Origin of the sequence: Kluyvera genomosp. 2 (assembly GCF_036759865.1) — a bacterium.
In the GTDB taxonomy this organism is placed as follows: Bacteria; Pseudomonadota; Gammaproteobacteria; order Enterobacterales; family Enterobacteriaceae; genus Kluyvera; species Kluyvera ascorbata_B.
Window position 1 is genome coordinate 44,646 of record NZ_JAPKIA010000017.1, and the last position, 95,639, is coordinate 140,284.

Annotated in this window: 77 protein-coding genes, 3 tRNA genes, 3 pseudogenes and 1 other annotated feature (1 of these 84 only partly in view); of the genes and pseudogenes, 55 read left to right on the forward strand and 28 right to left on the reverse strand. The window is 52.8% G+C overall.

Going from position 1 to position 95,639, the window contains the following annotated elements; all coding sequences use genetic code 11:
- From V6942_RS18025 to rsmC, 4 genes are all read right to left on the reverse strand, one after another.
- Window positions 1-52: transfer RNA gene (locus V6942_RS18025), tRNA-Leu, on the reverse strand (it extends 135 nt beyond the left edge of the window).
- 35 nt (window positions 53-87) lie between these two features.
- Window positions 88-174, reverse strand: a tRNA-Leu gene (locus tag V6942_RS18030).
- 27 nt (window positions 175-201) lie between these two features.
- Window positions 202-288 (reverse strand) — tRNA-Leu (locus V6942_RS18035).
- Between the two features lie 223 nt (window positions 289-511).
- On the reverse strand, window positions 512-1,543 hold the full coding sequence (gene rsmC, locus V6942_RS18040) for a 16S rRNA (guanine(1207)-N(2))-methyltransferase RsmC (RefSeq protein WP_106925213.1): 1,032 nt from the start codon (window positions 1,541-1,543) through the stop codon (window positions 512-514).
- Window positions 1,544-1,645: 102 nt separating this feature from the next.
- Between rsmC and V6942_RS18045 the strand changes: the two genes are divergently transcribed.
- The 7 genes from V6942_RS18045 to V6942_RS18075 all read left to right on the forward strand — a co-directional run bounded on the left by V6942_RS18045 (window position 1,646) and on the right by V6942_RS18075 (window position 7,534).
- Window positions 1,646-2,059, forward strand: coding sequence for a DNA polymerase III subunit psi (locus V6942_RS18045; protein WP_106925214.1), 414 nt, complete (start codon window positions 1,646-1,648; stop codon window positions 2,057-2,059).
- A complete protein-coding gene (gene rimI, locus V6942_RS18050; protein ID WP_106925215.1) occupies window positions 2,028-2,474 on the forward strand; it encodes a ribosomal protein S18-alanine N-acetyltransferase in 447 nt (148 codons plus the stop codon). The genes V6942_RS18045 and rimI overlap by 32 nt, the downstream gene beginning before the upstream one ends.
- Before the next feature lie 17 nt (window positions 2,475-2,491).
- The gene (gene yjjG, locus V6942_RS18055; RefSeq protein ID WP_106925623.1) at window positions 2,492-3,169 is read left to right on the forward strand and encodes a pyrimidine 5'-nucleotidase; all 678 of its coding nucleotides are present in this window, start codon (window positions 2,492-2,494) and stop codon (window positions 3,167-3,169) included.
- A 93-nt stretch (window positions 3,170-3,262) separates the two neighbouring features.
- Window positions 3,263-4,852 carry a peptide chain release factor 3 gene (gene prfC, locus V6942_RS18060; RefSeq protein WP_106925216.1) on the forward strand — a complete coding sequence of 530 codons (1,590 nt, stop codon included), beginning with the start codon at window positions 3,263-3,265 and terminating at the stop codon, window positions 4,850-4,852.
- A 205-nt stretch (window positions 4,853-5,057) separates the two neighbouring features.
- Window positions 5,058-5,219 (forward strand): DUF1328 family protein, encoded by a 162-nt coding sequence (locus V6942_RS18065; RefSeq protein ID WP_106925217.1) that lies wholly within the window; start codon window positions 5,058-5,060, stop codon window positions 5,217-5,219.
- A gap of 110 nt (window positions 5,220-5,329) precedes the next feature.
- Window positions 5,330-6,109, forward strand: a complete 780-nt coding sequence (locus tag V6942_RS18070) for a TatD family hydrolase (RefSeq protein ID WP_333501634.1) — start codon at window positions 5,330-5,332, stop codon at window positions 6,107-6,109.
- A 147-nt stretch (window positions 6,110-6,256) separates the two neighbouring features.
- Entirely contained in the window at window positions 6,257-7,534 is a 1,278-nt protein-coding gene (locus V6942_RS18075) for a NupC/NupG family nucleoside CNT transporter (protein ID WP_106925218.1), read from the forward strand.
- Here V6942_RS18075 and V6942_RS18080 read toward each other — a convergent pair.
- Both V6942_RS18080 and V6942_RS18085 read right to left on the reverse strand, forming a co-directional pair.
- Window positions 7,529-8,392, reverse strand: coding sequence for a YjjW family glycine radical enzyme activase (locus V6942_RS18080; RefSeq protein ID WP_333501606.1), 864 nt, complete (start codon window positions 8,390-8,392; stop codon window positions 7,529-7,531). The genes V6942_RS18075 and V6942_RS18080 overlap by 6 nt on opposite strands.
- On the reverse strand, window positions 8,364-9,914 hold the full coding sequence (locus tag V6942_RS18085; RefSeq protein ID WP_182929512.1) for a YjjI family glycine radical enzyme: 1,551 nt from the start codon (window positions 9,912-9,914) through the stop codon (window positions 8,364-8,366). Before V6942_RS18085 ends, V6942_RS18080 begins: the two co-directional genes overlap by 29 nt.
- A gap of 258 nt (window positions 9,915-10,172) precedes the next feature.
- Here V6942_RS18085 and deoC point away from each other — a divergent pair, with 258 nt between their 5' ends.
- From deoC to V6942_RS18110, 5 genes and pseudogenes are all read left to right on the forward strand, one after another.
- Window positions 10,173-10,952, forward strand: a complete 780-nt coding sequence (gene deoC, locus V6942_RS18090) for a deoxyribose-phosphate aldolase (protein ID WP_035894562.1) — start codon at window positions 10,173-10,175, stop codon at window positions 10,950-10,952.
- Between the two features lie 146 nt (window positions 10,953-11,098).
- Complete coding sequence (gene deoA, locus V6942_RS18095; RefSeq protein ID WP_333501607.1) at window positions 11,099-12,421, forward strand: thymidine phosphorylase; 1,323 nt, start codon at window positions 11,099-11,101, stop codon at window positions 12,419-12,421.
- Between the two features lie 52 nt (window positions 12,422-12,473).
- On the forward strand, window positions 12,474-13,697 hold the full coding sequence (gene deoB, locus V6942_RS18100) for a phosphopentomutase (RefSeq protein ID WP_333501608.1): 1,224 nt from the start codon (window positions 12,474-12,476) through the stop codon (window positions 13,695-13,697).
- A 103-nt stretch (window positions 13,698-13,800) separates the two neighbouring features.
- Complete coding sequence (deoD, locus tag V6942_RS18105) at window positions 13,801-14,520, forward strand: purine-nucleoside phosphorylase (RefSeq protein ID WP_000224864.1); 720 nt, start codon at window positions 13,801-13,803, stop codon at window positions 14,518-14,520.
- Window positions 14,521-14,704: 184 nt separating this feature from the next.
- Window positions 14,705-15,196, forward strand: a pseudogene (locus V6942_RS18110) (REP-associated tyrosine transposase).
- An 88-nt stretch (window positions 15,197-15,284) separates the two neighbouring features.
- Here the strand turns inward: V6942_RS18110 and lplA are convergent.
- On the reverse strand, window positions 15,285-16,301 hold the full coding sequence (gene lplA, locus V6942_RS18115; protein ID WP_333501609.1) for a lipoate--protein ligase LplA: 1,017 nt from the start codon (window positions 16,299-16,301) through the stop codon (window positions 15,285-15,287).
- An 18-nt stretch (window positions 16,302-16,319) separates the two neighbouring features.
- Window positions 16,320-16,952: a YtjB family periplasmic protein gene (locus V6942_RS18120; protein ID WP_333501610.1), complete on the reverse strand. Its 633-nt coding sequence runs from the start codon at window positions 16,950-16,952 to the stop codon at window positions 16,320-16,322.
- Window positions 16,953-17,056: 104 nt separating this feature from the next.
- On the opposite strand from V6942_RS18120, the gene serB reads away from it, so the two are divergent.
- The 9 genes from serB (at window position 17,057) to V6942_RS18165 (ending at window position 32,936) form a co-directional block, all read left to right on the forward strand.
- Window positions 17,057-18,028 carry a phosphoserine phosphatase gene (gene serB, locus V6942_RS18125; RefSeq protein WP_106925224.1) on the forward strand — a complete coding sequence of 324 codons (972 nt, stop codon included), beginning with the start codon at window positions 17,057-17,059 and terminating at the stop codon, window positions 18,026-18,028.
- A 10-nt stretch (window positions 18,029-18,038) separates the two neighbouring features.
- Window positions 18,039-19,421, forward strand: a complete 1,383-nt coding sequence (gene radA / locus V6942_RS18130; protein WP_333501611.1) for a DNA repair protein RadA — start codon at window positions 18,039-18,041, stop codon at window positions 19,419-19,421.
- A gap of 119 nt (window positions 19,422-19,540) precedes the next feature.
- Window positions 19,541-20,767, forward strand: coding sequence for a multifunctional transcriptional regulator/nicotinamide-nucleotide adenylyltransferase/ribosylnicotinamide kinase NadR (nadR, locus tag V6942_RS18135; RefSeq protein ID WP_333501612.1), 1,227 nt, complete (start codon window positions 19,541-19,543; stop codon window positions 20,765-20,767).
- A 472-nt stretch (window positions 20,768-21,239) separates the two neighbouring features.
- Window positions 21,240-22,016, forward strand: a complete 777-nt coding sequence (locus V6942_RS18140) for an ABC transporter permease (protein WP_333501613.1) — start codon at window positions 21,240-21,242, stop codon at window positions 22,014-22,016.
- A complete protein-coding gene (locus V6942_RS18145) occupies window positions 22,013-22,678 on the forward strand; it encodes an ABC transporter ATP-binding protein (protein WP_333501614.1) in 666 nt (221 codons plus the stop codon). The genes V6942_RS18140 and V6942_RS18145 overlap by 4 nt, the downstream gene beginning before the upstream one ends.
- A 25-nt stretch (window positions 22,679-22,703) precedes the next feature.
- Window positions 22,704-23,822 carry a Stealth CR1 domain-containing protein gene (locus V6942_RS18150; protein ID WP_420107857.1) on the forward strand — a complete coding sequence of 373 codons (1,119 nt, stop codon included), beginning with the start codon at window positions 22,704-22,706 and terminating at the stop codon, window positions 23,820-23,822.
- A 1-nt stretch (window position 23,823) separates the two neighbouring features.
- Window positions 23,824-31,221, forward strand: coding sequence for a CDP-glycerol glycerophosphotransferase family protein (locus tag V6942_RS18155; protein WP_333501616.1), 7,398 nt, complete (start codon window positions 23,824-23,826; stop codon window positions 31,219-31,221).
- Window positions 31,222-31,301: 80 nt separating this feature from the next.
- Window positions 31,302-31,991 (forward strand): acyltransferase, encoded by a 690-nt coding sequence (locus V6942_RS18160; RefSeq protein ID WP_333501617.1) that lies wholly within the window; start codon window positions 31,302-31,304, stop codon window positions 31,989-31,991.
- A gap of 18 nt (window positions 31,992-32,009) precedes the next feature.
- Complete coding sequence (locus V6942_RS18165; RefSeq protein WP_333501618.1) at window positions 32,010-32,936, forward strand: hypothetical protein; 927 nt, start codon at window positions 32,010-32,012, stop codon at window positions 32,934-32,936.
- A gap of 127 nt (window positions 32,937-33,063) precedes the next feature.
- Here the strand turns inward: V6942_RS18165 and V6942_RS18170 are convergent, their stop codons facing one another.
- The 4 genes from V6942_RS18170 to V6942_RS18185 all read right to left on the reverse strand — a co-directional run bounded on the left by V6942_RS18170 (window position 33,064) and on the right by V6942_RS18185 (window position 39,285).
- The gene (locus tag V6942_RS18170) at window positions 33,064-34,311 is read right to left on the reverse strand and encodes a capsular biosynthesis protein (RefSeq protein ID WP_333501619.1); all 1,248 of its coding nucleotides are present in this window, start codon (window positions 34,309-34,311) and stop codon (window positions 33,064-33,066) included.
- Window positions 34,312-34,329: 18 nt separating this feature from the next.
- Window positions 34,330-36,351 (reverse strand): capsular polysaccharide biosynthesis protein, encoded by a 2,022-nt coding sequence (locus V6942_RS18175; protein ID WP_333501620.1) that lies wholly within the window; start codon window positions 36,349-36,351, stop codon window positions 34,330-34,332.
- Between the two features lie 62 nt (window positions 36,352-36,413).
- Complete coding sequence (locus tag V6942_RS18180) at window positions 36,414-38,084, reverse strand: polysaccharide biosynthesis/export family protein (protein WP_182929501.1); 1,671 nt, start codon at window positions 38,082-38,084, stop codon at window positions 36,414-36,416.
- Between the two features lie 31 nt (window positions 38,085-38,115).
- Window positions 38,116-39,285, reverse strand: coding sequence for a capsule biosynthesis protein (locus V6942_RS18185; RefSeq protein WP_333501621.1), 1,170 nt, complete (start codon window positions 39,283-39,285; stop codon window positions 38,116-38,118).
- Between the two features lie 408 nt (window positions 39,286-39,693).
- Between V6942_RS18185 and V6942_RS18190 the strand changes: the two genes are divergently transcribed.
- Window positions 39,694-41,235 carry a hypothetical protein gene (locus V6942_RS18190; protein ID WP_333501622.1) on the forward strand — a complete coding sequence of 514 codons (1,542 nt, stop codon included), beginning with the start codon at window positions 39,694-39,696 and terminating at the stop codon, window positions 41,233-41,235.
- A gap of 40 nt (window positions 41,236-41,275) precedes the next feature.
- Here the strand turns inward: V6942_RS18190 and ettA are convergent, their stop codons facing one another.
- Entirely contained in the window at window positions 41,276-42,943 is a 1,668-nt protein-coding gene (ettA, locus tag V6942_RS18195) for an energy-dependent translational throttle protein EttA (protein ID WP_182928394.1), read from the reverse strand.
- Between the two features lie 221 nt (window positions 42,944-43,164).
- Here ettA and sltY point away from each other — a divergent pair, with 221 nt between their 5' ends.
- Both sltY and trpR read left to right on the forward strand, forming a co-directional pair.
- Window positions 43,165-45,102, forward strand: a complete 1,938-nt coding sequence (sltY, locus tag V6942_RS18200; protein WP_106925248.1) for a murein transglycosylase — start codon at window positions 43,165-43,167, stop codon at window positions 45,100-45,102.
- 63 nt (window positions 45,103-45,165) lie between these two features.
- On the forward strand, window positions 45,166-45,489 hold the full coding sequence (gene trpR / locus V6942_RS18205) for a trp operon repressor (RefSeq protein WP_106925250.1): 324 nt from the start codon (window positions 45,166-45,168) through the stop codon (window positions 45,487-45,489).
- Window positions 45,490-45,618: 129 nt separating this feature from the next.
- On the opposite strand, the gene yjjX is transcribed toward trpR, so the two are convergent.
- Window positions 45,619-46,137, reverse strand: a complete 519-nt coding sequence (yjjX, locus tag V6942_RS18210; protein ID WP_106925252.1) for an inosine/xanthosine triphosphatase — start codon at window positions 46,135-46,137, stop codon at window positions 45,619-45,621.
- 53 nt (window positions 46,138-46,190) lie between these two features.
- Here yjjX and gpmB point away from each other — a divergent pair, with 53 nt between their 5' ends.
- Window positions 46,191-46,838 carry a 2,3-diphosphoglycerate-dependent phosphoglycerate mutase GpmB gene (gene gpmB, locus V6942_RS18215; RefSeq protein ID WP_182929499.1) on the forward strand — a complete coding sequence of 216 codons (648 nt, stop codon included), beginning with the start codon at window positions 46,191-46,193 and terminating at the stop codon, window positions 46,836-46,838.
- Here the strand turns inward: gpmB and robA are convergent.
- Complete coding sequence (gene robA / locus V6942_RS18220; protein WP_106925256.1) at window positions 46,835-47,704, reverse strand: MDR efflux pump AcrAB transcriptional activator RobA; 870 nt, start codon at window positions 47,702-47,704, stop codon at window positions 46,835-46,837. The two genes, gpmB and robA, sit on opposite strands and share 4 nt — an antisense overlap.
- A gap of 211 nt (window positions 47,705-47,915) precedes the next feature.
- Here robA and creA point away from each other — a divergent pair, with 211 nt between their 5' ends.
- Window positions 47,916-48,398, forward strand: a complete 483-nt coding sequence (gene creA, locus V6942_RS18225; protein WP_106925258.1) for a protein CreA — start codon at window positions 47,916-47,918, stop codon at window positions 48,396-48,398.
- Window positions 48,399-48,448: 50 nt separating this feature from the next.
- Here the strand turns inward: creA and arcA are convergent, their stop codons facing one another.
- Window positions 48,449-49,165 carry a two-component system response regulator ArcA gene (gene arcA / locus V6942_RS18230; RefSeq protein ID WP_015966004.1) on the reverse strand — a complete coding sequence of 239 codons (717 nt, stop codon included), beginning with the start codon at window positions 49,163-49,165 and terminating at the stop codon, window positions 48,449-48,451.
- Window positions 49,166-49,261: 96 nt separating this feature from the next.
- Between arcA and yjjY the strand changes: the two are divergent.
- The 7 genes and pseudogenes from yjjY to V6942_RS18260 all read left to right on the forward strand — a co-directional run bounded on the left by yjjY (window position 49,262) and on the right by V6942_RS18260 (window position 56,049).
- Window positions 49,262-49,403, forward strand: a pseudogene (gene yjjY, locus V6942_RS18235) (protein YjjY).
- Between the two features lie 400 nt (window positions 49,404-49,803).
- The gene (locus V6942_RS18240) at window positions 49,804-50,490 is read left to right on the forward strand and encodes a tRNA/rRNA methyltransferase (protein ID WP_106925260.1); all 687 of its coding nucleotides are present in this window, start codon (window positions 49,804-49,806) and stop codon (window positions 50,488-50,490) included.
- A gap of 208 nt (window positions 50,491-50,698) precedes the next feature.
- Window positions 50,699-50,767, forward strand: a complete 69-nt coding sequence (gene thrL, locus V6942_RS23480) for a thr operon leader peptide (RefSeq protein ID WP_072129079.1) — start codon at window positions 50,699-50,701, stop codon at window positions 50,765-50,767.
- Window positions 50,706-50,823: a sequence feature (Thr leader region), on the forward strand. It overlaps the preceding gene by 62 nt.
- 25 nt (window positions 50,824-50,848) lie before the next feature.
- Window positions 50,849-53,311 (forward strand): bifunctional aspartate kinase/homoserine dehydrogenase I, encoded by a 2,463-nt coding sequence (gene thrA, locus V6942_RS18245; RefSeq protein ID WP_333501623.1) that lies wholly within the window; start codon window positions 50,849-50,851, stop codon window positions 53,309-53,311.
- Window position 53,312: 1 nt separating this feature from the next.
- The gene (gene thrB, locus V6942_RS18250; protein WP_106925264.1) at window positions 53,313-54,242 is read left to right on the forward strand and encodes a homoserine kinase; all 930 of its coding nucleotides are present in this window, start codon (window positions 53,313-53,315) and stop codon (window positions 54,240-54,242) included.
- A 3-nt stretch (window positions 54,243-54,245) separates the two neighbouring features.
- On the forward strand, window positions 54,246-55,532 hold the full coding sequence (gene thrC / locus V6942_RS18255; RefSeq protein ID WP_106925266.1) for a threonine synthase: 1,287 nt from the start codon (window positions 54,246-54,248) through the stop codon (window positions 55,530-55,532).
- 196 nt (window positions 55,533-55,728) lie between these two features.
- Window positions 55,729-56,049 (forward strand): DUF2502 domain-containing protein, encoded by a 321-nt coding sequence (locus V6942_RS18260; RefSeq protein WP_106925268.1) that lies wholly within the window; start codon window positions 55,729-55,731, stop codon window positions 56,047-56,049.
- A gap of 87 nt (window positions 56,050-56,136) precedes the next feature.
- Here the strand turns inward: V6942_RS18260 and yaaA are convergent, their stop codons facing one another.
- Window positions 56,137-56,910, reverse strand: coding sequence for a peroxide stress protein YaaA (yaaA, locus tag V6942_RS18265; RefSeq protein WP_182966202.1), 774 nt, complete (start codon window positions 56,908-56,910; stop codon window positions 56,137-56,139).
- Window positions 56,911-56,976: 66 nt separating this feature from the next.
- A complete protein-coding gene (locus V6942_RS18270; RefSeq protein ID WP_106925272.1) occupies window positions 56,977-58,407 on the reverse strand; it encodes an alanine/glycine:cation symporter family protein in 1,431 nt (476 codons plus the stop codon).
- A gap of 252 nt (window positions 58,408-58,659) precedes the next feature.
- Between V6942_RS18270 and tal the strand changes: the two genes are divergently transcribed.
- On the forward strand, window positions 58,660-59,613 hold the full coding sequence (tal, locus tag V6942_RS18275; protein ID WP_333501624.1) for a transaldolase: 954 nt from the start codon (window positions 58,660-58,662) through the stop codon (window positions 59,611-59,613).
- Window positions 59,614-59,668: 55 nt separating this feature from the next.
- On the opposite strand, the gene V6942_RS18280 is transcribed toward tal, so the two are convergent.
- Window positions 59,669-60,601 carry an Rpn family recombination-promoting nuclease/putative transposase gene (locus V6942_RS18280; RefSeq protein ID WP_106925627.1) on the reverse strand — a complete coding sequence of 311 codons (933 nt, stop codon included), beginning with the start codon at window positions 60,599-60,601 and terminating at the stop codon, window positions 59,669-59,671.
- A 193-nt stretch (window positions 60,602-60,794) separates the two neighbouring features.
- Between V6942_RS18280 and mog the strand changes: the two genes are divergently transcribed.
- Together mog and V6942_RS18290 are read left to right on the forward strand one after the other, a co-directional pair.
- Window positions 60,795-61,382, forward strand: a complete 588-nt coding sequence (mog, locus tag V6942_RS18285; protein ID WP_106925276.1) for a molybdopterin adenylyltransferase — start codon at window positions 60,795-60,797, stop codon at window positions 61,380-61,382.
- 125 nt (window positions 61,383-61,507) lie between these two features.
- Window positions 61,508-62,803 (forward strand): MFS transporter, encoded by a 1,296-nt coding sequence (locus V6942_RS18290; protein WP_333501625.1) that lies wholly within the window; start codon window positions 61,508-61,510, stop codon window positions 62,801-62,803.
- A gap of 43 nt (window positions 62,804-62,846) precedes the next feature.
- Here the strand turns inward: V6942_RS18290 and V6942_RS18295 are convergent, their stop codons facing one another.
- Window positions 62,847-64,163, reverse strand: a complete 1,317-nt coding sequence (locus V6942_RS18295) for a hypothetical protein (protein WP_333501626.1) — start codon at window positions 64,161-64,163, stop codon at window positions 62,847-62,849.
- Window positions 64,164-64,413: 250 nt separating this feature from the next.
- The gene (satP, locus tag V6942_RS18300; RefSeq protein WP_106925282.1) at window positions 64,414-64,980 is read right to left on the reverse strand and encodes an acetate uptake transporter; all 567 of its coding nucleotides are present in this window, start codon (window positions 64,978-64,980) and stop codon (window positions 64,414-64,416) included.
- 608 nt (window positions 64,981-65,588) lie between these two features.
- Between satP and dnaK the strand changes: the two genes are divergently transcribed.
- The 4 genes from dnaK (at window position 65,589) to nhaR (ending at window position 71,011) form a co-directional block, all read left to right on the forward strand.
- Window positions 65,589-67,511 (forward strand): molecular chaperone DnaK, encoded by a 1,923-nt coding sequence (gene dnaK, locus V6942_RS18305; RefSeq protein ID WP_106925284.1) that lies wholly within the window; start codon window positions 65,589-65,591, stop codon window positions 67,509-67,511.
- An 87-nt stretch (window positions 67,512-67,598) separates the two neighbouring features.
- Complete coding sequence (dnaJ, locus tag V6942_RS18310) at window positions 67,599-68,735, forward strand: molecular chaperone DnaJ (RefSeq protein WP_106925286.1); 1,137 nt, start codon at window positions 67,599-67,601, stop codon at window positions 68,733-68,735.
- Between the two features lie 171 nt (window positions 68,736-68,906).
- Window positions 68,907-70,076, forward strand: coding sequence for a Na+/H+ antiporter NhaA (nhaA, locus tag V6942_RS18315; RefSeq protein ID WP_106925288.1), 1,170 nt, complete (start codon window positions 68,907-68,909; stop codon window positions 70,074-70,076).
- Window positions 70,077-70,114: 38 nt separating this feature from the next.
- Window positions 70,115-71,011 (forward strand): transcriptional activator NhaR, encoded by an 897-nt coding sequence (gene nhaR / locus V6942_RS18320; protein ID WP_106925290.1) that lies wholly within the window; start codon window positions 70,115-70,117, stop codon window positions 71,009-71,011.
- A gap of 143 nt (window positions 71,012-71,154) precedes the next feature.
- On the opposite strand, the gene rpsT is transcribed toward nhaR, so the two are convergent.
- Window positions 71,155-71,418, reverse strand: a complete 264-nt coding sequence (gene rpsT / locus V6942_RS18325; RefSeq protein WP_003018940.1) for a 30S ribosomal protein S20 — start codon at window positions 71,416-71,418, stop codon at window positions 71,155-71,157.
- A 328-nt stretch (window positions 71,419-71,746) separates the two neighbouring features.
- Between rpsT and ribF the strand changes: the two genes are divergently transcribed.
- From ribF to rihC, 6 genes are all read left to right on the forward strand, one after another.
- Window positions 71,747-72,685 carry a bifunctional riboflavin kinase/FAD synthetase gene (gene ribF, locus V6942_RS18330; RefSeq protein WP_106925294.1) on the forward strand — a complete coding sequence of 313 codons (939 nt, stop codon included), beginning with the start codon at window positions 71,747-71,749 and terminating at the stop codon, window positions 72,683-72,685.
- Between the two features lie 33 nt (window positions 72,686-72,718).
- Window positions 72,719-75,562, forward strand: a complete 2,844-nt coding sequence (gene ileS / locus V6942_RS18335) for an isoleucine--tRNA ligase (RefSeq protein ID WP_333501627.1) — start codon at window positions 72,719-72,721, stop codon at window positions 75,560-75,562.
- Entirely contained in the window at window positions 75,562-76,050 is a 489-nt protein-coding gene (gene lspA, locus V6942_RS18340; RefSeq protein WP_064547278.1) for a signal peptidase II, read from the forward strand. The genes ileS and lspA overlap by 1 nt, the downstream gene beginning before the upstream one ends.
- A 143-nt stretch (window positions 76,051-76,193) precedes the next feature.
- A complete protein-coding gene (gene fkpB / locus V6942_RS18345; protein ID WP_035894914.1) occupies window positions 76,194-76,643 on the forward strand; it encodes an FKBP-type peptidyl-prolyl cis-trans isomerase in 450 nt (149 codons plus the stop codon).
- 1 nt (window position 76,644) lies between these two features.
- Window positions 76,645-77,595, forward strand: coding sequence for a 4-hydroxy-3-methylbut-2-enyl diphosphate reductase (ispH, locus tag V6942_RS18350; protein WP_106925300.1), 951 nt, complete (start codon window positions 76,645-76,647; stop codon window positions 77,593-77,595).
- 66 nt (window positions 77,596-77,661) lie between these two features.
- The gene (gene rihC, locus V6942_RS18355; RefSeq protein ID WP_333501628.1) at window positions 77,662-78,576 is read left to right on the forward strand and encodes a ribonucleoside hydrolase RihC; all 915 of its coding nucleotides are present in this window, start codon (window positions 77,662-77,664) and stop codon (window positions 78,574-78,576) included.
- Here rihC and V6942_RS18360 read toward each other — a convergent pair whose 3' ends face one another.
- A complete protein-coding gene (locus tag V6942_RS18360; RefSeq protein ID WP_106925304.1) occupies window positions 78,577-79,485 on the reverse strand; it encodes a LysR family transcriptional regulator in 909 nt (302 codons plus the stop codon).
- A gap of 92 nt (window positions 79,486-79,577) precedes the next feature.
- Here V6942_RS18360 and V6942_RS18365 point away from each other — a divergent pair, with 92 nt between their 5' ends.
- The 4 genes from V6942_RS18365 (at window position 79,578) to carB (ending at window position 86,134) form a co-directional block, all read left to right on the forward strand.
- Window positions 79,578-80,210, forward strand: coding sequence for a hypothetical protein (locus V6942_RS18365; protein ID WP_106925306.1), 633 nt, complete (start codon window positions 79,578-79,580; stop codon window positions 80,208-80,210).
- Window positions 80,211-80,465: 255 nt separating this feature from the next.
- A complete protein-coding gene (gene dapB, locus V6942_RS18370) occupies window positions 80,466-81,287 on the forward strand; it encodes a 4-hydroxy-tetrahydrodipicolinate reductase (RefSeq protein WP_182929490.1) in 822 nt (273 codons plus the stop codon).
- Between the two features lie 455 nt (window positions 81,288-81,742).
- Window positions 81,743-82,891, forward strand: coding sequence for a glutamine-hydrolyzing carbamoyl-phosphate synthase small subunit (gene carA, locus V6942_RS18375; RefSeq protein WP_106925310.1), 1,149 nt, complete (start codon window positions 81,743-81,745; stop codon window positions 82,889-82,891).
- A gap of 18 nt (window positions 82,892-82,909) precedes the next feature.
- The gene (gene carB, locus V6942_RS18380; protein WP_106925312.1) at window positions 82,910-86,134 is read left to right on the forward strand and encodes a carbamoyl-phosphate synthase large subunit; all 3,225 of its coding nucleotides are present in this window, start codon (window positions 82,910-82,912) and stop codon (window positions 86,132-86,134) included.
- Window positions 86,135-86,194: 60 nt separating this feature from the next.
- Here the strand turns inward: carB and celB are convergent, their stop codons facing one another.
- From celB to V6942_RS18395, 3 genes are read right to left on the reverse strand one after another with little or no spacing between them, the layout of a single operon-like run.
- Complete coding sequence (gene celB, locus V6942_RS18385) at window positions 86,195-87,544, reverse strand: PTS cellobiose transporter subunit IIC (RefSeq protein ID WP_333501629.1); 1,350 nt, start codon at window positions 87,542-87,544, stop codon at window positions 86,195-86,197.
- Between the two features lie 49 nt (window positions 87,545-87,593).
- Window positions 87,594-88,898, reverse strand: a complete 1,305-nt coding sequence (locus V6942_RS18390; protein ID WP_333501630.1) for a 6-phospho-beta-glucosidase — start codon at window positions 88,896-88,898, stop codon at window positions 87,594-87,596.
- Between the two features lie 16 nt (window positions 88,899-88,914).
- The gene (locus tag V6942_RS18395; RefSeq protein ID WP_106925318.1) at window positions 88,915-89,220 is read right to left on the reverse strand and encodes a PTS sugar transporter subunit IIB; all 306 of its coding nucleotides are present in this window, start codon (window positions 89,218-89,220) and stop codon (window positions 88,915-88,917) included.
- Between the two features lie 271 nt (window positions 89,221-89,491).
- Between V6942_RS18395 and V6942_RS18400 the strand changes: the two genes are divergently transcribed.
- Window positions 89,492-90,571 carry a MurR/RpiR family transcriptional regulator gene (locus tag V6942_RS18400; RefSeq protein WP_182929484.1) on the forward strand — a complete coding sequence of 360 codons (1,080 nt, stop codon included), beginning with the start codon at window positions 89,492-89,494 and terminating at the stop codon, window positions 90,569-90,571.
- A gap of 58 nt (window positions 90,572-90,629) precedes the next feature.
- On the opposite strand, the gene V6942_RS18405 is transcribed toward V6942_RS18400, so the two are convergent.
- Window positions 90,630-91,850, reverse strand: a complete 1,221-nt coding sequence (locus tag V6942_RS18405) for an amino acid deaminase (protein WP_333501631.1) — start codon at window positions 91,848-91,850, stop codon at window positions 90,630-90,632.
- 202 nt (window positions 91,851-92,052) lie between these two features.
- On the opposite strand from V6942_RS18405, the gene V6942_RS18410 reads away from it, so the two are divergent.
- A complete protein-coding gene (locus tag V6942_RS18410) occupies window positions 92,053-93,510 on the forward strand; it encodes a D-aminoacylase (protein WP_333501632.1) in 1,458 nt (485 codons plus the stop codon).
- On the forward strand, window positions 93,510-93,905 hold the full coding sequence (locus V6942_RS18415) for a RidA family protein (protein WP_333501633.1): 396 nt from the start codon (window positions 93,510-93,512) through the stop codon (window positions 93,903-93,905). The genes V6942_RS18410 and V6942_RS18415 overlap by 1 nt, the downstream gene beginning before the upstream one ends.
- Window positions 93,906-94,032: 127 nt before the next feature.
- On the opposite strand, the gene V6942_RS18420 is transcribed toward V6942_RS18415, so the two are convergent.
- Window positions 94,033-94,896: a MurR/RpiR family transcriptional regulator gene (locus V6942_RS18420; RefSeq protein WP_182929482.1), complete on the reverse strand. Its 864-nt coding sequence runs from the start codon at window positions 94,894-94,896 to the stop codon at window positions 94,033-94,035.
- A gap of 199 nt (window positions 94,897-95,095) precedes the next feature.
- Between V6942_RS18420 and V6942_RS18425 the strand changes: the two genes are divergently transcribed.
- Both V6942_RS18425 and V6942_RS18430 read left to right on the forward strand, forming a co-directional pair.
- A complete protein-coding gene (locus V6942_RS18425; protein ID WP_106925629.1) occupies window positions 95,096-95,329 on the forward strand; it encodes a YgdI/YgdR family lipoprotein in 234 nt (77 codons plus the stop codon).
- Between the two features lie 195 nt (window positions 95,330-95,524).
- Window positions 95,525-95,602 (forward strand): annotated as a pseudogene (locus tag V6942_RS18430) (glutathione-regulated potassium-efflux system ancillary protein KefF); the annotation flags it as partial.
- Window positions 95,603-95,639: the final 37 nt, after the last annotated feature.

Genomic DNA, 95,639 nt, shown 5'->3' on the forward strand with positions numbered 1-95,639 from the left:
AAAGGACACTAACACCTGAAGCTAGCGCGTCTACCAATTCCGCCACCTTCGCACAGATTGTCTCGTTACTTTTTTATATCGCCTCGTTGGTGCGAGGGGGGGGACTCGAACCCCCACATCCGTAAGGACACTAACACCTGAAGCTAGCGCGTCTACCAATTCCGCCACCTTCGCACAGTGCGAGCGATATAACGTGGATTATGGTGCGAGGGGGGGGACTCGAACCCCCACATCCGAAAGGACACTAACACCTGAAGCTAGCGCGTCTACCAATTCCGCCACCTTCGCATACCATCGATTCTTTATGAAAGAATCGTTACCACGGGGCCGAATTCTAGAGATTTTACGCTGGGCGTCAACAGTTAATTATCGAACTTTGCACGATTGCTGAAAAAAAAGGCGGTTATGCGGATTTGGCCGCTTTTGTAGGCCGGATAAGGCGTTTACGCCGCCATCCGGCGTTATCCGTGGCTGTGCCGGATGGTGCTATCGCTTATCCGGCCTGCGGATATTAGGCTTTTTTCGCCTGACGCGTCATTACCGTGCGGTAGACCTTGAAGCGGCCGGTTTGGGCAATCACCTCATGGAAACCAAAGGTTTCGTCCAGCACCGCCGGGTACGGCAGGAAGGCGTTGGCCACGATGCGCAGCTCGCCGCCGCTGTTCAGATGGCGCACCGCGCCACGAATCAGCGTTTGTGCGGCGTCAAGGCTGGTTTGCATGCCGTCGTGGAATGGCGGGTTGGAGATGATCATATCAAAACGACCGTTCACCTCAGAGAAGACGTTGCTGGCCAGCACTTCGCCTTCAATGCCGTTGGCCGCCAGCGTCGCACGGCTGGCTTCAACCGCCGGGGCGCTCACGTCGCACAGCGTCAGGCGAACTTTCGGCGAGTGGCTGGCGAGCGTCGCGGCCAGCACGCCTGCGCCGCAGCCGACGTCCAGCACCTTGCCTTTGGTGTGCGGCGTCAGGGTGGAAAGCAGCAGTTGGCTGCCGACGTCCAGCCCGTCGCGGCTAAATACGCCTGGCAGGGTTTTAATGGTTAAATTATCGAGCTGATATTCGCCCCAGAATTTTTCCGCATCGAACGACGGCTGTTTTTCCAGACGACCATGATACAGGCCGCAGCGGCGGGCGCTGTCGACTTTGTTCAGCGGCGCGTACTCGGCCAGCATCTGTTCGGCGCTACGCACGCCGCTGCGGTTTTCGCCAATGACGAAAATATCGGTGCCCACCGGCAGCAGAGACAGAATGTTCATCAGCTGGAACTGGGCTTCCGGCTTGTTTTTCGGCCAGTAGTAGATAAAGGTGTCGCTGTCGGCCACGTCTTCCGCCTGTGCCACAAGGCCAAAGCGGACGCTGTCGCCCATCTGGCGGCTCAGCACCTGCCAGTGATGGAACTGCTGGGTGTGCGCGCGGCTTGCGGCGGTTTCAAGGCGTGCGGGCAGGTCATCCTGCAAATCGCCGGCAAAGAAAATACGGCTCTGTTCGAAATCGTCACTGTGGCGCAGCAAGACTTCACTTGCCGGGGTAAAAGCAGACATGAATGTTTCCTCATTAAACTCAGGTCGCGATTATAGTGTGTAATTGGCGCAGTTTCGATGAATTTGCTATATTTGCGCCCTTGATAGACAGGAGCGTTGTACATGACATCCCGGCGAGACTGGCAATTACAACAGTTGGGTATTACCCAGTGGTCACTGCGTCGCCCAGGGGCGCTGCAGGGGGAAATCGCGATTACGCTCCCGCAGCATGTTCGTTTAGTGATTGTGGGCGAAGAACTCCCCGCACTGACGGAGCCGCTGATGGCCGACATTCTGCGCGCATTGCGCATGACGCCGGACCAGGTTTTACCGCTGACGCCCGATCGCGTAGCCATGTTGCCACAAGAGGGCCGCTGCCACTGCTGGCGGCTGGGTAACGACGCGCCGGTGACGCTGGAAGGGGCGGTGATTTCGACGCCGCCGTTTAATGAACTTCAGGCCAGCGCGCCCGCTCGCGCCGCGCTCTGGCAACAAATATGCGCCCATGAACACGATTTCTACCCTCAGCACGACTGATTTACCCCGCGCCTTCGACATCGAAAGACGCGCCCATGCGTTTCCCTGGAGTGAAAAAACCTTCGTCAGTAATCAGGGCGATCGCTATCTGAACTTCCAGATGTCGGTCGATGGCAAGATGGCGGCCTTTGCCATCACGCAGGTGGTGCTGGATGAGGCGACGCTGTTTAACATTGCGGTTGATCCGGCGTATCAGCGCCGAGGCTTAGGGCGCGAACTGCTTGAACATCTTATCGAGACGTTAGAAACGCGCGGCGTGCTGACGCTCTGGCTGGAGGTGCGCGCGTCTAACCACGCGGCCATCGCGCTGTATGAGAGTTTAGGTTTTAACGAGGCGACGATTCGTCGCAACTATTATCCCACGGCGGAAGGCCGTGAGGATGCCATTGTGATGGCGCTGCCGATTGGTATGTAAGATAAGGTGAAATGATGATGAAGTGGGACTGGATTTTCTTCGATGCCGACGAGACGCTGTTTACGTTTGACGCGTTCAGCGGCCTACAGCGGATGTTTCTCGACTACAGCGTGACCTTTACCGCGGAAGATTTCCAGGACTACCAGGCGGTGAACAAGCCGCTATGGGTGGACTACCAGAATGGGGCGATCACTTCGCTCCAGCTTCAGCATCAACGTTTTACCAGTTGGGCAGAACGCCTGAACGTTCATCCTGGCGATTTGAACGATGCCTTTATGAATGCCATGGCCGAGATTTGTGCACCGCTACCGGGCGCCGTGTCGCTGCTGAACGCGCTGCAGGGCAAGGTCAAGATGGGCATCATTACTAACGGTTTTACCTCATTGCAACAGATTCGTCTGGAGCGTACTGGCCTTCGCGATCACTTTGAGCTGCTGGTGATTTCTGAAGAAGTCGGTGTGGCAAAACCGGACCGCCGAATCTTTGACTACGCGCGGGAACAGGCCGGCAGCCCAGACCGCTCGCGCATGCTGATGGTTGGCGATACCGCCGAGTCGGATATTCTCGGCGGCATGAACGCCGGCTGGGCAACCTGCTGGCTGAACGCGCACCAGCGCGCGCTGCCGGAAGGCATCACGCCTGACTGGACGGTAACCTCATTGCCTGAACTGGAGCGACTCCTGTGTAAACAGTGATTGCCAGCCCCCCTTTGATGGGTAAAATAGCCGCAATTTTTTCGTATTCAACATGCGCGGCGTGATGCCGTGCTTACTCAAGAAGATTGAATTATGACGTTGTCTCCTTATTTGCAAGAGGTGGCCAAACGCCGCACTTTTGCCATTATTTCTCACCCGGATGCCGGTAAAACGACGATCACGGAAAAGGTCCTGTTATTCGGACAGGCTATTCAGACCGCCGGTACGGTAAAAGGTCGTGGCTCCAGCCAGCATGCGAAATCTGACTGGATGGAAATGGAAAAGCAGCGCGGTATCTCCATTACCACCTCCGTGATGCAGTTCCCGTATCATGACTGCCTGGTGAACCTGCTGGACACCCCGGGGCACGAAGACTTCTCCGAAGATACCTACCGTACGCTGACGGCGGTCGACTGTTGCCTGATGGTCATCGATGCCGCGAAAGGCGTCGAGGACAGGACGCGTAAGCTGATGGAAGTGACCCGTTTGCGCGATACGCCGATCCTGACCTTTATGAACAAACTCGACCGTGACATCCGCGATCCGATGGAAGTGCTGGATGAAGTTGAGCGCGAGCTGAAGATTGGCTGTGCGCCGATCACCTGGCCGATTGGCTGCGGCAAGCTGTTCAAAGGCGTTTACCATCTCTATAAAGATGAAACCTATCTGTATCAGACCGGTAAAGGGCACACCATTCAGGAAGTGCGTATCGTCAAAGGGTTGAACAACCCGGATCTGGACGCGGCGGTCGGTGAAGAGCTGGCGCAGCAGCTGCGTGACGAGCTGGAGCTGGTGCAGGGCGCATCCAACGAGTTTGATAAAGAGCTGTTCCTGGCCGGTGAAATTACCCCGGTCTTCTTCGGTACCGCGCTGGGTAACTTTGGCGTAGACCACATGCTGGACGGTTTAGTGGAGTGGGCGCCTGCGCCGATGCCGCGTCAGACCGACACTCGCCTGGTGGAAGCTCAGGATGAGAAGTTCTCCGGCTTTGTGTTTAAAATTCAGGCCAACATGGACCCGAAACACCGCGACCGCGTGGCGTTTATGCGCGTGGTGTCCGGTAAATATGAAAAAGGCATGAAGCTGCGCCAGGTTCGCATCGGCAAAGATGTGGTGATCTCCGATGCGCTGACCTTTATGGCAGGTGACCGTTCGCACGTTGAAGAAGCCTATCCGGGCGATATCATCGGTCTGCACAACCACGGCACCATTCAGATTGGTGATACCTTCACCCAGGGTGAAATGATGAAGTTCACCGGTATCCCGAACTTCGCGCCGGAGCTGTTCCGTCGTATTCGCCTGAAGGATCCGTTGAAGCAGAAACAGCTGCTGAAAGGGCTGGTTCAGCTGTCGGAAGAAGGTGCCGTTCAGGTGTTCCGCCCGATCGCCAACAACGATCTGATCGTTGGGGCCGTCGGCGTGCTGCAGTTTGACGTGGTCGTTGCGCGCCTGAAAAGTGAATATAACGTAGAAGCTATCTACGAATCGGTGAACGTCGCGACCGCCCGTTGGGTGGAAGGGAAAGACGTGAAGAAATTCGAAGAGTTCAAGCGTAAAAACGAAGTACAGCTGGCGCTGGACGGCGGCGATAACCTGACTTACATCGCCCCAACCATGGTCAACCTGAACCTGACGCAGGAACGCTATCCTGACGTCGAGTTCCGCAAAACGCGCGAACACTAATCGCCCTTCAGAGCACGGCGTCCGCCGTGCTCTGCCCGTTTTTCCCCCTCGCTCCCAACGACAGAATGTTCCTAATTGCGGTAGGTTTTAACGCAGCGGCGTCCTTTTTGACCTAGTCTCATTATCAGCACGATGAAAAATATCTTGTTGATTTTAGTTACTGGATCGATCAACTGGTCGGCACGTACGGATAAAGGAGAATCATATGTTTCGTTGGGGCATTATCTTTCTGGTTATCGCGTTGATTGCCGCCGCATTGGGCTTTGGTGGCTTGGCGGGGGCAGCAGCGGGCGCAGCAAAAATTGTGTTCGTTGTCGGTATCATTCTGTTCCTGGTCAGCCTCTTCATGGGACGTAAGCGTCCTTAGCTTTTCTTAACATCACAGCAACCACGGTATAAGCCAGCGCCTACGTGCTGGCTTTTTTTATGGCGGCTGTTTTACGATACCCTCAGACCAGCTTTACCGACGAGGCGCGAGTGACCTACCGTTTTATCGACACCCACTGTCATTTTGATTTTCCCCCTTTTACCGATGATGAAGCGGCGAGCCTGGCGCGTGCGGCGCAGGCGGGCGTGGAGAACATTATCGTTCCGGCGACTGAAGCGGCGCGTTTCACCCGCGTGCTGGCGCTGGCCGCCTCGCATGCGCCGCTGTATGCCGCGCTCGGTCTGCATCCGATTGTCGTAGAGCACCACGACGAGCAGAGTCTGGCACAGCTTGAGAGCCTGCTGGCCGCGCGCCCGAAAAAGCTGGTGGCGATCGGGGAAATTGGCCTCGATCTGTACCGTGAGGACCCGCAGTGTGAACGTCAGCAATACCTGCTGGATGCGCAGTTACGGTTGGCAAAGCGGTACGATCTGCCGGTGATCCTGCATTCGCGACGTACCCATGACAAGCTGGCGCTGCATCTCAAGCGGCATAACCTGCCGCGAACCGGTGTGGTACATGGCTTTGCCGGTAGCCTGCAGCAGGCGGAACGCTTCGTTCAGTTGGGCTATAAAATTGGCGTTGGCGGCACGATTTCTTACCCGCGGGCCAGCAAGACGCGGGACGTGATGGCGCAACTGCCGCTTTCAGCACTGGTGCTGGAAACCGACGCCCCTGATATGCCACTCAACGGTTATCAAGGGCAGCCGAATCGACCCGAGCGGATTGCGGACGTCTTTACTCATCTTTGTTCACTGCGCCCGGAGGCACCGGAACAGATAGCCAGCGCGCTTTACGCCAATACTCATGCACTCTTTTCGGCCTTGTAGGGTGACGTAGATCTCATTGTCAGGTATTAGCCTGATTCTATTGCGTGAAACCTGTGACAGCGAACGAAAAATATAATCCCGTGACGTTATAATCGGCGCCGTAGGTTTGCCGTAATATTTATATTTTTCAATACACAGGGACTCTGTATGCAAATCCTCATGGGACTCATCGGCATGGTGGTGCTGCTCGCCATTGCCATACTTCTTTCCAGTAATCGTAAAGCAATTAATCTGCGCACCGTGTTTGGCGCCTGGCTTATCCAGGTCGGCATCGGCGCGCTCATCCTCTATGTACCGGCCGGGCGAAAAGTGCTGCTGGCGATGTCTGAAGGCGTGGCTAACGTTATCGCCTACGGCAACGAAGGGATCGGCTTCCTTTTCGGCGGTCTGGTCTCCGATAAAATGTTTGAAGTATTCGGCGGCGGCGGCTTTATTTTTGCGCTGCGCGTACTGCCGGTCATCGTCTTCTTCTCTTCGCTGATCGCCGTGCTTTACTATCTTGGCATCATGCAGTTTGTCATCCGCATTCTGGGCGGCGGCCTGCGTAAGGTGCTGAAAACGTCGCGTACGGAATCGCTTTCCGCCACCGCAAATATCTTTGTTGGTCAGACGGAAGCTCCGCTGGTGGTACGTCCGTACATCGCCACCATGACGCGCTCCGAGCTGTTCGCCGTTATGTGCGGCGGGCTGGCGTCGGTGGCCGGTTCCGTGCTGGCGGGCTATGCGCAGATGGGCGTGCCGCTGGAGTACCTGATTGCAGCGTCGTTTATGGCGGCACCGGGCGGCCTGCTGTTCGCGAAAATCATCATTCCGGAAACGGAAACACCGCATGATTCTCCTGCGCTGGAACAGGACGCGCAGGGTACGGATGCCCCGAGCAACGTGCTTGACGCGGCGGCCTCTGGTGCGGCATCCGGGATGCAGCTGGCGCTGAACGTGGGGGCAATGCTGCTGGCGTTTATCGCGCTGATTGCGCTGCTGAACGGTATCCTTTCCGGCGTGGGCGGCTGGTTTAACTATCCGGAGCTGTCGCTGCAGCTGATCCTTGGCTGGGTCTTCTCGCCGCTGGCGTGGGTGATTGGCGTACCGTGGAGCGAAGCGACGGTGGCCGGGTCGTTTATCGGCCAGAAGCTGGTGATTAACGAGTTCGTGGCGTACATGAACTTCGGTGAATACCTGAAAGCAGATGCGGAAGTTGCCGCGGCTGGTTTGCAGGTGATTTCTAACCACACCAAAGCGATTATCTCCTTTGCGCTGTGCGGATTTGCCAACCTGTCTTCTATCGCGATTTTGATCGGTGGGCTGGGCAGCATGGCGCCAAAACGTCGTCCGGAGATTGCGCAGCTCGGGCTGAAGGCCGTTGCTGCGGGCACGCTTTCTAACCTGATGAGCGCCACGATTGCCGGCGTGTTCCTCGCACTATAAGTAAAGCGCCGGAGGGATAATCTTCGTGATTCCTCCGGCCTGCAGCGCTTGGCTCAGGGCTTCAATATCCTGTGGCCCGGCGCTGCGCCACGTTTTTGCCTCTCCATAAACCCCGTGTGCGTGAAACGCGTTCAAACGAACGGGCACATCGCCAAGGCTGGTAATAAATGCGCAGAGCGACTCGGCGTTTTGCCGATAATCCGTCTGGTCGGGAATCACCAGCAGCCGCAGTTCGCTGAGCATGCCGTGCTGCGCCAGCCAGAGTATGCTTTGCTTAATGCGCGCGTTTCCTCGGCCGGTCAGCGCGACATGACGTGCATTGTCCCACGCTTTTAAATCGACCATGACGCCGTCGCATAGCGGTTGCAGCTTCTGCCAGCCGCTTATCGGCAGTTCCCCGTTGCTGTCAACAAGACAGGTCAGATGCCGAAGCCCGGGCATGGCCTTCAGGCGCGCGAACAGCGCGCAGATAAACGGCAGTTGGGTAGTGGCTTCGCCGCCGCTGACGGTGATGCCCTCAATAAACGGCGCGACCTTGCTAATGTGCTGAATGACCTGTTCCACGCTCATTGACTGCGCCATGGGCGTCGCCTGCTGCGGGCACATGTGCAGACAGGTATCGCACTGCTGGCAGACGTCTGGCTGCCACGCTACGCGGCCATCATCGATGCGCAGCGCCTGGTGCGGGCACTGCGCTACGCATTCGCCGCAGTCGTTGCAGCGCCCCATGGTCCAGGGGTTATGGCAGTTTTTACAGCGCAGATTGCACCCTTGCAGGAACAGGGCCAGGCGGCTGCCTGGCCCGTCAACGCAGGAGAACGGGATGATTTTACTGACTAAAGCGCATCTGCTGTTCATGACTGACGACACGAGGTTGACGCTCCAGGATACGGGTATTACGTGCGGCTTCTTCACCGAGCCAGGTGGTGTTGGTACGTGAGCCTTCTGCGCGGTATTTCTCCAGATCGGACAAGCGCACCATGTAGCCGGTCACGCGGACCAGATCGTTCCCGCTGACGTTGGCGCTGAATTCACGCATACCGGCGTTAAACGCCCCCAGGCATAGCTGCATCACCGCCTGCGGGTTACGTTTTACCGTCTCATCGAGTGTCAGTATGTCGCTGATGCCGGCCGTGTAGTACGGGTGGTGCGGTGCAACGGTCAGTAGATGGGTAATCGGATCCGGTTCGTCGCCGTATGGCAGACGCGCACCCGGTGTGGTGCCGGTGTCTGAGCTTATCCCCGACTGCGCGTGCAGCAGCGCGCGCTGCTGCCAGCCGTACTGCACCGGCGTTTGCGCGACGAACTCCGCCAGTGCGGCGCTGATGCGGTAGGCGAGCGTGTTTGCTTGCTCATCCTTACCGTAGCGCCCGTCAATGCCGTTGCGTTCACACAGCTCGTTGACCGCTTCTGCTAGCGAATAAATGCCGAACATGGGCACAAAGCGCGCGGGATCGATCAGCCCTTCATTGACCAGGAAGCTATTCTCAAAGAAGCCGGATTGCTCGTAGAGGAAGCGACAGCGCGCATCAATGATGGCGATTTGCTGCTGACAGTAGTGCGGCAGTGTGCGGTTAAAGAAGTCATCGATGGAGTCACTGCGTCGGGCAACCTGCTGCAAATTCAGACGCACCAGCGTGCTGCCGCCGCCGGCGAGCGGCAGCGAGTTGTAACAACTCACGATGCCATATTGACCGTTTGTGAAAATTCTATCATTTTCCGGGCCGTTGGCGATATGCGGCTTACTGCACTCACAAATATTTTGTGCCACCTGGAGCAGCAGATCGTCAGGGGTAATTTGCGGATCGTAGATAAAGGTCAGGTTTGGTGCAACCTGCTTTAATTCGGCATCTGCGCGTAAAATTGCGCGCGTAATTGGCGTATCGTGTGGGCCAATGTTGACGTGGGTGAATGCGTCGGGCAGCGTGCGATCCAGGTAGCGCCAGAAACGTTTTATTCGAATATCGATTTCATCTTGTGTTAGAATTCTAACATATGGCGACAGCAGCGCATCAAGATGGCCCAGGTAGACCGGCATGGCGGTCACGGAAGGGACGTGATGATAAAGAATCGTCAGCAGCGAGAGCGCGTCATCCAGATCCTGTGCGCCTTCCAGCTCGAGCCATTGGGAGCCGTTGGCAAGAAAACGTTGATAGTCCGGTAAGACATAGCGCGGTTTATACGGCGCATGTCCTTCGAACATATCGCAAATGACGCCTTCAGCCAGCGCGGCCTGCGCCGCTTCGGGGAGCGCAGGGTACGGCAGGGCGTTCTCGGCTTCCAGCGCCAGGAAATGACGCTTTTGTTCCGGGGATAACACGGAGCTTGTCACAATTTGCTGGCAATGTTGCAGCAGCGGTGTATCGAGCGAAGTGGGCATCTTCAGTTCCTCAGACGAGAGATGCGCGAAGTGTATGAAAAACGATGAGGCTATCTTTTGATCCTATCGGCTGAAGTGGCGCTTTATTTGCCCTCGGAGGCTTGAAAGTTTGAAGTTGATCGCGTTGTTGTTATGCAAATTTGTACGAAGTTTTCACTAAGTGTGATGAATGTCGAAGTGTGAGCGCGGGGCGGTGTTACAATAATCACAGACCCGCAAGGTAACGATTTGAACGGCAATGCGCCGTCGGAGAGCAAAATGACTGATTTAAAGGCAAGCAGCCTGCGTGCGCTGCAGTTAATGGACTTAACCACCCTGAATGAAGATGACACCGACGCGAAAGTCATCGCGCTGTGCCATCAGGCTAAAACCCCGGTGGGTAACACCGCGGCAGTTTGCATCTATCCGCGTTTCATCCCAATTGCGCGTAAAACGCTGAAAGAGCAGGGGACGCCGGATATCCGCATCGCAACCGTCACCAACTTCCCGCACGGCAATGACGACATCGAGATTGCGCTGGCGGAAACCCGTGCGGCGATTGCCTACGGCGCAGATGAAGTTGACGTGGTGTTCCCGTACCGCGCGCTGATCGCCGGTAACGAGCAGGTAGGTTTTGATCTGGTGAAAGCCTGTAAAGACGCGTGTGCTGCGGCAAACGTACTGCTGAAAGTGATCATCGAAACCGGCGAGCTGAAAGAAGAAGCGCTGATTCGCAAAGCGTCTGAAATTTCTATCAAAGCTGGTGCAGATTTCATCAAAACTTCTACCGGTAAAGTGCCGGTGAACGCGACGCCAGAAAGTGCGCGCATCATGATGGAAGTGATTCGTGACATGGGCGTACAGAAAACCGTGGGCTTCAAACCGGCGGGCGGTGTGCGTACTGCGGAAGACGCGCAGCTGTTCCTGTCTATTGCTGACGAACTGTTCGGCGCGGATTGGGCTGACTCCCGTCACTACCGCTTCGGTGCTTCTTCCCTGCTGGCCAGCCTGCTGAAAGCACTGGGCCATGGCGACGGTAAGAGCGCTAGCAGCTATTAAAATCTGAATTGTCCTGTGTAGGCCGGATAAGGCGACAGCCGCCATCCGGCAAATTTGCCTGATGGCGTTTCGCTTATCAGGCCTACAACGGAGATGTTCTGTGCTGGGGGCTTCGTGCTTATCCAGCCCATAATAAGGAGGGTACCTTGTTTCTCGCTCAAGAAATTATTCGCAAAAAACGTGATGGCCTGGCGCTGAGTGATGAAGAGATTCGTTTCTTTATCAACGGTATTCGCGACAACACCATCTCTGAAGGGCAGATTGCCGCGCTGGCGATGACCATTTTCTTCCATGATATGAGCATGCCAGAACGTGTCTCATTGACCATGGCGATGCGAGATTCAGGCACTGTCCTGGACTGGAAGAGCCTGAACCTCAACGGCCCGATTGTTGACAAGCACTCTACCGGCGGCGTCGGTGACGTTACCTCTCTGATGCTTGGCCCGATGGTTGCTGCCTGCGGCGGCTACATTCCGATGATTTCGGGTCGTGGCCTTGGTCATACCGGCGGAACGCTCGACAAGCTGGAGGCGATTCCGGGTTTCGACATCTTCCCGGATGACAACCGCTTCCGCGAAATTATTAAAGACGTGGGTGTGGCGATTATTGGGCAAACCAGCTCGCTCGCACCGGCGGATAAACGTTTTTACGCTACCCGCGACATTACCGCGACGGTGGACTCTATTCCGTTGATTACCGCGTCTATCCTCGCCAAAAAGCTGGCAGAAGGGCTGGATGCGCTGGTGATGGATGTGAAAGTGGGCAGCGGCGCATTTATGCCGACCTACGAACTCTCTGCTGCACTGGCGGAAGCCATTGTTGGCGTGGCCAACGGCGCGGGTGTGAAAACCACCGCACTGCTGACCGACATGAACCAGGTGCTGGCGTCCAGCGCAGGTAACGCCGTTGAAGTACGTGAAGCGGTGCAGTTCCTGACGGGGGAATACCGCAACCCTCGCCTGTTAGATGTCACGATGGCGCTGTGCGTTGAGATGCTGATCTCCGGTCGTCTGGCGAAAGATGACGCTGAAGCGCGCGCCAAACTGCAGGCGGTACTGGATAACGGTAAGGCGGCTGAGATCTTCGGTCGCATGGTTGCCGTGCAGAAGGGGCCGACTGATTTCGTTGAAAACTATGCGAAATATCTGCCAACGGCGATGCTCAGTAAAGCGGTCTATGCTGATACCGAAGGTTTCGTGAGCGCGATGGACACCCGTGCACTGGGTATGGCCGTCGTGTCGATGGGCGGTGGTCGTCGTCAGGCATCGGACACTATTGATTACAGCGTCGGCTTTACCGACATGGCCCGTTTGGGCGATAGCGTCGACGGGCAGCGCCCGCTGGCGGTGATCCACGCCAAAGATGAGGCCAGCTGGCAGGATGCGGCGAAAGCCGTCAAAGCGGCAATTAAACTGGACGATAAAGCCCCAGAAATTACACCGACAGTCTATCGTCGTATCACTGAATAACGATATACTGATCTGATCGCTTTTTTACAGCGCAAGATGTATGGAGAACAAGATGAAACGTGCATTTATTATGGTGCTGGACTCCTTTGGGATTGGTGCAACGGAAGATGCTGACCGCTTTGGTGATGTTGGCGCCGACACGATGGGCCACATTGCAGAAGCCTGTGCCAAAGGCGAGGCTGACCACGGCCGTAAAGGCCCGCTGAATTTGCCTAACCTTACCCGTCTGGGGCTGGTGAAAGCGCATGAAGGTTCTACCGGCAAAATTGCCGCGGGTATGGACGGCAACGCCGAGGTCATTGGCGCCTATGGTTGGGCGCATGAACTCTCTTCCGGTAAAGATACGCCGTCAGGCCACTGGGAAATCGCCGGCGTGCCGGTTCTGTTCGACTGGGGCTACTTCAGCGACCACGAAAACAGCTTCCCGCAGGATCTGCTGGATAAACTGGTAAAACGTGCCAACCTGCCGGGTTACCTCGGTAATTGCCACTCTTCCGGTACCGTGATTCTGGATCAACTGGGCGAAGAGCATATGAAAACCGGCAAGCCGATTTTCTATACCTCTGCGGACTCCGTATTCCAGATCGCCTGCCATGAAGAGACCTTTGGCCTGGATAAACTTTACGAGCTGTGCGAAATCGCCCGTGAAGAGCTGACCGAAGGTGGTTACAACATTGGCCGCGTTATCGCGCGTCCGTTTATCGGTGATAAAGCGGGTAACTTCCAGCGTACCGGTAACCGCCACGATCTGGCCGTTGAACCGCCGGCACCGACCGTATTGCAGAAACTGGTTGATGAAAAACACGGTCACGTGGTTTCCGTCGGTAAGATTGCGGATATCTATGCGAACTGCGGTATCACCAAAAAAGTGAAAGCCACCGGCCTGGATGCGCTGTTTGATGCCACCATCAAAGAGATGAAAGAAGCGGGTGATGAGACGATTGTCTTCACCAACTTCGTGGACTTCGACTCTTCCTGGGGTCACCGTCGCGATATCGCCGGTTATGCCGCAGGTCTGGAGCTGTTCGACCGCCGTCTGCCTGAGCTGATGGAACTGGTCGGTGAAGATGACATTCTGATCCTCACCGCTGACCACGGCTGTGACCCGAGCTGGACCGGTACCGACCACACCCGTGAACACATTCCGGTGCTGGTGTACGGCCCGAAAGTGAAACCGGGTTCGCTGGGCCACCGTGAAACCTTCGCGGATATCGGCCAGACGCTGGCAACGTACTTTGGTACGTCGCCGATGGCTTACGGTAAAAACATGCTGTGATGCAATTGCCCGGTGGCGCTTCGCTTACCGGGCCTACGTTTTTTGTAGGCCTGATAAGGCGTAGCCGCCATCAGGCGCTGACAATTTAAATAAGGATAAAACGATGGCAACCCCACATATTAACGCTGAAATGGGCGATTTCGCTGATGTTGTGCTGATGCCGGGCGACCCGCTGCGTGCGAAGCACATTGCTGAAACTTTCCTCGAAGATGTCCGTGAAGTGAACAACGTTCGCGGCATGTTAGGTTTCACCGGTACCTACAAAGGCCGTAAGATCTCCGTGATGGGTCACGGTATGGGGATTCCGTCCTGCTCCATCTACACCAAAGAGCTGATCACCGATTTCGGCGTGAAGAAAATCATTCGCGTAGGCTCCTGCGGTGCCGTGCGTATGGACGTCAAACTGCGTGACGTGGTTATTGGTATGGGTGCCTGCACCGACTCCAAAGTTAACCGTATCCGCTTTAAAGATCATGATTTCGCCGCTATCGCTGACTTCGACATGGTGCGTAACGCTGTTGATGCGGCAAAAGCGCTGGGCGTAGACGCGCGCGTGGGTAACCTGTTCTCTGCCGATCTGTTCTATTCTCCGGACGGCGAAATGTTCGACGTCATGGAAAAATACGGCGTGCTGGGCGTGGAAATGGAAGCGGCGGGCATCTACGGCGTAGCCGCAGAATTTGGTGCGAAAGCGCTGACCATCTGCACCGTGTCCGACCATATCCGTACTCACGAGCAGACTACTGCCGCTGAACGTCAGACGACCTTCAACGACATGATCAAAATCGCGCTGGAATCCGTTCTGCTGGGCGATAAAGAGTAACGTTGTTTGTGTGCCCGGTGGCGCTTTGCTTACCGGGCCTACAGTCTGTTGTAGGCCGGATAAGGCGCAGCCGCCATCCGGCAATTCGCCGCATATATTGCGAGCTTCCTTCTCAAAATTCTCTCCCAATCTTGCCATCTGCAACTAACCCGATAAGGTCGAATTTTGTTAAAGGAAAAACAAAATGTCGAACTATCGCTGCCATTACATCAACGGTGGAACATGGTTTTTCACCGTAAATCTCAAAGACAGGCAAAGCGATCTTTTAATCAGGAATATTGCTGAACTCCGTGGCGCAGTTCGTGTGGTTAAGCGCATTAAACCCTTTTATATCGACGCCTGGGTCATTCTCCCCGAGCATCTTCACTGCATCTGGACGCTTCCCGCGAATGACTGTGATTTTTCTTCTCGCTGGCGTGAAATTAAAAAGCGATTCACTCAATCATTGCTACACCAAACCGTGTGGCAGCCGCGATTCTGGGAGCATACGATACGCGACGAGCGTGATTATCGCCGCCATATCGATTACATCTACATCAACCTGATAAAACACGGTTGGGTATAGCGTGTTCAGGATTGGCCGTTTTCGACCTTTCATCGACATGTTCGCGAGGGCGTTTACCCGGTCGATTGGGCCGGGGAGTTGATGGATCTTGAGACCGGAGAACGCTGTTAATGCCCGGTGGCGCTGTGCTTACCGGGCCTACAGTCTGTTGTAGGCCGGATAAGGCGTAGCCGCCATCCGGCAATTCGCCATCAGTCGCTTAGCGCACGGCCCCTGCGACCCACGCCGCCAGCTCACGAAGCTCGCTTTCCTGATCCGGATATTCCGCAACCAGCGCTTCACAAGTTTGCTGTAAAACATCGGCGCGATACTGGCAGCCCTGTAGCCGCTCTGCCAGTGCTTCCAGCGGCGCGGGGTTGAGGCTATCGGTGAAGATCTGGGTGCGGGTAATCACGCCTTTTTCAACGTCGAAATGCAGTTCAACGCCGCCCCAGGTGAAACGCTCGTCCAGCAGATGCGAGAAGGCCGGCGCCTGACCAAAGTTCCACTCCCAGCTGCTCTGGCGGGCAAAGGTTTCGGCAAAATTCGGCAGATCCGGCGCTTTGTCCGGGGAGATAATCTCGGCGTCTACGCGTTCGCCATAGTGACGGAAAAAGGCCTCGGTTACGGCGGTACAAATCTGCTCGTGAGTCACGTCAGGCAGCAGTTCCACCAGGTTAGCGACGCGGCCGCGCACGGAAGTAATACCTTTCGCCTGTAGCTTTTTCTTATCCGGATTCAGATAGTTTGCCAATCGGCTTAGATCGGCATTCAGCAGCATCGTGCCGTGGTGAAAACCACGGTCCTTGGTCTCGCGGTACGCGGAGCCGGACACTTTGCGCTCGCCTTCCTCGGTTTTGACGATCAGATCGTTACGCCCGGAGGCCTCTGCGGTCACACCGAGTGAATTCAGCGCTTCAAGCACGATAGCGGTTGAGATCGTTTTATCGTACTCCGGTTTGCCCGCCATAAAGGTAAAGCAGGTGTTGCCGAGATCGTGGAACACCGCGCCGCCGCCGCTGCTGCGTCGTGCCAGCCGGACGTTATCTTCTTCCATGCGGCGGGTGTTGCACTCTTTCCACGGGTTTTGCGCGCGGCCAATCACGACCGTGTCCGCGTTGCGCCAGAGGAACAGCACCCGCTGGGTGGCAGGCATCTGACGGAAAATACACTCTTCTACCGCAAGGTTAAACCACGGGTCGTGAGAGTCTGAAAGCAGCAGGCGCAGCGTTGTCATGGCGATTTCCTTTTCTGTTTAGTCTTTATCTTCGTCCTGTACCGGCTTGTTCGCGGTTAACAGGAACGGTGACTGCTGCCAGCGGGTGCGTTTGCCGCGCAGCAGCGTGCGGGCCAGCACCACGCCAATGGCCAGCGACAGCAGCAACATCAGGCGTAAAATATTGGTGGTGTTATCCACCTGGCGGGATTCCGTGGCGATGGTATGGGTATCGAGCGTCAGGCGCAGATAGCCGAGCGGGCCATTTTTGCCGTTGATTGGCTCGACAATCTGCTGGTTAAAATACCCCCCGGCTTTTTTACCGTCCAGCGCTAGCCGATCGCGAAGCGCTACCTGCTCGCCGGCGCGGGCGATAAGGTTGCCCTCTTCATCATAGACGCCAGCGTCCAGGATGCGGCTTTTGGCGGTGAGCTGTTTCAGCAGTTGGCCAATCTTTTTCTCGTCTGGCGTTTCGGTTTTCATCATTGACGCGAGGTTCAGCGACACCTGATATGCCAGCGTTCTTGCCAACTCTTCAAGCTGTGGGTTTCGTTGTTTCTGGCTTTGCTGGCTGAACCAGGAGGCCCCCTGCATCAGCGCGACAAGCAGCGCGAGACAGATCAGGACAATGACCGTACGATGCAGCCGAAATTTCAGTTTTGCGCGAACCATATTCCACCTTTGAAAATTTACAGCTTAATGTTGCCAGAAGCGCTGGTTACAAGGTAGCCTCATGCGTTATTTTCCTGGGCTTAATAAAGAAGATTGGAGCTGTAATGCCAAACAGTTTGACCTGGTGCGACCTGCCTGAAGATGTCTCCTTGTGGCCTGGGTTGCCGCTTTCGCTCAGCGGTGATGAAGTGATGCCGCTGGATTACCATGCTGGCCGTAGCGGCTGGCTGCTGTACGGCCGCGGCCTGAATAAAGAACGTCTGACGACCTACCAGCGCAAGCTGGGCGCAGCGATGGTGATTGTTGCCGCCTGGTGCGTGGAAGATTACCAGGTCATTCGTCTGGCAGGGTCATTAACGCCGCGGGCGACGCGTCTGGCGCACGACGCCGGGCTTGATGTTGCTCCGCTGGGCAAAATTCCGCATCTGCGTACGCCGGGCCTGCTGGTGATGGATATGGACTCTACGGCCATTCAGATCGAGTGCATTGATGAAATCGCCAAGCTGGCAGGCACCGGCGAACTGGTTTCTGAAGTGACGGAACGTGCAATGCGCGGTGAACTCGACTTTAGCGCCAGCCTGCGTCAGCGGGTAGCAACGCTGAAAGATGCGGACGCTGATATTCTGCGTCAGGTGCGCGATACGCTGCCGTTAATGCCGGGGCTGACGCAGTTGGTGCTGAAGCTGGAAACGCTGGGCTGGAAGGTGGCGATTGCCTCCGGCGGCTTTACCTTCTTCGCGGAATATCTGCGCGACAAGCTGCGTCTGACCGCCGCGGTGGCCAACGAGCTGGGCATTCGCGACGGCAAGCTGACCGGTGAAGTGGTCGGTGATATCGTCGATGCGCAATACAAGGCGAAAACGCTGCTGCAGCTGGCTGAAAAATATGAAATTCCGCATGCGCAAACCGTGGCTATCGGCGACGGCGCCAACGACCTGCCGATGATCAAGAAAGCCGGTCTGGGGATTGCGTATCATGCCAAACCGAAAGTGAATGAACAGACGGAAGTCACTATCCGTCATGCCGATTTAATGGGGGTGTTCTGCATTCTCTCCGGCAGCATGAATCAGAAATAAAGAGGTTAACGTGGCGAAAGCTCCTAAACGCGCATTTGTTTGTAATGAGTGCGGTGCGGACTACCCGCGCTGGCAGGGGCAATGCAGCGCCTGCCATGCGTGGAATACCATCACCGAAGTGCGCGTAGCCGCTTCTCCCACGGTCGCACGTAACGAGCGCCTGAGCGGCTATGCCGGTAATGCTGGCGTGGCTAAGGTGCAGAAACTGTCGGATATCAGCCTGGAAGAGCTGCCGCGTTTTTCGACTGGCTTTAAAGAGTTCGACCGCGTGCTGGGCGGTGGCGTGGTGCCCGGCAGTGCGATCCTGATTGGCGGTAACCCGGGGGCGGGGAAATCGACGCTGCTGCTGCAAACGCTGTGCAAGCTGGCAGATCAGATGAAAACCCTATACGTCACCGGCGAAGAGTCGTTGCAGCAGGTGGCGATGCGTGCGCACCGTTTGGGCCTGCCGACCGCTAACCTGAATATGCTCTCGGAAACCAGCATTGAGCAGATTTGCCAGATTGCCGAAGAAGAGCAGCCGAAGCTGATGGTTATTGATTCCATCCAGGTGATGCATATGGCGGATATCCAGTCGTCGCCGGGCAGCGTAGCGCAGGTGCGCGAAACCGCCGCTTATCTGACGCGCTTTGCTAAGACGCGCGGCGTGGCTATCGTCATGGTGGGGCACGTCACCAAAGACGGATCGCTGGCGGGGCCAAAAGTGCTGGAGCACTGCATCGACTGTTCGGTACTGCTCGACGGCGATGCCGACTCGCGCTTCCGTACCCTGCGCAGTCACAAAAACCGCTTTGGTGCGGTGAACGAACTGGGCGTTTTTGCGATGACCGAGCAGGGGCTGCGTGAAGTGAGCAACCCTTCCGCTATCTTCCTGAGCCGCGGCGATGAGGTCACTTCAGGCAGTTCGGTGATGGTGGTATGGGAAGGCACGCGGCCGCTGCTGGTTGAGATTCAGGCGCTGGTGGATCACTCGATGATGGGTAACCCACGGCGAGTGGCCGTTGGCCTTGAGCAAAACCGTCTGGCGATCCTGCTGGCCGTATTGCATCGTCACGGTGGTCTGCAGATGGCGGATCAGGATGTGTTCGTCAATGTGGTCGGCGGGGTGAAGGTCACTGAAACCAGCGCCGACCTGGCGCTGCTGCTGGCGATGGTCTCCAGCCTGCGCGACAGGCCGCTGCCGCAGGATCTGGTGGTATTTGGCGAAGTCGGCCTGGCCGGCGAGATTCGCCCCGTGCCGAGCGGGCAGGAGCGTATTTCTGAAGCGGCGAAGCACGGCTTCCGCCGGGCTATTGTTCCTGCCGCTAACGTACCGAAAAAAGTCCCGGAAGGGATGAAGGTGTTTGGCGTGAAGAAACTCTCCGACGCGCTTAACGTCTTTGACGACCTATAGTGACCGACTCCGGCGCGCGCTGCGACGCCGGTCTTTTTCTCCCCGGATAGTACCGTGAGTACATCCGGGTTTTTTGTATAATGGGTAGATGATTTACCCCAATTTTGCAGGAGGCTCTTGTGTCGTCGTTCGACTATCTTAAAACCGCAATCCGTCAAAAAGGCTGTACGTTGCAGCAGGTTGCAGACGCCAGCGGTATGACCAAGGGCTATTTAAGCCAGCTTCTCAACGCCAAAATTAAAAGTCCCAGCGCGCAAAAGCTGGAAGCGTTGCACCGTTTCCTCGGGCTGGAGTTTCCGCGCCAGCAGAAAAATATCGGCGTGGTGTTTGGTAAATTCTACCCGCTACATACGGGGCATATTTATCTGATTCAGCGCGCCTGTAGCCAGGTGGATGAGCTGCATATCATCATGGGGTACGACGATACCCGTGACCGCGCGTTGTTTGAAGACAGCGCGATGTCGCAGCAACCGACCGTGCCCGATCGCCTGCGCTGGCTGCTGCAGACCTTTAAGTACCAGAAGAACATTCGTATTCATGCTTTCAATGAAGAGGGCATGGAACCGTACCCGCATGGCTGGGATGTGTGGAGTGCGGGCATGAAAACCTTTATGGAAGAGAAGGGGATTCAGCCAAACTGGATCTACACCTCTGAAGAGTCCGACGCGCCGCAGTATCTGGAACACCTGGGAATTGACACGGTGCTGGTGGACCCGAAACGAACGTTTATGAATATCAGCGGCGCGCAGATTCGTGAGAACCCGTTCCGCTACTGGGATTACATCCCAACGGAAGTGAAGCCGTTCTTCGTGCGCACGGTGGCGATTCTCGGCGGTGAATCCAGCGGTAAGTCGACGCTGGTGAATAAGCTGGCGAATATCTTTAATACCACCAGTGCATGGGAATATGGCCGCGATTATGTGTTCTCGCATCTGGGCGGCGACGAAATGGCGTTACAGTATTCCGACTATGACAAAATCGCCCTCGGCCACGCGCAGTATATTGATTTTGCAGTAAAGTATGCCAACAAGGTGGCTTTTATCGATACCGATTTTGTGAGCACCCAGGCGTTCTGCAAAAAGTACGAAGGCCGTGAACACCCGTTTGTACAGGCGCTGATTGATGAGTATCGCTTTGACCTCGTCATCCTGCTGGAAAACAACACGCCATGGGTGGCGGATGGACTGCGTAGCCTGGGAAGCTCCGTCGACCGCAAAGAGTTCCAGACGCTGCTGGTATCGATGTTGAAGAAGAACAATATCGAGTTCGTGCATGTGGAAGAGGCGGATTATGATTCGCGCTTCCTGCGCTGCGTGGAATTGGTCCGGGAGCTGATGGGCGACTAACGAGCATAGGGCTTATCAGTTGATAGGCCCTTTCTATATCACATCTGTATTTTTATTATTATTGATATAATATTTGTATAAATTATTTTTGCTTTATTATCTATTACTATTATTGATATTTATAAATAATAAAACAGCCATCTTCAATATAAATTATATATCTATTCTGATAATATCCTATCAAAAATTATTTATTTTAAAATGTACTTTTAATTTAATTAAACCTGATGGGCTACGAAACAATCTGATATTGAGTACAATATAGCAAGGCATAAGTGCCTTCTGAAATGTTCAATGGAGTGATGTTTCGGGCCTCTGCAATAGCTGAGATAAATAAACAAGTATTTAATATATTTGTGGCCTCCCCCCATTAAACATTTCCCCAGGATATAAGTCGTTCTCGATTAGCGAGCTGGTAGCTATGAGCCATGGGCGGTAGCGTGCCAAAAATAAAGTTATGGACAGAGGTTGTATGGCGAGAAGTGGCTTAGAAGTACAACAGGCGGTTATCAAAGCGCTGTTTATGAGGGAAATAAAAACCCGCTTTGGGAAGTATCGGCTTGGGTATCTGTGGGCGGTGCTGGAGCCAGCGGCGCATTTGATGGTGATGGTGGGGGCGTTTGGCTATGTGATGCATAAAACGATGCCTGATATTTCCTTTCCAGTATTCTTAGTTAATGGAATAATCCCTTTTTTTATTTTCAGTAGTATAACAAACAGATCAATATCAGCAATAGAAGCTAATCAGGGATTATTTAATTACAGACCTGTAAAACCTATAGATACATTGATTTCTAGAGCAGTTTTAGAAGTTTTTGTATATGCATTGGTTTTTGTCCTTTTGATGTTTTCTTTGGCTCTATTTGGCGAGGAATTTACATTTTCAAATGTAGTGAGATTGTTTTTAATATGGTTTCTTCTCTTTATATTTTCATGTGGAATTGGCTTGATATTTATGGTCGTAAGTAAAACATTTCCGGAAACTGAGAAGTTTTTACCCATAATAATAAAACCACTCTATTTTGTCTCATGTGTCATGTTTCCTCTGCATTCAGTACCTGAAGATTACTGGGGGTATTTATTATGGAATCCTATAGTTCATGTGATTGAGTTAAGCAGGGAATCTGTAGTTCCTGGGTATATCTCTGGAGCAACAAGCTTATCATATCTGGCATTTAGCGCATTACTGTCATTGATGATAGGCCTATGTCTGTACACAGCACGTGAAGAGGCGATGTTAACTTCATGATTGAAATAGATAATCTAACGAAAAGTTATCCGACACCATCAGGGCGTCACTATGTATTTAAGAATTTAAAAATCAAACTACCTTCCGCTCAAAGCATTGCACTTATTGGTCGTAATGGTGCAGGAAAATCAACATTATTACGAATGATAGGTGGAGCAGATAGACCTGACTATGGGCAGATAAAAACAGAAAAGACAATCTCATGGCCAGTAGGTCTATCTGGAGGGTTTCAGGGAAGTTTAACTGGAAGGGAGAATGTAAAGTTTGTATCGAGGTTGTATGCCAAAAAATCTGAATTAAAAGATAAAATGACGTTTGTTGAAGATTTCTCTGAGCTAGGGAAATATTTTGACATGCCAATTAAGACGTATTCTTCTGGGATGAGATCTCGCCTGGGATTTGGTCTCAGCATGGCATTTAAGTTTGACTATTATTTAGTTGATGAAGTGACTTCCGTCGGTGATGCACGATTTAAACAAAAATGTCTTGATATATTTAATCAGAGGCATAAAGAATCTAGTTTCATAATGGTATCGCATAGTGTTAATGCATTAAGACAATATTGTGATGCGGCATTGTTTTTAGCAAGAGATAATAATGTTTTTTATTATGATTCTGTAGATGAAGCAATTGATGAATATAATCGAAATGAAAGGATTTAGTCATCGTCAATGATGGGATAAACGGATGTTCAATAAATGCGAGCCTTTCTCTAGGAAATTAAGAAAATTCATTAGAACGCCGGGCGTTTTTTTTCGAGATTATCTATACAAAAAATATCCAGATATATATAACGAGATAAAATGCCCTCAGGATGAAGAGTCTATATTAATACAACATGATTTGGCAATGGAGTGTCAAATTAATATTGATTTCCCTATTGATGTTGTTTTCACTTGGGTTAATGACAAAGATCCTGAATGGCAGAGAAAATATCAGTCTTATATACGTACGAGCACTGGAAATCATGGCCAATATGCTACGGATCAAGCTCGATTCACGAATCATAATGAGCTCTATTATGCGATAAAAAGCGTGGCGAAATATCTTCCATGGGTAAGAACTATTTTTTTGATAACGGATAACCAAAAGCCTGTGTGGTTAAGTGAGTATCCAAAGGTGCAACTTATTGACCACTCAGAAATAATATCATCAAAATATCTTCCTACGTTTAACTCTCATGTTATTGAAGCTCATTTACATAACATCCCAAACCTGGCCGAGAATTTTATCTATTTTAATGATGATGTTTTTGTAGCAAGAGAACTCCCACCTGGACACTTTTTCAAAGGAAATGGATTAGCATCAATATTTATTTCAAGAAAAAGTTTGTCTAAGATGCATGAAAAAGGTGTCTTAACACCGACTCTATGTGCATCACTAAATTCCAAAAAAATGATTAGTAGAGATTATGGGGTGAACATTGACACCCCATTAGTTCATACATATATACCGTTGAAAAAAAGTATCTTTAATTTTGTTTGGGATACGTACTCTGAAGAAATTGAAGCATTTTTAGCAAATAAATTTAGAACAAACCATGATCTTAATATGGCAACATTTATGGTTCCATGGGTAGCGTATGCTAAAGGGATGGGTACATTAGAGAGAGACATTTGTCACTATTTTAATGTTCGATCCCAATCGGCTAAGAAGAATTATCTTTTACTTAAAAGAATTAGAGATGAGGGGGGCGGTCCTCATTCGTTCTGCGCGAATGATTTTACTACGACAAAAGCGGCATTGCAGGATTATCAGTTGGCATTACTATCGATGTTAGATTTTTATTATGACAATAGGAAATAAGATGTTAAATAAAAAAATACGGAAATTGGTTAAGAATCCTAAACTTTTCTTTAGTGATATGAATTTAAAGCGCTCTCGACAAATTAGTGCTTTAAAGCCAAAGAAAACTATTGGTGAGAATAAGTTTACAGTAGTGTCAGCTGTCTATAATGTTGGGAAATATCTTGATCAATATTTCGATAGTCTTGTTAATCAACGTTTAGATTTTAAAAATAACATTCAACTCGTTTTAGTTGATGATGGTTCACCTGATGACTCAGCACAAATAATAAAATCTTGGCAAAAAAAATATCCGAATAATATAACATATGTAAAAAAGGAAAATGGAGGGCAGGCATCGGCTCGCAACCATGGACTACAATTTGTTAAAACTGAATGGGTTACATTTATAGATCCTGATGACTTTATCGATCTTGATTATTTTTTATCAGCTGAAAATTATATCAAAAAAAATAACGGAATAGGTCTTTTGTCATGTAATTTTATATTTTACTTTGAAGACTTAGAACAATTCAAAGACACTCACCCATTAAAATATAGATTTAATAAAGGCGATCGTCTAATTAATGCTAACGATCTAAAAAAGGATATTCAGTTATCAGTCAACTCCGCTATATTTAAAAGTAATATTATCGTTGATAACAATGTGACATTTGGGGAGGATATCAAACCAAACTTTGAAGATGCCCATTTTGTATCAATGTATTTGTTGCATCTGTCCAATGAGAAAGTAGCATTTTTAAAATCAGCACAGTATTTTTATAGAAAAAGAAGTGATGGCTCATCCACACTCGACAAAGCATGGGAAAAACCTACTCTTTATAACGTTGTTTTGGAAAAGGGATGTCTGGATTTATTAAGGAGGTATAAGATAGAAAAAGGATTTGTTCCAGAATCTGTGCAAATTACTAATCTTTATCACCTTATATGGTATTTCAAGAAATTAATTAATAATTCACATAAATTGAATTTCTTGTCTGATATTGAAAAGGATGAGTTCTTACAATTAGTGAATGAGATATTTTCTTTTATAGATACAAAAACGATTATGGAATTTTCACTTGCAGATTGCTGGTTCTTCCATAAGGTTGGCTTATTAGGGGCATTTAAAAAACAAGAGCCAGCAAACCAAATTGTATATATAGATAGCTATGATAGAGTTAAGGGGCTGACACAATTAAGATTTTTTAGTTATGATAAACCAGATATAAGGATTAAATCAGGTAACACATTTATCCTTCCAAACTATGAGAAGGAAATTAGACATGAGTTTGTAAATGAAACTTTTGTAAGAGAGTTCAGATTGTGGGTGAAAATAAATCCAAAAGACAAACTGAATATAACAATTAATAAGAAACAAGTAGCATTAACTTGTGGAGGGAAGCAACATAAAGAGGGGTTAACTGGTCAAAATATTGCTAATTATTTCAAAGGTCAAGTGCCCAATTATGTTGCTGAAAACGAGCATTCCGATGCTTGGGTATTTATGGATCGTGATTTTCAAGCTGATGATAATGCTGAACATCTCTATCGCTATGTGATGCATAATCACCCGGAAAGAAACATTTATTTTGCATTAAACAGAGAATCACATGACTGGCAACGTTTAGAACTAGAAGGCTTTAAATTGCTGGATTTTGGAAGCGACCAACATCATGAGATATTGAAATCTTGTTCAAAAGTTATTAGTTCCAATGCAGACCATTGCGTAGTTAATTTACTTGGGCCTAAAATGCTTGCGGGAAGGCACTTTGTTTTTCTTCAGCATGGAGTTATCCATAATGATCTATCAGCATGGTTAAATCAAAAAGAAAATATTGACTGCTTTGTTACTTCATCTCCTTTAGAGTATGAATCAATAGCTGGTAATGGGAGCAAGTATAAATATTCTGAGAAAGAAGTTGTTTTAACTGGATTGCCTCGCCATGATTATTTGGTAAAAAATAACAATAAGCCGGAGAATGTTATTCTAGTTATGCCAACATGGCGTGCTGATATCGTAGGTAAGTCAGATCTTGGTGGGCATAGTCGGAGTATTAATGATGCATTTTTGGAAACTGAGTTTGCCCGTTGCTGGGTATCATTATTAGGTTCAAATAAATTTAAAGCTGTACTTGAAAAATATAACTATAAGATTGTTATTTATCCTCATCCGAATTTAATACCTTATATTGAGCATTTTCGTGTTTCCGATGATATAGAAGTTCTGATGCCAAATGATACACGAATTCAGGATGTTTTCTGTCGTTCGGCCATGTTGTTGACTGATTATACATCTGTTGCATTTGATATGGCTGTTCAAAATAAACCAACTTTGTATTATCAATTTGATGAGTATGAGGTTTTGCATTCAGGTAGGCATACTTTTTCTCTAGGCTATTTTAAACATCGTCGAGATGGATTTGGTCCAATCTGTAATACAGAAGATGAGGTCTTATCTTCTTTAGAAGAGATCCTTAAAAACGGATGTGCTTTGGATGTAGAGATTGCTAACAGGATAGACAGGACATTCCCATTACGAGATGGGGCCTGCTGTGAAAGAACATTTGATGCTATTGTGGCATTGGACAGCCCTGAATTGCCTGATATTTCTGCTGATAGATTAATTCAACAAGCACAACTGATGACTAGTGAAGATAACTGGGCAGCAGCAGAGTTTTGGTGGAAATCGTTGTCACAAAGAGATGACGTTTGGTTGAAAAATGAATGGTACAGTGAGCTTTTGGATAATAGCTGCTTACAAGTATTAAAAGATAACACTGATGCCAATGGTAATATCCCTGACAATATCCAAGCTACTGTGTTGTTTCATGTTTTCTTATATGTTAAGAAGTTTTTAGATAAATCAGATCTACCATTGCGAATGGATAGGAATCAGAAAGATAATTTCTTCCATCTTCTTGATTCTATATTCAATTATATTGATGATAAAACAATTCTTAAGTTTTCTCGTGAAGGAAGTTGGTTCTTACATAAAATTGGCGTTCTTAATGCGTTTAAGAATAAGCGGCCTGACTGTCAGTATGTATACGTGGATAGTTATGACCGCATAAAAGGATTAGTGCAGTTAAGGTATTTCATTCGCGGTGATGAATCAGAAATATTCCAAGTTGGTGATAAGTATTCGTTGCCGGTCTATGAGAAGTTGATGCGGCATGACATTCTCGACCGTGATTTCATTTTAGAAAAAAGAGTGTGGTTACCAATAAAGTCAAAAGAACGGCTGATTGTCAAAATTGATGAGATGCCTACAATATTATCTTTCGGTGGGAAGCAATTTAAGGATGGTGTTACCGGCGATAGTATTATTACCTTTTTCAGAACGTTGATTCCTGACTATAAAGTTAATAATGATTATTGTGATACTTGGCTTTTTATGGATCAAAGATATCATGCTGATGATAATGCAGAGTATCTTTATCGTTATGTAATGCATAATTATCCAAACATAAATATTTATTTTGCATTAGATCAAAATTCGCAGGATTGGCAGAGACTAGAAAAAGAAGGGTTCCGGTTACTTTCATTTGATAGCCCAAAACATCACGAAGTAGTACAAAGTTGTTCTAAAGTCATCAGCTCTCAAGTTGAAAACTATGTAGTTAATTTACTTGGTCCGAAGATGTTATATGGACGACACTTCGTTTATTTACAGAGTGGTGTTAGCATTAATGATGTTTCATCATTGCTTAATGCAAAGGATAACATTGATCGTTTTATAACAGCAACGCCTCAAGAATACCGGAGTATTACTGGTGACAAGAGTAAATACAAATACTCATCAAAAGAGGTTGTTTTAACAGGGTTACCACGATTCGATTATTTATTGGGCTCTGAATACGTTACAGACAATATCCTTCTGGTTATACCCTCATTGTACGACGTGAATGATGATTCTTTTAATACCAATAGTTTAAAAAAATGGAATGAATTGCTGTCTTCTGAGCAGTTTATTTCGATGCTAAATGTTTATGGATATAAGGCAAAGATTTATATCCGTAATAGTTCATATGTGCTTGATACGTTACACGGTTATTCTGATTGTATTGAAATTGTAACTCCTTTGGATATTGGCTATCGAGATGTTTTACGTACATCCCGGCTGTTACTTACGGATCATTCATCTGCAACTTTTGATATGGCGATACAGAATAAATGTACAGTATATTATCATGAGAATTATGATGAATGTATAAGTTATTCTGTTGGTGATGTTAGGAAAGGATATTTTAATTATTTTGATGATGGGTTTGGGCCGGTGTGTAATAATGCCGGAGAGGTCATCTTGCAGATGTCAATGCTATTCGAAAACGGTTGTGGTGCTAATGATAAAATACAGAGTGTTATAGCTGATACATTTATTTATAGAGATGGTAAGTGTTGTGAGAGAGTTTGTAATGCCATCATGGAACTCGATAGCGATCGTATTCCTGATGTGTCTATTGATAGTATGATTTTTCAACTCACTAAAATTACAGATTCTAGTGATTGGAAAATGGCTGCTAAATGGTGGAACTCAATATCTCTTGAACCACGGTGCTGGGAAACAGCAAGTTTTTACACAGAACTTCTTGAACATTCATGTTTATATCTATTAAAACATGCTGGATATCGGGATTTGCATGTTTCAGTAGAACTTCAGAATGCAATTCTTAAGCATTTATTCCATTATTTAAAACGATTTATTGATAATAATACTGAACTTGATTATTTAACTGGAACTAAGGTAGATAAGTGCTGGGAATTAATTACAGCTATTGTTCAACGTATCGATGATGCTGTGATTATGAAATTTTCACAGCCCGGATACTGGTTCTTGCACAAAGTTGGAATTTTGGGAACAATGAAAAAAAGTTCTCTACCATCACAAATAGTTTATATTGAATCTATTGATAGAATTAAAAATCTAGTCCAGCTTAGATACTTTTCTTATGATGATGAACCTCTTTTTGTCCAGGTAGAAAATAAATATTCTTACGCTCAATATACTAAAAATATTTGTCACGATTTTCTTGGTCGTTATTTTGTTACTGAGAAAAGAGAGTGGCATAAATTATCTCCAGAAGAATCAATTAACGTTGAGCTTATTGATACCCCAATCAATATTAATATTGGCGGGAAACAATTTAGAGGGGATGTTTCAGGGAGTACAATCTATAATTATTTCGATAGTTTGACGCCAACATATTCATTTAATAATGAGCATGATGACATATGGGTATTCATGGATAGTGAAATGCGAGCAGGTAATAATGCCGAATACCTTTATCGTTATGTTAATGGAAAACTCCCGGCTAAAAGTATCTTTTTTGTGTTAAATCAAGAGTCACCGGACTGGGCTCGTTTAGAGGATGAAGGTTTCAATTTGCTGGCTTTTGGTTGCAATAAGCATAAGGATATTTTGAAAATGTGTAGCAAGGTTATCAGCTCTCAGGCTGAAAGCTATGTTACCAACTTCTTGGGGCCTAAAATGCTTTTGGGAAAACACTTTATATATTTACAGAATGGAGTTAATCAAAGTAAATTAGCGGCAGCGCTAAATAAAAAGGATGCTATTGATTGTCTCATTACCTCTACACCGAGTGAGTATCAGCATATTATAAATGGCAATAGCCTTTATAAATATTCCGAAAAGGAAGTTGTTTTAACTGGTATGCCAAGATTTGATGCTTTGTCTGCTGAAGAAGATTATAAAGAAAATATGATACTTATCATGCCAAGTCTATCGGAGCAGAAGTATTCTGGCGCAAAATTAGATATTAAATGGGAAGCGGTTTTTTCAAACCAGAAATTTAATGATCTTATTGAACAGCATGGTTATAGAGCTGTCTTTTACTCTCACTCTGATTCTTACTCTGAAAGTGAAATTGTAGATAAATTTAAAAATGTAGATTTTTTAAATGAGAAAAAATCAAATGTCATGGAGTTAATAAGAAAAGCAAACGTGCTACTGACTGATTGTAATGAATTCTCCATTGACATGAAGATTCAAAATAAACCAGTTATTTATATCGATGATAATAGTAATCTTCTTGAACAAAATGTTAATTATATTTGTGACTCGACTGAAGATACGATTGATTTATTATATAAATTACTTCTAGATTCTTCTCTTGTGGAAAAAGAGTGTTTTAATATTCTAAACGATAATTTTGATGTTAGGGATGGAAAATGTTGTGAACGGGTACTATCAGCTATTTGTGATTTAGATATCCCACATAACAATAGGATGGTATCTTTAGACGATAAAATTCAGCATGCTTTAAGGTATGAGGAAAAGGAAGAATGGGGGAAAGTTGAAAAGATCTGGCATGATATTATTGATGAAGATAAATCTTTAGATCTTCGTATTAAATATATTGAATTGTTATTGAAAAATGGAAATATTTGTGAACTTGCTTCTGTTTCTGAAAGAATATCTCTGCAAGAAATGATATTATGTTCAGATACACAAAAGCTAAGCGTTTCATTTATGTATTTCATACTTGGTGAGTACGATAAAGTAATTAAAGTTTTCGAGCATTTGAATGCTCAGATTGAACCTTATTATTATCAAATATCACAATGGATAATAGGGAAGACATCGTCCGTAGGTTTTGAGAGTAATGATGCGGCTCTTGGTGATTTCTTTATGTATATAAAAACTCTAATTGATAATAAAGAGTATGATGTTGCACTTTCAACTGTGCAAAGCCAGAAGGTCGATCTTGCTTTGTGTAATTCACTTACTCTTGATATTATCTATGCAAGCAAAAGATATGATACCTTATATGATAAACTTTCGTGTTATAAGGCTTATGATGTTAATTCTTCAGTGGCTAAGAAGTACTTCGTAGCGCTATTGAATAAAAAACTTTACCATGAAATTATTAGTTATGACAATAGCTCATTGATTTATAATGATCATATTGATAGCAAGAATATCGAGAATTTCTGTGATGATATTAAAGAGATTTTCGCGGTATCATATTTTTACTTATCTGACTGGTTTTCTGCTATTTATCAATTCGAGAGTATGAAAAAACCAAACCCTTCCTTTTTATACGAGCATGCATATTCTTATCGTATGACAGGGAATTTGGAAAAATCATTAAATATTCTTCAGTCTGTAGATAAGAGCGGTATTAGCAAGGAATGTTGGTTGCTGTGGATAGAACTATCTGAGATTTTGGGGGATTGGGGTAAAGTCGTTGACGGATGGAAAAGTGTTATCCAATATTATCCTGGATGTTTACCCGAGGATGGGTGGGTTAATTTTAAAAATGCACAAATGATGCTTAACATCAGTAAGGGATATTTAACTGATTCAGAAAAGACAAAGTTGCTCTTCACTCTTGGAGATGTTGAGTCTCTTAGTGAGAATCAAAAAGCATTATTGTTGATGTCTATGAATACGTGATTTATAGATAGGATTTTATTCTCATCCCTAAACCACCTCCCTGGGAGGTGGTTTTTTGTTATTCGAATTATGGAGGTAGTATGATTGTGACACTCGGTGCATATGAAGATAAACGTGGAAATGTTATAATCTATAATGGTGAGCATAGAAATAGTGTAAAAATAACATTTTCAGGGGAGAATAATAGACTGATAGTTGATGAGCACAGTCAAATAAATAATTCAATGATTCTTTTTGACTGTAATCATGGTGTCTGTGAAATAGGTAATAACAAGTTTGTGGGAAACATTCGTATTGGACAGGATTGTAATGTAAGAATAAATGACAAAGTCACATGTACCAATAGTTGTATTATTACCACCGCTGAAGGTTCTTCGGTATTAATCGGTGAGGATTGTATGTTAGCATCATCTGTAGAATTAAGAGCCGATGATGCTCATCCTATTTTTAATGTAAGAACCGGATTGAGAATTAATCTACCACGAGACATTGTTGTCGGTGAGCATGTTTGGCTTGCTGCTCGGACAACTATTTTATCTGGCGGAATGATCGGCAATGGCAGCATACTAGGTTATGGTAGTATATTAAAGAGCCGGATTCCTAACAATTGTATTGCTGTTGGTGTTCCTGCCAAGGTAACAAAACGTAATGTTGCATGGGAACGCCCGCACTTAAGTATAACCCCTCCATTTTACAAGCCTGATAAAAATAGCATTCCTGTTACCAGCAAATACTGGAAAAGAACGGCCGTTAAGAAATTAGAAAATTAACATGGGTGAGTGATTTTTATGAAGCGTATTTCAACATCGCAAACTGAGGCGATAATAAATATAGGCAAGAATGTTTCTTTTGTTTCATCATGGATTGAGTTTGAAGATGAAATTCCTGATATTGAAATTGGTTATGGGGTTAAGTTATCATCCGCCCAGATAAGCGTATGCTCTGGGGCAAAGTTAGTTATTAATAGTCTTAGCGAAATTAGCGGGAGGATAATAGTTGGACCAAACTGCCAGGTGATAATTGGTTATGGGCTAATCTGTAATGATCTTATTTTTATTCATGCGGCAGATAATACATCTATAACAATAGGAGATGATTGTTTGTTTGCTAATGTGAGAATATATAGTTCAGATATGCATTCTATCTTCTTAGAAGACACTGGTGAAAGAATAAATCAATCGAAAGATGTTGTTATTAAAAATAAGGTGTGGCTTTCTAGGGATGTTTTAGTATTGAAGGGCACAGAGATAGGTTCTAATACTTTAGCCGGTGCTCGCAGCCTTCTAGCCGATAAATATCCCGCATTCTCTATTGTTGCTGGTAGCCCTGGTAAGGTAGTTAAAACTGGTACATCGTGGTCTCGAAGTTTAGTTTCTAGTAAATCAAAGATATTCACCCATGATTTTTCAATTTATAAGTTTAGAGCCGCTGCGGTACAATTCAATAATGATTCGGTTATTTCACAGGCTATCCATTTGTGGGAGTTAAGACATTTTATTTCAAATGAAGATCATTACATTTTATACTATCTTGCAAGATCGATTTTATTGCGTGAGTTTAGGGGGAAGAATGTTAGTCATGTAATAATAAATAATAAACTCATTACTCTGAGGGACATTTATAACGTTTTTTTACTGGCATTTGAAAAAGTGAATTCAAAAACAAATCATGTGAGGATTATGCTGGACTTGTCAGTGATATGCTTGAACATATAAATAAAGTTAGAACGATTTGCAATAGTTGGCAACTATAAAAATTTTAGTAAAAAGCATATAAATAAAAATTGATTTAGGTAATAACGTTGAGGATCAACAACTAAATATTTTAAATGCAGCTTGTACTTTACTGCAAAAACCACTTCCCCTCCATAACCTTCTCTTCGTGAGTCACCTGATACTGCACCATTTCAGGTGACTTCCTTCCATAAAATACCGCATTAATCTGCGTATTAGCCCGCAAATAAACGCTAAATTTCTTAAATAATTTCATATCAGGATTAAAATGTCCCGTCCAGAACTGGTTTAAATGCCCCTGGTACGTCAGCCCTTTAATGTCATACAGCGCCTGCCCCATTACTTTCAACGGTTTGTTGTGGATCAGCGCAGAAATTCCTGCCGTGCTGTTAATCGTGATAACCGCCTTCGCATGCGTCAGCATTTTGGGCATTGGCAGATCGTGAACATAAATAACCCGGCTACTCACGCCATACTGTTTGCTCAGCTTTTTAATCAACGGCCCATATAGTCGATGCCCACGATCCATCGGATGGTGCTTAAACACCAGAAAATCCATCGGTGATGCCTTCTTCGAAAACGAATACATCACGTCGTTGATGTAGTTACGCACATCCTTATAAGGACTGTGGTTGCGTATCTGGCTGTCGTTGTAAACCTGAAGAATGGCGAGAAAATAACGTTTATCCAGCTTGCTCTTTAGCATGCCCATCACGTGGCGTTCTTTATAGCGATACCACTGTTTTCTCCAGCCGGCACGGATCCAGCATTTACCTTCATACCAGGGTGAAAACACCTTGTGATGGCGATACTGGGGGAATTGCTCTCGATGATACCAACTGACCAGGTAATACCATGTGGCGTGCCAGATACGCAGCTTGGTTGAGGGCTTCAAACTGTGTACCTCAAGTTCTGCTTGCTCGGGGAGCTGGCGATAGAATTCAGGATCGCGGGGAAGGGATGAATAAGCGTTTACGCCCCCATTTTCCAGGGTAATAAAGTGTGGCCGTAGGTAGCCCTCTTCGAATGCCAGGAAGCGCACGCCTTTGGCTTGTGCCCAGCGCTTTGCAGCCTGATGGAGGTGGCGACAGTCACCGAAACAAAGGATGGTATCGAAGGGATAGGTTTGCCATGTCTCTTTTAGCCAGTGCGGAAACTCTCCTGGCGTTTGCTTGTACGTTAAGTACTGCCTGGTACGGCAGTAAAAACGATCGCCGGCGTTAAAGACGACATTCATAGCCTCGCGGCCCTGGGACTCCAGCCATTCCGCCATATCGTTGAAGAACGGGCCCATTGGCCCCTGCAAAAGCAGGTAGCGCTTTCCTGAGAGGAGCGTATTAATCGTATTACTGTTCATGGAGAATCCTTCTCGATGCTAGTTCTTCATCGTTTTCATCAGCATGTGCAGCTTGCGACCCTGCCGCTGCAAATACTGACCTGCGCCGCGTTTTACCCCCATCACCTGCCGCTTTTGTGCAAGCAGCCAGTCCATGGCCATCTCCGGTGAGATGCACTGTTTAGATTCCGGATGAATGTAGGTGGGGTAGCCGATAAGCGTTTGGTAGAGCAAGTCGCTAATGGTCAGTAAACGCTGACGTCGTTCGCAGGCGTATTCGTCGGTGGTTAGCCCCCAGCCTGCGTAGAAGGGCATGCCGTAACAATAAACAGCCTTGCCGTGCATCAGGGCCTCAAACCCTGATAGCGAAGTCATGGTGTGCACTTCATCAACCTGTTGAATACATTCGATGATATCGGCGTCCAGCGCGACGCAGTCGGCAAGGCGGTGCATTTCCTCATCCGGAATATGGCCCGGTCGGTTGCCAACCAGGACGTCCGGGTGGGGCTTGTAGATAATAAATGCATCGGGATGGCGTGCTCGTACGGTGCTCAGCAGCGACAGGTTTGTTCTGATCGTTGCGGTTCCACTCGCGATGGAGGCATCATTCTCCACCTGTCCCGTCACCAGCAGCCTACGCTTACCTGCGGCCCCGGCGGGTATCTGCCAGCTGGCGCCAAGGTTGTATTTACTCAGTTTGTTTGCGATAAGCTTCTGCCGTAAAGACTCTGCCCGCCGCTGCTGTTCCGGCGTCAGGTCAGAATGTATGAGCAAATTTTCAAGGTCACTGGGACGACTGGCATCGTAGTAAATGCCGGTTTTGTCCAGCACCAGAGATAGCGGTGGCTGCAAATCTGAGCCCAGCCCTGAAGAGCGGAGAAAGCCATCTTCCATCCGCCATACCGGGATGTCGTACTGGGAAGCCTTCTGCCGCCAGCGCTGCTCACCCTTAATTCCCCAGACGACGCAGGCGCTGGCTTCTTTTCCCTTATGTGAGAAATCCACGCTGTTGCCGGATGTTTTTAGAAAGGGTCGAACGATACTGCTCTTCCACAGCGTCATGCCGGGGGCCCACAATTGGCCGCTACGGGCCAGCAAATGTTGACGCTGTAGGCGCAGGTACTCCAGCATATCGGGTAGCGTGCTAGCTTCACCCGTGTGCGGATCAACGTAGCGGGTGTATTGCAGCCACGCGGCGGCAACCAGGGCGCTGAGCGGTGCGTTGCCACGGCGGGCGGCAATGTCCTGTGATTGAGGATGACGGTCATCGGTTAACCCCCAACCGGCATACCACGGCAGGCCGAAACAGGTCACTTTCTTTCCCGCCATTAATGCTTCAATACCGTACTGCGAGGTCACGGTATAAACGTGCGAAACCTGGCGCAGTAGGGACTGCGGGCTGAAATCTTTCGTTATAAGCCGAATGCGGGGATCGGCGGTCAGCGTTTCAAAGTAGCCTTTCTTTTTCCCCGTCAGCACATCCGGATGGGTTTTCACCCAAATCTCACCGTGCGGGTGCTCCTTCTTCGCGCAGGAAAGCATCGCCGCAAACTGGCGCTCGGTTGCTCCACCGAGCGTAACGGAGACGTCGCCGTAGGTTTGATCGACAACCAGCGTCACGTTGGCATGATGCGTTTCTTTGAAGCGCGGGGCATGGTTGTACTTTGAAAGATCGTTTTCAACAATAAACGCGGCGACACGCAGCGCTTCGTTTTTCAACGTTGGGGTTTCGGCTTCTTGTTTGATCAGTATTTCCAGACGGCTGGGGCGACGGGCGTCGTAATAGATACCGAGATCGTCCACCACGATGCCCAACGGCGGTGCGCCGTTCACCCCAAGTTCTAACGAGCGGGTGAAACCATCCTCCAGGCGCAGTACGGGCAACCCGGCTTTTTGCGCCCGTTCAATTGGGCGCAGGGCAGAAGGGCGTTCGCCCCAAACGGCAATGGCATCCACGTTGCCCGGGAGAGAAGATAGCGGGGTCAGTTTGCAGCATGCTTCGCCTAAAAAGCGCTGAAGATGCGGGAGTTGCCAGATACCTGAAGAGTAGATGCCTATCATCCTGAACGGCTTCCATATGGGTGATCTTTCGGTGGCGGAGTCTCTCCGCCACGCCCTATGTGTTACAGATCCAAAATAACCTTCGCCGCCACCGCCATCTGGTAAAGGATGGTGGAGATACCGCGCGTCACTTCCAGATTCTTCGTTTCGTACTTCGGCAGGACCATAATTTCGTCGCCGGGCTTCACGTCATCGACATCGTCGGCATCGACTGCGGAACCATCCTGATGAATAACGATAATTTTTGACTGCCCCGATTTCTGCGTCAGGCCGCCGCACTTCTCAATGTAGTCATCGACATCGAACTTCTTATCCCAGGAGATTGCGTTGGGGAACAGCACCGAACCGTGGATCATGACCAGCGAGGTTTTTTCCGGAATGGTGATAACGTCGCCGTCTTCCAGAATGACGCTGTCGAGGTTGCTCTCGTTAAGCACTACCTGGCCCTTAGGCACCACGTTGCGCGCTTTGGCGACGAAGCGGCTGACGAGCTGCGCTTCCTGCACGCGCAGCCGAGCCTCTTCCTGAGTCGCTGACTGCGATGAAAGCGAGGCTTCCTCCAGCTTCTGCAGCGAAGTATTGAGCATCTCTTTCTGGCGTACGGCCACCGAGTGGCGGTAGAGCTGTATGCTGCTGAGCTGTGACATGCTGTTAGTTTTTATCTGCGCCAGCACCTGCTTCATGGTCGAGCCATACGGCAGTACCACCGCGTGTTCGCCGGAGTGGGCACCTTCAATACGGACCTGGATTGTTCCGGCATAGCGGTCAGAGCTGACGATCAGTTTATCGCCGTCTTGCAGCATTTTTCCGGAGGCGCTGCTAAGCGGGTAGTACTCGGTCCGCTTCATCGCACCCTGCTGGCGGATAATGGTAAAGTGCGTTGCGCCCGGCTTGGGCCGCGACCATTGCAGCGCTTCGTTTACCGGGATGCTGCTATCGTGAAACTCGAAGTCATAGCTGTTATACACGTCGCCTTCGACGCTAAAGGTATACTGGCGCGGGCCGACCACGATGGTATCGCCATCGGCAAACTGTGACAGATTCAGCGAGCCGTTGAGCAGGAAGTCGTACAGGTTGATGTGCGAGCGCACGCTTTTACCGCGCTTCACGGTGATATCGACATAGCTGCCGCGCTCGCTGTCGACACCACCCGCCTTGCTTAGATAGGAGAGCAGCGAGTCGGAGGCCACGCCGCCGTAAAGCCCCGGGTTTCTGACGTAGCCGGTGACGAACACTTTCACCGGCTGTGCCTGAAGCAGCGAGGCATAGACGTTGACATTCGACTGATAGACTTCTTTGATTTTTGCCGTGACCAGGCTATTGAGCTGACCGTTACTGACGCCGTTCACCTTCAGCGGACCGACGTTGGGCACGAAAATATTGCCTTTCGGGTCAACGGGCAGCGCGCCGTCGAAATTAAATGCGCCCCACAGGCGAATCTGAATAGTGTCGCCTAAGCCGATGATATAACCCGGGTTGAAACCAATACTGGTGCCGCTGTCTGCCGTGGAGCCATTGAAGAGCTGTGCGCCGAACATACGGCTCAACGGCGGTGCGGGCAGGGCAATTGGGGTGTTATCGAAGCCGCTGCTATCGGTACTTTGTGCTTTGGCCGCCAGCAGTTGAGGCAGCCCGGCCGCGCCCGTCAGCTGCGGATCGGCGGTAATCCCAACCGCCAGCGCCTGGCAGGATTGCAGGATACTCAATACAAGAATCGTTTTAACTAATTTCATAATAGACTCTGTTAATTATATTGGCGGTTAATTAGTCTTTGTGATCTTCAATAATGGCGATCAATAATTTGGCCGTGCCAAAAAGCAGACAACACACCAATAACCAACTGGCTAAGAGATACAGTACATTGGGAAATCTGGATTCTTGCGGCAGCTGCGGTGAGCTAATCACCGACAGCGTTTTTAATTTACGCGCGCTTTCCAGACGCGTTTTTTCAATAGCCTGTAACGCCAGCGCATACAGATCGTTATCGAATTTCACCGTGGTTTTCAGATCTTCAAAATCAGCGGCCATGCTATTCAGTTTCTTACCGTCCGGTGCGGTGATTTTGTTTTGCTCAACGTCAATCTGGGCCTGTAAAGACTTAATCGCATTTTTGGTGCTGACCACCTGCGGTGCATCTTCGCGTAAATAGGTCAGCAGATTACGCAGCTCCGCTTCCATATCGATTCGCTTTGCGATTAGCGTATTGACCAACGTGGTGGCCGCTTCCGCCGACGCCGCCGGGGCGAGCACATTGTTGCTATTCTGGTAGGCTAATAGCTGGGTTTTGCTTGCGCTCAGACGATCCTTTGTTTCCTGCAGCTGCTCTTCGGCAAACTGCATCTGCTCGCGCGAGATTTTGTGCGATAGCTCGTTAATAAAACGCTCGGACTCTTTCAGCACCGCCTGGTTAAATGCCTGTGCGAATTCGGGGGTAAACCCCTGCGTTTCAATAGACAGCAGGCCGGTTTTTTCATCGTAATTTACGCTCAGGCGCGAGCGGTAGTAATCCAGATAACGCTCTGCGGTGATATCGGCGGGGAGGTGGAACAAGAAATCCCAGCCGCTTTGGCTAAACGCGTGATGAAAATTGAGTTTCTTATCCAGCGTTTGCAGCATATCCGGTGAGTTAATGTACTCTTTCAGGTACAACGAATCTTCGGCGGATGACGGGTTAGAGGCCCCCAGCAGCAGGCCGAAATTCAGGTTGGAACTGTCGAGTTCGTTGGGCCGCTTAACCGCGACCTTAGACTCACTGACGTAGCGCGGCTGGCTGAAAACCGCCAGATAGATAATCAACAGGCACATCGGGGCGGCGATAATGGCCTTCCACAGATGGCGCTGAATATCGATTTGTCGGATTTTTTTTATTACCGAGCGAGCCAGCCTTTTTTTTCTGGCAATAAAACGGCTAGATAAAAAATCATTTATTTTCATAGATTATTGGCTTTTTTGTTGAATTAATTCGATGAATAAAAATGGGGTTAAATGATGAAATTATCCGCTCCATTTATTCTTTTTGATTAACTCATATAACCTATGATGTTTGGTGTGATAAAACATCTCATTCCTTTGTGATATTTTTTAACGGCAACCTGTATCCTATGATGTTCCTATCATGGATTATTTTAGTGAATAACTGTGGTGGCTGATTTTGTGCGGCATTTTTAGCACAGTCACTAAAGTATCACAATAGTGATTATGTATTACTCGGTTATCTTAACTGATGTGATATTGATGGTGTTTATTTTTAAAATGAGAGAATGGCTTTGCGTTTGTTAAAAACAAAGTATTTAGTTTGTTTGTGAATGATTTTATTTTTTCTTAAAAACGGATTAAGTATTATTGAATGCATTCTATTCAATACATAATATTGAGGTTTTTATATCTAATATTAATGGAATAAATGAATTAACAAAGTATATTATCTATGAATCAAATGCTTTGAGTTGTACGGTCGGGGAAACTGGAGACTTTATTCGCCTGAATGACGCTATCACCTACTTTTCGCAGTATTATCCGGGCTACGCGGCATCGGGTGTCACTATACGCATCTTTTTGCTGGAAGATTTTGTTATGCGAGAGCAGGTTATCCTCTCGGGTATTGATTTATCCTGGATGGAAGTTTTTTCTGAGCATACGGTAAAAATCATGCGCAGTGCTTTAAAAAACCGTGTTGAAAACTATCTTCCCGTATTTTCAGCAAGCCGTGGTGGGCGGTTGCCGCTAATCAGTGCGCTATTCGATATGGAGTATGTCGAAGGGAGTAAGGATATTTCCGTTGCTTTTCTGGTTCATGGGGCCGGTTCATCGGTCAACTTCTCCACTAGGGCGGGATGCATTAATGCATTCGGTGATGGATTATTAGCGTTATCCGGCGCTTCGTTTGGTGCGGATAACACGCTATGGAACCACTGTGCCGGTGATGGTGTTTCCGCTCGCTCGGGGGCAACCGGTTCGGCAAATGCGAGTGAAGCGAACCGATGCCATAACGGTTTTCTGGCAGAGGGGGCCGTGCTTTCCGCTCAGGGTTCCGTTGCACGTGACTCTCGTTCTGCGGGGTTTGCCTCCCGAATGAGCGGCTCGATGAATGCGGAAGGGGCTGATGCGCAGAATGGGCTTAACTACGGTTTTTATGCTTCCATATCCAGTCTCCTGAATGTGACGCGCGGAAACTGTAGCGGTTGTCGATTTGGTATTACCGGCCAGCGAGGAAGCAAAATTGCGGCTGAGGAAGTGATAGCGGATAACTGCACGGAAACCAATATTTCTGCGAGACGTTACACGGAAATCGAAGCGCAGAGTTGCCATGCGGTCAATACAGACACGACGCCGCTCTACTGCATCCGGGCCAACTACTCCGGGTCAGTGATTGTGGAGAGCGGTACCGTCGGCGGATCGTGTACGGATAATCTTTGCCGCGCGACGACGAATGCTGAGATTCAGGCTACTGATGCAAGTCTGGCCGGTGGTATTGGCAAATGCGTGGCTGTTTTTGTCGATGAAAGCGCTAATTTTAATGGTCGAAGAATGACATTAGACCACTCTCTGTCATCGGGCACGGCGGTACAGATTTCTCGTGCCAGCACCGCCGACTTGTCCCATTCCATCATTAACAATGCTGGGAATTATGGTGTTCTGGTGCAGTATGGGGCGAATGTTTCACTGGATGATGCCATGGTGCGCGGAAGCCATAATTATTCTCTCTACGTGACCGATGGCGGGAAGGTTTCTGCAATTAAAGCGGATTTACAGCAGGTTGCCGGTACGGATGCCAGAACGAATATAGTGATTTCTCGGGGGGGAATAATTTCTGCTGCTCAATCAATTGGCGGCGTCTATACAGCCGCAAACACCATTTCTGATGCCGGGATTATCTTTAGGTAATAAAACGGGAACAGGGTTGCCCCCGTTCCCGTGGTTGTTCTTACTTCGCAATACGCTTGTACTTAATACGCTTCGGCTCCAGCGCATCCGCGCCCAGCGTGCGTTTCTTGTACTCTTCGTATTCGGTGAAGTTACCTTCAAAGAACTCCACTTTACCTTCATCCTGATAGTCCAGAATGTGGGTCGCGATACGGTCGAGGAACCAACGGTCGTGCGAGATAACCATTGCGCAGCCCGGGAACTCCAGCAGGGCGTTTTCCAGCGCGCGCAGGGTTTCGATATCCAGGTCGTTGGTCGGTTCATCGAGCAGCAGGACGTTGCCGCCCACCTGCAGCAGCTTCGCCAGGTGCAGACGACCGCGCTCACCGCCGGACAGCTCGCCAACGCGTTTGCCCTGGTCGACGCCTTTAAAGTTAAAGCGGCCAACGTAGGCGCGGCTTGGCATCTCGGTGTTGCCGATCTTCATGATATCCAGCCCGCCGGACACTTCTTCCCACACGGTTTTGCTGTTATCCATCGCATCGCGGAACTGGTCAACCGAAGCCAGCTTCACGGTTTCACCCAGGGTGATTGAGCCGCTGTCAGGCTGTTCCTGGCCAGACATCATGCGGAACAGGGTCGATTTACCCGCGCCGTTCGGGCCGATGATCCCGACAATCGCGCCTTTCGGCACGGAGAAGCTCAGGTCGTCGATCAGCACGCGGTCGCCATAGGACTTACGCAGGTTGCTGACTTCCACAACTTTGTCGCCCAGACGTGCGCCAGGTGGAATGAACAGTTCGTTGGTTTCGTTACGTTTCTGATACTCAACGTTGTTGAGCTCTTCAAAACGCGCCAGACGTGCTTTGCCTTTAGACTGACGGCCTTTCGCGCCCTGACGAACCCACTCCAGCTCTTTCTCGATGGATTTACGGCGAGCCGCTTCCTGAGAGGCTTCCTGAGCCAGACGCTGATCTTTCTGCTCCAGCCAGGAGGAGTAGTTACCTTCCCACGGAATACCTTCACCGCGGTCAAGTTCGAGGATCCAACCGGCAACGTTATCGAGGAAGTAACGGTCGTGGGTAATCGCCACAACGGTGCCTTCGAAGTCGTGCAGGAAGCGTTCCAGCCATGCGACGGATTCCGCATCCAGGTGGTTAGTGGGTTCGTCGAGCAGCAGCATGTCTGGTTTTTCCAGCAGCAGACGGCACAGCGCGACGCGGCGGCGTTCACCACCGGAGAGTTTTTCGATTTTAGCGTCCCAGTCCGGCAGACGCAGCGCATCAGCGGCGCGCTCAAGCTGCACGTTCAGGTTGTGGCCGTCGTGCGCCTGGATAATTTCTTCGAACTTACCCTGCTGGGCAGCCAGCTTGTCGAAGTCGGCGTCCGGTTCAGCGTACTTGGCGTACACTTCGTCCAGGCCTTTCAGCGCGTTAACCACTTCGGCAACGGCTTCTTCAACGGATTCACGAACGGTATGTTCAGGATTCAGCTGCGGCTCCTGCGGCAGGTAGCCAATTTTAAGGCCCGGCTGCGGGCGCGCTTCACCTTCAATATCGGTATCAATACCGGCCATGATGCGCAGTAGGGTAGATTTACCGGCGCCGTTCAGACCCAGAACACCGATTTTTGCGCCAGGGAAGAAGCTCAGCGAGATGTTTTTAAGAATATGACGTTTCGGCGGAACCACTTTGCCGACACGATGCATGGTATAAACGAATTGAGCCACGTTGGACTTCGCCTCTTTATCGTGATGAATAGAGTTTTTTCAAAGGCGAAGTGTAGCTGTTTTCACCGTCCAATCCCAGCAGGCAAATTCAGCTGCGCGACATCGCAGATAAAACGTAAAAAAGTGTTCACGGCGTGGCGCATTGCGCGATCAGTCGTTAGCATCAATTTATTACGCGGCATGATGCTGCACCGACGTAACGTGACAACGAGGAAGAGCTTGTGCAAAAAGCCCAACAATTTACGTGGCATCTGCTGGCAGCAGGTATCTGCCTGCTGACCGTCAGTAGCGTTGCCCGCGCCGATTCGCTGGACCAGCAGCGCAGCCGCTATGCGCAAATCAAACAGGCCTGGGACAACGGCCAGATGGAGGTGGTGGCGCAGCTCATGCCGACCCTGCGCGACTACCCGCTGTACCCGTACCTGGAATACCGCCAGCTTTCCGGCGATCTGATGAACACGCCCGCGCTGTCTGTCACCCAGTTTGTGCAGGCGAACCCGACGCTGCCGCCTGCCAGAACGTTAAAAAATCGCTTCGTGAATGAGCTCGCCCGGCGCCAGGACTGGCGCGGGCTGCTGGCGTTTAGCCCCGATAAGCCCGGCACTGCGGAGGCGCAGTGTAACTATTACTATGCCAAATATAACGTGGGCGATACCCAGGGCGCCTGGGAGGGGGCAAAAAGCCTGTGGCTTACCGGTCAAAGTCGGCCCAATGCCTGCGATCCGCTGTTTAGCGCCTGGCGCGCGTCCGGTACTCAGGATCCGCTGGCTTACCTGGAGCGCATTCGTCTGGCGATGAAGGCTGGCAATACGGGGCTGGTGAACGTGCTGGCCGGGCAAATGCCGGCCGAATATCAAACGATCGCCAGCGCTATTACCGATCTGAATAACAATCCCAACAACGTGCTGACTTTTGCCCGTACCACCGGGGCGACTGACTTTACCCGTCAGTTGGCGGCGGTCGCGTTTAGCAGCGTTGCCCGCCAGGATGTGGAAAACGCACGGCTGATGATTCCCACGCTGGTGCAGGCGCAGCAGTTGAATGAAGAACAAACTCAGGAGCTGCGCGATATTGTCGCCTGGCGGCTGATGGGCACTGACGTGACCGATGAACAGGCGCGCTGGCGGGATGACGCCATTATGCGTTCGCAGTCGACCTCGCTCATTGAACGCCGCGTGCGTATGGCTCTGGGTACCGGCGACCGTACCGGGCTGAACACCTGGCTGGCACGGTTGCCGATGGAGGCCAAAGAGAAAGACGAGTGGCGCTACTGGCAGGCCGATTTGTTGATGGAGCGAGGGCGCGATGACGAAGCGCGCGGCATTTTGCTGTCGCTGATGCAGCAGCGCGGGTTCTACCCGATGGTGGCGGCGCAGCGTTTGGGCGAGCCTTATATGCTGCGTATCGATAAAGCGCCGGGGGCTATCTCCGCAACGCTGACCGACGGCGCAGAAATGGCGCGCGTGCGCGAACTGATGTACTGGAATCAGGACAACACTGCGCGTAGCGAGTGGGCAAACCTGGTGAGCAGCCGTAATCAAACCGAGCAGGCGCAGCTGGCTCGCTATGCTTTCGATCGCCAATGGTGGGATCTTAGCGTACAGGCAACCATCGCCGGTAAGCTGTGGGACAATTTGCAGGAACGTTTCCCGCTGGCCTATAACGACCTGTTCGTGCGTTACACCGCAGGTAAAGACGTGCCACAAAGCTACGCGATGGCGATTGCACGTCAGGAAAGCGCGTGGAACCCGAAGGTGAAATCACCGGTAGGTGCCAGCGGGCTGATGCAGATTATGCCGGGCACTGCGACCCATACGGTTAAAATGTTTAATCTGCCGGGCTACAGCAATCCTGCGCAGCTGCTCGATCCGGAAACCAATATCAATATTGGCACCAGCTACCTGCAATACGTTTACCAGCAGTTTGAAAATAACCGTATTTTTGCTTCTGCGGCGTATAACGCCGGGCCGGGTCGCGTGCGCACCTGGCTTGGCAACAGCGCCGGGCGCATCGATGCGGTCGCGTTTATCGAGAGCATTCCGTTCTCTGAAACGCGCGGCTACGTGAAGAACGTGCTGGCCTACGATGCCTATTACCGTCACTTTATGGGCCAGAAAGAGGATGTGCTCAGCAGTAATGAGTGGCAACGACGTTACTGATAGGTAAGACCTGTGTTATGCTTGTACTCGTTTAAGAGTACATGCATAACATGGTGGCCTGACATGACCCAACAATCCCCTTATTCAGCGACGATGGCTGAGCAGCGTAACCAGGAGTGGCTTCGCTTTGTGGAGCTTCTGCGTCTGGCATATACCGACGATCTTGCACAGCCGCTGCTTAATTTAATCATGACCCCGGACGAGCGCGAAGCATTGGGTACTCGCGTGCGTATTATCGAAGAACTGCTGCGCGGCGAAATGAGCCAGCGTGAGCTGAAAAACGAGCTGGGCGCGGGGATCGCGACGATCACTCGTGGATCGAACAGCCTGAAATCGGCGCCAGTAGAGCTGCGCCAGTGGCTGGAACAAACCCTACCTAAAACCTAAGCCCGTCATCTGGTAGTGTGCGATGGCTTGCCTGATGGCGCTACGCTTATCAGGCCTACCTGCAGTTGTCGGCCGGATAAGGCGAAGCCGCCATCCGGCAGTGCGCAATGGCTTGCCTGATATCAGTATCTATCGGTGATACAGGTCGTTATGGAACGGGCTAAGCGCCAGCACCACCGCCTGATGGTAAACGCTGCTGCGGGTTAATACGCCGGCGGTGAAAACGCCGATAGCGCCTTCTTTATTGCCAATCTTATCGATGCCGGTGTACTTCGACATCACCGGCCCCAGCGCTTCCCCCGCGCGCACCTGCTCGAGGATTGTCTCCGGCAAAGGCAAGGTGGCGGAACGCGCCTCGCCGCGTTGGTCTCTGCTCTCAATAACCACCCAACTAAAGGTGGCGCCTTCATCAATTCCGGCTTCAATGGCCACCCAAAAATCAGCGTCCGGACGTGCTGCTCGCGCGTTAGCGACCCGGTTACGTGCGCCTGCGCGCGTTTGTTCGCTGCCGAACGGCTGTTCCGGGACGCCGGTATCAACGGAGATCGCATCGACCTGGCAGGATCCTTCGCCAAAAATCTGGTCAAATGCCGCAAGAATTGCCTGAATTTTGGCAGGATTGGTGGTAGCGGAGACAACTTGATGCATAATCTACACAACTCAGATAAAAAAATGTCATCGCAGTATAACGGATAAAAAACATGTTACAGGTATATCTTGTTCGCCATGGCGAAACCCACTGGAACGCCGAGCGGCGTATTCAGGGTCAGTCCGATAGCCCCCTGACGGAGAAAGGGGAGCAGCAGGCGATGCAGGTAGGCGAGCGCGTGCGCACCTACGGCATCACCCACGTCATTGCCAGCGATCTGGGCCGTACGCGCCGTACCGCTGAGATCATTGCCGATGCCTGCGGCTGTGGTGTCACGCTGGATGCGCGCCTGCGCGAGTTAGATATGGGGGTGCTGGAGCAGCGCCACCTCGATTCATTAACCGCGGAGGAAGAGCTGTGGCGTCGTCAGGTGGTTAACGGCACGCCGGACGGGCGTATTCCGCAGGGCGAATCTATGCAGGAGCTGAGCGAGCGTATGCATGCGGCGCTGGCCGCCTGTCTCGATCTGCCAACCGGCAGTCGCCCGCTGCTGGTGAGCCACGGTATCGCGCTAGGCTGTCTGGTGAGCACTATTCTGGGGCTGCCTGCGCACGCGGAGCGCCGCTTGCGTCTGCGTAACTGCTCTATCTCGCGGGTGGATTATCAGGAAAGCCTGTGGTTGGCGCCGGGATGGGTGGTTGAAACGGCAGGGGATATCTCACATCTCGATACCCCTGCGTTGGATGAGCTACAGCGTTAACGACGAATTGGAATCAGGTACTCGCAGCGCAGCATAATCGGCGGCTCCTGATTCCGCGCTTCGTCCTGCGGGAAGAAGCGTTCGATGTCCTGACCTTTACGACGCGTCAGGTTAAGCATTGGCATACAGGTACCGTACAGCGTCAGAATAAACTCCTGCACCCCGGTTCCCAATCCTTCGTAGGTAAACATCACGTATTCGCCGCCTTCAAGGGTAACCGGATGCACGTCGTCCACGTGGCCGTTGGCCATCTCTGGCGTCAGCGCGGTGGTATAGAACACTTCCTGCTCGTCGTCTTTCTCCAGGCTAGGGCGAGGCTCGTGCAGCCCGTACAGAATCGGCGGGATGGACGGCGAGTTGGCGAGGAAATCGGTCCAGAACTGGACGCGCATCTGCTGGCGGAAATCGGAGATCTCTTCCAGCTTGCAGGTATAGCTCTGGGTTACGCCCAGCAGATGGGTAGTTGGCAGTGTAATAAACTCGTATTTTGGCATCGTAAACTCGCCCAGGCGCAGAGGCGGCCGCATGCCAAAGGAGCTCCAGTCCGGCGAACGACGATACAGCGCCGGCGTCAGCGTAAACTGCTTTTTGAACGCCCGTGTAAAGGTCTGCTGAGAGTCAAAACGATACTGCAGCGCGATATCAAGGATCGGGCGAGCGGTCAGGCGCAGTGCAACAGCAGATTTAGACAGACGGCGGGCGCGGATATAGGCACCGATGGCATGGCCGGTGACATCTTTGAACATACGCTGCAGATGCCATTTAGAATAACCCGCTTTTGCCGCCACATTATCCAGCGATAGAGGCTGATCCAAATGGCCTTCCAGCCAAACGAGGAGATCGCGAATAATTCCAGCTTGATCCATAAAATGCCCTCATCCTTAAAATCTTATGTGCCTGTTACCAAAGTAGCGGATAATAGCATCTTTTGCTGTTTTAGCATTCGGTGTTTTTTTTATGCATAAATGCGTTTTAACACTCGATATTGCCCTATTTTTTGTAAAGCTGTGATCTTTAAACATTTTCTAATTAGATATTGAATAATCACCCGACTCAATCGACGGAAATGGTAACAATATGAAATACAAGAAATTAATGGCTGGCCTGTTGCTCAGCGTCTCCAGCCTGGCGGCCCACGCGGAGCAGATTGGTTCTGTTGATACGGTTTTCAAAATGTTCGGGCCCGATCATAAAATCGTGGTAGAAGCGTTTGACGATCCGGACGTGCAGAATGTCACCTGCTACGTGAGCCGAGCGAAGACTGGCGGTATTAAAGGGGGGCTGGGGCTGGCTGAAGATACCTCAGATGCGGCGATTTCCTGCCAGCAGATTGGACCGGTTACCCTCAGCGACAAAATTAAGAATGGCAAAGCGGACGGTGACGTGGTCTTTAAAAAGCGCACATCGCTGGTGTTTAAATCACTACAGGTTGTGCGGTTCTACGATAAGAAACGTAACGTGCTGGCCTACTTAGCCTATTCAGACAAAGTCGTTGACGGTTCGCCAAAGAATGCGATCAGCGCGGTACCTATTATGCCGTGGGGCGTCGAAGCGAAGTAGGATAGGATTAAGGCAAATAAAAACGGCGCTTAACGCGCCGTTTTGTTTTTTTATTCCTGCAGCTCGCCGCAGAAGCGGTAACCTTCGCCGTGAATGGTGGCGATGATTTCCGGCGTATCCGGCGTAGACTCAAAATGCTTACGGATGCGACGAATGGTCACGTCAACCGTACGGTCGTGCGGCTTCAGCTCACGGCCGGTCATTTTCTTCAGCAGTTCAGCACGAGACTGAATCTTGCCCGGGTTCTCACAGAAGTGCAGCATCGCGCGGAATTCACTGCGCGGCAGCTTGTACTGCTCGCCGTTCGGGCTCACCAGAGAGCGGCTGTTGATGTCCAGCTCCCAGCCGTTGAACTTGTAGCTTTCTACGCTACGGCGTTCTTCGCTGACGGTACCCAGGTTCATGGTACGGGACAGCAGGTTGCGCGCACGGATGGTCAGTTCACGCGGGTTGAACGGCTTGGTGATGTAATCATCTGCGCCAATTTCCAGACCGAGGATTTTGTCGACTTCATTGTCGCGGCCGGTCAGGAACATCAGGGCAACGTTCGCTTGCTCACGCAGTTCGCGCGCCAGCAGCAGGCCATTTTTCCCTGGCAGGTTGATATCCATGATTACCAGGTTGATATCATTTTCAGACAGGATCTGATGCATTTCCGCGCCATCGGTCGCTTCGAAAACATCGTAGCCTTCTGCTTCGAAAATACTTTTTAACGTGTTGCGTGTTACCAACTCGTCTTCAACGATAAGAATGTGCGGGGTCTGCATGTTTGCTACCTAAATTGCCAACTAAATCGAAACAGGAAGTACCAATAGTCCCTGACCTGCCTGATGCATGTCGAAAATTAACATGATCGGCGTAACATGACTAAAGTACGTAATTGCGTTCTTGATGCACTTTCCATCAACGTCAACAACATCATTAGCTTGGTCGTGGGTACTCTTCCCTCTGGACCCGACAGTGTCAAAAACGGTTGTCATCCTAACCATTTTAACAGCAACATAACAGGTAAAGAGGCACCAGACCGCCAATAAACCTACGCTTCGTTGACATATATCAAGTTCAATTGTAGCACGTTAACAGTTTGGTGAAATCATCACTCCGGAATGATAACGCCTATCACATTTTTTCCACAACTCAAGTAGTTGCACAGGTTAACTGATAAATGTGGTGAATCCAATTACTATCGTTCAGCGCGAATGGAAATAGTTCATATAAACAGTAAGATATCTGCTATCTGTTAACATAAAATACGCCATATATTGCCGTAAATAGTTTAGCGTCTTTTATGTATTGTGAAACATCATTTCAGTGATTTTTGTTGCATTTTTGTAAATTCGCGCTGCGCAATATGTTGAAGTACATCACATTATTGCCTGAAGACAGCAAATTAAGAGAACTTTAAATGCGCTTATCTATTGTGCTGGTTTCGCCAGCAAGGGCCGAAAATATCGGCGCCGCCGCCCGGGCCATGAAAACGATGGGATTTAACGACCTACGTATTGTCGATAGCGTTGCCCATCTGGAACCGGCGGCCGGGTGGGTCGCTCACGGCTCTTCTGACATCCTCGAAGGCATTACCTGCTATCCCACGCTGGCAGAGGCGCTTCACGATGTGGACTTCACCGTTGCCACGACGGCGCGCAGCCGCGCACGCTTTCACTACTACGCGACGCCGCAGGAGCTGGTGCCGATGCTGGCGGAAAAAGCGCAGTGGATGGGCCATGCGGCGCTGGTGTTTGGTCGTGAAGATTCCGGGCTCACCAACGATGAGCTGGCGTTAGCCGATGTGTTAACCGGCGTACCGATGGTGGCTGATTATCCTTCATTGAATCTCGGGCAGGCGGTGATGGTTTATTGTTATCAGCTCTCGTCACTGTTACAAACGGCAAACCCGGTAGTCACGGAGAGTGACGAAAATCAGCTGATTGCGTTAAGAGCGCGTATCACGCGTTTGCTTGAACGACTCGAGGTGGCTGGAGATGTAAAACTGGCCGACTGGCTGCAACAACGTATTGGCTTACTCGAGCAACGTGATACGGCAATGTTGCACAGATTACTGCATGATATTGAAAAAAATATTCCAGAGTAAAGTTCTGTCATTTGATTTCTTTATGGTGTTATTACCCGGTAATGTATCTGTCTTATGGCTATATTGGTGGTTTGTTGCGGGCTGTATGGGCGTATGTGAAGTGGTTGCGAAACGTGACGAAGTTAAAAATACATTGACTTAGATGGCCAGATACTTTAACCAATATAGGTATAGCACAGACAGCTAAATAACAGAGCACACAACATCCATGATTCGCATCAGCAGCATTATGACCATTACCACCACCACTATTACCACAGGTAACGGTGCGGGCTGACGCGTACAGGAAACACAGAAAAAAGCCCGCACCTAAACAGTGCGGGCTTTTTTTTCGACTGAAGATCAAGGGGTAAAAACCATGCGAGTCTTGAAGTTCGGCGGTACATCAGTGGCAAATGCGGAACGGTTTCTGCGTGTTGCCGACATTCTGGAAAGTAACGCCAGGCAGGGGCAGGTAGCAACCGTGCTCTCTGCCCCGGCAAAAATCACCAACCATCTGGTGGCGATGATTGAAAAAACCATTGGCGGCCAGGACGCGCTGACCAATATCGCCGACGCCGAACGTATCTTTGCTGAACTTCTTCAAGGGCTTGCTACCGCTCAGCCGGGATTCCCGCTGGCGGAACTGAAGGCGGCCGTTGAGCTCGAATTTGCCCAGATCAAACATATTCTCCACGGTATCAGCCTGCTCGGGCAGTGCCCTGACAGCGTCAACGCGGGCCTGATCTGCCGCGGCGAGAAGCTGTCTATCGCCATCATGGCGGGGCTGCTGAGCGCACGTGGCCACAAGGTCACGGTGATTAACCCGGTTGAGAAACTGCTGGCCGTTGGCCATTACCTTGAATCTACAGTCGATATTGCTGAATCAACTCGTCGCATTGCGGCCAGCCAGATCCCGGCGGATCACATGGTGCTGATGGCGGGCTTTACCGCCGGCAATGAAAAAGGCGAGCTGGTGGTGTTGGGGCGTAACGGTTCTGACTACTCTGCCGCCGTGCTGGCTGCCTGTCTACGTGCAGACTGTTGTGAAATCTGGACCGATGTCGACGGCGTCTACACCTGCGACCCGCGCCAGGTGCCGGATGCGGTGCTGCTGAAAAGCATGTCCTATCAGGAAGCAATGGAGCTTTCCTACTTTGGTGCGAAAGTCCTTCACCCGCGTACCATTGCCCCTATCGCTCAGTTCCAGATTCCTTGCCTGATCAAAAATACTGGTAACCCGCAGGCGCCGGGCACGCTCATCGGCACCAGCAGCGACGATGACTCGCTGCCGGTGAAGGGTATCTCTAACCTCAACAACATGGCGATGTTCAACGTCTCTGGCCCGGGCATGAAAGGCATGGTCGGCATGGCGGCGCGCGTGTTTGCCACCATGTCCCGCGCGGGCATTTCGGTGGTATTGATTACCCAGTCCTCTTCCGAATACAGCATCAGCTTCTGCGTGCCGCAAAGCGACTGCGCGCGTGCGCGCAAGGCTATGGAGGATGAGTTCTATCTGGAGCTGAAAGAAGAGCTGCTGGAGCCGCTGTCTATTATGGAGCGTCTGGCCATTATCTCCGTTGTTGGCGACGGCATGCGCACGCTGCGCGGTATCTCAGCGAAGTTTTTCGCGGCACTTGCCCGCGCCAATATCAACATTGTGGCCATTGCTCAGGGATCTTCCGAGCGTTCTATCTCCGTAGTGGTGAACAACGACGACGCCACGACCGGCGTGCGCGTGACGCACCAGATGCTGTTTAACACCGATCAGGTCATTGAAGTGTTCCTGGTGGGCGTTGGCGGGGTAGGCGGTGCGCTGCTTGAGCAGATCAAACGTCAGCAGGCGTGGCTGAAGAAGAAGCACATTGACCTGCGCGTCTGCGGCGTTGCCAACTCGCGCGCGCTGCTGACCAACGTGCACGGGCTGAATCTTGAGAACTGGCAGTCGGAGCTTTCGGAAGCCAAAGAGCCGTTCAACCTGGGCCGCTTGATTCGCCTGGTGAAAGAGTATCACCTGCTGAATCCGGTGATCGTTGACTGCACCTCCAGCCAGGCGGTAGCCGATCAGTACGCCGACTTCCTGCGCGAAGGGTTCCACGTGGTGACGCCGAACAAAAAGGCCAATACATCGTCGATGGATTACTACCATCAGCTGCGTCATGCGGCAGGGCAATCGCGGCGTAAATTCCTCTACGACACTAACGTCGGCGCAGGTCTGCCGGTGATTGAGAACCTGCAAAATCTGCTGAATGCGGGCGATGAGCTGCAGCATTTCTCCGGCATTCTTTCTGGCTCGCTGTCGTTTATTTTCGGCAAGCTTGATGAAGGCATGAGCCTGTCCGCGGCGACCGCCGTCGCGCGCGAGCTGGGCTATACCGAGCCGGACCCGCGTGACGATCTGTCCGGTATGGACGTGGCGCGTAAGCTGCTCATTCTGGCGCGAGAAACCGGGCGCAGCCTTGAGTTGAGTGATATCGTGGTCGAATCGGTGCTGCCGTCGAGCTTCGACGCCTCGGGCGATACCGACAGCTTTATGGCGCGTCTGCCGCAGCTGGATGATGAATTTTCCGCGCGCGTCGCTAAAGCGCGTGATGAAGGCAAAGTGCTGCGCTACGTGGGCAACATCGAGGAAGACGGCGTCTGCCGGGTGAAAATTGCCGCCGTTGACGGCAACGATCCGCTGTTCAAAGTAAAAAACGGCGAGAACGCGCTGGCGTTCTACAGCCACTACTACCAGCCGCTGCCGCTGGTGCTGCGCGGCTATGGCGCAGGCAACGACGTGACGGCGGCAGGGGTGTTTGCCGATTTGCTGCGCACATTGTCATGGAAGTTAGGAGTTTAAAATGGTTAAGGTGTATGCCCCGGCTTCCAGTGCCAATATGAGCGTCGGGTTTGATGTACTGGGTGCCGCCGTCACGCCGGTTGACGGCAGCCTGCTGGGCGATAACGTCTCGGTTGAAGCGGCAGACCGTTTCAGCCTGCAAAATGTGGGGCGCTTTGCGGATAAACTGCCGAGCGTGGCCCAGGAAAATATTGTTTATCAATGCTGGGAGCGCTTCTGCCAGGAAATAGGCAAAGAAATCCCGGTGGCGATGACGCTGGAAAAAAATATGCCGATTGGTTCAGGGCTGGGCTCCAGCGCCTGTTCCGTTGTCGCTGCGCTGGTAGCGATGAATGAACACTGCGGTAAGCCGCTGGACGAAACCCGCATGCTGGCCCTGATGGGCGAGCTGGAAGGGCGCATCTCCGGCAGCGTGCACTACGATAACGTTGCGCCGTGCTATCTGGGCGGCATGCAGCTGATGATCGAAGAGAACGGGATTATCAGCCAGCAGGTTCCTTGTTTTGATGAGTGGCTGTGGGTGCTGGCCTATCCGGGGATCAAGGTCTCAACGGCGGAGGCGCGCGCGATTCTGCCTGCGCAGTATCGCCGTCAGGACTGCATCGCGCATGGCCGCCATCTGGCTGGGTTTATTCACGCCTGCTACTCACGCCAGCCCCAGTTGGCTGCGAAACTGATGAAAGACGTGATTGCCGAGCCATACCGTACCAAACTGCTGCCGGGCTTCAGCGAGGCGCGTCAGGCGGTGGCGGGCATTGGCGCCGTTGCCTGCGGGATCTCCGGTTCCGGCCCAACGCTGTTTGCGCTGTGTGATAAACCCGATACCGCACAGCGAGTGGCCGATTGGCTTGGCCAGAATTACCTGCAAAATCAAGAAGGTTTTGTTCATATTTGCCGTCTGGATACAGCCGGCGCACGAGTCGTGGGATAACCGATGAAACTCTATAACTTAAAAGATCACAATGAACAGGTCAGCTTCGCGCAGGCCGTTACGCAAGGCCTTGGCAAGCAACAGGGGCTGTTTTTCCCGCACGATCTGCCGGAATTCAACCTGACCGACATTGATGACCTGTTAACGCAGGATTTCGTCACCCGCAGCGCGAAAATACTCTCCGCGTTTATCGGCGATGAGATCCCACAGGATGAGCTCGCTGCGCGCATTGCGACGGCATTTACCTTCCCGGCGCCGGTGAACAAGGTGCAGGAAGACGTTGGCTGCCTGGAGCTGTTCCACGGTCCGACCCTGGCGTTTAAAGACTTCGGCGGCCGCTTTATGGCGCAGATGCTGACCCATATTGCAGGCGATAAGCCGGTGACCATCCTGACGGCAACCTCCGGCGACACCGGTGCTGCCGTGGCGCATGCGTTCTACGGCCTGCCGAACGTCAACGTGGTGATTCTGTACCCGCGCGGCAAAATCAGCCCGCTGCAGGAGAAGCTGTTCTGTACGCTGGGCGGCAACATTGAAACTGTCGCCATTGACGGTGATTTCGACGCCTGCCAGGCGCTGGTGAAACAGGCCTTCGATGATGAAGAACTGAAGGTTGCACTGGGTCTGAACTCCGCAAACTCCATCAACATCAGCCGCCTGCTGGCGCAAATCTGCTACTACTTCGAAGCGGTAGCGCAGCTGCCTCAGGAAGCGCGTAACCAGCTGGTGATTTCCGTGCCGAGCGGTAACTTCGGCGATCTGACCGCGGGCCTGCTGGCTAAATCGCTGGGCCTGCCGGTGAAACGCTTTATCGCCGCCACCAATGCCAACGACACCGTGCCGCGCTTCCTGCAGGATGGGAAGTGGGCGCCGAAGGCCACTCAGGCGACGCTGTCGAACGCAATGGACGTGAGCCAGCCGAACAACTGGCCGCGTGTAGAAGAGCTGTTCCGCCGTAAAATCTGGCGCCTGAACGAACTGGGTTATGCGGCGGTGGATGATGAAACGACAAAGGCCACTATGCGTGAACTGCAGTCGCTGGGCTACACCTCCGAACCGCACGCGGCGATTGCCTACCGTGCACTGCGTGACCAGCTGCAGCCGGGTGAATATGGTCTGTTCCTCGGCACCGCGCATCCGGCGAAGTTTAAGGAAAGCGTGGAAGCGATCCTGGGCGAAACCCTGCCGCTGCCTAAAGCGCTGGCAGACCGCGCCGACCTGCCGCTGCTGTCTCACAACCTGCCGGCCGACTATGCCGCACTGCGCCAGCTGATGATGCGCAACGCGTAATCTTCTCCGTTTCCTCCTTCCCTGTGGAGGGGGAAATAGGGAGAAATTATGCAGACATTCCGCAGGGAAAAAGGAGATATTCCCAATAAATGCGGGGCGTTAGATTATAGGATTGCGGAGAATAACAACGCGGGTTCTACGGCGGTAAGCTTTGTTCATCGGCCATACTGGCGAACGAAGAATCAAGGAGTTACCCATGTTAAAACCTGCGATGTTGGCACTGGCTATGATGCTGGCGGCTCCGGTTATGACTCAGGCCGCAGAGATCACGTTGGTCCCGGCGGTGAAGCTGCAAATTGGCGACCAGGATAATGACGGGCGTTACTGGGATGGCGGCCACTGGCGTGACCATAGCTGGTGGAACGATCATTATGAATGGCGCGACAACCGCTGGAATCCTCATACGCCGCCGCATCATGATAAACGCGATCGCGACGACCGCCATGACGATCGGGGTCATAACGAGCGTGGACATGGCGACGATCGTCGCCTGCCACCGCCCAATGACCATCACTAACTTGTCGGCCGACTAAGGCAACGCCGCCATCCTGCGATCGCTATCGATCTGCCAGATGGCGCTTTGCTTATCAGGCCCGCGGGGTTATCACTGTTCGTGGCGCTTGAAGACCAGCTCTTCGGCGCTCGAACTTTCCGCATCAAAGAAATACCCTTCGCTATCAAATCCGGTCAGCTGTTCAGGTTTCGACAGGCGATTTTCAATGATATAGCGGCTCATCAGCCCGCGCGCTTTTTTGGCATAGAAGCTGATCACCTTGAATTTGCCGTTTTTCTCGTCGAGGAACACGGGCTTAATGATGCTTCCCTTCAGTGCTTTCGGTTTTACCGAACGGAAATACTCGTCTGACGCCAGGTTGATGACGATGTCGTCGCCCTGTTCACGCAGCGCGGCGTTCAACGTCTGGGTGATTTCCTCTCCCCAGAACTGGTACAGATCCTTTCCGCGCGGGTTCTCCAGGCGAATGCCCATTTCCAGACGGTACGGCTGCATCAGATCCAGCGGACGCAGCACGCCGTAAAGGCCGGAAAGCATGCGCAGGTGCTGCTGAGCGAAGTCAAAATCAGCATCGCTAAAGGTTTCTGCCTGTAGCCCGGTGTAGACGTCGCCTTTGAAGGCCAGAATCGCCTGACGGGCGTTATCCGGCGTGAAGTCCGGATGCCAGTCGTGGAAGCGGGTAGCGTTTAGGTCCGCTAGCTTGTCGCTAATCCCCATCAGCGCTTTAATTTGCGGAGCAGAAAGCTTTCGCGCTTCTCGTATCAGCGTTTGAGCGTGCTCCAGCAGCATGGGCTGGGTATAGCGGGTGGTGGCAAGCTTGCTTTGGTAATCGAGCGTTTTAGCAGGCGAAATCAGAATCAGCATATCCAGTCCTTGCAGAAAATTTCACTCAACTTTAACAAAAAAACGGCCACAGGTGATCGATTGCTGCTATTGGCGCGGCGGCTGATCCCAGCTTTCCGGCGCCAGCTGCCGGGCGATTTCGGGGTAATAGTCCGGGTCGAACACCGGCGTCACGCCCAGTTTTCGCTGGCGCAGATAATCCAGAGCGATAATTCTGACCACCGGTGAGAGCAGCAGAATGGCCGACAGGTTGGTAATGGCCATCAGCGCCATAATCACATCCGCCATTTGCCAGACCACCGGTAGGCTCAGTTGGCTGCCGATGAATACCATCAGCAGCGTGCACAGCCGCAGCAGCCAGATGGCCCATGGCTTATTCCAGCGCAGAAAGATCAGGTTGTTTTCGGCATAGATATAGTTAGCCACGATGGAGCTAAAGGCGAACATAATCATCACCACCGCCACAAAGCTAGCGCCCCAGCTACCGACCAGCACGCTCATGGCGTGTTGCACCAGTTGGATTCCATCATAGCTGGTGGTTTTTGTGCCGTGACCCGCCAGCAGCACGATCATCGCACTGGCGCTGCAGATAACGACGGTATCAAGCAACACGCCGATCATCTGCACAATACCCTGGGCCGCCGGATGCGGTGGGAAGGAGGCTGCCGCCGCCGCCGCGTTAGGCGTGGAGCCCATGCCGGCTTCATTAGAGAACATGCTGCGCTGAAAGCCGCTGGTAATGGCCTGGCTGACGCTATAGCCCACGGCACCGGCAGCAGCTTCTTGCCAGCCAAAGGCGCTACGCACGATCATGCTGATGATGGCGGGCATTTCAACAATGTGCCAAAGGGTAATCAGCAGACAGACCGATACCCACAACAGCGCCATAAACGGCACCAGCCACTGGCTCAGCCGCGCGACGCCCTTGATGCCGCGGACCATCACCAGCAGGGCGAAGAAGGCCATTACGATGCCGGTCGCGCTTCTGGGGACGTCGAAGGCATATTTCAGCGCGTGCGCGGTGGAGTTGGCCTGCACGGTGTTAAAGATAAGCCCGTAGGCCAGCAGCAGAAACAGCGAAAAGAGTACGCCCATCCAGCGCATGCCGAGCCCGCGCGACATATACCATGCCGGACCGCCGCGAAACTGCCCGTTGGCGTCACGTTCTTTGTAGAGTTGGGCCAGCGAACATTCGGCGAAGCTGCTGGCCATGCCGATAATTGCGGCTACCCACATCCAGAAGACCGCACCGGGGCCGCCGACGGCGATCGCCAGCGCGACGCCGGCAAGGTTACCGCTGCCAACGCGCGCGGCCAGGCTAATACACAGAACCTGGAACGAGGTTAACCCGCCTTCGCAGGGTGCCAGGCTTCTTTTCAGACTTTTGCTAAACTGACGGATGTAGCGAAACTGGATGTAGCCGGTTCTCCATGTAAACCAGATACCACATCCCAGGAGCAGGTAAATCATCACCGAGCCCCACAAAATTTCGCTGATAAAAGACAGGAAATCAGGCATTAAACGTCCTCTTGTCTATGCCGAAATGAGCGGCCGAACCCAGGAAGCAACGTTGCTTCGCACGATTCGATTCAGCCAATGTAAGCGTTACCACAATCAGGATGCAGAAAGCCGGGTCCTGAAAGTCAGATACTTCAGTTTATCATACTCTGCGGTCTCATGACGTCGGCGGTTGCGCTGAGAGAGCGGCGTGATATTATCGGGGCAGACCGGTTACATCCCCCTAACAGCTGTTTAAAGAGAAACACTATCATGACGGATAAATTGACATCTCTGCGTCAGTACACAACCGTAGTGGCTGACACCGGAGACATCGCGGCAATGAAGCTGTATCAGCCTCAGGATGCGACAACCAACCCTTCGCTGATTCTGGGCGCAGCACAGATCCCTGAGTACCGTAAACTGATCGACGATGCGGTAGCATGGGCGCGTAGCCAGAGCAGCGACCGCGCACAGCAGGTTGTCGATGCCACCGATAAACTGGCCGTAAATATCGGTCTGGAAATTCTGAAACTGGTCCCGGGCCGTATCTCTACCGAAGTTGATGCGCGCCTGTCCTATGACACTGAAGCGTCTATCGCGAAAGCGAAGCGCCTGATCAAAATGTACAACGATGCTGGCATCAGCAACGATCGCATTCTGATTAAACTGGCCTCTACCTGGCAGGGCATCCGCGCAGCGGAGCAGCTGGAAAAAGACGGCATCAACTGTAACCTGACTCTGCTGTTCTCCTTCGCGCAGGCGCGCGCTTGTGCGGAAGCGGGCGTGTTCCTGATCTCCCCGTTCGTCGGTCGTATTCTGGATTGGTACAAAGCCAATACCGATAAGAAAGAATACGCGCCTGCGGAAGATCCGGGCGTGGTTTCGGTTAGCGAAATCTACCAGTACTACAAAGAGCACGGTTATGAAACCGTGGTGATGGGCGCAAGCTTCCGTAACATCGGTGAAATCCTTGAGCTGGCAGGCTGTGACCGCCTGACCATCGCCCCGGCGCTGCTGAAAGAACTGGCAGAAAGCGAAGGCCCTCTGGAACGTAAGCTGACCTTTACCGGTGAAGTGAAAGCGCGTCCGAGCCGCATCACCGAGTCTGAGTTCCTGTGGCAGCACAACCAGGATCCGATGGCGGTTGATAAACTGGCGGAAGGTATCCGTAAGTTTGCTATTGACCAGGAAAAACTGGAAAAAATGATCGGCGAACTGCTGTAATTCAGCCTGTTTGCCTGATAACAGCCCGCTTCTCTAAAGAGAGCGGGCTGTTTTTTTATTCATGGTGGTGCAGGGAGGGAAGTTCGTCTGCGGCGATGCCGGTCATTTCAATCACCTCGGCGACCGGGATACCTTTTTCTAGCATGGCTCGGGCAATTTTCCGCGCGGCTTCGCGTTCGCCGACTTGCATACCCTGTTGAATTCCTTGCTGTATTCCTTCTATCCGTCCTTCCTGCTTTAACTCTTCTGCTAATGTCATCAGTTCGTCTCCATACTGTGGTGCGCGTAGCGCCATTTCATACAGCAATGTACGGGCATCGTGTGCTTCTCCCGCCTGGAGCATGTAGTTTACCAGCGCAATGACCTGCTGTCCGCTGATGTGGTTGCGGGTTAATAGCCCGGCAAGCTTATCGAGAAAGCGGGTGAGATCGCGCTGGCGGATATGTTTTTGAATCAGCGTCAGCGCAGCCATACTGCGGTGGCGCATAATTTCATCATCGGGAATTACCGTGATATCGACCAAAGGAAAATTCTGGCTATAGATATGTCTCGCAAGCGCCGGGTCGGTAAAATTATCCAGCCAGTTCATTGAGTGGGGATAAGGGCTTTTTCGCCCCTGATAAAACAGAATAGGGATGACCAGCGGTAGCCTATTATGGCCGGCCTCAAGGTGGCGCTGCATGGCGGCAATGGCGTAACGCATTAAGCGAAAGGCCATATGCTTATCCGGTGAGCTTTGATGTTCAATAAGCACGTGGATGTAGCCGTCGCCGCAGGCTGTTTTTAGCGAATAGAGCATATCGCTGTAATAGGGGTGAAGATCCTCTTCGATAAAGCTACCCGATTCCAGTTTCAGCGTTGACAGATCGCACAGTCGCAGCAGGGCAGGGGGAAGATGAATCGCAATAAAATCCCGTGCGGTTTCCATCGTTGAGAGAAACGTTTTAAACACTAAATCATGCGGCGTAGGCGTCCTGTTTTTACGCATATCCAGCCCTCCATGGAATTCTTTTCGCGGAGTCTGCCACTGCGCATCTGCGTGCGACAGAGAAATATCCGTTGGCTTTTTCATTTTGCGGCGCGCCTCGGGAAACCCGGAGGATAACCCGTCTGGGGTCTTAGTATTGCTGCCCATTCGCGTGTATTATTCTGCTTAACGCTACGGTTTTAACGGAATAATCATGAACACTTTACGCATTGGCTTAGTTTCTATCTCTGACCGCGCTTCCAGCGGCGTTTATCAGGACAAAGGTATTCCGGCACTGGAAGAGTGGCTGGCATCGGCGCTGACGACCCCTTTTAAGGTGGAAACTCGCCTGATCCCGGATGAACAAACCATTATTGAGCAAACTCTGTGTGAGCTGGTGGACGAGATGAGCTGCCATCTGGTGCTGACCACCGGTGGTACGGGGCCGGCGCGGCGCGATGTGACGCCGGATGCGACGCTGGCGATTGCCGACCGCGTCATGCCGGGCTTTGGCGAGCAGATGCGCCAGGTCAGTTTGCACTTTGTCCCGACGGCCATTCTCTCACGCCAGGTAGGCGTTATTCGCAAACAGGCCCTCATTCTTAACCTGCCGGGCCAGCCGAAAGCGATTCAGGAAACGCTGGAAGGGGTGAAAGACGCAGAGGGCAACGTGCTGGTGAACGGCATCTTTGCAAGTGTACCGTATTGTGTACAGTTGCTGGAGGGGCCTTATATTGAAACGAATCGCGATGTCGTAGCAGCTTTCCGCCCTAAGAGCGCTCGTCGCGAGACTTTATCCTGAATGTGATGCTTTTCTGACATAACCTATCATTCTGCTGGAGCGCGATCGGGTTTACGGTATAGTCATTTTTGCTTTACACAAAACGTAAACTTAGATCAACACTTCCACTTTGCGAATGGTTTGTTATGTCACATTACACCCGACCTCTGAATCGACAAGACTATAAAACCCTAACGCTGGCGGCCCTCGGCGGCGCGCTGGAGTTTTATGATTTCATCATCTTCGTCTTCTTCGCCGCGGTGGTGGGGGAGCTCTTCTTCCCGGCGGACATTCCTGAGTGGCTGCGTCAGGTGCAGACTTTCGGCATCTTCGCTGCAGGCTATCTTGCTCGTCCGCTGGGTGGCATCATCATGGCGCACTTCGGCGATCTGGTCGGGCGCAAAAAAATGTTTACCCTCAGTATCCTGCTGATGGCGGTGCCTACGTTGGCGATTGGCCTGCTGCCAACTTATGCCAGCGCCGGGCTGGCCGCGCCGCTGCTGCTGCTGTTCATGCGTATTTTACAGGGCGCAGCGATTGGCGGTGAAGTACCGGGGGCCTGGGTGTTTGTGGCCGAGCATGTGCCGGCGCGTCGTATCGGCATTGCCTGCGGGACGCTGACGGCAGGGCTGACGGTGGGAATTCTGCTGGGCTCGGTGGTGGCGACGCTGATTAATACCCAACTGAGCGTGCAGGCAATCCACGACGGCGGCTGGCGTATTCCGTTCCTGCTGGGCGGCGCGTTTGGCCTGGTGGCGATGTACCTGCGCCGTTGGTTGCAGGAAACCCCCATTTTTCTCGAAATGCAGCAGCGTAAAGCGCTGGCGCAGGAGTTGCCCATCAAGTCGGTGGTGCTCAAGCATAAGCCGGCGGTGGTCGTGTCGATGCTGCTGACCTGGCTGCTCTCAGCTGGCATTGTAGTGGTGATTCTGATGTCGCCAGTGTGGCTGCAAAAACAGTACGGCTTTGCCCCCGCGCTGACCTTACAGGCGAACAGCATCGCAACGGTTATGCTCTGTATTGGCTGCCTGCTGGCGGGGTTGATTGTGGACCGCATAGGTGCCAGTAAAACGTTTATCGTTGGCAGCATTCTGCTCGCCTGCTCAAGCTGGTTTTTCTATCACCTTGCGGGAACGCACCCCGAGCAGCTGTTCTTATTGTACGGGCTCGTGGGGCTGTGCGTTGGCGTGGTAGGGGCGGTGCCGTACGTGATGGTACGCGCTTTCCCGGCGGAGGTACGCTTTACCGGCATCTCTTTCTCTTACAACGTCTCCTATGCCATTTTCGGCGGCCTGACGCCCATTGCCGTCACCATGCTGATGGGCGTATCGCCGATGGCGCCAGCCTGGTACGTGCTGGCGCTGTCGTTGATGGGGTTGGGGCTTGGTATCTGGCTGCGTAAAGAGCGACAGGCAGCCAGCCGTAGCCCGGCCGAGGCGTAAGCCAACGCGGGGGCACGTGACGCCAACCCCGGCGTCATGTGCCTTAATGAATAATGGCGACGTCCTTAAACGTAAACCGTTTTTTCTCCCCCGCTTCCTGATAGCCGATACGAATGAAGACGCGCAAATCTTCCAGCCAGGCGTAATCGCTGCTCATCGCTTTCCCATCGCCCCGGTCGTCGGTGCAGATAAGCTCAATATAGCGGCCAGGGAAAGCCTCATTCAGCATCGCGGCATCGCGCCACGGGCCCTCTGCACGACAATCCTGACGCTTCGATTTGCTTTTCTCCGGGCTGCCCTCGTTTTGCAGCACCGCGTGCCAGTGATACTGCTTGCCTACCACAGGCGCTGCGCTAACGTTGGTTTCCAGCGTTCGGGCGATAAGCGGGCTGTTTTGCATCGAATCCCATTGCTTCAGGTCGACGAGATTGAATAATCGCTGGTACTGGCTATAGAACGTCACGCCTTTAAGCACCAGCGTATCGAGCGTTAACGTGCTGCCGTCTGGCAGCCTGTCGATGCGGGTCTTACCGCTGATGTCCGCATCACCAGGCCACACCGGCGTAAAAGTGAGGCGGGTAAAGGTCGGTACATCATGGCCATTCTTTAGGATCGTCATCACGCTCTTGCTTACCGCTTCTGGCTGCGGGTAGCGGGCTAATGCGTTCGGATCGTTGTGTTCAAAATCGGGGATTACCAATGGGGCATCCGCTTCATTTTTTGGGCGGGCAACCCACGCGCCGCTGCCGGTGAACTGGTTAAGATCCTGTAAGGCGCACAGTTTTGCTACCGGTGCGATAAGCGAGGAGGGGAGCGACGTGAAGGCCGTCTCTGCCGGGGTGGCGTTGTCGGTAACGAAGGCGGCATTTAGCGAGAATGTTCGCGCAATGCGCGCCTGTTGGTTATCGCAATTCACCTGTATCTGGCTGATTTTAAAGTCGTAGGGCGCGTCATACTGTTTTTCGCGATGCACCTGGGCGTAATCCGTACCGATGCGCAGGTTAAGCTGATTGCCCTGACGATGGCTGTTATTGAGATCGATAAACGGCTGGTCGCCGTTCTTATCCGCGTTGGTCAGCCCTACCCAGCGAGGCTGTACGACGTTTTGCTTACAGACATCCAGCGCGGGATCGGTGTTCATTAAGCTATCGGCGTCGGGCTCGAAAGGCACGCCGGGAACGTAGCGGGCGAAAGAATTACCGCCGTAGGCGCGGATATGACTCCCCGTCAGCGTATGCAGATTCATATACAGCAGCGTTTTTGTCCGGGTCTGGCAATCGACGTTTAGCCACAGATTATTTTGCGAGCCCTCTGACATCGTAATGTGGTAAACGGTATTGATACTGTTCCCTACGCGCACGGTGTTTTCCTTATCCCAATCAACGCTTCTGACTTCGGGCGTGGGTAGCGCATGAGCGCTCGCGGGTAGCAAGGCACCGCAGGCCAGAAGCAGGGGATATACAAACGTGAGGCGCATCATCAATCATCCTTTTCATCATGAGAAGTTATTGAAAATAGCGCAGATAACGTGGAAGTGATAATCCCAGGAACGGTAGTTTTCAGGCAAAAAAAACGCCGGACAGGCCGGCGTTTTTCAGATGAGGCGAGGATTAGTGCTTTTCACCAATCGGCAGTACGGTACGGCCGAACTGTTCGTTCAGCACTTCACCCATTGCCAGATAAATGGCGCTTGCGCCACAGATCAGGCCTACCCAGCCAGCCACGTGGATAATCGCTTCGTTGCCGTTAATGTTGCCAACCGCCAGCAGAGCGAACAGCACGGTCAGGCTGAGGAACACGAACTGCAGCATGCGTGCAGCTTTCAGCGTGCCGAAGAACATGAACAGCGTGAACACGCCCCACAGGCCAAGATACACGCCGAGGAACTGTGCGTTTGGCGCTTCGCTCATCCCCATCTTCGGCAGCAGCAGAATGGCCACCAGGGTCAGCCAGAAAGAGCCGTAGGAGGTAAAAGCGGTCAGACCGAAAGTATTCCCTTTTTTGTATTCCAGCAGGCCCGCGAAAATCTGCGCGATACCGCCGTAAAAAATACCCATAGCGAGAATAATGCCGTCAAAGGCGAAGAAACCGGCGTTATGCAGGTTAAGCAGAATGGTGGTCATGCCGAAGCCCATCAGGCCCAGCGGTGCCGGGTTAGCCAACTTAGTGTTGCCCATAATTCCTCAAATCATCATTGAATGGTGAAATAATCTCCCCAGTGCTGGGGGGCGCGGCATGATAATCAGGAGTAAACGGGCTGTCTATGATCTCATCGGGGGAAAATGAACTATTTTCCCCCTTTAACTCATTCCCCGTGCGGGCAATTAAACGACGCTGGTGGGCAATATGCTGCACGGCAGGGATGGTGGAGCGGCCTGGATCATGCCGATCGCCGGGCTTATCGTGACGCTTAAAAGGGTTTTCATTGTTTTTATTACCAGGGCACTCATTTCAGTGAGTGAAATGTTGCCGGGGGATTTGCTCCCATAGCAGCGCGACTTTTAGCGCTAAATCACAACGCTTTATGGATTTAATATACTGAATGTAATGGTTTTTTAAGGTTCTGTTGATGAGTGTGTACAGTCAAGGCGGCAGAAATAAAATCGCACTGAATGAAAAATTTTTAACGCTGCCCCTTGATGGATGACGTTGCGACCCCATCTTGTAGTCAACCGCAGTGAGTGAGTCTGAAAAAAAACGATTCAGGGCTGTTGAAACCGTAGGTTTCGCCCTTATTACAGAATCACAACCACATGTTGACTGAATTTTTAGTGGAGACGTTTAGATGGGTAAAATTATTGGTATCGACCTGGGTACTACCAACTCTTGTGTAGCGATTATGGATGGCACTACTGCACGCGTGCTGGAGAACGCCGAAGGCGATCGCACCACGCCTTCTATCATTGCCTATACCCAGGATGGTGAAACTCTGGTTGGTCAGCCGGCTAAACGTCAGGCAGTGACAAACCCGCAAAACACCCTGTTTGCGATTAAACGCCTGATCGGTCGCCGCTTCCAGGACGAAGAAGTTCAGCGTGACGTTTCTATCATGCCATACAAAATTGTTGCCGCAGATAATGGTGACGCATGGCTTGATGTGAAAGGTACTCGTACTGCACCGCCGCAGATCTCTGCTGAAGTGCTGAAGAAAATGAAGAAAACGGCTGAAGATTACCTGGGTGAACCGGTAACTGAAGCGGTTATCACCGTACCTGCATACTTCAACGATGCTCAGCGTCAGGCAACTAAAGACGCCGGTCGTATCGCAGGTCTGGAAGTCAAACGTATCATCAACGAACCAACCGCAGCTGCACTGGCTTACGGTCTGGATAAAGAAGTCGGCAACCGTACTATCGCGGTCTACGACCTCGGTGGTGGTACCTTCGATATTTCCGTTATCGAAATCGACGAAGTTGATGGCGAAAAAACCTTTGAAGTTCTGGCAACCAACGGTGATACCCACCTGGGTGGTGAAGACTTCGATACCCGCCTGATCAACTACCTCGTTGACGAGTTTAAGAAAGATCAGGGCATCGACCTGCGCAATGACCCGCTGGCGATGCAGCGCCTGAAAGAAGCCGCTGAGAAAGCGAAGATTGAACTGTCTTCCGCTCAGCAGACCGACGTGAACCTGCCGTACATCACCGCAGACGCGACCGGTCCTAAGCACATGAACATCAAAGTGACCCGTGCGAAACTGGAAAGCCTGGTAGAAGACCTGGTTAACCGTTCCATCGAGCCGCTGAAAGTTGCGCTGCAGGATGCTGGCCTGTCCGTATCCGATATCCAGGACGTTATCCTGGTCGGTGGGCAGACTCGTATGCCAATGGTGCAGAAGAAAGTTGCTGAGTTCTTCGGTAAAGAACCGCGTAAAGACGTTAACCCGGACGAAGCTGTTGCTATCGGTGCAGCGGTTCAGGGCGGCGTTCTGACCGGTGAAGTTAAAGACGTGCTGCTGCTGGACGTTACCCCGCTGTCTCTGGGTATCGAAACCATGGGCGGTGTGATGACTGCGCTCATCAACAAAAACACCACCATTCCGACCAAGCACAGCCAGGTGTTCTCTACTGCTGAAGACAACCAGTCTGCGGTAACTATCCACGTGATTCAGGGTGAACGTAAACGTGCATCCGATAACAAATCACTGGGTCAGTTCAACCTGGACGGTATCAGCCCGGCACCGCGCGGCATGCCGCAGATCGAAGTGACCTTCGATATCGATGCTGACGGTATCCTGCACGTTTCCGCGAAAGACAAAAACAGCGGTAAAGAGCAGAAGATCACCATTAAGGCTTCTTCCGGTCTGAACGAAGAAGAAATTCAGAAAATGGTTCGTGACGCCGAAGCTAACGCCGAAGCTGACCGTAAGTTTGAAGAGCTGGTTCAGACCCGTAACCAGGGCGACCATCTGCTGCACAGCACTCGTAAGCAGGTTGAAGAAGCAGGCGAACAGCTGCCGGCTGACGACAAAACTGCTATCGAGTCTGCGCTGACCGCGCTGGAAGCGTCTCTGAAAGGTGAAGACAAAGCGGACATCGAAGCGAAAATGCAGGCGCTGGCGCAGGTTTCCCAGAAACTGATGGAAATCGCTCAGCAGCAGCACGCACAGCAGCAGGCGGGTGCCGCAGGCGCTGACGCTTCCGCGAACAATGCGAAAGACGACGACGTTGTTGACGCAGAGTTCGAAGAAGTGAAAGACAAAAAATAATCGCCCTGATGCAGGGTAATTAATCGGCACGGGCGAAGAGGTTTCCTCTCCGCCCGTGCTCGCATGTTAAGGGGCTGAAAAAAACCAATGGCAAAGCAAGACTATTACGAGATTTTGGGCGTTTCCAAAACAGCGGAAGAGCGTGAAATCAAAAAGGCGTACAAGCGCCTGGCCATGAAGTACCACCCGGACCGTAACCAGGGTGATAAAGAGGCCGAAGCCAAGTTTAAAGAGATCAAAGAAGCGTACGAGATCCTGACCGACGCGCAGAAGCGTGCGGCCTACGATCAGTACGGCCATGCGGCCTTTGAACAGGGCGGTATGGGCGGCGGTGGCGGCGGTTTCGGCGGCGGCGCAGACTTCAGCGATATCTTTGGTGACGTATTCGGCGATATCTTTGGCGGCGGTCGCGGTCGTCAGCGCGCGTCCCGTGGTGCAGATCTGCGCTACAACATGGATCTGACGCTGGAAGAAGCGGTGCGCGGTGTCACCAAAGAGATCCGCATCCCGACGCTGGAAGAGTGTGACGTCTGCCACGGCAGCGGTGCCAAGGCGGGCTCACAGCCGCAGACCTGTCCAACCTGTCATGGTTCAGGCCAGGTGCAGATGCGTCAGGGCTTCTTCGCTGTACAGCAGACCTGTCCGCACTGTCAGGGCCGCGGTACGCTGATTAAAGATCCGTGCAATAAATGTCACGGCCACGGTCGCGTTGAGAAAACCAAAACCCTGTCCGTGAAGATTCCGGCAGGCGTGGACACCGGCGATCGTATTCGTCTGAGCGGTGAAGGCGAAGCGGGTGAGCATGGCGCACCGGCAGGCGATCTGTACGTTCAGGTGCAGGTGAAACAGCACGCTATCTTTGAGCGTGAAGGTAACAACCTGTACTGCGAAGTGCCGATCAACTTCTCGATGGCTGCGCTGGGCGGCGAGATAGAAGTGCCGACGCTGGATGGTCGCGTGAAGCTGAAAATTCCGGGCGAAACGCAGACCGGCAAACTGTTCCGCATGCGCGGCAAGGGCGTGAAGTCCGTGCGCGGCGGCGCGCAGGGCGACCTGCTGTGCCGCGTAGTCGTTGAAACGCCGGTAGGCCTGAACGAGAAGCAGAAACAGCTGCTGAAAGACCTGCAGGAAAGCTTCGGCGGCCCAACCGGGGAAAACAACAGCCCGCGTTCGAAAAGCTTCTTTGACGGCGTGAAAAAGTTCTTTGACGATTTGACTCGTTAATCTTTCGCCGTAAGGTGAGGGCTGAATAAAAAACCCGGGGCATTGCGCTTCGGGTTTTTTTATTTCATCGGCTAAACTGAATTATCATCCAGAAATAACCTGATTTTTCCGAGTCTTTAAACGCGATACTATGGTTTTATCGATGTATAAAACACAATAGAGAGAGTAAAAGTGAAGCATCTTCAGCGTTTTTTTAGCAATGATGCCTCAGGGGGTATCATCCTGATTATTGCCGCAGCGTTGGCCATGCTGCTGGCGAACCTGGGCGCAACCAGCGGCCTGTATCATGCCTTCCTTGAGACGCCGGTTCAGCTGCGCGTTGGCGCCTTAGCCATCGACAAAAACATGCTGCTGTGGATTAACGATGCCCTGATGGCCGTGTTTTTCCTGCTGATTGGCCTAGAGGTTAAGCGCGAACTGATGCAAGGCTCGCTGGCAACCCGCCGTCAGGCGGTTTTTCCGGTGATTGCTGCCGTTGGCGGTATGGTGGTGCCGGCGCTGGTCTATCTGGCGTTTAACGCGCAGGACCCGGTGGCAAGCAGCGGATGGGCCATTCCGGCGGCAACGGATATTGCGTTCGCGCTTGGCGTCCTGGCCCTGCTGGGGAGCCGCGTGCCGGCGTCGCTGAAAATCTTCCTGATGGCGCTGGCGATTATCGACGATCTGGGCGCCATTGTGATTATCGCGCTGTTCTACACCAGCGATCTGTCCCTGCTGTCGCTCGCCGTAGCCGGTGCTGCCATTGCGGTGCTGGCAGTGCTAAACCTGAGCGGCGTACGCCGTACCGGGCTCTATATTCTGGTTGGCGTTGTGCTGTGGACGGCGGTACTGAAGTCCGGCGTACACGCGACGCTGGCTGGCGTGATTGTTGGCTTCTTTATTCCGCTGCGCGAGCAGGGCGGCAAATCGCCGGCGAAACAGCTTGAGCATGTGCTGCATCCGTGGGTGGCCTTTATGATTCTGCCGCTGTTCGCCTTCGCTAACGCGGGCGTCTCGCTGCAGGGCGTGACCCTGGAGGGGCTGACCTCGCTGCTGCCGTTGGGCATTATTGCCGGTTTGTTTATCGGCAAGCCGCTGGGCATCAGCCTGTTCTGCTGGCTGGCGCTTAAGCTGAAGCTGGCGAAGCTGCCGGAAGGGGCCAGTTTCACACAAATTATGGCCGTTGGCCTGTTGTGCGGGATAGGCTTTACCATGTCTATCTTTATCGCCAGCCTGGCGTTTGGCAATATCGATCCATCGCTGATTAACTGGGCCAAGCTTGGTATTCTGATAGGTTCCGTCCTGTCGGCTGTGGTGGGATACAGCTTGCTGCGCGCCCGTTTAAAACCGGTGATGGCGTAAGCGAAAAATGATGATCAAAGGAGAGGGGAGCACAGGGCATGTCGCATATTAACTACAACCATCTTTACTACTTCTGGCATGTCTACAAGGAAGGCTCCATTGTTGGCGCGGCGGAGGCGCTGTACCTTACGCCGCAGACCATTACCGGGCAAATCAAAGCGCTGGAAGAACGTCTGCAAGGGAAGTTATTCAAGCGCAAAGGCCGCGGTATTGAGCCGAGTGAACTGGGTGAGCTGGTGTTCCGCTACGCGGACAAAATGTTCACCCTCAGTCAGGAGATGCTGGATATCGTGAACTACCGTAAGGAGTCCAACCTGCTGTTCGACGTCGGCGTGGCCGATGCGCTTTCGAAACGGCTGGTTAGCGGGGTGCTTGACGCGGCGGTGGTTGAGGATGAACAGATTCACCTGCGCTGCTTTGAATCGACGCATGAGATGCTGCTGGAGCAGCTCAGCCAGCACAAGCTGGATATGATTATCTCCGACTGCCCGATTGATTCCACGCAGCAGGAGGGGCTGTTCTCGGTGAAGATTGGTGAGTGTAGCGTGAGCTTCTGGTGTATGAATCCGCCGCCGGAAAAACCGTTCCCTGCGTGCCTTGAGGAGCGACGTCTGCTGATTCCCGGCCGTCGTTCCATGCTAGGGCGCAAGCTACTGAACTGGTTTAACGTGCAGGGGCTTAACGTTGAAATCCTCGGCGAGTTTGATGATGCCGCGCTGATGAAAGCATTCGGCGCCGCGCACAACGCTATCTTTGTTGCGCCAACGCTGTATGCCCATGATTTCTATGCGGACGACAGCATTGTGGAAATTGGCCGCATGGATAACGTCATGGAAGAGTATCACGCAATTTTTGCCGAAAGGATGATTCAGCATCCGGCGGTGCAGCGAATTTGCCATCGCGATTATTCGGCGCTGTTTGCTGAGCCGGCGTAGGTCTGATAAGCGAAGCGCCATCAGGCAATTCGGTGCACGATGCCGGATGGCGGCTTTGCTTTATCCTGCCTGCAGACGGAATAGCAGGCATAAAAAAACCCGCATTAAGCGGGTTTTTTTCAAAGCTGATAACAAGCAGGCGATTAAGCCAGTTTGTTGATCTGTGCAGTCAGGTTTGCTTTATGACGTGCAGCTTTGTTTTTGTGGATCAGACCTTTAGCAGCCTGACGGTCCACGATCGGTTGCATTTCGTTAAATGCTTTCAGTGCAGTAGCTTTGTCGCCAGCTTCGATAGCTGCGTATACTTTCTTGATGAAAGTACGCATCATAGAGCGACGGCTAGCGTTGTGTTTGCGAGCCTTTTCAGACTGAACGGCGCGCTTCTTAGCTGATTTGATATTAGCCAAGGCCAACTCCCAAATGTGTTCTATATGGACAATTCAAAGGCCGAGGAATATGCCCGTTTAGCCTTCTTTTGTCAATGGATTTGTGCAAATAAGCGCCGTTAATTTGACAACGCTGCATTACGTATTGATGGCGCAGGATTCTACCAGCTTGTGACAGACGAATACAGTCTTTCCGGCACAAAAATCACGCGGCTCGACTATATTTTCTTGCCTTTTTAACGGATGCTGATGAAATCATTCCCTCTTTCCGTTATGAGGTGTAATCGCGGGTTAACCTTGACTGCTGTACAAGGTATACTCTGACGATTTTCACTCTTTTGAGCCAGACATGAAGCTGATACGCGGCATACATAATCTCAGTCAGGCCCCACACGGGTGCGTTCTGACCATTGGTAATTTCGACGGTGTGCATCGTGGGCATCAGGCGTTACTGCAAGGCTTACGTGCCGAGGGCAGATCGCGCGGTTTGCCTGTGGTGGTGATGATTTTTGAACCGCAGCCGCTGGAGCTTTTCGCGGCTGATAAAGCCCCGGCCCGCCTGACGCGCCTGCGTGAGAAGCTGCGCTATCTGGCCGAGAGTGGGGTGGACTACGTTCTGTGTCTGCGCTTTGACCGCCGCTTTGCCGCGCTGACCGCGCAGGACTTTATCAGCGAACTGCTGGTCAAACGGCTTGGCGTTCAGTTCCTCGCGGTCGGCGATGATTTCCGCTTTGGCGCTGGTCGTCAGGGTGATTTCTTGTTATTACAGAAGGCGGGCGCTGATTTCGGTTTTGACGTCACCAGTACGCAAACCTTCTGCCACGGCGGCGTGCGCATTAGCAGCACCGCGGTGCGCCAGGCGCTGGCCAACGATAACCTTGAACAGGCCGAAAGCCTGCTGGGGCACCCGTTTATTATCTCCGGGCGCGTCGTGCACGGCGATGAACTGGGCCGCACTATTGGTTTCCCGACGGCGAATTTACCGCTGCGTCGTCAGGTTTCCCCGGTAAAAGGGGTTTATGCGGTGGAAGTGACGGGGCTCGGTGATAAGCCCCTGCCGGGCGTGGCGAACATTGGTACGCGCCCGACCGTTGCTGGCGTTCGCCAGCAGCTGGAAGTGCATTTGCTCGACGTTGTAATGGACCTTTACGGTCGCCATATAGATGTAGTGCTGCGTAAAAAAATACGCAATGAACAGCGATTTGCTTCGCTGGATGAACTAAAAGCGCAGATTGCGCGTGATGAATTAACGGCCCGCGAGTTTTTTGGGCTTTCAAACCCGGCTTAAATGCCTACGTAAATATACGGAACCGAGAATCTGATGAGTGACTATAAATCAACCCTGAATTTGCCGGAAACAGGGTTCCCGATGCGCGGCGATCTCGCCAAGCGCGAACCGGGAATGCTGGCGCGTTGGACTGATGATGACCTGTACGGCATCATTCGTGCAGCCAAAAAAGGCAAGAAAACGTTCATTCTGCATGATGGCCCTCCCTATGCGAACGGCAACATTCATATTGGTCACTCGGTAAACAAGATTCTGAAAGACATTATCGTGAAGTCCAAAGGGCTCTCCGGTTATGACTCTCCGTACGTGCCTGGTTGGGACTGCCACGGCCTGCCTATTGAACTGAAAGTTGAGCAGGAGTTTGGCAAGCCGGGCGAGAAATTTACCGCCGCCGAGTTCCGCGCCAAATGCCGCGAATACGCCGCAACCCAGGTTGACGGTCAGCGTACCGACTTTATCCGTCTGGGCGTGCTGGGCGACTGGCAGAAGCCATACCTGACGATGGACTTCAAAACCGAAGCCAACATCATTCGTGCGCTGGGCAAAATCGTGGCTAACGGCCACCTGCACAAAGGCGCGAAGCCGGTGCACTGGTGCGTTGACTGCCGTTCTGCGCTGGCGGAAGCGGAAGTTGAGTATTACGACAAAACCTCCCCGTCTATCGACGTGGCGTTCCACGCCGCTGACCAGGAGGCAGTAAAAGCGAAATTTGGTGCCGCCAACGTGACCGGCCCAATCTCGCTGGTTATCTGGACCACCACGCCGTGGACTTTGCCAGCGAACCGCGCAATTTCTCTGGCGCCTGATTTCGACTATGCGCTGGTGCAGGTAGACGGCCAGGCGCTGATTCTGGCAAGCGACCTCGTTGAGAGCGTAATGAAGCGCATCGGCGTGAGCGACTACACCATTCTGGGCACCGTCAAAGGCGCCGAGCTGGAACTGCTGCGCTTCACCCACCCGTTCATGGGCTTCGACGTTCCGGCGATTCTGGGCGACCACGTGACGCTGGATGCCGGTACCGGTGCGGTACATACCGCCGGTGGCCACGGCCCTGACGACTATGTGATCAGCCAGAAATACGGTCTGGAAATCGCTAACCCGGTTGGCCCTGATGGCGCATACCTGGCGGGCACCTACCCAGAGCTGGACGGCGTGAACGTCTTCAAAGCTAACGACAAAATCGTTGCGCTGCTGGCCGAAAAAGGCGCACTGCTGCACGTCGAAAAAATGCAGCACAGCTACCCATGCTGCTGGCGTCACAAGTCACCGATCATCTTCCGTGCGACCCCGCAGTGGTTCGTCAGCATGGATAAAAAAGGCCTGCGTATTCAGTCTCTCAAAGAGATCGACCGCATCGAGCAGGAAGGCCTGGCGAAAGAAGATCTGAGCGGCTGGATCCCGGCCTGGGGTAAAGCACGTATCGAATCCATGGTCGCAAACCGCCCTGACTGGTGTATCTCCCGTCAGCGTACCTGGGGCGTGCCAATGGCGCTGTTCGTGCATAAAGACACCGAAGAGCTGCACCCGCGCACCACTGAACTGATGGAAGCGGTAGCCAAGTACGTTGAGAAAGACGGTATTCAGGCGTGGTGGGATCTCGACCCGCGTGAAATCCTCGGCGACGACGCAGACAACTACGTGAAAGTGCCAGATACCCTGGACGTGTGGTTCGACTCCGGTTCAACCAGCTACTCCGTTGTGGATGCGCGCCCAGAGTTCGGCGGTCATTCTGCGGACATGTATCTGGAAGGTTCTGACCAGCACCGTGGCTGGTTCATGTCCTCCCTGATGATCAGCGTTGCCATGAAAGGCAAAGCGCCGTATCGCCAGGTACTGACCCACGGCTTCACCGTCGATGGTCAGGGCCGTAAGATGTCTAAATCTATCGGTAACACCGTTTCTCCGCAGGACGTGATGAACAAACTGGGCGCGGATATCCTGCGTCTGTGGGTGGCATCAACCGACTACACCGGCGAAATGGCGGTATCGGATGAAATTCTGAAACGTGCTGCCGACAGCTATCGTCGTATCCGTAACACCGCGCGCTTCCTGCTGGCGAACCTGAACGGTTTCGATCCGCTGAAAGACATGGTGAAACCGGAAGATATGGTGGTGCTGGATCGTTGGGCCGTAGGTTGCGCGCAGGAAGCGCAGGCTGACATCATGAAAGCCTACGAATCCTATGACTTCCACGAAGTGGTACAGCGCCTGATGCGCTTCTGCTCCGTCGAAATGGGCTCGTTCTACCTCGACATCATCAAAGACCGCCAGTACACCGCGAAAGCGGACAGCGTGGCGCGTCGTAGCTGCCAGACCGCGCTGTACCATATCGCAGAAGCGCTGGTTCGCTGGATGGCGCCTATCATGTCCTTCACCGCTGATGAAATCTGGGGCTACCTGCCGGGTAACCGCGAGAAGTACGTCTTCACCGGCGAGTGGTATGAAGGTCTGTTTGGCCTGGCCGACAGCGAAGCGATGAACGATGCGTTCTGGGAAGAACTGCTGCAGGTTCGTGGCGAAGTGAACAAGGTCATCGAGCAGGCGCGTGCTGATAAGAAAGTCGGTGGTTCTCTGGAAGCGGCAGTGACCCTGTACGCCCAGCCGGAACTGGCGGCTAAGCTGAACGCGCTCGGCGACGAATTGCGATTTGTCCTGTTGACCTCTGGGGCGACCGTTGCGGATTATGAAGCGGCAACCGCAGATGCCCAGCAGAGCGAACTGCTGAAAGGGCTGAAAGTGGCGCTGAATAAAGCCGAAGGTGAGAAGTGCCCGCGCTGCTGGCACTATACCACTGATGTTGGCAAGGTAGCGGAGCACATCTGTGGCCGCTGTGTGAGCAATGTGGCCGGTGACGGCGAAAAACGTAAGTTTGCCTGATGAGTAAATCGATTTGTTCAACAGGGTTACGCTGGCTGTGGCTGGTTGTCGCCGTGCTGATTATCGATCTGGGCAGCAAATACCTGATCCTCCAGAATTTTGCTCTGGGGGATACGGTGTCGCTGTTCCCGTCGCTTAATCTGCATTATGCGCGTAACTATGGCGCCGCGTTCAGCTTCCTGGCCGACAGCGGCGGCTGGCAGCGCTGGTTCTTTGCGGGTATCGCTATCGGTATCTGCGTCGCGCTGGCGGTGCTGATGTATCGCTCTAAGGCCACGCAAAAGCTGAACAACATTGCCTACGCGCTGATTATTGGCGGCGCGCTGGGTAACCTGTTCGACCGTTTGTGGCACGGTTTCGTTGTCGACATGATCGATTTCTACGTCGGCGACTGGCACTTTGCCACCTTCAACCTGGCCGATACCGCAATCTGTATCGGTGCTGCGCTGATCGTGCTGGAAGGTTTCCTGCCGAAAAAACAGGCGTAGCCTGGTGCCGGATGGCGCCGCGCTTATCCGGCCTACCGTTTTGTGTAGGCCCGGTAAGCGTAGCGCCACCGGGCACGCAGACGGCGCTGAACGTATAACAATAATCGTCATTCCAATGTCGTAAGATAAAAGGCTGTCCCTGCATGTCTGATTCGATTCAAAGCAATAGCGCAGTGCTGGTGCACTTCACGCTGAAACTGGACGATGGCTCTACCGCTGAGTCGACCCGTAACAACGGCAAACCGGCGCTGTTTCGTCTGGGCGATGCCTCCCTGTCTGAAGGGCTGGAGCAGCATCTTCTCGGCCTGAAGGCCGGGGATAAAAAATCCTTCTCTCTGGAGCCGGATGCGGCGTTTGGTATCTCTACGCCAGATCTTATCCAGTATTTCTCCCGCCGCGAATTTATGGATGCGGGCGAACCGGAAATCGGCGCTATCATGCTGTTCACCGCAATGGACGGCAGCGAGATGCCAGGCGTGATCCGCGAGATTAACGGTGACTCCATCACGGTTGATTTCAACCACCCGCTGGCGGGCCATACCGTTCATTTTGATATTGAAGTACTGGAAGTCGATCCGGTACTGGAGGCGTAACATGCAGATCCTGTTGGCCAACCCACGCGGCTTTTGTGCAGGCGTTGACCGCGCTATCAGCATTGTTGAAAATGCGCTCGCCATCTATGGCGCGCCAATCTATGTTCGCCATGAAGTGGTGCATAACCGCTACGTGGTGGACAGCCTGCGCGCACGCGGCGCTATCTTTATCGAGCAGATTAGCGAAGTGCCGGACGGCGCGATCCTGATTTTCTCTGCCCACGGCGTTTCTCAGGCCGTGCGTAACGAAGCGAAAAGTCGCGACCTGACGGTCTTTGACGCGACCTGCCCGCTAGTCACCAAAGTACATATGGAAGTGGCGCGCGCCAGTCGTCGCGGCGAAGAGTCGATTCTTATCGGTCACGCCGGTCACCCGGAAGTCGAAGGCACCATGGGCCAGTACAGCAACCCGAAAGGGGGCATGTACCTCGTTGAGTCGCCGGAAGATGTACTGAAGCTGACGGTGAAAGACGAAAGCAAGCTGTCGTTCATGACCCAGACTACGCTGTCGGTGGACGATACCTCCGACGTTATTGACGCGCTGCGTGTCCGTTTCCCGAAAATCGTTGGCCCGCGTAAAGACGACATTTGCTACGCCACCACTAACCGTCAGGAGGCCGTGCGATCGCTCGCTCAGCAGGCCGACGTCGTGCTGGTCGTAGGGTCGAAAAACTCGTCGAACTCCAACCGTCTGGCTGAACTGGCGCAGCGGATGGGCAAAGCCGCCTATCTGATTGATGACGCCGCAGATATTCAGGAAGCGTGGGTGAAAGATGTGGCCTGCGTGGGCGTTACCGCCGGGGCTTCTGCGCCGGATATTCTGGTGCAGAACGTGATTGCCCGCCTGCAAGGGCTGGGCGGCGGCGAAGCCATCACCCTTGAAGGGCGTGAAGAAAACATTGTTTTCGAAGTGCCGCGTGAGCTGCGTGTGGATGTTCGTGAAGTCGAATAAATTAATCCTCCCGCAGATATGAAAAAATGCCAGGCTTAACGTCTGGCATTTTTTTAGGGAGAAATCATGCGCCTGCCTATTTTCCTGGATACCGATCCCGGTATCGACGACGCCGCAGCGATTGCCGCTGCGCTTTTTGCCCCCGAGCTGGATCTCCAGTTAATGACCACCGTAGCCGGCAACGTTTCGGTCGAAAAAACCACTCGTAACGGTCTGCAACTCCTGCACTTCTGGGGGGCCGACGTTCCGTTGGCGCAGGGGGCGGCTGCCCCGTTGGTTCGCCCGCTGCGCGACGCTGCATCGGTGCACGGCGAATCCGGCATGGAGGGCTATGACTTTGTCGAGCATAACCGTCAGCCGTTGGCAAAACCGGCGTTTCAGACCATTCGCGATGCGCTGATGCACGCGCCGCAGCCGGTGACGCTAGTGGCGATTGGCCCGCTGACCAATATTGCGCTACTGCTGACGCAGTATCCGGAATGCCGCTTCAATATTCGTCGACTGGTGATCATGGGCGGTTCCGCCGGGCGCGGTAACTTTACCCCCAACGCCGAGTTTAATATCGCCATTGACCCGGAAGCCGCGGCGCTGGTGTTCCGCAGCGGCCTGGAGATTGTGATGTGCGGGCTGGACGTCACCAACCAGGCGCTGCTTTCGCCGGAATATCTCGCCTCTCTGCCCGCGCTGAATAAAACCGGCGCCATGCTTCACGCGCTGTTCAGCCACTACCGCAGCGGCAGCATGCAGAGCGGCCTGCGCATGCACGACCTGTGCGCGATTGCCTGGCTGGTGCGCCCCGAACTGTTTACGCTGCAAAGCTGCTTTGTGGCGGTAGAAACTCAGGGGCAATACACGGCGGGCACGACGGTGGTGGATATCGAAGGGCGATTGGGACAGCCGGCCAACGCGCAGGTGGCGCTGGCGCTGGACGTGGAGGGGTTCCGTCAGTGGGTGGCTGAAGTTTTTGCCCGTGCGCCGTAATCACTCGCCATACTGCGGCAGTTTTTCACTCAGATAATCAATCATGGCCCGCATTCTGGCGGGCATATGCTTATTGCGCGTCCACAGTAGCCACAGCTCGCCGCTGTAGTCGCTGATAAATTCCCAATCCGGCAGAACCTGCACAATCTCTCCGCTGGCGAGCGCTTCGCGGGCGGTGAACAGCGGCAGGCTGCCGATACCAAGATGATGCTTTACCGCATCCAGCCGCACGCCGGTATGGTTAGCGGCATAGCGCCCGTGGGTCTGAATCGTCTCCATGGTTTCGCCGCGCCGAAACTTCCAGCGTGAATCAGCGGGCGTCTCGCCAAGGCTGATGCAGCAATGGTCGCGCAGCGCCTGCGGGTGTTCCGGCATGCCGTGCTGGCGCAGATACTCCGGAGTGGCGCAAATAACGTGGCTGACCGGCATTAGCGGGCGGCCGTACAGGCCGGGAGAGGGCGACTGGCTGATGCGTAGCGCCAGGTCGACGCCATCGTCAATCAAATCCATATACCGGTCTTCCAGCCGCAGACAAACGTCCACCTGTGGAAAGCGCGTAAAAAATTCGGCCATAAGCGGATGGATAACAAAACGCCCCACCGCTTTGGGCACGCTGAGCGTGAGTTTCCCCTGCGCGATCTGCTGCTGGCTGCTGCCGGAGTCGAGTGCCAATTGTGCGGCGTTCAGCATCTCCTGTGCGTGCTCATACACCATTTTTCCTGTTTCACTCAGCGCCAGTTTGCGGGTGGTGCGGTGTAGCAGTTTGCTGCCGAGCGCGCGTTCAAGACGGGTAACGCTGCGGCTAATAGCCGAAGGCGTCGCGCCCGACGTTTTGGCGGCAGCAGAGAAGCTACCGTGGTCAACGATCAGCACGAAGGTGGCCAGATCGGGAAGCAGGTTTGGATTCATTTGTGCATACCAGGCAAAGATGCATTGAATGAGAGCGGGATTATCACCGTTGGTAAAGTGAATATACTCTGCTCATCAAGAGGAGAACAACCATGACCGAACGACTTTATTACACCCGCGATGATACTCAAGCGCCGGCATGCGTGCTGCGCTGCATGCCAGAAGCCGACGGCCGCTACGCCGTCGAGCTGGACCGTACGCTGTTCCATCCGCAGGGCGGCGGGCAGCCAGCGGACGCAGGCTGGATTGATGAGACGCCGGTGGAAGGCGTTGTCGCACGCGGCGACAGCGTGGCGCATATCGTATCGCAGCCGTTGCCGCTGGGGCCGGTCACTCTTCGTGTGGATGCCTCCGTCCGCCAGCAGCACGCGCGACTGCACTCCGCCGGACATCTGATTGGCCTGGCCGGAGAGCGCTGCGGCTGGCAGCCGGTGAAGGCACACCACTGGCCTGGTGAAGGACGGATCACGTTTGTGCCTGCGGCACAAAGCGCGCTGCCTGAGGCCCAGGCGCTGCTGGCGATAATCAGCGCATGGCAGTTGGCCGATCTCCCGCGCAAGGTCAGCGTAGAGGGAGAATTACGCCGGGTCGGTTTTGGCGATCTTCCCGCCTATCCTTGCGGAGGGACGCACGTTGCGCGGCTATCCGATATTGGTGAGGTAAAGATTAGCGATGTGAAAATGAAAAAAGGGCAGATGCTCGTTCACTACACGTTACTGCCCTGAAAAGTAATCACGCTAATCGATTGGTTTACGATGGCTTTGGCGTCATTTCCCCAGGCTTACGCATCATTCTGAGTGCGTTTGACTTCTTTCCTGCATCGCGGCAATGATTCATCCTGTGGGATGAATCATGTCTTTTACTGATATTCCTCTCTGTTTATCATTAAATTCTAATTATCGGCGTTTTCGGCTGGCGACCCTGTTGTGCGCTGGTTACTCTGAAAACGATTTACGCAATTTTAACAAAAGAGAATAGCTATGCATGATGCACAAATCCGCGTCGCCATTGCCGGCGCCGGTGGCCGCATGGGACGGCAGTTAATCCAGGCCGCGATGGCGATGGAAGGGGTACAACTGGGTGCGGCGCTGGAGCGTGAAGGCTCCAGCTTACTGGGCAGCGATGCCGGTGAACTGGCGGGGGCAGGGAAAGCAGGCGTCACCGTTCAGAGCAGCCTGGAAGCGGTAAAAGATGATTTTGACGTGTTTATCGACTTTACCCGTCCGGAAGGCACGTTGACGCATCTGGCTTTCTGCCGCCAGCATGGGAAGGGGATGGTGATTGGCACCACCGGGTTTGATGATGCCGGTAAACAGGCCATTCGTGATGCCTCTCAGGACATTGCTATCGTATTTGCCGCTAACTTCAGCGTTGGCGTCAACGTGATGCTGAAGCTGCTGGAGAAAGCGGCGAAGGTGATGGGCGACTATACCGATATCGAAATTATTGAAGCGCACCACCGCCACAAAGTGGATGCGCCATCAGGTACGGCACTGGCGATGGGTGAAGCGATCGCCGGGGCGCTGGATAAAGATCTGAAAGACTGCGCGGTCTACTCGCGTGAAGGTTATACCGGAGAACGCGTACCGGGCACGATTGGTTTTGCTACCGTCCGTGCGGGTGACATTGTCGGTGAACATACCGCGATGTTCGCCGATATTGGTGAACGCGTGGAGATTACGCATAAGGCTTCCAGCCGCATGACGTTTGCTAACGGTGCGGTAAGATCGGCTCTTTGGCTTAAATCAAAGAAAAATGGTCTTTTTGATATGCGTGATGTGTTGAATTTGAATGAACTATAAGTATTTATTACCCATCGTGATGTGGTTATTGTAGTCATAATTGCTTGATTACACAGGGCAATATTTTATTGCCCTTTATTTTATCTTTAATTTTATGATTTTACATTGAGATACCTGTTTTTATAGGTTATCTATCATAAATGTGTTGGTTAAATGTAAATTTTGACCATCTGGTCTACTTTTTTGCGCTCTTCTTCATGATTTAACAATCTTCCTGCTCCGCAAGCGTTTTCTCCTCTTAGTTAGTTGATCATTTTGATGCCTGGAGGCGGCTTAGTTATCCAGTGGCGCAAAATAATAATAAAAATTGTCCTTTAAGGTAGACATTTGCCGAGGCTGTCACTAGAATGCCGCCGTTTGCCAGAAATTCATCGGTAAGCAGATTTGCATTGATTTGTGCCATTGTTATGAATTAATATGCAAATAAAGCGAGTAAATATTCTCTGGAGGGTGTTTTGATTAAGTCAGCGCTATTGGTTCTGGAAGACGGAACCCAGTTTTACGGTCGGGCCATAGGGGCAACGGGTTCGGCGGTTGGGGAAGTCGTTTTCAATACTTCAATGACCGGTTATCAAGAAATCCTCACTGATCCTTCCTATTCTCGCCAAATCGTCACCCTTACTTATCCCCATATCGGTAATGTCGGCACCAACGCCGCCGATGAAGAGTCCTCTCAGGTTCACGCTCAGGGTCTGGTTATTCGCGACCTGCCGCTGATTGCCAGCAACTACCGCAACACCGAAGACCTCTCTTCTTACCTCAAACGCCATAACATCGTGGCGATTGCCGATATCGATACGCGTAAGCTGACGCGACTGCTGCGCGAGAAGGGCGCTCAGAACGGCTGCATCATCGCGGGTGACCACCTCGATGCCGCGCTGGCGCTGGAAAACGCCAAAGCGTTCCCGGGCCTCAACGGTATGGACCTGGCAAAAGAAGTGACCACGGCTGAATCCTACAGCTGGACGCAGGGTAGCTGGACGCTGGCGGGTGACCTGCCGGAAGCCAGGTCCGAAGAAGAGCTGCCGTTCCACGTCGTTGCCTACGATTTTGGCGCGAAGCGCAACATCCTGCGTATGCTGGTTGACCGCGGCTGCCGCCTGACGGTGGTGCCGGCGAAAACCTCCGCTGAAGAAGTGCTGGCGATGAATCCAGACGGCGTGTTCCTGTCTAACGGCCCTGGCGACCCGGCACCGTGCGACTACGCCATCGACGCGATTGAAAAATTCCTCCAGACCAACGTTCCGGTGTTTGGCATCTGCCTCGGCCATCAGCTGCTGGCGCTGGCGAGCGGTGCGAAGACTATCAAAATGAAGTTTGGTCACCACGGTGGTAACCACCCGGTGAAAGACCTGGATAAGAACGTGGTGATGATCACCGCGCAGAACCACGGCTTTGCGGTTGATGAAGACTCGTTGCCAGCCAACCTGCGCGTGACCCACAAATCTCTGTTCGACGGTACCCTGCAGGGGATTCACCGTACCGATAAACCGGCGTTCAGCTTCCAGGGCCACCCAGAGGCGAGCCCAGGCCCGCACGATGCGGCACCGCTGTTCGACCACTTTATCGAGCTTATTGAGCAATACCGTCAGTCCGCGAAATAATCAGGAGTAATAAGAGCCATGCCAAAACGTACAGACATAAAAAGTATCCTGATTCTGGGCGCGGGCCCGATTGTTATCGGTCAGGCGTGTGAGTTTGACTACTCCGGTGCCCAGGCGTGTAAAGCGCTGCGCGAAGAGGGCTACCGCGTCATTCTGGTGAACTCCAACCCGGCCACCATCATGACCGACCCGGAAATGGCCGATGCCACCTACATCGAGCCGATTCACTGGGAAGTGGTGCGTAAAATCATCGAAAAAGAGCGCCCGGATGCGGTGCTGCCGACCATGGGCGGCCAGACCGCGCTGAACTGTGCGCTGGAGCTGGAGCGTCAGGGCGTGCTGGAAGAGTTCGGCGTGACCATGATTGGTGCTACCGCTGATGCGATTGATAAAGCAGAAGACCGTCGCCGTTTCGACGTCGCGATGAAGAAAATCGGCCTCGACACCGCGCGTTCCGGTATCGCGCACACCATGGAAGAGGCGCTGGCGGTTGCCGCTGACGTCGGCTTCCCATGCATCATCCGTCCAAGCTTCACCATGGGCGGCACCGGTGGCGGTATCGCCTACAACCGCGAAGAGTTCGAAGAAATCTGTGAACGCGGTCTGGATCTCTCGCCAACCAACGAGCTGCTGATTGATGAATCGCTGATCGGCTGGAAAGAGTACGAGATGGAAGTGGTGCGTGATAAAAACGACAACTGCATCATCGTCTGCTCTATCGAAAACTTCGATGCGATGGGCATCCACACCGGTGACTCCATCACCGTGGCGCCAGCGCAGACCCTGACCGACAAAGAATACCAAATCATGCGTAACGCCTCGATGGCGGTACTGCGTGAAATCGGCGTAGAAACCGGCGGTTCTAACGTGCAGTTCTCGGTGAACCCGAAAGACGGTCGCCTGATTGTTATCGAAATGAACCCGCGCGTATCCCGCTCCTCGGCGCTGGCCTCGAAAGCGACCGGCTTCCCGATTGCTAAAGTGGCTGCCAAGCTGGCAGTGGGTTACACCCTCGATGAACTGATGAACGACATCACCGGCGGCCGTACCCCGGCTTCCTTCGAGCCGTCCATCGACTACGTTGTGACGAAGATTCCACGCTTCAACTTCGAGAAATTCGTTGGCGCTAACGACCGTCTGACCACGCAGATGAAATCTGTCGGTGAAGTGATGGCGATTGGCCGCACGCAGCAGGAATCCCTGCAGAAAGCGCTGCGCGGTCTGGAAGTGGGCGCGACCGGCTTCGACCCGAAAGTGAGCCTCGATGACCCTGAAGCGCTGACCAAAATCCGCCGCGAACTGAAAGACGCAGGCGCTGAGCGTATCTGGTACATCGCCGATGCCTTCCGCGCGGGCCTCTCTGTCGATGGCGTGTTTAACCTGACCAACATCGACCGCTGGTTCCTGGTACAGATTGAAGAGCTGGTGCGTCTGGAAGAGAAAGTGGCGGAAGTGGGTATCAACGGCCTCGACGCTGACTTCCTGTTCCACCTGAAACGCAAAGGCTTTGCCGATGCGCGTCTGGCAAAACTGGCGGGCGTCCGCGAAGCGGAAATCCGCAAGCTGCGTGACCAGTACAACCTGCACCCGGTCTACAAGCGTGTGGACACCTGTGCGGCGGAATTTGCTACCGACACCGCTTACATGTACTCCACCTATGAAGAAGAGTGCGAGTCCAATCCTTCCGTAGACCGCGATAAAATCATGGTCCTCGGCGGCGGCCCGAACCGTATCGGTCAGGGTATCGAATTTGACTACTGCTGCGTACACGCCTCGCTGGCGCTGCGTGAAGACGGTTACGAGACCATCATGGTCAACTGTAACCCGGAAACCGTCTCTACCGACTATGACACTTCCGACCGCCTGTACTTCGAGCCGGTAACCCTGGAAGACGTGCTGGAAATCGTGCGCATCGAGAAGCCGAAGGGCGTTATCGTACAGTACGGCGGCCAGACCCCGCTGAAGCTGGCGCGTGAACTGGAAGCCGCAGGCGTACCGGTGATCGGCACCAGCCCGGATGCTATCGACCGCGCAGAAGACCGTGAGCGCTTCCAGCATGCGGTTGACCGTCTGAAGCTGAAACAGCCAGCCAACGCCACCGTGACCGCGATTGAACAAGCGGTTGAGAAGGCAAAAGAGATTGGCTACCCGCTGGTGGTGCGTCCGTCCTACGTTCTCGGCGGCCGTGCGATGGAAATCGTCTACGACGAAGCTGACCTTAAGCGCTACTTCCAGACCGCCGTCAGCGTTTCCAACGACGCGCCGGTGCTGCTGGACCGCTTCCTGGACGATGCGATTGAAGTCGACGTCGACGCCATCTGCGACGGCGAAATGGTGCTGATTGGCGGCATCATGGAGCACATCGAGCAGGCTGGCGTTCACTCCGGTGACTCCGCGTGTTCCCTGCCAGCCTACACGCTGAGCCAAGAAATTCAGAACGTGATGCGTGAGCAGGTGCAGAAGCTGGCCTTCGAGCTGCAGGTTCGCGGCCTGATGAACGTGCAGTTCGCGGTGAAAGACAACGAAGTCTACCTGATTGAAGTCAACCCGCGTGCGGCGCGTACCGTACCGTTCGTCTCCAAAGCGACCGGCGTACCGCTGGCGAAAGTGGCGGCGCGCGTGATGGCAGGGAAAACCCTGAAGCAGCAGGGCGTGACCGAAGAAATCATCCCACCGTACTACTCGGTGAAAGAAGTGGTGCTGCCGTTCAACAAATTCCCAGGCGTTGACCCACTGTTAGGGCCAGAAATGCGCTCTACCGGGGAAGTGATGGGCGTAGGCCGTACCTTCGCGGAAGCGTTCGCTAAGGCTCAACTCGGCAGTAACTCCACCATGAAGAAACAGGGCCGTGCGCTGCTCTCCGTTCGCGAAGGCGACAAAGAGCGCGTGGTTGACCTGGCCGCTAAGCTGCTGAAACAGGGCTTCGAGCTGGATGCAACCCACGGTACCGCGATTGTACTGGGTGAAGCGGGTATCAACCCGCGCCTGGTGAACAAGGTGCATGAAGGTCGTCCGCACATTCAGGACCGTATCAAAAATGGCGAATACACCTACATCATCAACACCACCGCTGGTCGTCAGGCGATTGAAGACTCCAAGCTGATTCGCCGCAGCGCGCTGCAGTACAAGGTGCATTACGACACCACCCTGAACGGCGGCTTCGCGACGGCAATGGCGCTGAATGCGGACGCGAAAGACAAAGTCACTTCCGTACAGGAAATGCACGCACAGATTAAAAAATAAGTGCGAGCGATAAAATAAAACGCCGGGCAGATGCCCGGCGTTTTTGTTTTTGTATCCTGGTTACTGTTCCGTTGCTGGCGTCGCCGCGGTGGTCTGCTGCGACTTACTGGCCTGTTCTTCGCGGAATTTCAGGTTATCCCAGATGCGGAAGAACGGGTAATACATCACCAGCGAAATCCCGAGGTTGACGATTTGCAGTACCGAACCGGAGATATGCCCGCCGGTCGCCAGGTATCCACTGACCACAATCGGCGTCGTGAACGGTAGCGCAATTCCAGCCGGTTTGGCCACTAAACCGGTGGTCATCGCCACGTAGGAGACAATCACCAGCACCACCGGCGTCAGGATAAACGGCACCACCAGGTACGGGTTCATCACAATCGGAATACCGAATACCATCGGCTCGCTGATGTTAAACAGGCTGCCCGGTGCGGCAATTTTACCGAGCTGCTTCATCTGCACGCTGCGGCTGCGCAGGATCATAAAGATAACCAGCCCTAACAGCGCCCCGGTACCACCCGGCGCAATCCACAGGTCGTAGAACTGCTGGGTGATAATGTGGGGAATTGGCAGGCCGTTCTGGAACGCTTCCAGGTTTTCGGACATGTTGCTGAGCCAGACCGGGCGGATAAACACCAGCACGATGGTGTCGCCGTGCAGGCCGAGCATCCACAGAATGCCAATCAGCAGCACTGAAATAATCATCCCCGGCAGCGAGCCGCCGACGTGGCTCATCGGAATACCGACCAGCTCGGTAATCATGGTGTTGATATCGCCAAACGGCGTTGCTTCTACCAGCAGACGCAGCGCCAGCACCACCGCCAGCACGCAGAATCCCGGGATCAGCGCGAGGAAGGATTTTGCCACCGCCGGTGGAACGCCTTCCGGCATGCGAATGACCAGGTTGCGGTCGTTAACGAAGCGGTAGATTTCCGTTGAGAGCAGGGCAATCAGGATAGCCACGAACAACCCCTGGCTGCCAATCTGGCCCATCGGCATCACGCCTTTCACCAGCTGCGCCACGTCACTGCCCGCAGGGGTAAACATGATGTGCTGCGGAATGGTCATCACGAAGGCCACCAGAGAGACGGCCCCGGCGGTCAGCGGGTCGAGGGTGCGGTACTTCTCTGCCAGGCGGTAGGCGATACCGAAGCTGGAGATCAGCGCCATGATGTCGTAGGTCGCTTTCACCGGATAGAGCACTTTTTCCTGCCACATTGGGCCGAAAAGCTCGGTCATCAGCGTGCCGTAACCCGGCACTGGCAGATAGGCGAAGATCAGGAAAAACGAGCCTATCAGCATAAACGGCATGTTCAGGATGATCCCGTCACGCACCGAAAGCACATGTTTTTGTCCGGCGATTTTGAGCGCGGTCGGTAAAACGTATTTATTTATTATCGACTTATTCACAGACACCCCCTACCCGGCGCAGACGTTGCCGACCGGGCTATTGTTGTATTTATTGTTGGCTAAACTGCGGCAGCCACGCTTTATTGATGGTGAGTACTTCATCGACCAGCGCCGATGCCAGATTCACATCGGCGACCAGCGGGTTGGCGACCAGCGCCAGCAGCGCTTTTTGCTTATCGCCATATACGGCGGCATCAATGGTCAGACGCTCAAAATCCTTCACCTGCAGGGTCAGGCCGTTCATCAGCGGCGGCAGTTTGCCAAAGGCCAGCGGATGCGCGCCCAGCGCATCAATCAGGCAGTTGGTTTCTATCACCGCGTCGTCCGGCAGTCCTTGAATGGCACCGTTGTTGGCGGTGTTCACCACCATCTCAATGCCAAGATTGTTGTGCAGTGCGTTAATAAGCTGTACCGCCACTTCGGAGTAGAACGAACCGCCGCGCTGACTCAGCTCCTCTGGTTTCTTGTCCAGATGCGGGTCGGCGTACAGTTCGAACAGCGACGCTTCGACCTTCATCACCTGCTCGGCGCGGGTGCCTTTGCTATCGGCATCCGCCAGCTCGTCTTCCAGCATGGTGCGGGTCTGCCAGAAATAGCGGTGATACGGGCAGGGAATAGCGCGCAGCGCACGCAGTAGCTCCGGTGGCCACGGAATGGCCTTGATGTTGTTCATCGACAGCTGCTCACCGTCGCACAGCATCTCGATAACCTCGTCGGTCGCATCGCGACCCGCGGCCAGCACCTGATGCACCCAAACCATATGATTCAGGCCAGCAAAGCGCAGCGAGACGTCGCCGTAAGGCAGCTTCAGCATGTCGGCAATCATGTGGTGCATAGTGACCGGCACGTTGCACAGGCCGATAATCTTCGCTTTGCTGTGCCGTGACACCGCTTCCGTCACAATGCCCGCCGGATTGGTGAAGTTGATGATCCATGCATTCGGCGCCAGACGTTCAACGCGTCTGGCGATATCCAGCATCACGGGAATCGTGCGCAGCGCTTTGGCGAAGCCACCCACGCCGGTGGTTTCCTGGCCCAGCAGCCTGTGACTTAAGCCCAGACGCTCATCGGCGGCGCGGGCCGGTAGCTGGCCTACGCGCAGTTGGGTGAGCACGAAGCTTGAGCCGGTAATCGCTTCATCGGCATCGAAGTGAACCGATACCTTCACCGACTCCAGACCGTTGCGGTCGAGCATGCGGCGGGAGAGGGCGGCGATAATCTCGACCTTTTCTCGACCCGCTTCGACATCAACCAGCGCCAGCTCCGCCATTGGCAGGGAAGCATGACGCGCTATTAATCCTTCAACCAGTTCCGGGGTGTAGCTGCTGCCCCCGCCAATCACGGTAATTTTCATTGTTCTCTCCGAGGCCTCAGGCCATCAGTTGGATCGCTTTATCGAGCACGCGATCGCCGCGCATGGTGCCGTAATCCATCATGTCGATCACCTCGACCGGCTTGCCCAATGGCGCAGACAGTTCACGCAGGCGAGAGAGTTCGAACTGCACCTGCGGGCCGAGCAGCACCACGTCGGCCTGCGGCAGCATGCTTTCGATTTCGGCAACCGGATAAGCGTTGATCTCGACCGCCAGCGCCCGTTTTTCGGCTTCGGCGCGCATCTTTTGCACCAGCATGCTGGTGGACATCCCGGCGGCGCAGCACAACATGATCTTTTTCATGACAATTTTCCCTCACTTGAAAACATATTTCACACATTAGCCGTTTTACGTAGCATGTATGAAAATTATTTTCATGAGTGTGATCGGCGTTAAAATATTGCTTTACGGGATGTTATCCGCGAGAAAGTGTGATCAAGGTAAGCAAAACGAATATTTGTTACTCATATACCGAAGACGTCGGCGTCTGTTGATCGAATGAATTGAAAAATAATTTCAATAAATTATGATGTTTTTAACGAGCAGAATTTGCCGACATTAGGACTCTCTGGTTATGGATATTGTTTATCAGCTGGTGAATGGGCTATCGGGCCTGCCTGCGCAGGAATCCCGGCTGGCGCGCTTTTTCCTCGATAATTTTGCCCAGATACCTGAGGCAAGTATTGAAGAGCTGGCGGCAAAGGCGGGCGTGAGTCCCGCGACGTTACAGCATTTCTCGCGCAGTATTGGCTGTGCCGACCTCAATGACTTTATTGGCCAGGTGCGCCATCAGCAGCAGGAGAATCGTTTGAAAACGACGGCGGCGCCGATGCTCGGCGACGCGGCGTGGGTGGACACCGGTACGCTGCAAAAGCTGGCGAAAAATGCCGGCATTGGCAGCGAGATCCTCGATCGCTTCTCGCACTCCATCGGTCGCGACGGCAGCGATGACATTCTGAGCCTGATCCGCCAACGGCTACAGGACTTCAGCCAGCAGGAGTCTCGCGTGGCGCAGACTATCCTCAGCGACGTGGCGTTTGCGGCTTCGGCGACCATCGACCAACTGGCGACGGCGGCAGGGGTCAGCCCGGCGACCATTACCCGCTTTGCCCGCGCCGCGGGCTGCGACGATATTCGCGATTTGCGCATGAAGCTGGCGCAGGCCAGCGCCCCGGTTGCCAGCGGCGATATGCCGGGGCCGTGGCGCGAGCGGCTAAACCAGATCCAGTATTCGCTGAACGCGCAGCTTCACGAACTATCGCCAGCGGCGGTTGAGCAGGCGGCAAGCCTGCTTAAACAGGCGAAAGCGGTGCATATTTTCAGCGCCAGCACCGCCGATAACCCGTTCGCCAGCGTGTTGCAGTATCGCCTGCTGACGCAGGGGTATCCGGCCAACGTCTGCCAGGATCCGGCGTTAATGGGGATTACCGCCTCGATGCTTGGCGCTGGGCAGGTGCTGGTGGTCTTTGCCGGTACGCCGCCGGGCAGCGCGCTGATTGCCGCCGTACATCAGGCGCGCTGGGCAGGGGCGGATATCATCGTGATTGGCCAGCAGGAGAGCGCGCTCAGCCATCAGCAAAACGTCACGCTACCGCTCAACGACGCGCGTTACGGGTCGCTGCTGATTGTCGATTTGATCTGTGATTCGATGTAACTTCGGCATCGTTGCGCCCGGCCTGTAGCCCGGTCGAGCGCAGCGACGCCGGGGCGGCTCAGAATGCCGTTTCTAACGTATCCAGCACGTTATACGCGTCATCAACCAACAGCAGCGCCTTCCATTTGTCAAACGTCAGGCAAGGGTGCGAAGTGCTGAACACCAGAATATCCCCCACCTTCACGTCAACGTCTGGTGCCAGCTTCAGCATGGCGTGCTGGTCCATAATGCCGGTGGTTTCCATGCTGTTCGCCGCCAATGCGACTGATTTCCCCGCGCGATAATGGGCAACCGGCTGCGGTAACCCGGCATCAAACGCGCTGTCGCGCTTGCCGAAATTGACGATCGCCCGGCCGCTTTCCGGCACCGACTGCACCATTGCCACCAGTTCCAGCGCAGAAACCAGATCGCCGCCGAGGTCGCAGGCCGTCTGGTCGCGCGCGACGATCGCGTTCTGCGCTTCCAGATAGATCCCCGCATCGTGGGTGATATAGCAGCCAGGGCGGATCAGCACCCGGCAGTTGGCCGGTTTCGGCTCGGCAAGCCAGACGTTACACACCACGTCATACCAAACGGAGCCCGCGCCAGTGAGAATAAACTCGCCCGTTACATAACGCTCAAGCTGGCAGGCCAGCGCGGCGGCATCGCGCAGCAGCGCTTCCACCTTCGGCTGTGGGTTATCGCCGTGCAGCACGCCTTCATACAGCTCAAGGCCGCGCAGACGCAGCGCCGGTAAAGTGGCAACCTGCTCGGCAAGTGTGAGCGCCTGTTCTGCGGTTCGGCACCCACAGCGGCCGCCCGGCACGCCCAGTTCCAGCAGAATATCCAGCGTCTGGTTTTGTGCGGCGAAGAACGCCGAGAGCGCACGGGCGTTATCGATGCTATCGACGCAGCACAGGTAATCTACCGCCGGGTATTCCGTCTTGAGTCTGGCGATCAGCGCCATATTGGCCTTGCCGACGAGCTGGTTCACCATCAGCACGCGTTGGATCCCGCTTGCCGCAGCAATGCTTGCCTGCCAGGCGCTGCCCACGCCAATGGCCCAGGCCCCTGCCTGTTGCTGCTGTGAAAAGATCCACGGTGTCATGGTGGTTTTACCGTGCGGGGCGAGTGAGACGCCGCGCGTATCGGCGTAGTGCTGCATCCACTGAATATTGTTGGTTAGCGCCGTTTTTTTAATGACCGCGGCGGGCAGGCAAACGTCTTCATTGAGGATGTTTGTTGGGGTAAAAAGCGTTGCGGATTTGTGGGGTACGATGAGGCTTTCATGGTATTTCATAACATAAATCCTTCAGGTTTTTAGTTTATATCATGAATCTTTGATTGTTCATCTTGTTGTAAATAAATGATTTTTATTATTTTAATTGATTTTTATGAATAAAAGTATCATTAATTAATGCATATTTTGCGTAGTCTTTCACTGTTTTCAGCGCTTGTAAATGGTCAAATTCAAGGCAGGGAACGACAGGGGTAGAGAAGAAATGCAGTTCGATTATCTGTTCAGGAACGTCACGGTTATCGACGGTAGCGGCGGCCCGCAGTATCGCGGCGATGTGGCCATCAAGGGCGATCGCATTGTGGAGATCGCGCCCGCTATCGACGGGCAGGCGCAGCATGAGATTGACGGCACGGGGCGCGTGCTGGCACCAGGGTTTATCGATGTTCACACCCACGACGACATTAACGTTATCCGCATGCCGGAGTACCTGCCCAAAATCAGCCAGGGCGTGACTACGGTGATCGTCGGTAACTGCGGGATCAGCGCCGCGAGCGCGACGATCGCAGGTGACGTACCGGATCCGATGAACCTATTGGGCAATGCGGAACAGTTTATCTACCCGACGGTTAACGCTTACGCCGACGCGGTTATGCAGGCGCGTCCGGCGGTGAACGTTGGCACGCTGGTCGGTCATACAGCGCTGCGTAATAACCAGATGGACTCGCTGTTTCGTCCGGCTAACCATCAAGAAATTCAAGCTATGCGCAGGCAGCTACGGTTGGCATTACAGGAGGGCGCTTTAGGGCTCAGCACCGGGCTAGCCTATGCCACAGCCTTCCAGTCGACGACCGAAGAGGTGATGGCGCTGGCGGAAGAGCTGGCGGCGGAAAATGGGATTTATACCACCCATCTTCGCTCGGAGTTTGAGCCCATTCTCGACGCGCTTGATGAAGCGTTCCGGATTGGCCGCCACGGTAAGGTGCCGGTGGTGGTCTCGCACCACAAATGCGCGGGGGCGAATAACTGGGGGCGCACCATGGAAACCCTGGCGCTGTTCGATAACGTCCGTCAGCAGCAGGACGTTTCCTGCGACTGCTATCCGTATTCCGCCAGTTCATCGACGCTGGATATGAAGCAGATTACCGCCGATTTTGACATCGTTATCACCTGGTCGACGCCGCACCCGGAGATGGCCGGGCAGACCTTAAAGCAGATTGCGCAAAGCTGGTCGCTTACGCTGGAAGAGGCGGGCAAGCGGCTGATGCCTGCTGGCGCGATTTACTACAACATGGACGAGCAGGACGTGCAGCGGGTGCTGCGCTATCCATTGACCATGGTGGGTTCGGACGGCTTACCGAATGACCCGATGCCGCATCCTCGCCTGTGGGGTGCGTTCCCACGCGTGCTGGGACACTACAGCCGCGATGAAAAACTGTTCCCGCTTACCGTCGCGGTGCACAAGATGACTGGCCTGTCGGCGGCACGTTTTCAGCTCACCGACCGCGGGTTCATCAAGCGCGGCTATTTTGCCGATCTGGTGCTTTTTGACCCAGAAACTATCCGCGATGTCGCAAGCTTCAGCGACCCACAGCAGCCCGCCGCCGGTATCGATGCGGTGATGGTCAACGGGGTGATGAGCTATGGGCAGAATCACAACATTATCGGGCGCGCCGGGCGATTCTTACGCCGGTCAGCCGGAAAAATTAAGGAGCAGCAATAATGAGCATTAAACGTTATGGCGTCGGTGGCAGCACCGGTACCGGCGGGCAGTCTCTGCCGTTTGCCAAGGCCGTTGAGGCCGTAGGCTGGCTGTATGTGTCCGGGCAAACGCCGATGAAGGATGGTGAAGTGGTGGAGGGCGGCATTGTCGAGCAGTCGCGGTTGGCGATTCAGAATTGCGTGGATATTATGCAGGACGCGGGATACAGCCTGGCAGACGTGGTGCATGTGAAGGTGTATCTGACCGACGCGCGTTACTTCCAGTCCTTTAACAAGGTATTCCGTGAGTTCTTTGCCGATCACCCACCGGCACGCGTGTGCTGCGTGGCGGATTTGGTGGTGGATTGTAAGGTTGAGGTGGATTTGACCTGTTACAACGCGGAACGGGTGAAGTAACTTGTGGGGTGGTGCGGGTTGTACCCTCACCCCGGCCCTCTCCCTGGAAGGGAGAGGGGGAAAGACCGCACATTCGGTCCCCTCGCCCCTCCGGGGAGAGGGTTAGGGTGAGGGGAAAAAACCCGCGCTAATCCCCCAACGGCTGTCGGTCAGCTCCGCCCCGATGGCTATCCAGCGCCAGCTTAATCCGCCGCAGACGGTTTTTCGTCTCTGCCTTATTCACCACCGCCAATTCCGTCGCCAGCACGTCAACCATCGCCAGCATCGCGTAGCGCGAGGTGCTGGGCTTAAAGATGTAGTCGTTCTCCCGCACGATCAGCGGCAGGACCAAATCGGCGTTCTCGGCAAGCGGTGTGGCTTCCGGGGTAATGGCAATCACCTTCGCACCGTACTGACGCGCAATCGCCGCGCTCTCCACCACTTCCTGCGTATAGCCGCCGAGCGACAACGCCAGCACCACATCGTTTGGCGACACCGCTGAGCACATCATCCTCACCAGCAGCCCGTCGCTCTGGCTTACCACCGGTAGACCCAGACGGAACAGGCGGAACTGTACCTCCTGCGCGCAGATGGTCGAACCGCCACCCATGCCGATCGCGAGGATCTGTCGGGCACCGCTTAACCATTCGACGGCGCGTTTTAACGTCTCGGGATTAAGCGCTCGGCGGTTGATCTCCAGCACGTTAATGATCGTTTCATAGATCCCCTGAACACCCTCCAGATCGGGCACGTCGAGAATAAAACGCTGCCCCACCGCCAGCGACTGGGCAAGCTTGACCTTCAGCTCGCGCACGTCTTTGCAGCCAATCGCCCGGGCAAAGCGGGTGATGGAGGCCTGGCTGGTTTCGGTCTGTCGCGCCATTTCAGCAATGGGCAGCGTGGTGGCGGCCTGCACGTCATCAAGAATGAACTGCGCGATGCGTTTTTCGGTGGCGGTCAGCTCAACAAAACGGTCGGTAATACAGGAAATGATGTCGATCGAAACGGACATGGTTGGCCCCTGAAAATAAATAGCGGTACTTTGTACCATAGAAACCCCACGCTGCGGACAATCTGCCTCACACAAAACGGCGGTGAAAGGGTGCCGGTAATGCTTCGGAGCTTTCTGGTTTCGCTTCCGGGTTCTGACCGCTAACCTAAAATAGTTAGAGTGATAACCAATTTTGGCTGCAAAGCAGGAGGGAAACATGATGAACTATAAGCGAATGACCGTAGCAATTCTGACCGCCGGCGCACTCTTTACCGTTGCCGGGTGTTCATCCAACCAGGCGCTGAAAACCACCGATGGCAAGACTATCGTAACCGATGGTAAACCGCAGGTAGATGAGGACACTGGCCTGGTGTCGTACAAAAATGCCGAAAGCGGAAAGACTGAACAGATCAACCGTGACCAGGTTCAGTCGATGAACGAGCTGGATAACTAAACGTTATTCGTGGCCTCGCGGCGCGGTGCCGCGCGGGGCCAACGTATAACGCTTATTGCGGCGCACGATGTGTCGCTAATCTCTTCAAGGGGGCGCTCGCCCCCTATTTCATGCGGTTGTGTTAAGAGATCCTGTAAGTGTCCTCATTAACTGTCTAAACTCAGCAATAAAATAATGCAGTAAGACAGGCTAATTATGATTCTGATTGTTTATGCGCACCCTTATCCGCATCACTCGCATGCGAATAAGCGGATGCTAGGGAAGGTGCGAACAAGTTCCTGATATGAGATCATCATATTCATCCGGAGCG

Excerpts from the sequence above, each read along its gene's own strand:
- satP (WP_106925282.1), bottom strand. The coding sequence starts at position 64,980 with ATGGGCAACACTAAGTTGGCTAACCCGGCACCGCTGGGCCTGATGGGC.
- yaaA (WP_182966202.1), bottom strand. The coding sequence starts at position 56,910 with ATGCTGATTCTGATTTCGCCTGCTAAAACGCTCGATTACCAAAGCAAG.
- nhaR (WP_106925290.1), top strand. The coding sequence starts at position 70,115 with ATGTCGCATATTAACTACAACCATCTTTACTACTTCTGGCATGTCTAC.
- V6942_RS18145 (WP_333501614.1), top strand. The coding sequence starts at position 22,013 with ATGATTGAAATAGATAATCTAACGAAAAGTTATCCGACACCATCAGGG.
- V6942_RS18175 (WP_333501620.1), bottom strand. The coding sequence starts at position 36,351 with ATGATAGGCATCTACTCTTCAGGTATCTGGCAACTCCCGCATCTTCAG.
- dnaK (WP_106925284.1), top strand. The coding sequence starts at position 65,589 with ATGGGTAAAATTATTGGTATCGACCTGGGTACTACCAACTCTTGTGTA.
- thrB (WP_106925264.1), top strand. The coding sequence starts at position 53,313 with ATGGTTAAGGTGTATGCCCCGGCTTCCAGTGCCAATATGAGCGTCGGG.
- rsmC (WP_106925213.1), bottom strand. The coding sequence starts at position 1,543 with ATGTCTGCTTTTACCCCGGCAAGTGAAGTCTTGCTGCGCCACAGTGAC.
- mog (WP_106925276.1), top strand. The coding sequence starts at position 60,795 with ATGAACACTTTACGCATTGGCTTAGTTTCTATCTCTGACCGCGCTTCC.
- V6942_RS18155 (WP_333501616.1), top strand. The coding sequence starts at position 23,824 with ATGTTAAATAAAAAAATACGGAAATTGGTTAAGAATCCTAAACTTTTC.
- rihC (WP_333501628.1), top strand. The coding sequence starts at position 77,662 with ATGCGCCTGCCTATTTTCCTGGATACCGATCCCGGTATCGACGACGCC.
- lplA (WP_333501609.1), bottom strand. The coding sequence starts at position 16,301 with ATGACAACGCTGCGCCTGCTGCTTTCAGACTCTCACGACCCGTGGTTT.
- tal (WP_333501624.1), top strand. The coding sequence starts at position 58,660 with ATGACGGATAAATTGACATCTCTGCGTCAGTACACAACCGTAGTGGCT.
- V6942_RS18240 (WP_106925260.1), top strand. The coding sequence starts at position 49,804 with ATGCGCTTATCTATTGTGCTGGTTTCGCCAGCAAGGGCCGAAAATATC.
- rimI (WP_106925215.1), top strand. The coding sequence starts at position 2,028 with ATGAACACGATTTCTACCCTCAGCACGACTGATTTACCCCGCGCCTTC.
- V6942_RS18160 (WP_333501617.1), top strand. The coding sequence starts at position 31,302 with ATGATTGTGACACTCGGTGCATATGAAGATAAACGTGGAAATGTTATA.
- V6942_RS18360 (WP_106925304.1), bottom strand. The coding sequence starts at position 79,485 with ATGAATCCAAACCTGCTTCCCGATCTGGCCACCTTCGTGCTGATCGTT.
- V6942_RS18185 (WP_333501621.1), bottom strand. The coding sequence starts at position 39,285 with ATGAAAATAAATGATTTTTTATCTAGCCGTTTTATTGCCAGAAAAAAA.
- V6942_RS18280 (WP_106925627.1), bottom strand. The coding sequence starts at position 60,601 with ATGCGTAAAAACAGGACGCCTACGCCGCATGATTTAGTGTTTAAAACG.
- V6942_RS18365 (WP_106925306.1), top strand. The coding sequence starts at position 79,578 with ATGACCGAACGACTTTATTACACCCGCGATGATACTCAAGCGCCGGCA.
- deoC (WP_035894562.1), top strand. The coding sequence starts at position 10,173 with ATGACTGATTTAAAGGCAAGCAGCCTGCGTGCGCTGCAGTTAATGGAC.
- robA (WP_106925256.1), bottom strand. The coding sequence starts at position 47,704 with ATGGATCAAGCTGGAATTATTCGCGATCTCCTCGTTTGGCTGGAAGGC.
- ispH (WP_106925300.1), top strand. The coding sequence starts at position 76,645 with ATGCAGATCCTGTTGGCCAACCCACGCGGCTTTTGTGCAGGCGTTGAC.
- arcA (WP_015966004.1), bottom strand. The coding sequence starts at position 49,165 with ATGCAGACCCCGCACATTCTTATCGTTGAAGACGAGTTGGTAACACGC.
- serB (WP_106925224.1), top strand. The coding sequence starts at position 17,057 with ATGCCAAACAGTTTGACCTGGTGCGACCTGCCTGAAGATGTCTCCTTG.
- carB (WP_106925312.1), top strand. The coding sequence starts at position 82,910 with ATGCCAAAACGTACAGACATAAAAAGTATCCTGATTCTGGGCGCGGGC.
- V6942_RS18170 (WP_333501619.1), bottom strand. The coding sequence starts at position 34,311 with ATGAACAGTAATACGATTAATACGCTCCTCTCAGGAAAGCGCTACCTG.
- V6942_RS18390 (WP_333501630.1), bottom strand. The coding sequence starts at position 88,898 with ATGAAAATTACCGTGATTGGCGGGGGCAGCAGCTACACCCCGGAACTG.
- V6942_RS18270 (WP_106925272.1), bottom strand. The coding sequence starts at position 58,407 with ATGCCTGATTTCCTGTCTTTTATCAGCGAAATTTTGTGGGGCTCGGTG.
- dnaJ (WP_106925286.1), top strand. The coding sequence starts at position 67,599 with ATGGCAAAGCAAGACTATTACGAGATTTTGGGCGTTTCCAAAACAGCG.
- V6942_RS18085 (WP_182929512.1), bottom strand. The coding sequence starts at position 9,914 with ATGCCCACTTCGCTCGATACACCGCTGCTGCAACATTGCCAGCAAATT.
- gpmB (WP_182929499.1), top strand. The coding sequence starts at position 46,191 with ATGTTACAGGTATATCTTGTTCGCCATGGCGAAACCCACTGGAACGCC.
- lspA (WP_064547278.1), top strand. The coding sequence starts at position 75,562 with ATGAGTAAATCGATTTGTTCAACAGGGTTACGCTGGCTGTGGCTGGTT.
- V6942_RS18290 (WP_333501625.1), top strand. The coding sequence starts at position 61,508 with ATGTCACATTACACCCGACCTCTGAATCGACAAGACTATAAAACCCTA.
- V6942_RS18420 (WP_182929482.1), bottom strand. The coding sequence starts at position 94,896 with ATGTCCGTTTCGATCGACATCATTTCCTGTATTACCGACCGTTTTGTT.
- thrC (WP_106925266.1), top strand. The coding sequence starts at position 54,246 with ATGAAACTCTATAACTTAAAAGATCACAATGAACAGGTCAGCTTCGCG.
- V6942_RS18260 (WP_106925268.1), top strand. The coding sequence starts at position 55,729 with ATGTTAAAACCTGCGATGTTGGCACTGGCTATGATGCTGGCGGCTCCG.
- V6942_RS18080 (WP_333501606.1), bottom strand. The coding sequence starts at position 8,392 with ATGAACAGCAGATGCGCTTTAGTCAGTAAAATCATCCCGTTCTCCTGC.
- V6942_RS18045 (WP_106925214.1), top strand. The coding sequence starts at position 1,646 with ATGACATCCCGGCGAGACTGGCAATTACAACAGTTGGGTATTACCCAG.
- V6942_RS18165 (WP_333501618.1), top strand. The coding sequence starts at position 32,010 with ATGAAGCGTATTTCAACATCGCAAACTGAGGCGATAATAAATATAGGC.
- trpR (WP_106925250.1), top strand. The coding sequence starts at position 45,166 with ATGACCCAACAATCCCCTTATTCAGCGACGATGGCTGAGCAGCGTAAC.
- creA (WP_106925258.1), top strand. The coding sequence starts at position 47,916 with ATGAAATACAAGAAATTAATGGCTGGCCTGTTGCTCAGCGTCTCCAGC.
- deoB (WP_333501608.1), top strand. The coding sequence starts at position 12,474 with ATGAAACGTGCATTTATTATGGTGCTGGACTCCTTTGGGATTGGTGCA.
- V6942_RS18150 (WP_420107857.1), top strand. The coding sequence starts at position 22,704 with ATGTTCAATAAATGCGAGCCTTTCTCTAGGAAATTAAGAAAATTCATT.
- prfC (WP_106925216.1), top strand. The coding sequence starts at position 3,263 with ATGACGTTGTCTCCTTATTTGCAAGAGGTGGCCAAACGCCGCACTTTT.
- ribF (WP_106925294.1), top strand. The coding sequence starts at position 71,747 with ATGAAGCTGATACGCGGCATACATAATCTCAGTCAGGCCCCACACGGG.
- yjjG (WP_106925623.1), top strand. The coding sequence starts at position 2,492 with ATGAAGTGGGACTGGATTTTCTTCGATGCCGACGAGACGCTGTTTACG.
- V6942_RS18405 (WP_333501631.1), bottom strand. The coding sequence starts at position 91,850 with ATGAAATACCATGAAAGCCTCATCGTACCCCACAAATCCGCAACGCTT.
- V6942_RS18415 (WP_333501633.1), top strand. The coding sequence starts at position 93,510 with ATGAGCATTAAACGTTATGGCGTCGGTGGCAGCACCGGTACCGGCGGG.
- thrA (WP_333501623.1), top strand. The coding sequence starts at position 50,849 with ATGCGAGTCTTGAAGTTCGGCGGTACATCAGTGGCAAATGCGGAACGG.
- dapB (WP_182929490.1), top strand. The coding sequence starts at position 80,466 with ATGCATGATGCACAAATCCGCGTCGCCATTGCCGGCGCCGGTGGCCGC.
- V6942_RS18140 (WP_333501613.1), top strand. The coding sequence starts at position 21,240 with ATGGCGAGAAGTGGCTTAGAAGTACAACAGGCGGTTATCAAAGCGCTG.
- V6942_RS18410 (WP_333501632.1), top strand. The coding sequence starts at position 92,053 with ATGCAGTTCGATTATCTGTTCAGGAACGTCACGGTTATCGACGGTAGC.
- V6942_RS18425 (WP_106925629.1), top strand. The coding sequence starts at position 95,096 with ATGAACTATAAGCGAATGACCGTAGCAATTCTGACCGCCGGCGCACTC.
- V6942_RS18395 (WP_106925318.1), bottom strand. The coding sequence starts at position 89,220 with ATGAAAAAGATCATGTTGTGCTGCGCCGCCGGGATGTCCACCAGCATG.
- yjjX (WP_106925252.1), bottom strand. The coding sequence starts at position 46,137 with ATGCATCAAGTTGTCTCCGCTACCACCAATCCTGCCAAAATTCAGGCA.
- V6942_RS18180 (WP_182929501.1), bottom strand. The coding sequence starts at position 38,084 with ATGAAATTAGTTAAAACGATTCTTGTATTGAGTATCCTGCAATCCTGC.
- fkpB (WP_035894914.1), top strand. The coding sequence starts at position 76,194 with ATGTCTGATTCGATTCAAAGCAATAGCGCAGTGCTGGTGCACTTCACG.
- V6942_RS18065 (WP_106925217.1), top strand. The coding sequence starts at position 5,058 with ATGTTTCGTTGGGGCATTATCTTTCTGGTTATCGCGTTGATTGCCGCC.
- V6942_RS18400 (WP_182929484.1), top strand. The coding sequence starts at position 89,492 with ATGGATATTGTTTATCAGCTGGTGAATGGGCTATCGGGCCTGCCTGCG.
- deoD (WP_000224864.1), top strand. The coding sequence starts at position 13,801 with ATGGCAACCCCACATATTAACGCTGAAATGGGCGATTTCGCTGATGTT.
- V6942_RS18120 (WP_333501610.1), bottom strand. The coding sequence starts at position 16,952 with ATGGTTCGCGCAAAACTGAAATTTCGGCTGCATCGTACGGTCATTGTC.
- ileS (WP_333501627.1), top strand. The coding sequence starts at position 72,719 with ATGAGTGACTATAAATCAACCCTGAATTTGCCGGAAACAGGGTTCCCG.
- V6942_RS18075 (WP_106925218.1), top strand. The coding sequence starts at position 6,257 with ATGCAAATCCTCATGGGACTCATCGGCATGGTGGTGCTGCTCGCCATT.